Source organism: Rugamonas rivuli, assembly GCF_009380165.1.
GTDB lineage: Bacteria > Pseudomonadota > Gammaproteobacteria > Burkholderiales > Burkholderiaceae_D > Rugamonas > Rugamonas rivuli.
This window is the reverse complement of record NZ_WHUF01000003.1, coordinates 57,672-173,014: the sequence shown is the minus strand read 5'-3', so window position 1 is coordinate 173,014 and position 115,343 is coordinate 57,672. Positions and strand designations below refer to the sequence as shown.

95 protein-coding genes and 1 tRNA gene (2 of these 96 cut by a window edge) are annotated in these 115,343 nt (G+C 64.4%); 84 read left to right on the top strand and 12 right to left on the bottom strand.

From position 1 onward, the window contains the following. The 6 genes from GEV01_RS11110 to GEV01_RS11085 form a co-directional block, all read left to right on the top strand. Positions 1-801, top strand: the 3' portion of a protein-coding gene (locus GEV01_RS11110; protein ID WP_152804294.1) for a sugar kinase. 114 nt of this gene lie to the left of the window's left edge; only the last 801 of its 915 coding nucleotides appear in the window; its start codon lies beyond the left edge, outside the window; the stop codon is at positions 799-801. Positions 802-812: 11 nt separating this feature from the next. Continuing rightward, entirely contained in the window at positions 813-2,000 is a 1,188-nt protein-coding gene (locus GEV01_RS11105; RefSeq protein WP_152804292.1) for a glycoside hydrolase family 88 protein, read from the top strand. Positions 2,001-2,148: 148 nt separating this feature from the next. Continuing rightward, the gene (locus GEV01_RS11100; RefSeq protein ID WP_152804290.1) at positions 2,149-4,992 is read left to right on the top strand and encodes a TonB-dependent receptor; all 2,844 of its coding nucleotides are present in this window, start codon (positions 2,149-2,151) and stop codon (positions 4,990-4,992) included. A gap of 18 nt (positions 4,993-5,010) precedes the next feature. Next, on the top strand, positions 5,011-6,771 hold the full coding sequence (locus GEV01_RS11095) for a glycoside hydrolase family 35 protein (RefSeq protein WP_152804288.1): 1,761 nt from the start codon (positions 5,011-5,013) through the stop codon (positions 6,769-6,771). Positions 6,772-6,786: 15 nt separating this feature from the next. Further along, the gene (locus GEV01_RS11090) at positions 6,787-8,850 is read left to right on the top strand and encodes a phosphocholine-specific phospholipase C (RefSeq protein WP_152804286.1); all 2,064 of its coding nucleotides are present in this window, start codon (positions 6,787-6,789) and stop codon (positions 8,848-8,850) included. A gap of 21 nt (positions 8,851-8,871) precedes the next feature. Continuing rightward, on the top strand, positions 8,872-9,969 hold the full coding sequence (locus GEV01_RS11085) for an ABC transporter ATP-binding protein (RefSeq protein WP_152804284.1): 1,098 nt from the start codon (positions 8,872-8,874) through the stop codon (positions 9,967-9,969). Here GEV01_RS11085 and GEV01_RS11080 read toward each other — a convergent pair. The 3 genes from GEV01_RS11080 to GEV01_RS11070 form a co-directional block, all read right to left on the bottom strand. After that, positions 9,966-12,908, bottom strand: coding sequence for a polysaccharide lyase family 8 super-sandwich domain-containing protein (locus GEV01_RS11080; protein WP_235914332.1), 2,943 nt, complete (start codon positions 12,906-12,908; stop codon positions 9,966-9,968). The genes GEV01_RS11085 and GEV01_RS11080 overlap by 4 nt on opposite strands. 119 nt (positions 12,909-13,027) lie before the next feature. After that, positions 13,028-13,606, bottom strand: coding sequence for a superoxide dismutase [Fe] (sodB, locus tag GEV01_RS11075; RefSeq protein WP_008446326.1), 579 nt, complete (start codon positions 13,604-13,606; stop codon positions 13,028-13,030). 126 nt (positions 13,607-13,732) lie between these two features. Further along, positions 13,733-14,713: a LacI family DNA-binding transcriptional regulator gene (locus GEV01_RS11070; protein WP_152805607.1), complete on the bottom strand. Its 981-nt coding sequence runs from the start codon at positions 14,711-14,713 to the stop codon at positions 13,733-13,735. 238 nt (positions 14,714-14,951) lie between these two features. Here GEV01_RS11070 and GEV01_RS11065 point away from each other — a divergent pair, with 238 nt between their 5' ends. Further along, complete coding sequence (locus tag GEV01_RS11065; RefSeq protein ID WP_235914331.1) at positions 14,952-15,944, top strand: glucokinase; 993 nt, start codon at positions 14,952-14,954, stop codon at positions 15,942-15,944. Here GEV01_RS11065 and GEV01_RS11060 read toward each other — a convergent pair whose 3' ends face one another. Beyond that, positions 15,945-16,811, bottom strand: coding sequence for an AraC family transcriptional regulator (locus tag GEV01_RS11060; RefSeq protein WP_152804278.1), 867 nt, complete (start codon positions 16,809-16,811; stop codon positions 15,945-15,947). Positions 16,812-17,102: 291 nt separating this feature from the next. Between GEV01_RS11060 and GEV01_RS11055 the strand changes: the two genes are divergently transcribed. The 3 genes from GEV01_RS11055 to GEV01_RS11045 all read left to right on the top strand — a co-directional run bounded on the left by GEV01_RS11055 (position 17,103) and on the right by GEV01_RS11045 (position 23,400). Beyond that, positions 17,103-18,329 (top strand): RICIN domain-containing protein, encoded by a 1,227-nt coding sequence (locus GEV01_RS11055; protein WP_152804276.1) that lies wholly within the window; start codon positions 17,103-17,105, stop codon positions 18,327-18,329. Between the two features lie 99 nt (positions 18,330-18,428). Further along, on the top strand, positions 18,429-21,098 hold the full coding sequence (locus GEV01_RS11050) for a TonB-dependent receptor (protein WP_235914330.1): 2,670 nt from the start codon (positions 18,429-18,431) through the stop codon (positions 21,096-21,098). 55 nt (positions 21,099-21,153) lie between these two features. Beyond that, positions 21,154-23,400: a beta-glucosidase family protein gene (locus GEV01_RS11045; RefSeq protein WP_152804272.1), complete on the top strand. Its 2,247-nt coding sequence runs from the start codon at positions 21,154-21,156 to the stop codon at positions 23,398-23,400. Here GEV01_RS11045 and GEV01_RS11040 read toward each other — a convergent pair. The 3 genes from GEV01_RS11040 to xseA form a co-directional block, all read right to left on the bottom strand. Then, positions 23,397-23,963, bottom strand: coding sequence for a CPBP family intramembrane glutamic endopeptidase (locus GEV01_RS11040; protein WP_152804270.1), 567 nt, complete (start codon positions 23,961-23,963; stop codon positions 23,397-23,399). The genes GEV01_RS11045 and GEV01_RS11040 overlap by 4 nt on opposite strands. Further along, complete coding sequence (locus GEV01_RS11035) at positions 23,960-25,597, bottom strand: hypothetical protein (protein ID WP_152804268.1); 1,638 nt, start codon at positions 25,595-25,597, stop codon at positions 23,960-23,962. The genes GEV01_RS11040 and GEV01_RS11035 overlap by 4 nt, the downstream gene beginning before the upstream one ends. Before the next feature lie 67 nt (positions 25,598-25,664). After that, a complete protein-coding gene (gene xseA / locus GEV01_RS11030) occupies positions 25,665-27,026 on the bottom strand; it encodes an exodeoxyribonuclease VII large subunit (RefSeq protein ID WP_152804266.1) in 1,362 nt (453 codons plus the stop codon). Positions 27,027-27,650: 624 nt separating this feature from the next. Between xseA and GEV01_RS11025 the strand changes: the two genes are divergently transcribed. The 26 genes from GEV01_RS11025 (at position 27,651) to GEV01_RS10900 (ending at position 58,567) form a co-directional block, all read left to right on the top strand. Continuing rightward, complete coding sequence (locus GEV01_RS11025; protein WP_152804264.1) at positions 27,651-28,052, top strand: hypothetical protein; 402 nt, start codon at positions 27,651-27,653, stop codon at positions 28,050-28,052. A 334-nt stretch (positions 28,053-28,386) separates the two neighbouring features. After that, complete coding sequence (locus tag GEV01_RS11020; RefSeq protein ID WP_008446341.1) at positions 28,387-28,992, top strand: MotA/TolQ/ExbB proton channel family protein; 606 nt, start codon at positions 28,387-28,389, stop codon at positions 28,990-28,992. A gap of 9 nt (positions 28,993-29,001) precedes the next feature. Then, positions 29,002-29,436, top strand: coding sequence for an ExbD/TolR family protein (locus tag GEV01_RS11015; protein ID WP_152804262.1), 435 nt, complete (start codon positions 29,002-29,004; stop codon positions 29,434-29,436). Positions 29,437-29,523: 87 nt separating this feature from the next. Continuing rightward, positions 29,524-30,606, top strand: a complete 1,083-nt coding sequence (gene lpxK / locus GEV01_RS11010; protein ID WP_152804259.1) for a tetraacyldisaccharide 4'-kinase — start codon at positions 29,524-29,526, stop codon at positions 30,604-30,606. Next, positions 30,587-30,763, top strand: a complete 177-nt coding sequence (locus GEV01_RS11005) for a Trm112 family protein (RefSeq protein WP_008446346.1) — start codon at positions 30,587-30,589, stop codon at positions 30,761-30,763. The genes lpxK and GEV01_RS11005 overlap by 20 nt, the downstream gene beginning before the upstream one ends. A 3-nt stretch (positions 30,764-30,766) precedes the next feature. Continuing rightward, entirely contained in the window at positions 30,767-31,513 is a 747-nt protein-coding gene (kdsB, locus tag GEV01_RS11000; RefSeq protein WP_328595488.1) for a 3-deoxy-manno-octulosonate cytidylyltransferase, read from the top strand. A 216-nt stretch (positions 31,514-31,729) separates the two neighbouring features. Then, positions 31,730-32,386, top strand: a complete 657-nt coding sequence (gene adk / locus GEV01_RS10995; protein WP_008446350.1) for an adenylate kinase — start codon at positions 31,730-31,732, stop codon at positions 32,384-32,386. Between the two features lie 180 nt (positions 32,387-32,566). Next, complete coding sequence (locus GEV01_RS10990) at positions 32,567-34,783, top strand: sodium-translocating pyrophosphatase (protein ID WP_152804255.1); 2,217 nt, start codon at positions 32,567-32,569, stop codon at positions 34,781-34,783. An 80-nt stretch (positions 34,784-34,863) separates the two neighbouring features. Beyond that, the gene (locus GEV01_RS10985) at positions 34,864-36,741 is read left to right on the top strand and encodes a hypothetical protein (RefSeq protein ID WP_152804253.1); all 1,878 of its coding nucleotides are present in this window, start codon (positions 34,864-34,866) and stop codon (positions 36,739-36,741) included. A gap of 81 nt (positions 36,742-36,822) precedes the next feature. Beyond that, on the top strand, positions 36,823-37,206 hold the full coding sequence (locus tag GEV01_RS10980) for a hypothetical protein (protein WP_152804251.1): 384 nt from the start codon (positions 36,823-36,825) through the stop codon (positions 37,204-37,206). Further along, positions 37,167-37,670: a hypothetical protein gene (locus GEV01_RS10975; protein WP_235914329.1), complete on the top strand. Its 504-nt coding sequence runs from the start codon at positions 37,167-37,169 to the stop codon at positions 37,668-37,670. Before GEV01_RS10980 ends, GEV01_RS10975 begins: the two co-directional genes overlap by 40 nt. Before the next feature lie 145 nt (positions 37,671-37,815). After that, positions 37,816-39,291: a UbiA family prenyltransferase gene (locus GEV01_RS10970; RefSeq protein WP_152804249.1), complete on the top strand. Its 1,476-nt coding sequence runs from the start codon at positions 37,816-37,818 to the stop codon at positions 39,289-39,291. Next, positions 39,288-39,653: a DMT family transporter gene (locus tag GEV01_RS10965; protein WP_152804247.1), complete on the top strand. Its 366-nt coding sequence runs from the start codon at positions 39,288-39,290 to the stop codon at positions 39,651-39,653. The genes GEV01_RS10970 and GEV01_RS10965 overlap by 4 nt, the downstream gene beginning before the upstream one ends. 9 nt (positions 39,654-39,662) lie before the next feature. Next, entirely contained in the window at positions 39,663-40,883 is a 1,221-nt protein-coding gene (locus GEV01_RS10960) for a glycosyltransferase family 39 protein (RefSeq protein WP_152804245.1), read from the top strand. A gap of 41 nt (positions 40,884-40,924) precedes the next feature. Continuing rightward, positions 40,925-41,683, top strand: coding sequence for an SDR family NAD(P)-dependent oxidoreductase (locus tag GEV01_RS10955; protein ID WP_070270085.1), 759 nt, complete (start codon positions 40,925-40,927; stop codon positions 41,681-41,683). 91 nt (positions 41,684-41,774) lie between these two features. Further along, complete coding sequence (gene ggt, locus GEV01_RS10950) at positions 41,775-43,565, top strand: gamma-glutamyltransferase (protein WP_152804243.1); 1,791 nt, start codon at positions 41,775-41,777, stop codon at positions 43,563-43,565. Positions 43,566-43,623: 58 nt separating this feature from the next. Continuing rightward, positions 43,624-44,799 carry a patatin-like phospholipase family protein gene (locus GEV01_RS10945; protein WP_070270088.1) on the top strand — a complete coding sequence of 392 codons (1,176 nt, stop codon included), beginning with the start codon at positions 43,624-43,626 and terminating at the stop codon, positions 44,797-44,799. Between the two features lie 74 nt (positions 44,800-44,873). Next, positions 44,874-49,799, top strand: coding sequence for a two-component regulator propeller domain-containing protein (locus GEV01_RS10940; protein WP_235914363.1), 4,926 nt, complete (start codon positions 44,874-44,876; stop codon positions 49,797-49,799). 124 nt (positions 49,800-49,923) lie between these two features. Beyond that, positions 49,924-50,640, top strand: a complete 717-nt coding sequence (locus GEV01_RS10935; RefSeq protein ID WP_152804241.1) for a response regulator — start codon at positions 49,924-49,926, stop codon at positions 50,638-50,640. Between the two features lie 90 nt (positions 50,641-50,730). Next, positions 50,731-52,386, top strand: a complete 1,656-nt coding sequence (locus GEV01_RS10930; protein ID WP_152804239.1) for an AMP-binding protein — start codon at positions 50,731-50,733, stop codon at positions 52,384-52,386. A 10-nt stretch (positions 52,387-52,396) separates the two neighbouring features. After that, the gene (locus GEV01_RS10925) at positions 52,397-54,769 is read left to right on the top strand and encodes a bifunctional salicylyl-CoA 5-hydroxylase/oxidoreductase (RefSeq protein ID WP_152804237.1); all 2,373 of its coding nucleotides are present in this window, start codon (positions 52,397-52,399) and stop codon (positions 54,767-54,769) included. A gap of 4 nt (positions 54,770-54,773) precedes the next feature. After that, positions 54,774-55,577, top strand: coding sequence for an SDR family NAD(P)-dependent oxidoreductase (locus GEV01_RS10920; protein WP_152804235.1), 804 nt, complete (start codon positions 54,774-54,776; stop codon positions 55,575-55,577). Between the two features lie 14 nt (positions 55,578-55,591). Continuing rightward, positions 55,592-56,131 (top strand): MarR family winged helix-turn-helix transcriptional regulator, encoded by a 540-nt coding sequence (locus tag GEV01_RS10915; protein WP_152804233.1) that lies wholly within the window; start codon positions 55,592-55,594, stop codon positions 56,129-56,131. Positions 56,132-56,142: 11 nt separating this feature from the next. Further along, on the top strand, positions 56,143-56,997 hold the full coding sequence (locus GEV01_RS10910) for an enoyl-CoA hydratase family protein (RefSeq protein ID WP_152804231.1): 855 nt from the start codon (positions 56,143-56,145) through the stop codon (positions 56,995-56,997). After that, positions 56,997-58,172, top strand: a complete 1,176-nt coding sequence (locus GEV01_RS10905) for an acyl-CoA dehydrogenase family protein (RefSeq protein WP_152804229.1) — start codon at positions 56,997-56,999, stop codon at positions 58,170-58,172. Before GEV01_RS10910 ends, GEV01_RS10905 begins: the two co-directional genes overlap by 1 nt. Then, entirely contained in the window at positions 58,172-58,567 is a 396-nt protein-coding gene (locus GEV01_RS10900; RefSeq protein WP_152804227.1) for a RidA family protein, read from the top strand. Before GEV01_RS10905 ends, GEV01_RS10900 begins: the two co-directional genes overlap by 1 nt. Before the next feature lie 7 nt (positions 58,568-58,574). Here GEV01_RS10900 and GEV01_RS10895 read toward each other — a convergent pair whose 3' ends face one another. Continuing rightward, complete coding sequence (locus GEV01_RS10895) at positions 58,575-59,651, bottom strand: acyltransferase family protein (RefSeq protein WP_152804225.1); 1,077 nt, start codon at positions 59,649-59,651, stop codon at positions 58,575-58,577. A gap of 225 nt (positions 59,652-59,876) precedes the next feature. Here GEV01_RS10895 and GEV01_RS10890 point away from each other — a divergent pair. The 30 genes from GEV01_RS10890 (at position 59,877) to GEV01_RS10745 (ending at position 95,363) form a co-directional block, all read left to right on the top strand. Next, a tRNA-Arg gene (locus tag GEV01_RS10890) sits at positions 59,877-59,951 on the top strand. Positions 59,952-60,099: 148 nt separating this feature from the next. Next, positions 60,100-60,657, top strand: a complete 558-nt coding sequence (locus GEV01_RS10885) for a PEP-CTERM sorting domain-containing protein (RefSeq protein WP_152804224.1) — start codon at positions 60,100-60,102, stop codon at positions 60,655-60,657. A gap of 183 nt (positions 60,658-60,840) precedes the next feature. Next, the gene (locus GEV01_RS10880) at positions 60,841-62,742 is read left to right on the top strand and encodes an ATP-binding cassette domain-containing protein (RefSeq protein WP_152804222.1); all 1,902 of its coding nucleotides are present in this window, start codon (positions 60,841-60,843) and stop codon (positions 62,740-62,742) included. Between the two features lie 195 nt (positions 62,743-62,937). Then, entirely contained in the window at positions 62,938-63,600 is a 663-nt protein-coding gene (locus GEV01_RS10875; RefSeq protein WP_328595487.1) for a CAAX prenyl protease-related protein, read from the top strand. A gap of 41 nt (positions 63,601-63,641) precedes the next feature. Further along, positions 63,642-64,868 (top strand): XrtB/PEP-CTERM-associated polysaccharide biosynthesis outer membrane protein EpsL, encoded by a 1,227-nt coding sequence (epsL, locus tag GEV01_RS10870; protein WP_152804219.1) that lies wholly within the window; start codon positions 63,642-63,644, stop codon positions 64,866-64,868. A gap of 9 nt (positions 64,869-64,877) precedes the next feature. Continuing rightward, on the top strand, positions 64,878-66,260 hold the full coding sequence (locus GEV01_RS10865) for an undecaprenyl-phosphate glucose phosphotransferase (RefSeq protein WP_008446392.1): 1,383 nt from the start codon (positions 64,878-64,880) through the stop codon (positions 66,258-66,260). A 148-nt stretch (positions 66,261-66,408) separates the two neighbouring features. After that, positions 66,409-67,389, top strand: a complete 981-nt coding sequence (locus GEV01_RS10860; RefSeq protein WP_152804217.1) for an EpsD family peptidyl-prolyl cis-trans isomerase — start codon at positions 66,409-66,411, stop codon at positions 67,387-67,389. 42 nt (positions 67,390-67,431) lie between these two features. After that, complete coding sequence (gene epsE / locus GEV01_RS10855) at positions 67,432-68,220, top strand: polysaccharide export protein EpsE (protein WP_152804216.1); 789 nt, start codon at positions 67,432-67,434, stop codon at positions 68,218-68,220. Between the two features lie 52 nt (positions 68,221-68,272). Then, the gene (gene epsF / locus GEV01_RS10850; RefSeq protein WP_152804214.1) at positions 68,273-69,682 is read left to right on the top strand and encodes a chain length determinant protein EpsF; all 1,410 of its coding nucleotides are present in this window, start codon (positions 68,273-68,275) and stop codon (positions 69,680-69,682) included. A 13-nt stretch (positions 69,683-69,695) separates the two neighbouring features. Continuing rightward, positions 69,696-70,571: a chain length determinant protein tyrosine kinase EpsG gene (gene epsG, locus GEV01_RS10845; RefSeq protein WP_152804212.1), complete on the top strand. Its 876-nt coding sequence runs from the start codon at positions 69,696-69,698 to the stop codon at positions 70,569-70,571. After that, positions 70,571-71,485 carry an exosortase B gene (gene xrtB / locus GEV01_RS10840; protein ID WP_152804211.1) on the top strand — a complete coding sequence of 305 codons (915 nt, stop codon included), beginning with the start codon at positions 70,571-70,573 and terminating at the stop codon, positions 71,483-71,485. Before epsG ends, xrtB begins: the two co-directional genes overlap by 1 nt. Beyond that, positions 71,482-72,165: an exosortase-associated protein EpsI, B-type gene (epsI, locus tag GEV01_RS10835; protein WP_152804209.1), complete on the top strand. Its 684-nt coding sequence runs from the start codon at positions 71,482-71,484 to the stop codon at positions 72,163-72,165. Before xrtB ends, epsI begins: the two co-directional genes overlap by 4 nt. A 27-nt stretch (positions 72,166-72,192) precedes the next feature. Next, positions 72,193-73,809: a hypothetical protein gene (locus tag GEV01_RS10830; RefSeq protein ID WP_152804208.1), complete on the top strand. Its 1,617-nt coding sequence runs from the start codon at positions 72,193-72,195 to the stop codon at positions 73,807-73,809. Next, the gene (locus tag GEV01_RS10825; protein ID WP_152804206.1) at positions 73,802-74,872 is read left to right on the top strand and encodes an acyltransferase family protein; all 1,071 of its coding nucleotides are present in this window, start codon (positions 73,802-73,804) and stop codon (positions 74,870-74,872) included. Before GEV01_RS10830 ends, GEV01_RS10825 begins: the two co-directional genes overlap by 8 nt. Before the next feature lie 25 nt (positions 74,873-74,897). Beyond that, complete coding sequence (locus GEV01_RS10820; protein WP_328595486.1) at positions 74,898-76,160, top strand: lipopolysaccharide biosynthesis protein; 1,263 nt, start codon at positions 74,898-74,900, stop codon at positions 76,158-76,160. After that, a complete protein-coding gene (locus GEV01_RS10815; RefSeq protein WP_152804203.1) occupies positions 76,157-76,855 on the top strand; it encodes a glycosyltransferase family 32 protein in 699 nt (232 codons plus the stop codon). Before GEV01_RS10820 ends, GEV01_RS10815 begins: the two co-directional genes overlap by 4 nt. Further along, positions 76,845-77,951 carry a glycosyltransferase gene (locus GEV01_RS10810; RefSeq protein ID WP_152804201.1) on the top strand — a complete coding sequence of 369 codons (1,107 nt, stop codon included), beginning with the start codon at positions 76,845-76,847 and terminating at the stop codon, positions 77,949-77,951. The genes GEV01_RS10815 and GEV01_RS10810 overlap by 11 nt, the downstream gene beginning before the upstream one ends. A 38-nt stretch (positions 77,952-77,989) precedes the next feature. Further along, positions 77,990-78,913, top strand: a complete 924-nt coding sequence (locus GEV01_RS10805) for a beta-1,6-N-acetylglucosaminyltransferase (RefSeq protein WP_152804200.1) — start codon at positions 77,990-77,992, stop codon at positions 78,911-78,913. 262 nt (positions 78,914-79,175) lie between these two features. Further along, the gene (locus GEV01_RS10800) at positions 79,176-81,464 is read left to right on the top strand and encodes a heparinase II/III domain-containing protein (RefSeq protein ID WP_152804199.1); all 2,289 of its coding nucleotides are present in this window, start codon (positions 79,176-79,178) and stop codon (positions 81,462-81,464) included. Positions 81,465-81,566: 102 nt separating this feature from the next. Next, complete coding sequence (locus GEV01_RS10795) at positions 81,567-82,778, top strand: glycosyltransferase (protein WP_152804198.1); 1,212 nt, start codon at positions 81,567-81,569, stop codon at positions 82,776-82,778. 147 nt (positions 82,779-82,925) lie between these two features. Continuing rightward, positions 82,926-84,209, top strand: coding sequence for a phenylacetate--CoA ligase family protein (locus tag GEV01_RS10790; RefSeq protein ID WP_152804197.1), 1,284 nt, complete (start codon positions 82,926-82,928; stop codon positions 84,207-84,209). 34 nt (positions 84,210-84,243) lie between these two features. Further along, positions 84,244-85,305 carry a glycosyltransferase family 4 protein gene (locus GEV01_RS10785; protein WP_152804196.1) on the top strand — a complete coding sequence of 354 codons (1,062 nt, stop codon included), beginning with the start codon at positions 84,244-84,246 and terminating at the stop codon, positions 85,303-85,305. Beyond that, entirely contained in the window at positions 85,302-87,314 is a 2,013-nt protein-coding gene (locus GEV01_RS10780) for a heparinase II/III family protein (protein ID WP_152804195.1), read from the top strand. The genes GEV01_RS10785 and GEV01_RS10780 overlap by 4 nt, the downstream gene beginning before the upstream one ends. Positions 87,315-87,347: 33 nt before the next feature. Beyond that, positions 87,348-88,658 carry a nucleotide sugar dehydrogenase gene (locus tag GEV01_RS10775; RefSeq protein WP_152804194.1) on the top strand — a complete coding sequence of 437 codons (1,311 nt, stop codon included), beginning with the start codon at positions 87,348-87,350 and terminating at the stop codon, positions 88,656-88,658. Next, positions 88,642-89,889 carry a glycosyltransferase family 4 protein gene (locus GEV01_RS10770; RefSeq protein ID WP_152804193.1) on the top strand — a complete coding sequence of 416 codons (1,248 nt, stop codon included), beginning with the start codon at positions 88,642-88,644 and terminating at the stop codon, positions 89,887-89,889. Before GEV01_RS10775 ends, GEV01_RS10770 begins: the two co-directional genes overlap by 17 nt. Then, a complete protein-coding gene (gene galE / locus GEV01_RS10765; RefSeq protein WP_152804191.1) occupies positions 89,886-90,887 on the top strand; it encodes a UDP-glucose 4-epimerase GalE in 1,002 nt (333 codons plus the stop codon). The genes GEV01_RS10770 and galE overlap by 4 nt, the downstream gene beginning before the upstream one ends. A 9-nt stretch (positions 90,888-90,896) precedes the next feature. After that, positions 90,897-92,057 carry a sugar phosphate nucleotidyltransferase gene (locus GEV01_RS10760; protein ID WP_152804190.1) on the top strand — a complete coding sequence of 387 codons (1,161 nt, stop codon included), beginning with the start codon at positions 90,897-90,899 and terminating at the stop codon, positions 92,055-92,057. Continuing rightward, a complete protein-coding gene (locus GEV01_RS10755) occupies positions 92,054-93,469 on the top strand; it encodes a mannose-1-phosphate guanylyltransferase/mannose-6-phosphate isomerase (RefSeq protein WP_152804188.1) in 1,416 nt (471 codons plus the stop codon). Before GEV01_RS10760 ends, GEV01_RS10755 begins: the two co-directional genes overlap by 4 nt. A gap of 271 nt (positions 93,470-93,740) precedes the next feature. Further along, on the top strand, positions 93,741-94,280 hold the full coding sequence (locus GEV01_RS10750) for an FxDxF family PEP-CTERM protein (RefSeq protein WP_152804186.1): 540 nt from the start codon (positions 93,741-93,743) through the stop codon (positions 94,278-94,280). 66 nt (positions 94,281-94,346) lie between these two features. Continuing rightward, entirely contained in the window at positions 94,347-95,363 is a 1,017-nt protein-coding gene (locus GEV01_RS10745; RefSeq protein WP_235914327.1) for a TIGR03790 family protein, read from the top strand. Here the strand turns inward: GEV01_RS10745 and GEV01_RS10740 are convergent. Further along, positions 95,326-95,940 carry a PEP-CTERM sorting domain-containing protein gene (locus tag GEV01_RS10740; RefSeq protein ID WP_152804184.1) on the bottom strand — a complete coding sequence of 205 codons (615 nt, stop codon included), beginning with the start codon at positions 95,938-95,940 and terminating at the stop codon, positions 95,326-95,328. The genes GEV01_RS10745 and GEV01_RS10740 overlap by 38 nt on opposite strands. Before the next feature lie 313 nt (positions 95,941-96,253). Here GEV01_RS10740 and GEV01_RS10735 point away from each other — a divergent pair, with 313 nt between their 5' ends. The 16 genes from GEV01_RS10735 (at position 96,254) to GEV01_RS10660 (ending at position 111,899) form a co-directional block, all read left to right on the top strand. Beyond that, positions 96,254-99,280, top strand: coding sequence for an ExeM/NucH family extracellular endonuclease (locus GEV01_RS10735; protein WP_152804183.1), 3,027 nt, complete (start codon positions 96,254-96,256; stop codon positions 99,278-99,280). Between the two features lie 10 nt (positions 99,281-99,290). Beyond that, a complete protein-coding gene (locus GEV01_RS10730; protein ID WP_152804181.1) occupies positions 99,291-99,917 on the top strand; it encodes an NF038129 family PEP-CTERM protein in 627 nt (208 codons plus the stop codon). Positions 99,918-100,113: 196 nt separating this feature from the next. Further along, entirely contained in the window at positions 100,114-100,851 is a 738-nt protein-coding gene (locus tag GEV01_RS10725) for a winged helix-turn-helix domain-containing protein (protein WP_152804178.1), read from the top strand. 2 nt (positions 100,852-100,853) lie between these two features. Further along, positions 100,854-101,651, top strand: coding sequence for a LuxR C-terminal-related transcriptional regulator (locus GEV01_RS10720; protein ID WP_152804176.1), 798 nt, complete (start codon positions 100,854-100,856; stop codon positions 101,649-101,651). Between the two features lie 118 nt (positions 101,652-101,769). Next, on the top strand, positions 101,770-102,213 hold the full coding sequence (gene gspG, locus GEV01_RS10715) for a type II secretion system major pseudopilin GspG (protein ID WP_152804174.1): 444 nt from the start codon (positions 101,770-101,772) through the stop codon (positions 102,211-102,213). A 25-nt stretch (positions 102,214-102,238) separates the two neighbouring features. Further along, positions 102,239-103,435 carry a type II secretion system F family protein gene (locus GEV01_RS10710; protein ID WP_070270158.1) on the top strand — a complete coding sequence of 399 codons (1,197 nt, stop codon included), beginning with the start codon at positions 102,239-102,241 and terminating at the stop codon, positions 103,433-103,435. Continuing rightward, positions 103,432-105,153, top strand: a complete 1,722-nt coding sequence (locus GEV01_RS10705) for a GspE/PulE family protein (protein WP_175023032.1) — start codon at positions 103,432-103,434, stop codon at positions 105,151-105,153. Before GEV01_RS10710 ends, GEV01_RS10705 begins: the two co-directional genes overlap by 4 nt. Further along, on the top strand, positions 105,146-106,000 hold the full coding sequence (locus GEV01_RS10700) for a hypothetical protein (protein ID WP_152804172.1): 855 nt from the start codon (positions 105,146-105,148) through the stop codon (positions 105,998-106,000). Before GEV01_RS10705 ends, GEV01_RS10700 begins: the two co-directional genes overlap by 8 nt. Continuing rightward, entirely contained in the window at positions 105,997-106,542 is a 546-nt protein-coding gene (locus GEV01_RS10695) for a PilN domain-containing protein (protein WP_152804170.1), read from the top strand. The genes GEV01_RS10700 and GEV01_RS10695 overlap by 4 nt, the downstream gene beginning before the upstream one ends. After that, positions 106,527-107,102 carry a hypothetical protein gene (locus GEV01_RS10690; RefSeq protein WP_152804168.1) on the top strand — a complete coding sequence of 192 codons (576 nt, stop codon included), beginning with the start codon at positions 106,527-106,529 and terminating at the stop codon, positions 107,100-107,102. The genes GEV01_RS10695 and GEV01_RS10690 overlap by 16 nt, the downstream gene beginning before the upstream one ends. Further along, on the top strand, positions 107,099-107,653 hold the full coding sequence (locus tag GEV01_RS10685; protein ID WP_152804166.1) for a hypothetical protein: 555 nt from the start codon (positions 107,099-107,101) through the stop codon (positions 107,651-107,653). The genes GEV01_RS10690 and GEV01_RS10685 overlap by 4 nt, the downstream gene beginning before the upstream one ends. After that, positions 107,653-109,632: a secretin N-terminal domain-containing protein gene (locus GEV01_RS10680; protein ID WP_152804164.1), complete on the top strand. Its 1,980-nt coding sequence runs from the start codon at positions 107,653-107,655 to the stop codon at positions 109,630-109,632. Before GEV01_RS10685 ends, GEV01_RS10680 begins: the two co-directional genes overlap by 1 nt. A 4-nt stretch (positions 109,633-109,636) precedes the next feature. Next, positions 109,637-110,113: a type II secretion system protein gene (locus tag GEV01_RS10675; RefSeq protein WP_152804162.1), complete on the top strand. Its 477-nt coding sequence runs from the start codon at positions 109,637-109,639 to the stop codon at positions 110,111-110,113. Then, the gene (locus tag GEV01_RS10670) at positions 110,107-110,487 is read left to right on the top strand and encodes a type II secretion system protein (RefSeq protein WP_070270171.1); all 381 of its coding nucleotides are present in this window, start codon (positions 110,107-110,109) and stop codon (positions 110,485-110,487) included. The genes GEV01_RS10675 and GEV01_RS10670 overlap by 7 nt, the downstream gene beginning before the upstream one ends. Further along, positions 110,487-111,161, top strand: a complete 675-nt coding sequence (locus GEV01_RS10665; protein ID WP_152804161.1) for a type II secretion system protein — start codon at positions 110,487-110,489, stop codon at positions 111,159-111,161. The genes GEV01_RS10670 and GEV01_RS10665 overlap by 1 nt, the downstream gene beginning before the upstream one ends. 240 nt (positions 111,162-111,401) lie before the next feature. Then, entirely contained in the window at positions 111,402-111,899 is a 498-nt protein-coding gene (locus GEV01_RS10660; protein ID WP_152804159.1) for an FxDxF family PEP-CTERM protein, read from the top strand. Between the two features lie 47 nt (positions 111,900-111,946). On the opposite strand, the gene murJ is transcribed toward GEV01_RS10660, so the two are convergent. Then, positions 111,947-113,497, bottom strand: coding sequence for a murein biosynthesis integral membrane protein MurJ (gene murJ, locus GEV01_RS10655; RefSeq protein ID WP_152804157.1), 1,551 nt, complete (start codon positions 113,495-113,497; stop codon positions 111,947-111,949). Positions 113,498-113,688: 191 nt separating this feature from the next. On the opposite strand from murJ, the gene rpsT reads away from it, so the two are divergent. Beyond that, a complete protein-coding gene (gene rpsT, locus GEV01_RS10650; RefSeq protein ID WP_008446456.1) occupies positions 113,689-113,955 on the top strand; it encodes a 30S ribosomal protein S20 in 267 nt (88 codons plus the stop codon). Between the two features lie 115 nt (positions 113,956-114,070). On the opposite strand, the gene GEV01_RS30930 is transcribed toward rpsT, so the two are convergent. Both GEV01_RS30930 and GEV01_RS10640 read right to left on the bottom strand, forming a co-directional pair. Then, the gene (locus GEV01_RS30930) at positions 114,071-114,292 is read right to left on the bottom strand and encodes a hypothetical protein (RefSeq protein WP_152804155.1); all 222 of its coding nucleotides are present in this window, start codon (positions 114,290-114,292) and stop codon (positions 114,071-114,073) included. Positions 114,293-114,428: 136 nt separating this feature from the next. Then, complete coding sequence (locus GEV01_RS10640; protein ID WP_152804153.1) at positions 114,429-114,992, bottom strand: pseudouridine synthase; 564 nt, start codon at positions 114,990-114,992, stop codon at positions 114,429-114,431. Between the two features lie 198 nt (positions 114,993-115,190). Here GEV01_RS10640 and icd point away from each other — a divergent pair, with 198 nt between their 5' ends. After that, on the top strand, positions 115,191-115,343 hold the start of the coding sequence (gene icd, locus GEV01_RS10635) for an NADP-dependent isocitrate dehydrogenase (protein ID WP_152804151.1). The gene runs 1,101 nt beyond the window's last position; 153 of the gene's 1,254 nt are visible here — the first part of the coding sequence; it begins with the start codon at positions 115,191-115,193; the stop codon falls past the right edge of the window.

Sequence of the window (115,343 nt, the reverse complement as noted above, 5' to 3'; positions counted from 1 at the left end):
CTGAATGCGCTGACGTCGGCAGCCCGGCAGGGCGGACGTACCGGCTTTATCACCCGCGTCGGCGACGATCCGTTCGGTCCGCCCTTGCTGCGCCAGTGGCGGCAGCTTGGCATCAATACGGAACAGGCGCCGCTGGCTGCCGGCGACAACGGCGTCTACTTCATCTCGCTGCTGGACGGCGGCGAGCGCGAATTCACCTATCGCCGCAAAGACTCAGCTGCATCGCGCATCGCGGCGGCCGATCTGGATGCGGCGTACATCGCATCCGCAAGCTGCATCCTGCTGTCCGGGATCACGCAGGCGATTTCCGAGAGCGCAATGCGGGCCACGCTGGCGGCCGCGCGGATCGCCCGCGCATACGGCGTCAAAGTGGCGTACGACCCTAACTTCCGGCCGCGCCTGTGGGCGGAGCGCGGCGGCCTTGATGCGGCCAAGCTGGCTTTCGACGGCTTGCTGCCGCTGGTCGACATCCTGCTGCCCAGCCACCCAACCGATTTCGAACTATTCGCCGCCGCCTCTGTGCTGGCGGCCCATCCCGGCCTAGAACTGGCGATCAAGTGCGGCGCAGAAGGCAGTCTGCTGATGCTGCCTAGCGGCCCGCTGTGCATCGCCCCTGCGCAAGCCACTGTGGTTGACACCACCGGCGCCGGCGACGCTTGGAACGGCGCCTATCTGCTGCACCGCATGCGCGGCGCCGACGCCGAACGCGCCGCCACGCTGGCCAACCAGGCCGCTGCCGCCAAGCTGGCCCACCGCGGCGCGATTCCACCGTACGTATCGCCATCGGCAACCATCAATTGAACAAGGAAACCATGATCGCAACTTCTCCATCGCCGACCACTATCGACAAGCCGCAGGCCATGGATCTGGAGGCCGCGCTGCAAACCGCGCTAGCGCAGCTGTCGGCCAATCTGCCGCGCTACGCCACGCTGTTCCCGGACGATACCAGTCGCGCCAACCACTACGAGCCGCGACGCTTCGAACACTACGCCGACGGCGCCAACACCGGCTGGACCACCGGCTTCTGGACCGGCATGCTGTGGATGGCCCATGAGCTGAGCGGCAAGGCGGAATTCCGCGACGCCGCGCTGGCGCAGCTGCCCGGCTACGGCGAACGCCTGGCCAAGCGCATCAACATCGATCATCACGATCTGGGCTTCCTCTACATGCCGTCGTGCGTGGCCGCTTACCGCATCACCGGCGACGAGGGCGCGCGCAAGATCGCGCTGGATGCAGCGGACCACCTGATGCAGCGCTACCTGCCCAAGGCCGGGATCATCCAGGCCTGGGGCGACTTGAGCGACCCGCAACAGCGCGGCCGCATCATCATCGACTGCCTGATGAATCTACCGTTGCTGCATTGGGCCGGCGGCAACGAGCGCCGTTCAAGCTACAAGGCGGCCGCGATGACGCACGCGCTGCGTTCGCGCGACTACCTGGTGCGCAGCGACGATTCCAGTTTCCACACCTTTCATTTCGATCCTCAGACCGGCGCGCCGCTGCGCGGCAGCACCGCGCAAGGCTGGTCTGACGATTCGTGCTGGGCGCGTGGCCAGGCCTGGGGCATCTACGGTTTCGCGCTGAATCACCGCTACGCGCCGCATCTGGGACTGCTGCAAGTGGCGATGCGCCAGGCCGACTACTTCCTGCGCCGCCTGCCCGCCGACGGCATCGCCTACTGGGATCTGGCATTCGATGAGCACAGCGGCGAACCATGGGACAGCTCTGCCAGCGCCATCGCCGTCTGCGGCCTGCTGGAGCTGTCGGAGCAACTGGAGGAGGGCGAACAGCGCCGCCGCTACCGCGCCGCCGCGCTGCACATCCTCGATGGCCTGGTGCGGCTGTGCGCAGCGAAGCCCGGCGACAGCAATGCGCTGCTGCTGCACGGCGTGTACAGCAAGCCGCATGGCCACGGCGTCGACGAGGCGAATTTGTGGGGCGATTTCTTTTACCTTGAAGCGCTGAGCCGCGTCGCACGCGGCACGGCCGGCTACTGGTAGATCGACTAATTCGAAGAATAGAAGGGGACAGGATGGACAGAGATTAGGAGACGTCTCGCAAGGGACCGGTGTTGTTTTCACATTCCAGGTCAGGCATGTCTTGACCAATTATAAAAGTATTGATGTACTTAACAAAAGGGAGTCGGAGATGAATGACAGCTACAACAGCAGCAAGGCGCAATTGCGTTTCCATCCGATGGCGCTGGCGGTGGCATTGACCATCGTGGGGACGGCGACATCGCATGCAGCTGAACTGGCAACGACACCGGCGGCCGACGCTCCGGTTCAACAGATCGAAGTGACGGGTATCCGCGCCTCCAAGCAGAAATCGCTGGAGAAGAAGCGCCACGCCGACGGTGTGACCGAAGTAATCAGCGCCGAAGATGTCGGCAAAATGCCGGACAAGAACGTGGCCGACGCGCTGCAAAAGCTGCCCGGCGTGGTCACCACCGCCGGCAGTGGCGGCGGCAACGGCTACGATGAGAACGACCGTGTCAGCATGCGGGGCACCAGCCCCAGCCTGGCGCTGACCACCATCAACGGACACTCGGTGGCGACCGCCGACTGGGATCCTTCCGACATGCTGTCCAACGGCGGCGCTTCGCGTTCCGTCAGTTTCCTGCTGCTGCCGTCGGAAATCGTCTCGCAGGTGATCGTGCACAAGAGCGCGCAGGCCGACCAGCTGGAGGGCGGTGTCTCCGGCGCGATCGACATCCTCACCCGCCGTCCGCTGGAGTTCAAGAAGCCGTTCACCGCCGAAATCGGCCTGCAGGGCGTGTACTCCGATTTGTCCGGCAAGACCAACCCGCAACTGAATGCACTGTTCAACTGGAAGAACGAAACCGGCAACGCCGGCGTGATGCTGCAGGTGTTCGATCAGAAGCGCCAGATCCGCCGCGACAGCCAGCAGATGACCTGGGGCGTCATCAGCCCGACCAGCGCCGCAGGCAAGGCCAATGGCGGCCAGCTGGCCGGCGCCTACTACGCGTCCGGCATCACGCAGCAGCTGTTCCAGCAGGAGCGCCACCGCAGCGGTGCAGTGGTCGACGCGGAGTTCAAGGTCAATAACGATTTGACGCTGAACCTGAACGGCTTCCACTCCAAGCTGAAGGCCGAGTACCTGATGAACAACTTCGTTGTCCGTCCCGGTAACAGCATCGCCGGCGGCGTCGTGCCGACCAACGTTACCCTCGCCAACGGCGTGCTGACCAACGCCCGCTTCGATAACACGGGCAACGCCACCGGCGCCCAGATCGAAACCTATTCGAATCCAAGCGCCGCGTCGCAGACCAACTTCCTCAACGGCGACTTCAAATACCGCGCCTCGGAAAACCTGCGCTTCACCGGCCAGGTCGGCAAGACCAAGGCCGACAGCGACGCCTACCTGTACGCCAATTACGCCTTCCTGCCTAACACCTCGACCGGCTATTCCTACAGCGGCGCAGGATCGCCGTTGCAGCTGTCGTTGCCGAACGGCGTCAACGCCGCCAACCTCACGGCCAGTCCGGGCAACAGCGGTGCAGATGACTCCTATGCGTTGCAGCACAGCGCCGACAAGGAAAGCTACGGCAACGTGGATGGCGAGTACCGCTTCGAAGACAGCTGGCTGTCCGCCATCAAGGCCGGCGTGCGCCACTCGGATCACGAGCGCGCGGGCACCCGTCCGCTCAAGGGCGGCCCTGCGGTCAACGCGGCCAATAACGGCGCCACCGCCATCACCACGCTGCCCGGCTATGGCGGCACCGTCTATCCCGGCGACTTTGGCAATAACCTCGGCGGCGTTGGCACCGGCGGCCTGCCGCTGCTGACTTCCGACCAGGTGGTGTCGTGGTCCAACGCCAACCTGCCGACCAACCCTTCGTACAACCTGCCGGTATCCGGCGTGTTCAAGGTCAAGGAGAAAGTGGATTCCGGCTATCTGATGGCGCGCTTCGAGGGCGAACACTGGCGCGGCGATGTCGGCCTGCGTCTGGTTCGCACCAAGGTCAGCGTCACCACCAACACCGGCGTGCCATGCGGCGTACCGTCGGCCACCAACGGGATCACCTACGGCAGCCCGGCCCAGGCCAGCGCCTGCACTACCTTCGTGCCAGCCGGCGCAACGCTGACCACCGGTTCGCGCTTCGGTAACTTCTACACCATGACCACCGACAGCAGCTACACCAACAAGCTGCCAAGCGCGAACCTGGCGCTGGACGTGCGCGAGGACGTGGTGGTGCGCCTGAGCGCAGCCAAGGTCATGTCCCGTCCCGACTACAGCGCCCTCGGTGCGACGTTCAGCGGCTTCGCCTACAACGTGGCCAATCCGGTGCCGTCCACCGCAACCGGTGGCAATCCGAAACTGGCGCCGGTGGTGGCGAAGAACTACAACGCGGGCGTTGAGTGGTACTTCAAACCGCGCTCGCTGCTGTCGGCGCAGCTGTTCTACATCGACTTCGAATCGCTGATCGGCTCCGGCACCAGCACCCAGGTGCTGCTGAATACCGCCATCCCTGCATCGCTGGGCGGCCCTGCGCTGGTGCCGACGGTGGTGAACTCGCCAGTGTCGACGAAGGGCGTTTCGAAAGGCATCGAGCTCGGTTACGAGCAGCCGGTATGGGGCAGCTTCGGCGTGCAGGCCAACTACAGCTATGTCGACGCCAAGGAAGCGAACGGCCTGCCGATGCTGGGCTCCTCGAAGAACGCCTACACCGCCGGCGCTTACTTCGAGAACGACCAGTTCAGCGCACGCCTGGTGTATTCCTACCGCTCGGCTTCGCGCAACGGCTTGTTCGGACTGTCGCAGAGCTATAGCGCCGCTACCGGAACGCTGGCCGCTTCGGTCAACTACATCGTCAACGACAAGCTGACACTGACCTTCGAAGGACTGAACCTGAACAATCCCAAGCTGCGCGTCTACAACGCCGCCAGTGCCACGATCCCGTTCGAAAACAGCAGCGCGTTCTATAGCTCCGGGCGTCAGTTCTACCTTGGCCTGCGTTATAAATTCTAATTCACTCATTCGCAGAACATGAATCAAACGATAGGCAGTTTCGATATCGTCGGGGACCAGTTCCACCTGAACGGCCAGCCGTTCAGGGTGCTCTCCGGCGCCTTGCATTACTTTCGCGTTCTCCCCGAGTTGTGGGAGGACCGCCTGCTCAAGCTCAAAGCCATGGGCTTGAACACGGTAGAGACCTATGTAGCCTGGAATCTGCACGAGCCCGCCGCAGGGCAGTTCCGCTACGAAGGTGGACTCGATCTGGCGGCCTTCATCCGCCTGGCCGAGTCGTTGGGTTTGTATGTGATCGTCCGGCCCGGCCCATTCATCTGTGCCGAATGGGAGTTCGGCGGCTTGCCCGCCTGGCTGCTGGCCGATCCCTACATGGAAGTGCGCTGCTGCTACCAGCCTTACCTGGAAGCTGTACGCCGTTTTTACGACGACCTTTTACCGCGCCTGCTCCCTCTCCAGATCCAGCGCGGAGGCCCGATATTGGCCATGCAGGTTGAAAATGAATACGGCAGTTACGGCAGCGATCAGCTTTACCTGACGTGGCTACGCCGTCTGATGCTGGACAGCGGGGTGGAAACCCTGCTGTTCACATCGGACGGCGCAACCGATCATATGCTCACGCACGGCACGCTGGCTCAGGTCTGGAAGAGCGCCAACTTCGGCTCACGCGCCAAGGAGGAATTCGCCAAGCTGCGCGAGTACCAGCCGGATGGTCCGCTGATGTGCATGGAGTTCTGGAACGGCTGGTTCGACCACTGGGGCGAGCCGCACCACACCCGCGACGCCGCCGATGCCGCCGATGCGCTGGACCGCATCATGGCTTGCGGCGCACACGTCAACGTCTACATGTTCCACGGCGGGACCAACTTCGGCTTCATGAATGGCGCTAATACAGACCTGCTGACGCGTGACTATCAACCCACCGTCAACAGCTACGACTACGACGCGCCGCTCGACGAAACCGGCCAGCCGACCGCCAAGTTCCACGCCTTCCGCGCCGTGCTGGAGAAGCATGTGGCGCTGCCGCCGATGCAGCTGCCCGCGCCCACGCCGCGCATAGCCGTCGACGCGCTGACGTTCGACGCCAGCGCCGGCCTGTGGGACGCCTTGCCGCTGCTGAGCGAAGCGTATCGCGACATCGTCCCGCGCGCGATGGAGACATTGGGACAAAACTATGGTTTCATCCTGTACCGCACCGAGACCGCTCATCCGCCGGGCAAGGTGGTGCTGTCGCTGGAGCGCCTGCACGACCGTGCGCAAGTCTTCATCAACGGCCGGCCGGTTGGCGTCATCGAACGTAACGGCCCCTTGCAGCTGGAAGTGGATATTCCTGCTGGCGGCTTGACTACGCTGGAGCTGTTGGTCGAGAATCAGGGGCGCGTCAATTACGGTCCCGATCTGCAGGACCGCAAGGGCATACTGGGTTGGGTAAGGCTGGGCATCAACAAGCTGTATCACTGGCAGATGTACCCGCTGCCGCTGGAAGATGTCGGCGGCCTGCCGTTCAGGTCCGGCGTGTTGGCCGATGGCCGTCCCGCTTTCCATCGCACGCGTTTCAACGTGGCTGCACCGGGCGACACCTTCCTCGGCATGGCGGGCTGGCGCAAGGGCGTGGCCTGGCTTAATGGTTTCAATCTGGGCCGCTACTGGGAGTGCGGTCCGCAGACGGCGCTTTATGTGCCGGCGCCTTTGCTGCGTGAAGGCGAGAACGAGTTGATCGTGCTGGAACTGCACGGTACCGATACGCATATCGCCCGTTTGTCGGCGCAGCGTCCGTAACAGGAGAGAGAATAGATGAAGCTGAAAACTGGTCGCCGCGGGTTCCTGCGGTCCGCGATAGCAGGCAGCGTGTATGCCAGCCTGCCGCTGTCGATACGCGAGGCGCTGGCGGTGCCGGCGCACAGCGTCAAGGGCAGCATCGAGGACGTGCAGCACGTGGTGATACTGATGCAGGAGAACCGCTCCTTCGACCACTATTTCGGCACGATGAACGGCGTGCGCGGCTTCGGCGACCGGTTCACAATCCCGGTGCAGGGCAACCGCAACATCTGGCAGCAGTTCAACGGCCGCCGCACGGTGCTGCCGTACCGCCTGGACCAGCAGGCCGGCAACGCCCAGTGCGCGCTGGACCTGCCGCACACCTGGCCGGATGCGCAGGAAGCCTGGGACGGAGGCCGCATGCGCTTCTGGCCGCGCGCCAAGACCGATGCGTCGATGGCTTACTACGGCGAGCAGGAGCTGCCGTTCCAGTTCGCGCTGGCGCAGGCCTTCACGGTATGCGACGCCTATCACTGCTCGCTTCAGGGCGGCACCAATCCGAATCGACTGTTCCTGTTCAGCGGCACCAACGATCCGGCGTCGCTGTGCGGCGGCCCCGCCATCGACAACACCAAGGACGGCCTGGGTCCGGCGGAGGATGGCTTCACCTGGGTCACGTACGCGGAGCGGCTGGAGGAGGCGGGCGTCAGCTGGAAGGTCTATCAGGACATGGCCGACAACTACGACAACAACCCGCTCGTGCTGTTCCGCCAGTATCGCCAGCAGTACACGGATGGCCGTGGCGTGCTGCTGGAGAAGGGCTTGAGCTCCACGCTTAAAGGCGTGTCCGTGCAGGGACTGAAGGACGACGTGCAGGCGGGGCGTCTGCCGCAGGTATCGTGGATCGTCGCACCGCGCATGTACTGCGAACATCCGGGACCATCGACGCCGATCCAGGGCGGCTGGTACACGCAGCAGGTGCTGGAGGCGCTGACGTCGAATCCCGAAGTCTGGAGCAAGACCGTGTTCCTCCATATGTACGACGAAAACGACGCCTTCTTCGACCACGCTCCACCGCCGGCCGCGCCGGCGCTGAACCGCGACGGCACACGTGCCGGCAAATCCACGCTGCCGTTCAACGACGAGTGCCACAGCGACGGCCGCATTTACGGCCTGGGTCCACGCGTGCCGATGCTGGTGATTTCGCCGTGGAGCAAAGGCGGCTGGGTCAACTCGCAGGTGTTCGACCACACCTCCGTGCTGCAGTTCCTGGAGCGCCGCTTCGGTGTACGAGACACCAATATCGCCCCATGGCGCCGCGCCGTTTGCGGCGACTTGACCAGCTGCTTCGATTTCGCCTCGCCCGATGCGCGTCCGCCGGAGCTGGACCCACGCAGCAAGGAGTGGGTCGACGATCTGCGCGCCGAGCAGCGCCGCCAGCGCGGCATCGAAGTGCCGGCGGCCGATGCGCAGTCGCTGCCTGTGCAGGCGGGCGGCACGCGGCCGTCGCGCGCGCTGCCGTACAAGCTGAATGTGCGCGCCGAAGTGCGGCTGGCCGCAGGCGGTGTCGTCGGACGCGATGTGGTGGCGCTGAGCTTCGTCAACAGCGGCAGCGCCGGTGCGGTGTTCCACGTCTACGACCAACTGCATCTGGATCGCCTGCCGCGCCGCTACACCGTCGAAGCGGGCAAGCAGCTGGACGATGTCTGGCAGCCGGATGCCAAGGACCAGGGCCGCTACGACCTGTGGATACTTGGTCCGAACGGTTTCCACCGCCGCCTGGCCGGCAACCTGACCGCTGCCACCACGGGCCTGTCGGCGGAGGCGGATAGCCGCGAAGGCAATCTGTGGCTGGCGTTGCGCAATGACGGTGCTACGCCGTGTAGCGTCACGCTGGAGCTCAATGCTTACCGCATGCTGCCGCCCAAGACCATCATCTTGCAGGCGAACGGCGGTTCCTATCTGTGGCGGCAGGAGATCGCCAACCAGCACTATTGGTACGACTTCAGCGCCACCTGCGGCGATTTTGTACGGCGCTACGCCGGACGGCTGGAAACAGGCGCCCATGGCGTCAGCGATCCCGCCATGGGCGGCGTCTGACCAGCACACAAGGAAAACATCATGGCAGCAATCAGTTTGCAGCATGTACGTAAATTCTATGACAACGGCTTCCATGCCGTGAAGGACTTCAACCTGCACATTGAGGATGGAGAGTTCGTCGTGTTTGTCGGCCCGTCGGGCTGCGGTAAGTCGACCACGCTGCGCATGATCGCGGGCCTGGAGGACATCTCGGACGGCAACCTGCAAATCGGTGGCCGCGTCGTCAACGATTTGCAGCCCAAGGAGCGCGACATCGCGATGGTCTTCCAGAGCTATGCGCTGTACCCGCACATGACGGTGCGGCAGAACATGGGCTTCGCGCTCAAGCTGGATGGCGTACCGAAGGCGCAGATCAACGAGCGCGTCGACGAGGCGGCGAAGATGCTGCACCTGGAGCCGTTGCTGGAGCGCCGGCCGAAGGAGCTGTCTGGAGGCCAGCGGCAGCGCGTGGCGCTGGGCCGCGCCATCGTGCGCAAGCCGCAGGCCTTCCTGATGGACGAGCCGCTGTCCAACCTCGACGCCAAGCTGCGCGTGGAGATGCGGGCGTCGATCGCGCGGCTGCACCGCAAGCTGGGCGTCACCACCGTCTACGTCACGCACGACCAGGTCGAGGCGATGACGATGGGCGACCGTATCGTCGTGATGAAGGGCGGCGAGATCCAGCAGGTCGCCAGTCCGATGGCGTTGTATGAGCGGCCGGCCAATAAATTCGTCGGCAGCTTTATCGGCTCGCCGGCGATGAGCTTCCTGGACGGCCATGTGCTCGGCGGCGTGGTGGGTGGCGAGGGCTATGCCTTGACGCTGCCGACCGACATGGCGCAGCGAGTGTCCGGCCACGAAGGGCAGCCTGTCAGCCTGGGACTGCGGCCGGAGATACTCAGCCTGTTGCAGCCTGGCGCGGTGGCGGACAACGGCGCGGTGTTGCGCGGCGTGGCGGAGGTGGTGGAGCCGCTCGGCGCCGAGACCATCGTCACCGTGCAGGTGGGGGCGCAGAACATCGTTGCGCGCCTGGCCGGCAATGTGGACATTCGTGCCGGCCAGGCGTTGGCGCTGGTGGTGGATTGCTCCCGCATCCATTTGTTCGATGCGGAGAGCGAAGCCAATATCAGTTTGGACTAGTGCGTTGTAATCACCAGCGCGGGCCGGTAAGCCGCGTTGGTGTTTTCACGCGATCCGTAGTTGACCCAACCGTCCGCGCCGTAGTTGGTCGGCGACGACACCAGCAGCGACAACAGCTTGTCCCCGGTCAGCGCGCTGTTGACCTGCGCCGTGATATCCAGCCACACCGGCGTGCCGGCCGCGCCCAGCGTCCAGCTGCCCAGCAGGGTGGCGGCGGCAGGCTGGTTGCTCCAGTTGAGCGTACTCTCACCCCACGTATTGGCCGGCACCAGTTGGACCTGATTCGCCATGCCGGCTACCGCGCCAAGGCTGGTCGGCGTCATCATCACGCGGGCGTTCGACACCGTGCCCGTTATCGACGACAGGTCGAAGCGCAGATACGATTGCCGGAAGTAGCCGACACCGTCGTTCTTCGTCACCAGCACATTGGCGGAACCGTAGTTGTTGGCGGCGGATGCGCCGTTGATCACGTAGGCATCGGCCGCCGCAGTCAGCGTTTGGTTCTGCGCCAACGCTAACCGGGCCACGAAGCTTTTGCCTGCCGCGCCGTTGACGTTGATGGAAAGCTTGATGGTAGGGCTCATTTGCGTCACGGTGACGTTGGCGTCCGCCGAAATCACCTGCCATGCGGCGCGCTGGATCTCCAGGTTGATGGTGCCGGTGTTCTTCTGCGTAGGATCGGAAACGCCGATATGCAGCTCGTTCTGCGCCTCGATCGCCGTGACGGAGGCCTTGCGGTTGCTGGTGATGTAGGCCGCCGCGCCATCGGACACCGTCTTGCTCGTGTCATTCCAGAAGTTGACGCCGACCACGCCGTAAGCGCTGTCCTTGACCGCGTGGGCCTCGGTTGAATTCTCCAGCACCGTCACGGTGGGTGAGGCGGCATAGCTGGCCGTCTCCGCTGCCGTCAGGTTGGGCAGCAGCACGTAGGCATACGACGCATTCGTCGGCCCGGCCCCATGCGACAGCGCGAGGCTGAGGAAGCGGTTGCTGACCTGGGTGTTGGACTGTCCGGTGTTGATCGCCTGCCAGCTGCCGGTGCGGGTCTCGCGCAGGCCGTTGACGCTGGCGGCGGTGGGGAAGTAGTAGCCGATATCGCTGCCGCTGACCGATCCCGCCAGATGCGCCCACTGCACGCCGCTGGTGGTGGCGGACCAGCCCATCGTGGCCGGCATCGCCGAGCCGTTGATGGTCAGCGCATTGCTGCCGGCCGCGTTCAGCTTGCGGTTCTCGACGATGGTCTCGACCGCGCGGCCATCGGTGTTGGAAATGCCCGAACCCAGCGCGACGATCTTATTCCCGAACATGAACCACGATTTTTTTCCCGCCAGCGTGCTGCCGGTGACTTTGGCCAGCGAGAACTGCATGCCGGCCGACGCGTGCAGGTTGTCGATCTCCGAGCCTCCAACCCAGGTCTGCGTGTTCGGGAAGCTGCCGAAGTTGGCCGGCGTGCCGGAGCCTGAGCCGTCCGTGGTGATGCCGGGCAGGCGGCGCATGTTCACCGTGGGCCAGTAGTTGCCGCCGAACTGAGTGAGGTCGTTGTTGTACAACCAGGTGGCGCCGGTGCCGGTGAACCAGCCAGTGAGGTTTTCGCCGTTGCCGTATTCGAAGGACGAGATCCGGTTCGAGAACATGCTCAGGTTGAAGCTGTAGCCCGCGTAGCTGTGCAGCGCGCGGTCCATGCTGGCGAAGATGTGAGTCTGGATTTGTTCCGGCTCCGGCGTCACGCTGCTGTCGGCGGCGATGGCCTTGAGGTTGGCGATGTCGTACAGACCCAGGCCCGCGTAGTAGTTGGCGTAGCTGGTGTCGCGCTGCATCCAGTGCTTGATGGTGCTCTTCAGCGACGCCGATTGCGCCGCCGGCAGGCCTTGCGCCAGTCGCGCCAGCGTGGCCGTCAGTGAGCGGCCGGCATCGTGGTCGCTATTGGGCGAGAGCGCGGTCGGTTCGCGTGAGATGGCGCGGCCGCGCACCGAGTCCATCATCGCGCCCTGGTAGACGAAGGGCTTGTAGGCCTGCGTGGCCCAGGTGTAGACGTTGCCGGCGTTGGCGTCGGTGACGGCCCAGGTGGAGCCGTTGAGCAGGTAGAACAGCCGCGCCATGTCGCCTATCATCACCAGGCCGTAGCTGCCGGTGTAGGCGACGTTGGTGTGCTGGATGAAGGAACCGTCGGCATAGAAGCCGTCGCCGCTGGTCACGTAGGGGAAGGTCTGGCTGATGGCGTCGCGGCCCTGCGCCAGCTTGGTGCTGGACTTGCCGACCGCACCGCGCACGGCAACCACGGAGGCCTTGTCCAAACGGTTGGCGCCCGTTTCGACCAGCGTGCTGCCGGTGCGCTTGGTTGGATCGGGGACGAACTTGTCGATGGCGGCGGTGTAGGTGGAGATCTGCGCGGGGCTGAGCTGGTCGTACATCAGCACCATCAGGTCGTTGAGCGCTTGCGGTGAGCCGATCTCCCAGTCCCACCAGTTGCCTGATGCGGTGTTGGCGGTGCCGTAGCGGTTGGCGGCCATCCAGTCCAGCGCGGCGACGATGTCGGCGGCCAGGCTGGCATTGCCTTGCAGTGTGGAGCCGCTGGTGGCGTAGGCGGTGGCCATGACGCGCAGGCGCCCGTAGCTGGCGGTGATGGTGGAGGAGGCGCTCCAGTCGGCAAGGTCGCTCCATAGTGCGGTGCGACCGGAGGAGGGCGTCATCGAGTTCCAGTTCGATTGCGCGGTGGCGGTCAGCGTGGCGATCTGCGCGGCCATGTCGGCGTCGGCGGTGTTGATGGCGCTGCCGCCGGTGATCTGCGTCAGCCACTTCAGGCGCAGCGTGTCGTATTCATCGGCGGGGGCGTTGGCCCCCATGCGCAGCGCCGCCGTGCGTGGCGCGGATTGCGCCTCCGCGTTGCCGCTACCGCCGCAACCGGCCAGCAACAAGGCCGAACCGCATAGCACTCCCATTCGATAAACCAGGCTTTTTCTCATTCTCCATCTCCACTGTGACGATATAGGTTAACGTTAACATGTGACCGTGAAAAAAAAGCACCCGGGGTCAAATCAGATTCAACCCCGGGTTTACATCATGCGAAGTTCGCGGCAGCGAAGTCCCAGTTTGCCAGCTTGAAGAAGGTCTCTACATACTTAGGACGTACGTTGCGGTAGTCGATGTAGTAGGCGTGCTCCCACAGGTCGCAGGTCAGCAGCGCTTTGGCGTCGGTGGTCAGCGGGGTGGCGGCGTTGGAGGTGTTGACGATGTCCAGGGAGCCGTCGGCTTTTTTCACCAGCCAGGTCCAGCTCGAACCGAAGTTGCCTACGCACGACTTGGTGAACTCTTCCTTGAATTTGTCGAACGAACCCCACTTGGCGTTGATCGCGTCGGCCAGCGCGCCGTCTGGTGCGCCTTTGCCGTTCGGGGTCAGGCCGTTCCAGTAGAAGGTGTGGTTCCATACCTGGGCGGAGTTGTTGAAGATGCCGCCGGACGATTTCTTGACGATCTCTTCCAGGGACAGGTTTTCGAACTCGGTACCCTTGATCAGGTTGTTCAGGTTGGTAACGTAGGTCTGGTGATGCTTACCGTAGTGGTATTCCAGCGTTTCTTGCGAGATGTGCGGCGCCAGGGCGTCGATTGCATATGGCAGTGGTGGCAGAGTATGTTCCATTGTTCTTCCTTTTGTTGGTTTGACGATGTTAAAAGATCGAGGGTGATTTTTGCCGAAACGTCCGCCATTGTAAAGCGGATGAGCCTTCGGTGCAGAAAAGGCAGCTTTTCTGTGTGGCTACTTCGCTCAGCGCACGCGCCGCGTGGTTTCGCGCACGATCAGCTCCAGCGGCGGCACTTCTCCCCGTGCTTCCTCGCCGTTGATGATGCGCAGCAGCGCCTGGGTGGCGATGCGGCCGATGTCATATAAGGGCTGGCGTATGGTGGTCAGAGGCGGCGTGGTATAGGAGGAACCGGGTAAATCGTCGAAGCCGACCAGCGAGATGTCGTCCGGCACGCGGATGCCCTTGCGGTACAGCGCCAGCCGCGCGCCATAGGCGCTCAGGTCGTTGGCCGCGAACACGGCGGTGAATTGCTGGTGCGTATCGAACAGCCGGTTCATCGCCAGCATGCCGCTGGCCTCGTGGTAATTGCCTTCGACGATCAGGTCGTTGTCCAGCTCGATGTGCGCCTCGTTCAGCGCGCGCGTGTAGCCGGCCAGGCGCTCGGCGGCGTCGATGTTGTTGGCCGGGCCGGAGATGAAGGCGATGCGGCGGTGGCCCAGCTCGATCAGGTGGTGCACCGCCATGTAGGCGCCCGATTCGTTGTCCAGCTTGAAGCCCAGGGCGTTGCGGGTCTGCAGCGCGCGGCCGGTGGAGACGATGGGACGCTGGCTGGAAAAGCCCAGCACCGTCTGGTCCGACATGCGGCCCGACAGCAGGATGATGCCGTCGACCTTGCGCGCCAGCAGCAGGCGGATGCGGTCGGCTTCCTCTTCCGCGTTCCAGTGGCCGCTGACGATCACCGAGGCGTAGCCGGTGCCTTTCAAGCCGTCGTCCACGCCGCGCAGCGTTTCGTCGAAGAAGGGGGAGGAGATGTCCTGCACCACGATGCCGATGGTCATCGAACGGCCTTTTTTCAGGCCCTGCGCCATCTGGTTGGGCGCGAACTTCATCTTGTCGATGGCGGCCAGCACGGCCAGGCGCTTGTCTTCCGACACCTTGGCGGTGCCGTTCAGGATGCGCGACACGGTACTGGGCGACACTCCCGCCTGGCGTGCAACATCCATCAGGGTCGATGGGCCGGAGGAGTAGGGGGTGTCTGCCAAGGCGTGTCCTGTTCTAGTTATTTCTGAAAACCTTTTCGCCGGAAGATTACCATAAATTTTGCGGCTTTCCGCCAAATCAGCCCGTGATCCCGCATTGACTTTCATCGGGATACGTTATTTAATGAAAACAGTGCTTGAAAACGTTTTCATAAACGACGTGACATATAATCAAGCCGCCGGTAATAACAAGGAAGAGACCATGAAACGCGAATCTTTTTCGCACCTCACGAACGGCCCGCGCCTGCTGGCCGACATCGGCGGCACCAGCGCCAGCTTCGGCCTGGAAACGGCCCCCAACCAGATCGAGGCGATCTGGGTGACGGAGTGCGCGGCCTATCCGACGCTGGGCGCGGCGCTGGTGACCTACCTGTCGCAGCCGTCCACGGTGGCGGCCGGCGGCTACCAGGCGCGCTTCGCCGGCATCGCCATCGCCAACCCCATCGACGGCGACTGGGTGACGATGACCAACCACCACTGGTCGTTCTCGATCGAGGCGGTGTGTTCGCAATTCAGTTTGAAATCGCTGGTGGTGGTGAACGACTTTACCGCGCTGGCCAGCGCCTTGCCCTACCTGGCGCCGGACCACAAGCGCCAGATCGGCGGCGGCGTGGCGCGCAGCGGCGCCACCATCGGCCTGGTGGGCGCGGACGCGGGGCTGGGCGTGTCCGGCCTGGTGCCGGCCGGCGACCGCTGGATCGCCATCGACAGCGAGGGAGGGCACAGCACCTTCGCGCCGATGAACGAACGCGAGATCGATATCCTGCGCTACGCGCGGCGGCATCACGAGCACGTGTCGAGCGAGCGGCTGGTGTCGGGCATCGGCATCGTGCTGGTGTACCGCGCGCTGGCCGAACGCGCGCGCATCGAGCCGCAGAACCTCACCACTTCGCAGATCATGGAGCGCGGCCTGCATCGCCTGTGCCCCGTGTGCGAGGAGACGCTGGACGCCTTCTGCGACATGCTGGGCACCGTGGCCGGCAATGTCGCGCTGACCTTGGGCGCCAAGGGCGGCATCTACATCGGCGGCCGCATCGTGCCGCAGATGAGCGAGTTCTTCGAACGCTCGGGCTTCCGCGCCCGCTTCGAGCACAAGGGGCGCTTCTCGGACTACCTGTCGCACATCCCCACCTTCGTCATCACCGAACAATATCCCACGCTGATCGGCATGTCGGCCATGCTGTCGGCCGGTTGATTACAGCGCCATCTGCGGCTCCAGCGGTAGGCACAACTCGCAATCCTGGGCCTCGATGCAGGCCAGGCGCTGGTCCGGCGGATAGCGCTCGAAGCAGGGCCGCGCCGCCACCTTGTAGCGTCCATACAGCACGCCGTCGCGCAGCAGCCGGTGCCAGGCATCCTTGCTCAACACGCGCGGGCCGATAAAGCGCAGCACCGCATGCATGCCGCCGGCGATGGTCTTGACCGGCATGCCGGCCGGCGCCACGAAATTCTCCGGCAGTTCCACGCAAACGTCGTAGCGGCACTTCTCCGGCGCCGTGATATCGGGATCGTCCAGGCCCATGCCGAAGCGCGCCGACGGCGGCAGACCATGCTGGCAGCACCAGATATCGAGCTGCCGCCATTGCGCGGCGCTGTCCACATCGTAGGGGCCGAAGTGGCGCGTGTAGGCCACCCGCGCGGTCGGCAGCTGGATCACCCGCACCGGCCCATGCTGGCCCGCCACCGGTCCCGCGCTGCTGGCGGCCGCCATGTCGCGCTGCCGGTCGCGCCAGCGCGACGGCGACAGGCCAAAGTACTGGCGGAAGGCGCGGGCGAAGCCGTCGGCGGTGTCGAAGCCGCAGTTCTGCGCGACGGCGGCGATGGAATCGGACGAGTACAGCAGCTGCGAGGCGCCGGTCTCCAGCCGGCGCCGGCGCACGTAGGCATGCGGCGCCTCGGCGCTCCACTGCTGGAAGCGGCGCAGAAAATGGTAGCGCGACAAATGGGCGAGTGCGGCCAGGCAGTCGAGATTGAGGTTCTGGCCCAGATGCGCATCGATGTAGTCCAGGACGTGATTGAGCCGGTACTCCAGCGGCCGGGACGTGGGGGATGGCATATGCATGACGTGCTCCGTACTACTTGTTGACAAATAATAAAAAATGCTAATATAAAAAGACAAGTGAAACGTTTCCATCATAAAGCATATATTTCATGCAAGACCACTGCCGTTACATCTGCTGTGGCTGAAAAGATACTGACGGGACGTGGATGCTGCGCAATTTTGGCCGGGCCGCTGCGCAAGTTTGAACGGGCGGACGGCTTTCAATCTGACTATGCTTTACCTACGTGCAATGTTGTTGTTTGGCACTGCACGCAGGGAGATCTCTTACAAAACCAATACGGAGACTAAGCAATGACAACAACCACAGCACCCAAACTGGCGCTGGCCGCCGCCATCCTGCTGGCCTACAGCGCACCCAGCCTGGCCGCATCCACCTGCGATCGCTACGCGTCCTACCCGGTGAAGGGCGGGACCTACACCGTCATCACCAACTTCTGGAACGACAAGGCCAGCGGCTCGCAATGCGTCAACGTCAACCAGGACAACGGCGAGTGGAGCGTGAGCAATGCGCCTTCATCGCCGGACAGCACGCCGGCCGCCTATCCGGCCATCTACAAGGGCTGCCACTGGGCCTCGTGCACCAAGGACAGCGGCCTGCCGTTGCAGGCCAAGGCCATCACCTACGCGCCGTCGCGTTGGCGCGTCACGCCAGGCGCCGGCGGCGACTGGGACATCGCCTACGACATCTGGTTCTCGTCCGGCCCGGTGGCGCCGCCCAGCGGCCAGCCCGACGGCGCCGAGATCATGATCTGGATTAACCACAGCGGCTCGGTGCAACCGGCCGGCACCAAGACCGCCAACGTCAACATCAACGGCATGAACTGGGATGTGTGGACCGCGTGGAATAACCCGTCCGGCTGGCCGCGCTGGAACATCGTCTCCTACGTCGCCACCTCGCCGGTCAACGCCGTCAACTTCGACCTGGTGCCGTTCTTCCGCGACTCGGTCGGCCGCAAGGCGGTCGACAACAACTGGTACCTGCTGGACGTGGAAGCGGGCACCGAACTCTGGCGCAACGGCGCCGGCTTCGTCAGCGGCGATTTCGACGTGCAGTTCCACACGGATCCGGTGGTCGGGATCGACCCGAACAAGTGGTACAGCGTCGTCAACAAGAACAGCGGCTCCTGCGTCGACGACGCCGACTTCTCGACCAGTAACGGCGCCGTGGTCCACCAATGGGCGTGCGACAGCCGGGGCGCCGCCAACCAGCAGTGGAAGTTCACGCCTACCGACAGCGGCAACTACCGCGTCAGTACGCAGCAGGCGCCGGGGCTGGCCTGGGATGTCGCGGGCTGGGGCACGGCCAACGGCTCGCTGGTTCAGCTGTGGACCTACGGCGGCGGCAGCAACCAGCAATGGCAGGCGGTGGACCTGGGCGACGGCTACTACAAGTTCGTCGGCCGCGGCAGCGGCAAGTGCCTCGACGTGCCGGCCGCTTCCACCTCCAACGGCGTGCAGCTGCAGATCTACGACTGCAATGGCACGCCGGCCCAATCCTTCAAGCTGATCGCCCAGTAAAAAACAAGTTCATCGCTTCGCCCGCCGCGAAGTTGCCGGCCTCGATGCAGGGGCCGGTTTTTTTACATCCATAAAAACAGGAGACATATTTTGCACGCGATGACCAAGAAAACCATCATGAGCCTGGCCATAGCCAGCGCCTTCAACCTGGCGGCACACCATGCGTATGCAGCGACGGCGGACGGCGCCGAGGCCGCACCTAAAGTGGTCGGCACCGATGTCGACAAGGACGGCATCCCGGAAGTGAAGGTGACGGCCACCCGCTACGCCACCTCGCTGCTGAAAACCCCGCTGGCCGTGACGGCCTTCACCCAGGACAAGCTGACCCGCCAGGGCATCACCACTCTCAAGGGCATCTCCGGCGAACTGCCCAACGTGCAGATGACCGAGGCTAACGACTCGGCGGTGCAGATCACCATACGCGGCATCAGCGCCACCAACTTCACCGAGATCGGCGATCCGTCGGCCGGCCTGCACGTGGCGGGCCTGTACTCGCCGCGTCCGCAGGGCGCGCAGGCGCTGATGTTCGACCTGGAGCAGGTGGAAGTGCTGCGCGGTCCGCAGGGCACGCTGTTCGGCCGTAACTCCACCGCAGGCAGCATCAACATCATTCCCGCCAAGCCGGAATTCGGCAGCACCTACGGCAGCAGCTCGTACGAGATGGGCAGCCTGCACATGAAGCAGCTGAACATGATCCAGAATATCGCCGTCAACGATACGCTGGCCCTGCGCGCCACCTTCATGAAGGTCAAGAAGGACAGCCGCCTGAACCAGCTGCAGGACTTCACCGGCTACAGCGACAAAGGCTTCGGCGCCGTGTTCCCGCCAGGGACGCCGCTGGTCGACCAGCGCTACAACAGCAAGGTCGATGCGGCCCACGCCTACAACAACCAGGACGAATGGGCAGGCCGCCTGGCCGCGCGCATGAAGTTCGGCCGTGACGTGGAATGGCTGCTGACGGCGGAAAAATTCCAGAACAACGGCGCAGGCTACGTCAACGTGCGCGATTGCGACCAGGGCGCCGGCACCCGCTACGCCTGCACGCGCGGCCAGTGGGATGTGCTGATCAACGTGCCGGGGCAGACCGACATGACCATCAACACCGTGCGTTCGCAAGCCACGTGGAACGTCAACGGCAACACCACGCTGGACTACGGCTTCGCCTGGGCCGACCAGCAGCGCAGCCAGGTGCACGACGACGACAACGGCTTCCATCCGCTGCCGTTCCAGACCGAAGTGAGCCTGCCGCTGGGCTCCGGCGGCAACTGGGGCACGTGGCCGGTCAAGGACAGCGCCACCCGCACCCATGATTCGCGCTACAAGTCCACCGTCAACGAGCTGCAATTGAAGCAGAGCTTCGGCGCCTTCAAATACGTGGCCGGCCTGTTCTGGATGCACGAGAAAAACCAGATCAACTTCTCGCAGGAGAACCTGGTCTACGGCCCTTACGGTGCGCCGATCGCGCAGTACTACGCGCAGCCGGATCGCGAGATCGACGCCAAGGCCGCCTTCGCACAAGCCGATTGGACCTTCGCGCCGACGTGGACCGGCACGGTCGGCGGCCGCTTCAGCCGCGACAGCAAGTCCGACCAGGGCGGCTTGAACTACGGCGGCGGCAGCTGGGGCGGCGGCTTCCCCAATGCCTACTATCTGGGGCTGTACAACCCCGGCGTGCCAGGCTCGCCGGGCTGGCGTCCGCACAACGGCAATGACCTGACCACGGCCATGGGCCCGAACAACGGCCCGCAAGCCTTGCTCGGCTTCGGCGATCCAACGCCGAACGACCACGCCGACAGCTGGCGCAAATTCACCTGGCGCCTGGGCTTGAACAAACAGATCAACGCGCAGGAGATGGCCTACGGTTCTGTGTCGACCGGTTATAAATCCGGCGGCTTCGGCGACAAGCACGATCTGTGTGGCGGCATGCAGTGCGTGAACGGACCATCGCCGAATATCTCGTACACGCCGTATGGCCCGGAGACCGTCATCAACTTCGAGCTGGGTTACAAGGCCAAGCTGCTGCAGAACCGTCTGGGCCTGTCGGTGGTGGCCTTCTTCCAGCGCTACAAGGACATGCAGATCACCGGCGATAACTTCTTCGCCCAGGTGATACCGAAGAGCCCATGCACCACCGATCCGGCCTGCGACATCCAGCACGGCTGGCAGACGGTCAACGTGGCCAAGGTGAATATCCCGGGCCTGGAAATCGAGTGGGACTACAAGCCTTGGAGCGGCGCGAAAGTAGGCGGTTTCGCCAGCTACATCAAGCCGACCATCCACGACTACGATTCCTACAACGACAGCTACTTGTGCGCCGAGCGGGTGGAGTTCAACTCGGTGTCGAAATGCCCCGAGGTGTATAGCGGGCCGGAAGCGCGCCTGCGCGGCCGCCGCGCGCGCAACCTCGAAGGCAACACGCTGCCGAACGCGCCGAAGTACACCTTCGGCCTGAACATGTCGCAGGACTTTGTGCTCGACAGCGGCTACAAGCTGGTGGCCTGGGGCGGCATGCGCTACCAGAGCAAGATCTACTTCGACCTGCTGAACTTCGACGATCCGCATATCGGCCTGTCGCAGAAGGGCTATGCCAAGGGCGACGTCTCGCTCAAGCTGACCAGCCCTGAAGACAAGTGGTATGTGGAAGGCTATGTGCGCAACGTGACCGATACCTGGGCCAAAACCTGGGGCGGCGCGGCGACGGGTGGCCAGATGCAGGCCGGTTATATCGAACCGCGTACCGTCGGCGTGCGGGCCGGTATCAACTACTAAAGCGGTGCACGGCGGCGTCTGCGGATGCCGCCGTTCGCATACATAAGGAGACATTTTGAATTCTGCATCGACTCTTCGTCCGTTGGCGATCGCGCTGGCGGTGGCTGCGGCGCTGGCCGCCGCCACCGTACTGATCGCTTCCTCCGCCTTGCCGGCCCATGCGGCGGAAGCGTCCGCGCGTCCGTGGATGGATACTTCGCTGAGCGCGGACCAGCGCGCCCGCCTCGCGTTGCAAGCCATGACGCAGCAGGAAAAACTCGGCTGGGTGATGGGCTGGTTCGGCTCCGACTTCGGCGACAAGAAACGCAACCCGGCCGCGCTGCCTTTATCGGCGGGCTATATCGCCGGCGTGCCGCGACTGGGGCTGCCGGCCCTGTTCGAAACCGACGCCGGTCTCGGTGTCGCCAGCCAGCCAGGCAAGACGCCGCGCGAGCGCACCTCGCTGCCGTCAGGCCTGGCCACCGCCGCCACCTGGGACCGCGAACTGGCTTACAGAGGCGGCGCGATGATAGGCGCCGAGGCGCGAGCTTCCGGCTTCAACGTCATGCTGGCCGGCGGCGTGAACCTGCTGCGCGAGCCGCGCAACGGCCGCAATTTCGAGTACGCCGGCGAGGATCCTTTGCTGGCGGGTGTCATGGTGGCGCAGCAGGTGCGCGGCATCCAGTCCAACCATGTGATTGCGACGATGAAGCACTTCGCCGTCAACAACCAGGAGACCGGCCGCTTTGTGCTCGACAGCCGCATCGACGATGCCGCTAATCGCATGTCCGACTTGCTGGCCTTCCAGTTGGTGCTGGAGCAGGCCGATCCCGGTTCCGTCATGTGCTCCTACAACCGCGTGAACGGCGCCTATGCCTGTGAGAGCGGCTACCTGCTCAACCAGGTGCTGAAGCAGGACTGGGGCTACAAGGGTTACGTGATGTCCGACTGGGGCGCGGTGCACAGTACGGTTGCTGCAGCCAACAACGGGCTGGATCAGGAGTCGGCCTGGGAGTTCGACAAGAGCCAGTACTTCGGCCCCGCGCTGGAAGAGGCGGTAGCCAACGGCCACGTACCGCAGGCGCGCCTGGACGATATGGTGTTCCGCATCCTGTGCACGATGTTTGAAAAAGGCGTGGTCGATCATCCGGTGGCCGAGGGCGGCGCGATCGACTACGCGGCGCATGGCTTGGTCAGCCGCACCGATGCCGAGGAGGGCATGGTGCTGCTGAAGAACGCGGACGGCGTGCTGCCGCTGAAAGCCGGCGTGAAGAAGATCGTCGTCATCGGCGCGCATGCGGATGTGGGTGTGCTGGCCGGCGGCGGTTCGTCCGTGGTGTATCCGGTCGGCGGCAGCGCCGTGACGGGTATCGCGCCGACCACCTGGCCTGGCCCCGTGGTCTATCACGCGTCGTCGCCGCTGAAGGCGATCCAGGCGCGCGCGCCGGGCGCCAGCGTGGTCTATCACGATGGCCGCGATGCCGCCGCTGCGGCCCGCGCGGCGGCCGATGCCGACGTGGTGCTGCTGTTCGCGCAGCAGTGGGTGGGTGAGGCGCTCGATGCGGTCTCGCTGTCGCTGCCGGACAATCAGGATGGATTGATCGCCGCCGTCGCCAAAGCCAATCCACGGACGGTGGTGGTACTGGAGACTTCCGGCCCGGTGCTGATGCCGTGGCTGGGGCAGAGTGCCGCCGTGCTGCAGGCCTGGTATGCGGGCAGCAGCGGCGGCGAGGCCATCGCCCGCGTGCTGTTCGGCGAAGTCAATCCGTCCGGGCGTTTGCCTGCAACCTTCCCGATGTCGGAATCGCAGTTGCCACGGCCGGTGCTGGATGGCGATCCGAAGAACGAGAGCAAGCGCTTCACCGTCGATTATCACGAGGGGGCTGCGGTCGGCTACAAGTGGTTCGACTTGAAGGGGCTGAAGCCCTTGTTCCCATTCGGTCACGGCCTGTCGTACACGCAGTTCGCGTATTCGGGCCTTGCCGCGAGCCAGAAGGACGGCAAGCTGCAACTGCACTTCAAAGTCACCAACACCGGCGCGGTCAAGGGCAAGGACGTGCCGCAGTTGTATGTGGCGCCGCAGGGCGTGAAGTGGGAAGCGCCCAAGCGCCTGGCCGGTTGGGACAAGGTCGAACTGGCGCCAGGCGAAAGCCGTGAAGTCAGCGTGACGGTCGATCCGCGTCTGCTGGCGATGTACGACAGCCGCTCACGCAACTGGCGCGTCGCCAAGGGCCGCTACAAGGTGATGCTGGCGCATAGCGCAGCGGATACCGATGCCACCAGCTTCAGCGTCTCGCTGGAGGCGCAAACGTTGAAGCCTTAGGCGCCGCGCCGGGAGGCCGCTTTGATCGTGTATAGCCCGACCACATCCGTCAATGCGTGGACCAGCATCGCCGCGATCAGTCCGGCGTATTCGGCGACGAAGCCGAATGCGACGCTGACCGTAAAGATGGCCGCAGCCTGAATGGCCACGCGTTTATTCAGCCCATTGAAACGGTAAGCCTTGGTATGGGCGATCACGAAAAGAGCTGAGGTGATCCAGATGCCGATCAGCGGTTGCAGCGCGCCGCGGAACAGCAGCTCTTCGCCGAAGCCGGCCGCCAGCGAGATCCAGAGCGGATTCAAGCCGTCGAGATTCAACCGGCTGTAGCTTTCCATGGTGCTTTTCGCCGACTCTGAATTGGCCGCGAACCGGTAGCCGATCTGCGAAGCGGCCCAATAACAGCAGCCGAATCCCAGCCCTATGCCCACCTGGTAGTGCAGCGGCAGGCCCGCCAGCAGCAAGGCGGCATAGGGCGGCTTATGCAGAAAGAAGATGACGATCAGCGCCAGGCACGACAACGCCGCGCAAACTGCGAGCTGCCTGCCTACGCCGATCTTCTTCATTGCGTGCCTTGTTCGCGCAACAGCAGTGCCAGCGTTTTCTCGATGTCGACTGAGTAGAACGCTTCGCGCATCGCGTACGGTTCCTGGCAGGGCATGACAAGTTTGCCGCCATCCTTCAGGCCAAGCGTCACCTCATGCCGCGCCAGGCAGGCGGCTTTCATCGCCGCCCCGGTGGCGGCGTCGCCGAAGACCGGATGGCCTTCGATGCTGGTCGCGTAGCTGTCCTTGTGGATGGATTTACAGACCTTCATGCCGTCGAGGATGATGCCTTCCGGCGTCTCGGTGGTGCCGCTACGGCCGGCGCAGTCGTCGACCATCAGCTTGACCACGGCCCGCAGCACCATCCGGTCCCGCAAGGACTGGCTGGGTGGACGCAGCGTCGCCAGGCCAGTCTTGCGCAGCACCTCGTTCCATTGCTGTTCCATCGTTGGGCCGGAAGACAGCAGCGCCGGCAGCACCTGCGGCGTGCAGGCCTTTGTGTCGCCGCATTCCAGCGCCTGCGCGAAGTCGGGCACCTGGCCTTGGCGCAGTTGATGGTAGAAGCGGTCGAAGCGGCCCATGGCGGTGCCGCGTCCCTGGCGCGCGGCCAGGCTGTAGACATAGGTCGGCAGGCCGCACAGATATTCGAGCCGTTGGCCACCGATCTCGCGCGGCGTCAGCGCGCGCCAGCTCTTTCCTTCGGTGTAAAGCGTGCACTCGGCCAGCGCCTTGTCCAGCTGCGCCGCCGCCCGCTGGCGGCTAAGCCACCCCTTCTGGATCGACGTCAGCCAGCGCAGAAATTCGGCGCCGCCCTCGTTGATCAGGCGTGAATCGGGATAGACGTCGACCGCGTCGCGCAGCTGGAAGCGGTGGCTGAATTCATGCGAGACGAACGTCGTCAACAGCTCTTGTTCTCCCGGTCCCATCGTCTGCGGCCAGTTGAAAAAGGTCAGGCGCAGGATGTTGCTCGCGTCGCCGCCGACATTCGGGCCGCCTGGTTCGCTGGCGCCGATGGCGGCAATCGCCGGGCGAGTGAAGACCGCCAGCGGCAGCTGCTTGCTCAGCAAGGCGATGGTGCCGTCTGCTACTTCGTTGACCCGCGCGACGGTCGCCGCCGACAGACGCGGATCGAAGTAATCCAGTGTGGCGCTGTTCTGCGGCGTCAGCATCAGCATCGCCGACGTATCGCCGCCTGTGGCTGCGGGCGGCGTGGCCGTGTCGTGGTAGCGCTGGCCGTTCATGACGATATCGGCGGCCTGGAAGCGGTAGCGCACCGGCCCGCAGCTGTCGGCCAGTGCGTAGTTGGAACTGTGGACGTACATGCCGCCGGGGGCGGGGAAGGAGCCGGGATAGCCGCTGATCTTCTGCATCGTCGCCGGCACGCGGAAGCGCGCGGTGCAGGCGCCGGCGCTTTTCAGCAGATCGCCTTCGGCAGTGGCGCAATCGTTTTGCTTCTGCCATGCGGCGCGGATCTCCTGGCCGCCGCGCCCGTCCTTGAGGAAGGCGAGGGCGGTGCAATGCTCTGGCAGCGCGAAGCTGATTTCGAGGTAGTTGGCGTCGGCCAGTTTGATGTCGACATCGACGTTGGCGGCGTGCGCCGCGAATGGAAGCAGCGCGATGCCGAGCAGCTGCAGACAGCGAAGCGAATTTTTCATATCAACAGGGATTGTGGTGGTTGCAAAAAATATCACGAATGCAAACGACGCACAAGCTGTTGTCGTGTCAGTCCAACGCTGGCTGCACCGATTCCACGCCGACGGTTGCGCTGCCTTCGGCCAGTCGCAGGTTCAGGGTGCTGCGCGGCTTCAGCTGCGCCGGCGCGCGCACGATGGCGCCCTGGTCGTCGGTGACGATGGCATAGCCGCGTTCCAGCGTGCGCTGGGGATTCAGCAGCTCCAGCTGCGAGGACAGGGCCGCCAGCGCATCGCGCCGCTGCGCCAGTTGCGTGGACACGCTCATCGTCGCGCGGTGCTGGAAGTCCGACAGCCTGGAACGCGCCGCCGTCACATCCGGCTTGCGCGCGCCGAGGCGGCCGCTCAAGCGGTCCAATTGAAAGCGCGCCTGCGACAGCGGGGCGCGGTTCGCATGCGTCATCGCTGTCGATAGCGCCAGCAGCTTGAGGCGCTGCTGCTTGATCTGCGCGCCGGGGCTGAGCAGGCGGCGCGTGTAGTTGTCCAATGTCTGGGATGCTTCGCCCGCGCTGCGCCGCATCGCGCGCCGCAGGTCGATCACGTCGGCGCGCAGGGAGGCCATCCAGTCCGCTCGTGGCGTGACGGCCAGTTCGGCGGCGGCGGTCGGCGTGGCGGCGCGCAGGTCGGCGGCGAAGTCGCAGATGGTGAAGTCGGTCTCGTGGCCGACGCCGGAGATCACCGGCATGCGGCAGTTGGCCACTGCGTAGGCCACGTCTTCATCATTGAACGACCACAGGTCTTCGATGCTGCCGCCGCCCCGGCAGACGATCAACACGTCGCAGTCGTTGCGCAGCGAGGCGGTGTCGATGGCGGCGGCGATCTTCTCGCCCGCGCCCTGGCCCTGCACCGGCGTCGGGTACAGCACGATGTGCACATGCGGCGCGCGGCGTTTGAGCGCGGTGAGCACGTCGCGCAGCGCCGCCGCCTGCGGGCTGGTGACGATGCCCACGGTGCGCGGGAACAGCGGCAAGGCGCGCTTGCGCTCCGGGTGGAACAGGCCGGCCGCGTCGAGCTTCTCTTTCAGGCGCTGGAAGGCTTCGAACAGCGAGCCGACGCCGGCCCGGCGTATCGCCTCCACATTGATCTGGTAGTCGCCGCGCGCACTGTACAGCGTCACCAGCGCCCGCACTTCGACCCGGTCGCCCTCGCGCGGCACGAAGCCGGCGTATTGGGCGCGGCCGCGGAACATCACCGCGCGCACCTGGGCCGCGTCGTCCTTCAGCGTGAAATACCAGTGGCCGGAGCTGGCCCGCGTGAAGTTGGAGATCTCGCCGGAGATCCACGTGAGCGGGAAGCTGCGCTCCAGCAGCCGCGCCACCGCCTGGTTGAGCGCGCTGACGGTGATGACGGGGGCTGCGGCGGGGGCGGGTTCGTGGTGGTCGTCGAAGTTCATAAATTTCAAAAATGGAAACTATCCACACTCTGTGATTTTGGTAACACAGCGGTCACAGAGCATCTAAAGCGGTAAGTATTATAGGTAGGTATATGATTTTAAAGGGTAAACATTTCTGCCGTATTTGCGTGCAGCGAGGAAAAACCCTTACGGATCAAGTACTTTGCCTTAGCCACCGGCAGTTACGCACAAAGTTATCCACAAAAGATGTGTGAAACTTTTGTGAGCGATAGCTATTTTCTTCTTGTTGATTTTATCATGCTTAAAATTTACGCAGAGAAAGTATATTGTGACAAATCAATGACTTAAGTATTGATCTAGGGTATTACGCACACTTTTATCCACAGAAGATGTGCAAAACTTTGGACTTGCCCCCAGGTGCCGCTTTGCCGTGAATGAGGGTATCGAGGTCGTCCGCACCTTCGGCCGCCGGGGCTGGGGATAAAAAACCGCTTGCTTCATTTTTGCGCAGGGCAATAAAAACGATATAAATCAATGACTTTGATAACGTCGGACAGCCTTGCTAACAATCTTATCCACACAAAATGTGCAGAAGTGCCTGCTTTTCCACGATAGGCGGATCTTATCGGTAGCGAACTCGGCTGTTGCGGTGGAAAACCCGGGTTGCACTGGGAAAAGCGGTCAAAAGAGCTGGTCTGCACGGTTTTTACTCACGGCAAAAATTCCCTTATAAATCAACGATCTTTCACTATGTGGGAGGCGTTGCTAACAATCTTATCCACATTAAGTGTGCAGAAGTCCACACCCATACCAGTGCCGGGCGAGGGCGATTTTGGCGATTTTTCCCTGCGCTTTTTTTACGCATGGAAAAAATACCCTTATAAATCAATGACTTTGTATACAGTGGAGCTCCTTGCTAACAATCTTATCCACATTTTTTGTGCAGAACTCCACATGGCCCGCGACTTAGCCACTTTTGGTGGCCGAAATTATTGGAAAGGCAAGGCTTGTGGCGTGGATCAGGTCATATGCCAGATTTTTACGCACGGAAACAATATCGATTGAAATCAAGGACTTGGATGGTCATCGTATGCCTTGCTCACAATCTTATCAACAGAATATGGGCATAACTGGGCACAACTTTTGCTGGGCAAAAAGCGGGCCCGGCTGTGCAAACTGCGTCATTTTTGAGCTTTGGAATTATCTTCTTTAAAATCAATGGCTTGAATGGGCTAGGTGGGCATTGCGCACACAATTGTCCACAGAAAATGTGCAGAACTCCACATGGTCGTACGATGACTGCTGTGCGGCAGCGCTCCGGCTGCCATCCACCACTTGCCGTGGACGGCCCAACAAGATACATTGCGCCTTCGGGTGTTTATCTAGACAGGAGTTCCTTTTGCTCGCCATATTACAAGCCGCCGGTTGGCCTATCTGGTTGTTGCTGGTTGCATCGATCGTCGCGACCGCGCTGATCATCGAGCGCTTGCTGTATCTGCGCCGCAGCAAGATCCTGCCTAAAAAATTGCTGGACGAAGTGGTGCAGGTCTACCGCAGCGGCAATATCACGCCCGATGTGATCGACAAGCTGGAAAAGAGTTCGCCGCTGGGCGTGGTGCTGTCGGCCGCGCTGCGCAACATCGATTCACCGCGCGAAGTGATGAAGGAATCCATCGAAGAGGCCGGCAGTGGCGTGGCCCACATGCTGGAACGCTTCCTGACCACGCTGGGCACCATCGCCGAGCTGGCTACCTTGATGGGCCTGTTCGGCACCGTGGTCGGCATGATCGAGATTTTCGGTTCGCAGACCGGCACCGGCGCCAATCCTACCCAGCTGGCGCATGGCATTTCGGTGGCGCTGTACAACACCGGCTTCGGTATCGCCATCGCCATGCCGACCATGGTGTTCTACCGCCACTTCCGCGCACTGGTCAACAGCTTCGTCATCGAGATGGAGCAGCAGGCGGTGAAGTTTGTCGACCTGGTCCACTGCAAGCGCAAGTAAGGACGGGCCATGAATTTCCGCAAGGGACAAAGCCGCGAAGATCCGCACATCAACCTGATCCCGTTCATCGACGTGCTGCTGGTGATCCTGATCTTCCTGATGGTGACGACCACTTACAGCAAGTTCACCGAGCTGCAGATCACGCTGCCGACCGCCGACGCGCAGAAGGCGGCCGACAAGCCGTTCGAGCTGAACGTGACGGTCGACGCCAAGGGCAACTACACGGTCAATGGCGAGCCGGTGTCGTTCCATGATGTCGCCGGTTTTGCGCAGGCCATGAAGGCTGCGGCCGACAAGGGCGGCATGGCCGGCAAGTCGCCGGTGGTGATCGTCAACGCCGACCAGTTCGCGATGCACCAGATGGTGATCAACGTGATGGAAGCGGCGCGCATCGCCGGCTACGACAAGCTGACCTTCGCCGCGCAGACCAGTGGCGCAAAATAATATGTGACCGCTCGTCATTCCCGCACACGCGGGAATCCATAGAACGCTGGCTCAGGACGTTCAGCATGGATTCCCGCTTTCGCGGGAATGACGGCGGTTGATCAAGGTTCTGAATTGCCAAATCAATCTCCCTCCAAATCGTCGGCGCTGGAAACCACGCTGACGCGTAACTGGCTGCGGCGCGGGCCGCTTGTCTGCGCCTTGTGGCCGGTATCGCTGCTGTTCCGCGCGCTCAGCGGCCTGCGGGCGGCGCTGTTCCGTGCCGGCGTGCTCAAGTCCTCGCGGCTGCCGGTGCCGGTGGTCGTGGTGGGCAATATCTACATCGGCGGTACCGGCAAGACGCCGCTGACCATCTGGCTGGTGCAGGCACTGCAGGAGGCCGGCATGACGCCGGGCGTGATCTCGCGTGGCCACGGCAGCGACGGCGTGCACGGCCGCGAGGTGGTTGCCGCCTCCACGCCGGAGCAGGTCGGCGACGAACCGCTGTTAATCAAGCAGCGCACCGGCTGTCCGGTGATGGTGGGGCGCGACCGTGCAGTCACCGGCCGCGCGCTGCTGGCCGCCCATCCCGAGGTGGACATCCTGCTCACCGACGACGGCCTTCAGCACTACGCCTTGCAGCGCGACGTGGAAATCATCCTGTTCGACGGCCGTGGCGCCGGCAACGGCTGGCTGCTGCCGGCCGGCCCGTTGCGGGAGCCAGTCTCGCGCCGGCGCGATTTCACCGTCATCAACGCGCCGCTGTTGACCGAGGAACTGGTGCGCAACGTCGGCGGCCGGGCTATCCAGATGACGCTCGAAGGCCAATACGCCGAACAACTGATCGACCGCTCGCAGCGCCGCTCGCTCGCCAGCCTGGCCGGCACCGACCTGCGCCTGGCCGCTGCGGCCGGCATCGGCAACCCGTCGCGCTTTTTCGGCATGCTGAAGGCCGCCGGCCTGGCTATCGCCGAGCTGCCTTTGCCCGACCATCACGACTTCCAGGACCGCCCGTTTGCCGCGCTCGATGCAGACCTGATCTTGATGACCGAGAAGGATGCAGTAAAATGTGCGCAAATTGAAGAACTCAGAGGCGACCCGCGACTATGGGTCGTCCCGGTGACGGCGCGCATCGATGGCGCGCTGGCCGACCAAATTGTGGAGAAATGTCGTGGACGCTCGTTTGCTTGATATCCTGGTATGCCCGGTCTGCAAAGGCCCCCTGGAGTACGATAAGAAAGCCCAGGAAATGATTTGCAAGGGCGATCGCCTGGCCTATCCTATCCGCGACGGCATCCCCATCATGTGGGCCGACGAAGCGCGCACGCTGCAGGACAAGGCGGAATAAGCAGTGTCCTTCATCGCCATCATTCCGGCCCGCCTGGCCTCGACCCGGCTGCCGAACAAGCCCCTGGCCGACCTGGGCGGCAAGCCCATGGTGGTGCGCGTGGCGGAGCGCGCGCAGCTGGCCGGCGCCGCCCGCGTCATCGTCGCCACCGACCATGAAGACATCCGCGCCGCTTGCGAGCAGCACGGCGTGGAAGTGTGCATGACCCGCGCCGACCATCCGTCCGGCACCGACCGCATCGCCGAAGTGGCGCGCGCGCTGAACTTGCCGGCCGACGCCGTCGTCGTCAATCTGCAGGGCGACGAGCCGCTGATCGACCCGGAACTGCTGCAGGCGGCCGCCTCGCGCATCAGCGCCGAAGTGCCGATGTCCACCTGCGCCCACCCGCTGCACGACGCCGCCGACGCCTTCAACCCGAACGTGGTCAAGGTGGTGTTGGACAAGACCGGCCGGGCCCTCTATTTTTCGCGCGCGACCATACCCTGGCATCGCGACGCCTTTGCGCAGTCCAAAGAAGTACTGCCCGCCGCTTACGTGCCGCTCCGTCACATCGGACTGTACGCCTACCGCAACGACTTCCTGCAAGCCTACCCGGCGCTGGAAGTGTCGCCGCTGGAAGCCATCGAAGCACTGGAACAGCTGCGCGTGCTGTGGCACGGCTATCCCATCGCGGTCCATGTGACCGACTCGGCCCCGGCGGCCGGGGTGGATACGCCGGAAGACTTGGCCCGCGTTCGGCAGTTCTATTGATTTGTGTCAAAGGATGCGTCAGCCAGCAGTCAGTTACAACTGATATAACGAAGACAACGGTGCGATATTCATACGGAATATCGGGCCGTACCCCGGTTTCGCCAGCTAAGAACGGTTCAAACCGTCACAAATTGGCGTTGAGACGAAGTTTTGTGGTAAGTTTCGTACGATCCAATACCAACTAACCCACATCCATATCTGTTTTAGGAATTTTTCATGCGTCTTATTCTTTTAGGAGCACCAGGTGCAGGCAAGGGCACCCAGGCTAATTTCATCAAAGAAAAATATAACATCCCGCAAATCTCCACCGGCGACATGCTGCGTGCTGCGATCAAGGCGGGTTCGGAATTAGGCCTGGCCGCCAAGAAGGTGATGGATGAGGGTGGTTTGGTATCGGATGACATCATCATCGGTCTGGTCAAGGACCGTCTGACCCAGCCGGATTGCGCCAACGGCTACCTGTTCGACGGCTTCCCACGCACCGTGGCCCAGGCCGACGCGATGAAGGACAGCGGCGTCAAGGTCGACTACGTGCTGGAAATCGCCGTGCCGGACGAATCGATCATCGAACGCATGGATGGCCGTCGTTGCCACCCGGGTTCGGGCCGCGTGTACCACGTCAAATTCAATCCGCCTAAAGTCGAAGGCAAGGACGATGTCACCGGCGAAGACCTGGTGCAGCGTGACGACGACAAGGCAGCGACCGTCAAGAAGCGCCTGGACGTTTATCACAACCAGACCGAAGTGCTGCTGGGTTACTACAATACCTGGGCACAATCGGGCCAGCCTGGTGCGCCGAAATACCGCCGCATCGAAGGCGTCGGCCCCGTCGAGCAAATTCGCGACAGCGCATTTGCCGCGCTGGCGAAATAAGCGTTAAAGTAGAGCGGACCGAGTGTCCGCTTTTTTTGCGCCTAAAATCGGCTGGATGCCATCCCGTTTTATGAAGTGTTGCAGTTCGCAGGTTTAGTTGGCTGCGCTTGCCTACCCGGCGGGCGTTGGTTTTCTGAAGTGTGGGTTTGTAGGCTCGATCAATAAAAATAAGGGGACACTATGGCAGCTAGTCTTTGGTTTGCAGTTGCGTGCGGCGTTATCGCCGTGATTTACGGTTTATGGTCTCGTAGCTGGATTTTGCGACAGGACGCGGGCAACGCCCGCATGCAGGAAATCGCACTGGCCATCCAGCAGGGCGCCGCCGCTTACCTGGCCCGCCAGTATCGCACCATCGGCATCGTCGGCGTGGTGCTGCTCATCCTCATCGCTGTCTTACTCGATATGCACACCGCGATCGGCTTCCTGATCGGCGCGGTGCTGTCCGGCGCCTGCGGCTTCATCGGCATGAACGTCTCCGTGCGCGCCAATGTGCGCACCGCGCAGGCGGCCACCAAGGGCATGAACGAGGCGCTCGACGTCGCGTTCAAGGGCGGCGCGATCACCGGCATGCTGGTGGTCGGCCTGGGCCTGCTGGGCGTGGTGCTGTTCTATCTGTTCCTGGTCGGCGTGGCGCCGGGTGCGCCGAATCCGCCGCTCAATCCGCACGATGTGATCAAGCCGCTGATCGGCCTGGCCTTCGGCGCGTCGCTGATTTCGATCTTCGCCCGTCTGGGCGGGGGCATCTTCACCAAGGGCGCGGACGTCGGCGCCGACCTGGTGGGCAAGGTGGAGGCGGGCATCCCCGAGGACGACCCGCGCAACCCGGCGGTGATCGCCGATAACGTCGGCGACAACGTCGGCGATTGCGCCGGCATGGCGGCCGACCTGTTCGAAACTTATGTGGTGACGCTGATCGCCACCATGCTGCTGGGCGCCTTGCTGATTACTTCCGCGCCGACGTCGGCCATCATTTATCCGCTGCTGCTGGGCGCGGTGTCCATCATCGCCTCCATCATCGGCTGCTCGATGGTCAAGGCCAAGCCGGGCAAGAAGATCATGTCGGCGCTGTACACCGGCCTGTGGTGGGCGGCCGGCCTGTCGCTGATCGGCTTCGCCGTGGTGACGTGGCAGATCTGGCCCGATGAAGCCATGCGCATGAAGATGATGGGCTGCACCGTGGTCGGCATCGTGCTGACCGGGCTGATGGTCTACATCACCGAGTACTACACCGGCACCGATTTTGCGCCGGTCAAGCATATCGCCGAAGCGTCGACCACCGGCCACGGCACCAACATCATCGCCGGCCTGGGCGTGTCGATGAAGTCCACCGCCTATCCGGTGCTGGCGGTGTGCGCGGCGATCCTGGTGTCGTACCAGCTGGGCCAGTTGTATGGCGTGGCGATCGCGGCCACCGCGATGCTGTCGATGGCCGGCATCGTCGTGGCGCTGGACGCCTACGGTCCGATCACCGACAACGCCGGCGGCATCGCCGAGATGTCGGGCATGCCGGAATCGGTGCGCGCGATTACCGATCCGCTGGACGCGGTGGGCAACACCACCAAGGCCGTCACCAAGGGCTATGCGATCGGTTCGGCCGGCCTGGCTGCGCTGGTGCTGTTCGCCGACTACACGCACGCGCTGGAATCGACCGGCAAGAGCATCACCTTCGACCTGTCGAATCCGATGGTGATCGTCGGCCTGATCATCGGCGGCCTGATACCCTACCTGTTCGGTGCGATGGCGATGGAGGCCGTGGGCCGCGCCGCCGGCGCCGTGGTGGTGGAAGTGCGCCGCCAGTTCCGCGACATCAAGGGCATCATGGATGGCACCGGCAAGCCGGAGTACGACAAGGCGGTGGACATGCTGACCGCGTCGGCGATCAAGGAAATGATCATTCCTTCGCTGCTGCCGGTGGTGGTGCCGATTGTGGTCGGCATGCTGCTGGGGGCGGCCGCGCTGGGCGGCATGCTGATGGGGACCATCGTCACCGGCCTGTTCGTGGCGATCTCGATGACCACCGGCGGCGGCGCCTGGGACAACGCCAAGAAATACATCGAAGACGGCCACTTCGGCGGCAAGGGTTCGGATGCGCACAAGGCGGCCGTCACCGGCGACACCGTGGGCGATCCGTACAAGGATACGGCGGGTCCGGCGGTCAACCCGCTGATCAAGATCATCAACATCGTGGCCTTGCTGCTGGTGCCGCTGCTGCCTGCGTCGGGCTGGCTGGCGGTGAGCGTCGCCGTGCCGGCGCCGCTGGCCGCGCCCGCGACCTCGACGATGGCGCCGCCGGCGATGATGATGGCGCCAGCCGTGGCGCCGCCTCCGCCGGTGGATTCGACCATGGCCCCAGCGCCTGCCTCCGCACCGGATTCCGCTTCCCCTCAAGTTAAATAAAAGATACTATTGCGCCCAAGGCAAGACGATGCGTCGTCTGCCTTGGGCCTTTCTTTTTTTATTTTCCCGAGACCACCCCCATGAAGAAAATGCTGTCTGCGCGTCAGGCTGTCCTGCTGTCGTCCCTGCTGTTGACCGCCGGCGCCGCCAGCGCCGATACGGGACTGTCCATCTCCAATACGAAAACGAGCAATGACGGCACCTATGTGTACTACGAGTTCGACTACACCGGCACGCCCAACTTTGTCCGGGTGTTTATCGACACCGACACGAATGCCGCCAGCGGCTACGCGAAGGGCGACATCGGCGCGGAATTCATGATTGAAAATGGCGTGCTGTTTAAGTATTCAGGCTCAGGCAAGAGCGACTGGAAGTGGCAGGTTGACGATACCAACAACGGCCGCATCGCCGGCTATTGGGTGGGCAACGGCAAGGCCAAGTTAATGGTCAAGCGCAGCAGCATCGGCGCGGACGTGTCAGCCGGCCAGGCGGACAACCTGGTGTTCGACATCCAGGACGCCTCCACGTCCCGAAGCTCCGACAAGCTGCCGTATGTCTATTCCCGCGTGACGGTGCCGACGCTGGAACGATTCGAGCTGGTCACGTCGGATGGCCTGCAGCAAGGTGCGCAAGGCGACCACGCCTGGTCGCCCAACAATGACTGGGGCGGCCATATGTCGCGTGTCGTCACCACCGCGGACGGTACCGTGTACATGCTGAACCTGGTGCTGACAGGTGAGGGCGGCGTGCAGGAAGGCTGGCAGTTGCGGAAACGGACGCAGGCATCCGGCACATGGGAGGCGGTGGCATCGGGCCCGAGCCTGGATGAAGCGCACTTGTTACTGTCGCCGATAACCGGCAAGGTATATGTCATTGCCCATCCTGACGGAAAACCTGCGATCGGGGTGGAGCCGTCTTTCACGATGCAGGCGATCCCCGGCGGCTGGAGCCAGCTGACGCGCAGCCAACGGCACTACGGCAACGCCGGCATAGGGGAAAATGGACAAATATGCTTGAAGGCGTCGTCGGAGGGACGAGACACCGGCGATACCTATACCCAATACAACTGTACGAAGGAGACGCAGGGGGAGCCGACCTTTGCGGAGGGAACGTTTGATTCCCAATACATCCGTGATCGGTCGGTGTATGACTATATTTTCCCTGGCGTGGCGAATTCGCTGTTTTTCACCTCGTCGCAGCTGGACCTGACGAAGGAGATTGCCGGGTACCCCCGTTACACTGGCAATAGCTATGTGTTCAATGGCGTGAAGGGATTTGTCTTCCCCAGCGGGCGCACATGGGAGGTAATGGAGCCGCTCGGCGTAAACGACAAGCCAACGGCGACGGTGGCGCCGGAGTTGCAGCAAATAGACGCCTACGTGGACACCAAGGGACGGGCGTTTTCCATTGCGTTGAAACATACGACGGACGGCAATTCGCCTTGGATAGGGAACAGCTACGATTTGTCGGTTACCGATCCTGTGACGGGACGTGGCATCTACCAAGGAACGCTGAAGGGACTGACTACCGGAAGCGGGCACATCGTGGAAGATGCCCACAAAAATCTCTACCTGATCTGGAGCTGGGTGTTCAATTCAACGGTTCTGAAGGTCTTTCAGCTGAACGAGGGCACCGATGCCGCTGGTGCGCCCGCTTTCTCCCTCACTCTGGCCGCCGATTTGACCAACAGTTTTGCGCCGTTCGACCGGGGCTGGCAGCAGATGGCCTACGCCGCCGCCACTTCGCGGGCGTTGTACCTGGCAAGCCCGCGCGGCGGAACCGCGCGCAGCGGCTCGGTCGATGGCTACCTGAATGCCTGCGCGACCGAATTCGATGCTCCGGTGGTGGTCAATGGACAGATGCAGGCAAGGCCGGGTTACAAAGTGGCCAAGTGCTTTGGAGATGAAAACAAGGGCCAAATGAAACTGATATATTTCCGTATCCGCTTGCCTGACTAAGGTTACGAATTGTTTCATTCGCTTCCCTCCGGTGCTACACCTGCTATTAATGAAAGGTGTAGCACTACGCGAGGTGATGCCATGAATATGTTGAAACCGGCGCTGACGCTGGCCTTCCTGTTGGGAGCACTGGCCAGTCCCGATGCCTGGACGCAAGGGCGCGGCCATGGAGGAGGCGGCCACGGCTACCATCACGGACATGGTCATGGCTATGTCCGTGGCGGCATCATTGTCGGCGCACCGTTGTATTGGCCGCGCTACGGCTACTTCGATCCCTACTACGACCGCTACTACTATCCGCCCGGCTACTATGTCGGCGCTCCGCTGTACCTGCCGCCTGCCGACGAGCCGTCGTTGCCCAGAAGGCTGTACTACTGCGGCAACCCGCGCGGCTACTTCCCGAACGTTGGCGCTTGCCTGGTGCCATGGCGCGTGCTGACGGCGACCGTGGCGCCGTCGCCATGACGCCGCGCACCGCGCTGTTCCTGGCTGCGCTGGTTGCAGCGCAGGCGACTGCCCAGTCGCCCGTGGCCGTTCCGGGCATTAGCCGGGACGTCACCTCCGCCGAGCTGCGGGATTACGCCCGGCTACCGGTCTGCACGCTCAGTGCGGACGGCAAGCGCCTGGCCGTTGAACCCTGCCGCACCGCGCCGGCGCGCGTACCGATGCCGCGTCGACCGGTGCCGTTGACGATACAGCGCATGCCCATCGTCAAGCAGGCGCCGCAAGTGGCGATGCCGTCCGCGCCGCCGACTCCATCGATGCAAACCTTGCTCAACCCGCCCAATGCCCCGCAAATGCTGAGTGGCTGCGGCCCCACCGGCTGCTACGACGCCAACGGCGCCCACATCAACAACGCCGGCCCTGGCACCGTCGTCTCACCGTCGGGCAAGCTCTGCCACCGCAACGGCGCGTTGATGCAATGCTGAGGCGCTGACGGAGCTCCCCGGTGCGTTCGGGCTCCAGGGAAATTGCAGCCTTTGTTTGATCGAATCGATATCCGCCCCCTAGGCGGCGGGCTCCGCCGATGCCATAGTAATCGGGTTGCCCCGTCCTTTTCGATCAAACCATCTGATGAACATCCACTTGAGCGACGTGCAAGATGATCCGGCGGCCGGTTGGCCCGTGGTTGTCGATCTCGATGGGACATTGACGCCAACCGATACGCTGCTTGAGTTGCTCATCCAGCTCGTCAAGCAGTCGCCGTTCAACTTGCTGCGCCTGCCTTTCTGGTTCCTGAAGGGGCGTGCAGCTTTCAAGGAAACGGTCTGCTCCCGTACAACGTTCTCCGCAGCCCGCTTACCATACCACGAGGCGCTGCTGGCCTATCTTCACGATGAAAAAAGCAAGGGACGCCGGATCGTCCTCGCCACGGCAGCGCATCAATCCATCGCCCAACGCGTCTCCGACCATCTCGCCTTGTTCGACGATGTGCTTGCTTCTGACACAGGCCGCAATCTCAAGGGCAGGGCCAAGCTGGAGGCGATACAGGAAAAGGTTGGAACAGAGTTTGTGTACGCCGGTGACAGTCGCGCGGACATCCCCATTTGGAACGCGGCGCAAGCAGCCATTTTGGTGGGAGTCTCTGCCGGCCTGGCGAAATCCGTCCGACAACGCAGCACAATCGAGCAAGAGTTTCCGAAAGAATCGATACGCCTGTCCACGTGGGCGAGGGCATTGCGCGTACACCAGTGGCTGAAAAACCTGCTGTTGTTCGTGCCCCTGCTGACCGCCTTTTCGTTCATGGATCTTGGGAAGCTTGCGACGATAGCGCTGGCCTTCCTGTCCTTCTCGTTTGCCGCGTCGGCAACCTATCTGGTCAACGATCTGTGGGACTTGGAAAGCGACCGCGCTCATCCCCGAAAAAAACACCGCCCCTTCGCTAGCGCCAAGATACCGATTCTTACGGGGCTTGCCGTCGCAGGGGCCTTGCTGGTGCTGGCATTCATGCTGGCGCTGGTCGTGTCCCAGGCGTTCTCTCTCATGCTGCTCTTGTACGTGGTCCTTACCAGCACCTACAGCTGGATGTTCAAGGAATACGTGCTGATAGACGTGATCATGCTGTCGCTCCTCTACACCTTGCGCATCCTTGCCGGCTCTGTGGCCATCGCCGTTGTCACCAGCGCCTGGCTGTTGGCCTTTTCGGTGTTCATGTTCTTGAGCCTGGCATTGGTGAAGCGCTGCTCCGAATTGATCTCACTTGAACAGAACGGCAAGGCCGCCGCACGCGGCCGCGATTACCGGGTGACGGACTTGGCGGTGTTGTGGCCGCTGGGCGTAGCGTCCGCCATGTCCGCAGTCGTGGTCTTCGGGTTGTTCATCAATGCTCCCGACACCCAATCCCGCTACGCGACACCCAACTTGTTGTGGCTCGTGGCCGTCGGGTTGATTTACTGGCTGGCCCGGCTTTGGATCAAGACCTCGCGCGGGGAGATGCACGACGATCCCGTGATCTATGCCATCAAAGACCGTGGCAGCCGGAACACCGTCATCGTCATGGGCATCACGATGATCGTCGCGCACTTTCTCGTGTTGGATGGAGTGTTATGAATACTCTTCTGACTGCCATCGTGAGCATCGCGTTCTCTGTCGCCGCACAGTTTGCCTTGAAGGCGGGCATGTCCAGCGCGGAGGTGAGGGAGGTCATGGCACAGCCACTGGCGCTGCGTACCATCGTCACGGTGTTTTCAAACAGCTTCGTGCTGGGCGGCTTCTTCCTGTATGGGCTTGGCGCCATGGTCTGGCTTGAGGTGTTATCCAAGTGGGATATCAGCAAGGCCTATCCCTTGGTTGGATTGGGCTTCGGACTCACGGTCGTCGTCGGCTTGCTGGCAGGGGAGCAGGTGACGATGCTGCGCACCGCCGGGGTTGCGCTGATTTGTGCCGGGGTTTTTTTAGTCAGCAAGAGCTAGGTGATACCTATGCGAACTCGTATCAGTGAAAAGCAGTGCCTGGCCTTGATCCTGGTTCTTGCGTTCTTCGTACGGGCCGCGACAGCCGTTGCCTTCCAATTCAAGCCTGTCAGCGACTATGCGGGATATGAGCACATGGCCGTGAACCTGCTTGCGGGCAGGGGCTTGCTTGAAGGCGGCAACTCCGCGTTCCTGAGCGCCGGTTATCCGCTGTTTGTTTTAGCGCCAGTCTTTGCAGTCTTTGGCCACCACTTGTTGGCGGCGCTGCTTGCGAACGCATTGCTGTGCACTGTCAGCGCGTGGCTGATTTACCTGATCGCCAGGGAGGCCGGAGCCGGCAGGGCGGGACGGCTGCTCAGCGTCGGCATCTACGCCCTTTACCTGCCGTCATGGATTTACGCGGCATACCTTGCCAAAGAAAATCTCATGACGCCGCTGATGCTTGGTGTTGTCCTGCTGTCCTTGCGCTGCACATACCATCCGTCGGCGCGGATTGCGGCCTCCATCGGGGCTGTGCTTGGTTTGCTTGCAATTGCCGGAAATGCCGGGTTGGCGCTTGCCCCGGTGCTGGTGATTGCGCTGGCGATGTCGCCCTTGTCTTTTTCCCGGAAACTGGCAAGGCTGGGCTTGGCCGGATTGGTCGCCATGCTGGTCGTGGCGCCTTGGCTGATCCGAAACTACCAGGTCGTCGGCGCCCCCGTTTTAAATACGAACGGAGGCTTCAATCTCTACCTGGGAAACAATCCCGCCGCCAACGGCATGTTCATCTCCATTGCCGACACGCCGAGAGGCCCGACCTGGCAGCTGTTGCGCAAGCAAGGGGAGCTGGTGGCAAACAACACATTGAAATCTGAAGCGCTGGCCTGGATAAGGCAGAACCCAGCCCGGTTCCTCAAGCTGTCCTTTAAAAAAGCCGCCCTGTTCTGGATGCCCCCGATACACGAGGGGGAGGGCCCTCAGTCCAAAGGAGAGGCCCTGACGCGCCTGGCCTGGCTCGCCCAGTATGTTTTGATCTGCGGCTTGGCGGTGGCCGGCATGGCCTATCGGCGGCTGCGCACCCCCAATACCGGCCTCATCTGGCTGGCCATCCTGTGCTACACCGCCGTGCACATGATTTTCTATGTGATTTATCGCTACCGGGAGCCGATCATGCCTCTGTTGATCATTCTCGCCGCACTGGTCATCGATTTCCTCATCTCCGATAAAAAATTCGCTACAATTGCGAGGTGACGTTAACGTAAACGTCAAATAAAAACGAGATAGGGACACACATGCAAATTCAGGACAATGTATTCATCGTAACCGGCGGCGCTTCGGGCCTGGGCGCCGCTACCGCCCGCATGATCACCGCGAATGGCGGCAAAGTCGTGCTGGCCGACGTGCAAGTGGAACCGGGCGAGGCGCTGGCCGCTGAGCTCAAGGCAGTATTCGTCAAATGCGACGTCACCTCGGAAGCCGACGGCAAGGCCGTGGTCGACGCCGCCGTCGCCCTCGGCACGCTGCGCGGCCTGATCAACTGCGCCGGTGTGGCGCCAGCCATCAAGACCGTCGGCAAGGACGGCCCGCACCCGCTGGACGTGTTCCAGCGCACCGTCAACATCAACCTGGTTGGCACCTTCAACATGGCCCGCCTGGCGGCTGACGCCATGGGCAAGACCGCCGCCACCGACAGCGGCGAGCGTGGCGTGATCATCAACACCGCCTCGGTCGCAGCCTTCGACGGCCAGATCGGCCAGGCCGCCTACGCCGCCTCCAAGGCCGCCGTCGCCGGCCTGACGCTGCCGATGGCGCGCGACCTGTCGCGCAGCGCCATCCGCGTGATGACCATCGCCCCAGGCATCTTCGAAACGCCTATGCTGATGGGCATGCCGGAAGAAGTCCGCACCGCGCTTGGCAATATGGTGCCGTTCCCGCCGCGCCTCGGTCGCCCGGACGAATACGCCCACCTGGCCAAGGCCATTATCGAAAACACCATGATGAACGGCGAAACCATCCGCCTGGACGGCGCCATCCGCATGCAGCCGAAGTAAGACCGCGAAAACGATTTACTCGATTTCGTGTAGGATGCCAGAGTGATCGGGCGCGCGGCCCTGGCCGCGCGCCTCTTATTTTGGAGAGTCCATGTCCCGTTTGAAGCCCCTGGCGCTCAGCTTCGCGCTGTCCCTTCCCCTGCTGGCCGCACTGCACGCGCCGGCCTACGCACAACGCACCAGCGCCGATGCCGCGCCCGAAATCGCCACCGGCTATGCCGAAAAGGCCGGCAAGTCCGCGCAAAAATTCATGGTGGCGGCAGCCAACCCGCTCGCCACCCAGGCCGGCTACCAGATGCTCAAGCAAGGCGGCAGCGCCATCGACGCCGCCATCGCCACCCAGCTGGTGCTGACGCTGGTGGAGCCGCAATCGTCCGGTATCGGCGGCGGCTCCTTCCTGCTGTACTCCGACGGCAAGCGCGTGCAATCCTACGACGGCCGCGAAACCGCGCCCGCCGCAGCGGACGAACACCTGTTCCAGGACAAGGACGGCAAGGCCGTCTCGCGCGAAGTCGGCGTGATCGGCGGCCGCTCGGTCGGCGCCCCCGGCGTGCTGCGCATGCTGGAGCTGGCCCACAAGGAGCACGGCAAGCTGCCATGGAAAGCGCTGTTCGCGCCGGCCATCAAGCTGGCCGAAGACGGCTTCAATGTCAGCCCGCGCCTGAACGCGCTGCTGTCGTATGACCGCTACCTGTCGCGCGACCCGGTCGCCAAAGCCTACTTCTTCGGCGAAGACGGCAAGCCGCGTCCGGTCGGCTATCTGCTGAAGAACCCTGAACTGGCGCGCACGCTGCGCGAGATCGCCGACGGCGGCGCCGACGCCTTCTACAAAGGCCGCATCGCCCGCGACATCGCCGCCAAGGTGGCCTCGCATCCGACCAATCCCGGCAAGCTGACCGCCGCCGACATCGCCGGCTACCAGGCCAAGGAGCGCACGCCGGTATGCAGCGACTACAAGGCATGGACCGTGTGCGGCGCACCGCCGCCATCCTCCGGCGGCATCGCCATCGCGCAGATGCTGGGCATCCTGGAAGTGAAGGACATCGCTCCCTACAAACCGGTCAACGGCGCGCTGACGGCCGAAGGCATCCACCTGTTCACCGAGGCAGGCCGCCTGGCCTACGCGGACCGCAACCGCTACGCCGCCGACACCGACTTCGTGCCGCTGCCGGGCAAAGGCGTGGAGGCCTTGCTGGACAAGGGCTACCTGAAGCAGCGCGCATCGCTGATCGGCGAGAAGTCCATGGGCCGCGCCAACTACGGCGTACCGGCCACGATGCAGGTGGCGTGGGGCGCCGACACCGCCATCGACAAACCGTCCACCTCCCACTTGGTGGCGGTGGACGCCTTCGGCGGCGGCCTGTCGATGACCACCTCGGTGGAAGACGCCTTCGGCGCGCGCCAGATGGTCGACGGCTTCATGCTGAACAACCAGCTGACCGACTTCTCCTTCGATTCGCAGGACGAGAACGGCCCGATCGCCAACCGCGTGCAGGCCGGCAAACGGCCGCGCAGCGCCATGTCGCCGACGCTGGTGTTCGACAAGGGCACGCACAAGCTGGTGCTGGCCACCGGCTCGCCGGGTGGTTCGACTATCATCAACTACGTGGCCAAGGTGCTGGTCGGCACGCTGGACTGGAAGCTCGATGTGCAGCAGGCCATCAGCCTGCCCAACTTCGGCAGCCGCAACGGCCCGACCGAGCTGGAAGCAGGGCGCGTGACGCCGGCCGTCATCGAGCAGCTGAAGGCGCGCGGCCACCAGGTGCGCGAGTTCGAGCTCAATTCCGGCCTGCAGGGCATCCAGCGCCGCACCGTCAACGGCAAGCCGGAGTGGTTCGGCGGCGCCGATCCCCGTCGCGAAGGTGTCGTATTAGGCGAATAATGGTGTCAAACGGCGTCAAACGCGCCCCAAATCCGGCAGACCCTGCTAATCTTGTCGTATGGGAATTCAAAAGAAAACAGGGTTGATCCTGACGGGCGGCGGCGCCCGCGCCGCTTACCAGGTCGGCGTGCTGCAGGCGATCTCGGAGATACTGTGGGAAGCGGGCTGGCCTCCTGCGCGCAACCCGTTCGACATCATATGCGGCACCTCGGCCGGCGCCATCAACGCCACCGCGCTGGCCTGCCGTGCCGATAACTTCGGCGAGGGCGTGCAAAAGCTGCTCGACGTCTGGCAGCACATCGAGGTCGAACAGGTCTACCGCGCCGATTCGCTGGGAGTGATCCGCTCCGGCGCGCGCTGGCTGTCGCTGCTGTCGTTCGGCTGGCTGCTGCGCAAATGGCGCGCCGCGCCGCCCGCGTCGCTGCTCGACAATACCCCGCTGGTCGGCCTGCTGCACCGCATGCTCGACCTGCCGCGCCTGGACGCGGTGCTGTCCGAAGGCCTGCTGCATGCGCTGGCCGTCACCGCCTCGTCCTACACCGCCGGCAACCACCTGACCTTTTACCAGACCGCCGCCGACATCGCGCCGTGGATACGCATGCAGCGCGTGGCGCTGCAGGACCAGATCGGCGTCGAGCATTTGCTGGCGTCGTCGGCGATCCCCTTCATCTTCCCGGCCACGCCGCTGTACATGGGCGGCCACCGCGAATACTGCGGCGACGGCTCGATGCGCCAGCTGGCGCCGATCTCGCCGGCCATCCACCTCGGCGCCAGCAAGGTGCTGGTAGTCGGCGCCGGCCGTCTGACCGAACCGGCCCGCAGCGCCGCCGAGAAGAGCGCCGCCCGCTATCCGAGCCTGGCGCAGATCGCCGGCCACGCGATGTCCTCGATCTTCCTCGACAGCCTGGCGGTCGACATCGAGCGGCTGGAGCGGGTCAACAAGACCTTGTCCATGCTGCCGCCGGAGCTGCTGGAACAGACGCCGCTCAAGCCGGTCAAGCTGCTGGTGATCGCGCCGTCCGAGCGGTTGGACGATATCGCCAGCCGCCACATCGCCAGTTTGCCTGCGCCGATACGCACCATGCTGTCGGGGATAGGAGCCACCGAAACACGCGGCGCCGCACTCGCGTCGTACCTCTTGTTCGAATCAACGTATACTTGCGAGTTGATCCGCCTCGGACAGCGCGACACGCAAGCGCGCAAGGACGATGTGCTGGCCTTCTTCGAATCCTGAAAACGGGGCTTTCCTTGTTGTTTTTTTTACGCCTTTGTAGCCGTTTGCTGCTGCCCGTCCTGCTGTTGTGGGGCATGGGCACGGCCGCTGCATGGGCGGGGGCGCCGCCGCGCACGCTGCGTTTCGAGCAGCTCAGCGTCGAACACGGGCTGGCGCAGGAGTCGGTGCTGGCCATCGCCCAGGACAAGCAGGGTTTCATCTGGCTGGGCACCCAGGCCGGCCTGACCCGCTTCGACGGCTACCGCACCGTCACTTACAAGAGCGCAGTCTCCGACCCGCGCAGCCTGGCGGACAACTGGGTGCGCGTGCTGCACCTGGACCGCTCCGGCCAGCTGTGGGTGGGCACCGACGGCGGCCTGGATCGCTACGACGCCGCCACCAAGACCTTCACCCACTTCCTGCCGCATGAATCGGCGCAGCGCGGCAACGGCAACCGCCACGTGCGCGCCATCGCCGACGATGGCCTGGGCGGCCTGTGGCTGGCCAGCGCCGACGGCCTGCATCACTTCGACCCGGTCAGCAAGCGCTTCACCAGCTGGCACCACGACCCGGCCGATGCCGGCAGCCTGGCCAACGACCAGGTCAACGCGCTGGCGCGCGACGCCGCCGGCCGCCTGTGGGTGGCCACCGCCACCGGCCTCGATATGCTGGCGCCGGGCGAATCGCGCTTCCAGCACTTCACGATAGACGCCAGCGGCGACAGCAAATACAACGCGGTGCTGGCGCTGCAGGTCGACAGCGCGCAGACGCTGTGGGTCGGCACGCTGGGCGGGCTGGAACAATGGCGCCTGCTGGGCAAGGAGCCGCAGCGCCGCCGCCTCGGTACGCGCGAGGGCATGAAGCCGGGCATGAGCATCACCACGCTGTACGTCGACGCCGAGACCAACGTCTGGGTCGGCACCCAGGCCGACGGCCTGCTGCGCTGGCTGCCGGCCGAGAACCGCCTGGTGCAGTATCTGCATCAATTCAGCGACAGCCACAGCGTCGCGGACAACCAGATCTCGGCGCTGTTCCGCGACCGTGTCGGCACCTTCTGGGTCGGCACCTGGAACGACGGCGCCAGCCGCGTGGACCTGGGCAGCGGCGGCTTCGCCCGCATCGTGCGCCAGGCCGATATTCCGAACACGCTGTCCGACAACAAGGTGCGCGCCATCGTCGCCGAGGCGCGCGGCCAGCTGTGGCTGGGCAGCAGCGGCGGCCTCAATCTGTACGACCCGGTCATCGGCGAGGGCAAGGTGTGGCGCCACGATCCGCTGCGCGCCAACAGCTTGAGCGACGACCAGGTGACGGCGCTGTGGCGCGAGAAGAACGGCAATATGTGGATCGGCGGCCGGGCCGGCGTCAACCACCTGAACGTGGAGAACGGCGCGATCAAGGCGCTGTCCTTCGTGCGCGGCGACCCGGCCAGCGACACCATCCGCAACATCGTCGGCGACCGCAGCGGCATCCTGTGGATCGCCTCGCGCGGCGGCCTGCACCGGCTGGACCCGCAGAGCATGGAGGTGCGCACCTTCCGCCACGATCCGTCCGACATGAGCAGCCTGGCCGACAACGTGGTGCGGCCGATACTGGAGGACCGCAAGGGCCAGCTATGGATAGGCACCTTCAACGGCCTCGATCTGCTGGACCGCAAGACCGGCAAGTTCCGCCACTTCCGGCGCGACGCGGCCGATCCCTTCAGCCTCAGTCACGACGAGGTGCACTACCTGTACGAGGATGGGCGCGGCATCATCTGGGTTGGTACGGCGGCGGGCCTGAACAAGATGGAAGTGGCGGCCGACGGCGGCATCCGCTTCCGCCGCTACCTGCGCAAGGACGGCATCGCCGACGACGCCATCGCATCGATCCTGCCTGACGACGCCGGCAATCTCTGGCTGAGCACCAACAGCGGCCTGTCGCGCCTCAACACCGAGACTGGCCTGGTGCGCAACTACAGCGGCGCCGACGGCACCATCGAAGGCGCCTACTTCGACGGCGCCGCGCTGCGCACGCCGGACGGCACGCTGTACTTCGGCGGCTTCAACGGCATCACCGCCTTCTCGCCGCCGGAAGTGCGCGAGAACAGCGTGGCGCCGACCGTGGCCATCACCGACTTCCAGATCTTTAACAAGTCGCTCAAGCCGGGGCAGGGCGAGCATCCCGACGTGCTGAAGGTGGCGATCGAACACACCAACGCGCTCACGCTGCTGGAAGGCGATTCCGTCTTCTCGCTGGAGTTCGCGGCGCTGCATTACGCGGCGCCGCAGCGCAACCGCTTCGCCTACCAGCTGCAGGGCTTCGACGAGGACTGGGTGGTGACGGATTCCACCAAGCGCTTCGCCACCTACACCAATCTCGATCCCGGCAAGTACACCTTCCGCGTCAAGGCCGCCAACAAGGACGGCATCTGGAACGACAACGCCGCCACGCTGGACATCACCATCCTGCCGCCGTTCTGGAAGGCTTGGTGGTTCCGCGGGCTGTTTGGCGTGGCTCTGGCGGGCGCCGCATACGCCGCCTACCACGCGCGCGTGCGCAGCCTGCACCACCAGCAGCAACGGCTGGAGGAACTGGTCAGCGCGCGCACGGCGGAGGTGGAACACAAGAACCAGCTGCTGCAACAGCAGAAGCAGGAACTGGAGCAGCGCCGCCTGGAAGCGGAAGCGCAGCGCGCCGAGGCCGAGCAGCGCCGCGTCGACACCGAGCGGCAGAAGGAAGAAGTCGAGCGCCAGAAGGAAAACGTCGAACAGGCTCACCGCAACATCTCGGTGCTGAGTGAATTGGGCCGCGAGATGAGCGCCACGCTGGACATGGAAACCACCATGCGCACGCTGTACCGCCATGTGCACCACCTGATGAACGCGCAGATCTTCGGCATCGGTTTCGTGCGCGAGGAGGACGGCGTGATCGACTTCCCGTTCGCCATCGAGGCCGGCGTGCGCACCTTGCCCTATCAACGCCTGCTGGACCAGCCCAACCAGCTGGCCGTATGGTGCCTGACGGAGCGCAAGCCGGTGTTCATTAACGACTTCGAGTCCGAATACCGCGACTACATGGACGAATCGGGCCTGGACACGCTGGTGCCCTGCATACGCGAGGACGGTGTGCCGGCCGCCGTGGCGCGCTCGATGATGTATGCGCCGCTGATCATCAGCGACAAGGTGGTCGGCCTGCTGTGCGTGCAAAGCCTGGAGAAGGACGCCTACCAGCAAGTGCACATGGACATGCTGCAGACGCTGGCCTCGCACGCCGCCGCCGGCCTGGAAAACGCCCGCGCCTACCAGCAGCTGGAAGAGGCGCTGCAAACCCTGCGCCAGACGCAGGAACAGCTGATGCAGCAGGAGCGCCAGGTGCGCCTGCACACCGAGGAACTGGCGCTGGCCAACCGCGCCTTGCAGGAGAACGACGAGCGCCTGCGCCTGGCCAAGCAGAAGGCGGAAGACGCCACCCGCCAGAAATCCGAATTCCTGGCCAATATGAGCCACGAGATGCGTACCCCGCTGGCCGGCGTGATCGGCATGCTGGGCTTCGCACTCCGCGACAGCCGGCTGGCGGTCAGCACCCGCGAGCAGATCCTGCGCGGCCAGGCCAATGCGCAGTCGCTGCTGTCGATCATCAACGACCTGCTGGACTTTTCGAAGATCGAGGCCGGCAAGCTGACCATCGAGAATATCGACTTCTCGTTGTCGTCGGCGGTGGAGAACGTGGTCAGCCTGTTCGAGGAGCAGGCGGCGGCGCACAGCGTGGGCTTCAGCCTGGAGTTCGGCGAGGGGCTGCCGCAGTTCGTCGTCGGCGATCCGACGCGCTTGCGCCAGGTGCTGGTCAACCTGGTCGGCAACGCCTTCAAGTTCACTGAAAAAGGTTCGGTGCGGATGCGCGTCGAACGCGTGCCGCAGGAGGACGACGAGCGCGCCCGCGCCGGCTTCAAGGGCGCCTTGAACCGCATCCGCTTCTGCGTCAGCGACACCGGCATCGGCATCGAGGCCGACGCCATTCCGCGCCTGTTCCAGCAGTTCGAGCAGGCCGACGCCTCCACTACGCGCCGCTACGGCGGCACCGGGCTGGGATTGGCGATCTGCCGCCAACTGGTCGAGCTGATGGGCGGCAGCATCAACGCCGTCAGCACGCCTGGCGACGGCAGCACGTTCTCGTTCGAGCTGCCGCTGGCGAACGGCGTGCCGCCGCCGATGGTGCCGCACGTGCCGCGCGAGCCGCACAGCCATCAGCTGAAGGTGCTGTGCGCGGAAGACTTCCCGACCAACCAGATCATCATCCGCATGATGCTGGAAGACCTGGGCCACAAGGTCGACATCGCCGCCAACGGCGCGCTGGCCGTCAAGGCCTGCTCGCTGACGCGCTATGACCTGATCCTGATGGACGGCCGCATGCCGGAAATGGACGGCGCCAGCGCCACCCGCCTGATACGCTCGGGCGGCACGGAGGCGGCGCCGGTGCGCGACCAGGAGCTGATGATCATCGCGCTGACCGCCAACGCCAGCGAGGAGGACCGCAGCCGCTACCTGGCCTCCGGCATGGACGATTTCCTGACCAAGCCTATCGACGAAGACAAGCTGCACTTCCAACTGAGCCGCGCGATCGAGCGCCAGCTGCAGCGCGGCTTCAAGCTGCCGCTGATGGAGCCGCGCCACAATCCGGCGCTCGGCACGCCGGAACTCGACACGCTGTTCGGCGTGGCGCCGGCGTCCGATGAACCGGCCCGGCTGGCGCAGCACAGCGGCGGCAGCGATCTGAAACTGCGGCTGCGCAGCGCCTTCAACCAGGACGCGCCGCTGCGGCTGGCGGAACTGGAGCGCGCCGTCGAGCAGGCCGACGCCGATACCGCCAGCCGTCTGCTGCACGGCATGAAGGGCAGCGCCGGCTATCTGGAGGAGCAGGAACTGCAGGCGCTGTGCGGGGAACTGGAGCTGGACGCGGACCACGGCAACTGGCCGCGCATCGCCGAGGCCATGCCGCAGCTGCGCGAACTGCTGCTGCGCGCTGGAGCGGCTAGCGCTTTGTAAGCTGCGGCTATTCGTCATCACCTTGGATGTCCAGGACATATAAGGTGAGTTTTTCATGTAATATCGTTGGTAAGTGCCGTACTAAGGTAATGCAAAATTAGTTATTAAGGGCACAGGGAGTCTCATGAAAGTTCTGGTAGTCGACGACGATGTCGTCTCGCGCATGGTGTTGATGCACCTGATCGACAGCTGCGGCAAGTTCGACATCGTTGAAGCGGAAGATGGCGCCGACGCCTGGCAGCAGCTGGAAGATGGTTTGCGTCCGGCGATCTGCTTCTGCGACCTGCGCATGCCGCGCCTGTCCGGCATGGAGCTGCTGCAGCGCGTGAAGGGTCACGCCGAAATTAACACCATGCCCTTCGTGCTGGTGACATCCGCCAACGACAAGGATACGGTGCAGGAGGCGACCCAGTCCGGCGCGGCCGGCTACATCGTCAAACCGTTCCAGGCGGAGCAGGTGCGGGTGCACCTGGTGAACTTCCTCGACCAGGCGGCCAGCGGCTACGACCACCACGCCGAAGAACCCGCCGCCACCTTGCGCCGGCTGGGCATCAACGCCGAGCGCCTGCTGGTCTACCTCAGCGGATTCCAGAACCAGTTGACCGCCGCCAGCGGCGACATCGACGCCTTGCTGGCCAAGGGCCTGCAGCAGGAAGCGCACGCGCGCATCGACCGACTGCATGCCGGCTGCGTCACGCTGGGCCTGGAGGGCGCCGCCGCCGCGCTGAAGAGTCTCGACCCCGGCGCCCTGTCCAGCGACACCGTGCAGTCGGTGCTGGCCGACGTGGTGCGCGCCGTGATCCATCAATCCGGTCTGGTGCGGCAGGGCGGCGCCGCCTGAGCGATAGCACTTGATGTCGCGATAGTTTAGGTTTAAAGTATCTGTTGCGTGAGCAGCGGACTCCGAACGACCTACAACTACAGGGCGACCATGACCAGACCGACAGCCAGTTCTGCCAGCACTTCCGTCACCGGCGACGACAGCGCATACACCGACCATTTCGCGCGCGAGCATCTGCCGCCGCAGGCGCTGTGGCCCGAACTGCGTTTCGACCTGCCCGAGCTTCACTACCCGCCGCGCCTGAACTGCGTGGCGGAGCTGTTCGACGGCGCGCTGGCCGGCGGCGCGGCCGGCCGCGTCGCGGTCCGTGGCGAGCAGCTGAGCTGGACCTACGCACAGCTGCTGGAGCAGATAGACCGCATCGCCCACGTGCTGCGCGGCCCGATGGGACTGGAGGCGGGCAATCGCGTGCTGCTGCGCGGCGCGAACAATCCGATGATGGCCGCTTGCATCCTGGCGGTGCTCAAGGCCGGCTGCATCGCGGTGCCGACCATGCCGCTGCTGCGCGCGCGCGAGCTGGGCGCCATCGCCGGCAAGGCCGAGATCAATGCCGTGCTTTGCGCCGACAGCCTGCGCGCCGAAATGGAGGCGGTGGATCTGCCGGCCGCCGTGCGTGACAGGACGCTGTGCTTCGGCGGCGCCGGCGCCGATGGTTCGCTCGAAGCGCTGATGGCGGTGCAGCCGTCCAGCTACGATGCGGTGGACACGGCGGCCGACGATGTCTGCCTGATCAGCTTCACCTCCGGCACCACCGGCATCCCGAAGGGGACCATGCATTTCCATCGCGACGTGATGGCGATCTGCGACTGCTTCCCGCGCTCGGTGCTGGAATCGCAGCGCAGCGACACTTTCATCGGCACGCCGCCGCTGGCCTTTACCTTCGGCCTTGGCGGCTTGCTGCTGTTCCCGTTGCGGGTGGGCGCGACCGCCGTGCTGCTGGAAAAGCTGACGCCGGAAACCCTGCTCAAGGCGATCGAACAATACCGGGCCACGGTATGCTTCACGGCGCCGACCTTCTACCGGCAGATGGCGCCGCTGGCCGACAAGTACGACATCGGCAGCCTGCAAAAAACCGTCTCCGCCGGCGAAGCGCTGCCGCTGGCGACGCGCGAGAGCTGGCGCCAGGCCACCGGCCTGTCGATGATAGACGGCATAGGCGCGACCGAGCTGCTGCACATCTTCATCTCGGCGGCGGGCGAGCAGATACGGCCGGGCGCCACCGGCAAGCCGGTGCCGGGCTACCAGGCCTGCATCCTCGACCACGACGGCAACCCTGTCGGGCCGGGCGTGATCGGCCGGCTGGCCGTGAAGGGGCCGACCGGTTGCCGCTACCTGGCGGACGAACGCCAGCGCGACTATGTGCTCAACGGCTGGAACTTGACCGGCGACGCCTACGAGATGGACGCCGACGGTTACTTCTACTACCGCTCGCGCACCGACGACATGATCATCTCGGCCGGTTACAACATCGCCGGGCCGGAGGTGGAGGATGCGCTGCTGCGGCATCCGGCGGTGGCCGAATGCGGCGTGATCGGCCGGGCCGACGAGGAGCGCGGGCAGATCGTCGAAGCCCATGTGGTGCTCAAGCCGGGCCACGAGGCCTCGCCGGAACTGACGTCGCAGCTGCAGGAGTTCGTCAAGGGCCAGATCGCGCCGTACAAGTATCCGCGCGCGATCCGCTTCCTGACCGCGCTGCCGCGCACCGAAACGGGAAAACTGCAGCGCTTCAAGCTGCGTACCGAATAAAGAGAGTCACATGAATATTGTTTGCATAGGCGGCGGCCCCGCCGGCCTGTATTTCAGCCTGTTGATGAAGAAGCAGAACCCGGTCCACCAGATCACGGTGGTGGAGCGCAACCGTCCCTACGACACCTTCGGCTGGGGCGTGGTGTTCTCCGACCAGACGCTGGGCAATCTGATGAACGCCGACGAGGCGACCGCGCGCGCCATTCAAGAATCGTTCAACCATTGGGACGATATCGACGTCTACTTCAAGGACGCGAAGGTCACGTCCGGCGGCCACGGTTTCTGCGGCATCGGCCGCAAGCGCGTGCTCAACATCCTGCAGCAGCGTTGCGAGGAGCTGGGCGTGTCGCTGGTGTTCGAGACCGAGGTGCTGGACGACCAGGAAATCGCCGCCCGCTATGGCGCGGATCTGGTGATCGCCTCCGACGGTTTGAACAGCCGCATCCGCACCCGCTACGCCGCCAGCTACCTGCCGCAGATCGAAGCGCGCCAGTGCCGCTTTGTGTGGCTGGGCACGCGCAAGAAGTTCGACGCCTTCACCTTCTCCTTCAAACAGACGGAGCACGGCTGGTTCCAGGCGCACATCTACCAGTACGACGGCGACACCTCGACCTTCATCGTCGAGACGCCGGAATCGGTATGGCGCGCGGCGGGGCTGGAGGAGATGAGCCAGGAGGAGTCGGTCGCATATTGCGAGAAGCTGTTTGCCGACCAGCTGGACGGCCATGGCTTGATGTCCAATTCGGCGCACCTGCGCGGCTCCGCCATGTGGATCAAGTTTCCGCGCATCGTCTGCGACAAGTGGGTGCACTGGAACGGCGAAGTGCCGGTGGTGCTGATGGGCGACGCCGCGCATTCGGCGCATTACTCGATCGGCTCCGGCACCAAGCTGGCGCTGGAGGATGCGATTGAGCTGGCGCGCTGTTTCGGTGAGCATGACGATGCGGCGACGGCGCTGGCGGCCTACCAGTCGGTGCGCGCGGTGGAGGTCATCAAGCTGCAAAGCGCGGCGCGCAATTCGATGGAGTGGTTCGAGAACGTCGAGCGCTACACGGCGATGGAAGCGCCGCAGTTCGCTTACTCGATGCTGACCCGCAGCCAGCGGCTGTCGCACGAGAACCTGCGCCTGCGCGACGCCGGCTACGTGGCGGACTATGAGCGCTGGTTCGCGGCGCGCTCGTTCGCGCAGGCGGGCTTGCAGGCGGCGCCTGCACAGCCTGTGCCGCCGATGTTCACGCCCTTCAAGGTGCGCGATGTCGTGCTGAAAAACCGTATCGTCGTCTCGCCGATGGCGCAGTACAGCGCGGCGGACGGCGTGGTCGGCGATTATCACTTGGCCCACCTGGGCGCGCGGGCCATGGGCGGCGCGGCGATGGTGTTCGCCGAGATGACCTGCGTGTCGGCGGACGCGCGCATCACGCCGGCCTGTCCCGGCATGTACGCGCCGGAGCACACGCAGGCCTGGAAGCGCATCGTCGATTTCGTCCACCAGCACAGCGACGCGAAGATCGCGCTGCAGCTGGGCCATGCCGGGGCCAAGGGTTCGACCCGCGCCATGTGGGACGGCATCGACCAGCCGCTCGACAAAGGCAACTGGCCGCTGGTCTCGGCTTCGCCGCAGCAGTACCTGGCCGGCGTTTCGCAAACCGCGCGCGCGATGACCTTGGCCGATATGGACCGCATCGAAGCCGACTTCGTGCGCGCCACGCAGGCGGCCGATGCTGCGGGCTTCGACTGGGTCGAGCTGCACTGCGCGCATGGCTACCTGCTGTCGTCCTTCATCTCGCCGCTGACCAACGAGCGCGGCGACGAATTTGGCGGCAGCCTGCAAAACCGCTGCCGCTATCCGCTGCGCGTGTTCGCGGCGATGCGCGCCGTCTGGCCGCAGCACAAGCCGATAAGCGTGCGCATCTCGGCGCATGACTGGGTCGAAGGCGGCATCACGCCGGACGATGCGGTGCAGATCGCGCGCCTGTTCAAGGCCGCCGGTGCCGACATGATCGATTGCTCGTCGGGGCAGGTCAGCAAGCTGGAAAAGCCGGTCTATGGACGCATGTTCCAGACGCCGTTCGCTGACCGCATCCGCAACGAGGCGGGCATCGGCGCGATTGCGGTTGGCTCGATCTTCGAGGCCGACCACGCCAACGGCATCATCGCCGCCGGTCGCGCAGACTTGTGCGCGGTCGGCCGTCCGCATCTGGCCAATCCGGCGTGGACGCTGGCGGAAGCTGCTCGGATAGGTTATTCCGCCGTCGCCTGGCCGAAGCAGTACCTGCCGGCCAAGCAGCAGCTGGAACGCAATCTGGAGCGCGAGCGTCAGCTGGCGGCGGCCAACACCGGCCTCACCCCGCAGCAGGTCGCGGCCAAGCTGCTGGAAGGATGAACGCATGAGCGAGACAGTTCAACTGCCGCTGGCTGGCAAGCACGCACTGGTGACGGGCGGCGCGCGCGGCATCGGCGCCGCTTGCGCGCAGGCCTTGCTGCTGCGCGGCGCGCGCGTCACGCTGGCGGGCCGCGACGCGCAGGCGCTGCTGGCCGCCGTCGAGGCGATGAGCGCCATCGCCGTGCCGCCTGGCGGCGCGGTGGCCATGCAGGTGCTGGACGTGACCGATGAAGCCTCGGTACGCAGCGGCTTTGCGGGCGCGGTGGAGCGCTTCGGCCGCATCGACATCCTGGTCAACAACGCCGGCCAGGCCGCGCCTGCGCCGTTCGGCAAGACCGACGCCGCGCTGTGGCAGCGCATGCTGGACGTGAACCTGACCGGCACCTTCCACTGCACCCAGGCCGCGCTGCCCGGCATGCTGGACGCGAAGTGGGGCCGCATCGTCAACGTTGCCTCGACTGCGGGACTGATCGGTTATCGTTACGTGTCGGCCTACGTCGCCGCCAAGCACGGCGTGATCGGCCTGACGCGCGCGCTGGCGCTGGAGGTTGCGGCCAAGGGTGTGACGGTCAACGCCGTCTGCCCCGGCTACACCGAAACCGATATCGTGCGCGAAGCGGTCGCCAATATCGCCGCCAAGACCGGCCGCAGCGAGGACGAGGCGCGCGCCGAACTGGCCGCCGCCAATCCGCAGAAGCGGCTGGTGCAGAGCGAGGAAGTGGCCAGCGCCGTGGCCTGGCTTTGCCTGCCCGAAGCGGGCGCCATGAATGGACAATCCGTCGCCGTCGCCGGCGGCGAAGTAATGTGAAGCACGAGGAAGCTATGCCACCATTTTCAGACAACGAGAATCAACCGAATCCCATCGACGACGAGGACGAGGGAGCGCCGGTGCTCGACCTGGCCAGCCGCCTGACGCAGGATCACCATCAGTCGCTCAAGCTGTGGCTGCGCATGCTGTCCTGCACCGTCAAGATCGAGAACGAAATCCGCAGCCGGCTGCGCGCCAGCTTCGGCATCACGCTGCCGCGCTTCGATTTGATGGCGCAGCTGGAGCGCTATCCGCAAGGCCTGCGCATGGGCGAGCTGTCGAAGCGGATGATGGTCACCGGCGGGAACATCACCGGCATCACCGACCAGCTGGAGCAGGAGAAGCTGGTGGTGCGCGTGCCCGATCCGAAAGACGGCCGCGCCTACAGCGTCAAGCTGACGGCGGCCGGCCGCAAGGCCTTCGCCACCATGGCCGCCGTGCACGAGGGCTGGATCGCCGAACTGCTGCAAGACATGTCCGGCGCCGACAAGAGCCAGCTGATCGACCTGCTATCGCAGATGAAGCAGCACCTGAACGCCTCGGACGAAAAATAAGGAACCACACCATGCGATATCTTCCCGGCGAAGCGCAGCAACTGCCCGGCAACCGCGCCGCGCTGGCCGACTACCAGGCCAGCCACTTTCTGTTTGAAGTCAGCGCCGGCGTCGCCACGCTGACGCTGAACCGCCCCGAGCGCAAGAATCCGCTGACCTTCGATTCCTACGCCGAGCTGCGCGACCTGTTCCGCGCGCTGGCCTATGCGGACGACGTCAAGGCCATCGTCATCACCGGCGCGGGCGAGAACTTCTGCTCCGGCGGCGACGTGCACGACATCATCGGCCCGCTGACCAAGCTGGATATGCCTGGCCTGCTGGCGTTCACGCGCATGACGGGCGATCTGGTGAAGGCTATCCGCGCCTGCCCGCAGCCTGTCGTGGCGGCGGTCGACGGCATCTGCGCCGGCGCCGGCGCAATCCTGGCGCTGGCCTCGGACATCCGCCTCGGCACGGCACGCAGCAAGACCGCCTTCCTGTTCACGCGGGTGGGCCTGGCCGGCTGCGATATGGGCGCCTGCGCCTTGCTGCCGCGCGTGATCGGCCAGGGCCGCGCCGCCGAGCTGCTGTACACCGGCCGTTCGATGTCCGGCGCGGAGGCCGAACGCTGGGGCTTCTTCAACAGCCTGCAGGAACCGGAAGCGCTGCTGGACGCTGCGCTGGCCTTCGCCCGCGGCCTGGCCGACGGTCCGACCTTCGCCCACGGCATGACCAAGAAGATGCTGCAGCAGGAGTGGAACATGGGTGTCGACGAAGCCATCGAGGCGGAAGCGCAGGCGCAGGCGATTTGCATGGCGACCAACGATTTTCATCGCGCTTACCACGCGTTCGTGGCGAAACAAAAACCTGAATTCGAAGGCGACTAATGGCTGACAAGACTTATCTGGAATGGCCGTTCTTCGATGCGCGCCACGCGGTGCTGGAGCGCGAGCTCGATGCCTGGGCCACGCAGCATATCGCGCAGCAGCATGAGGCGGACGTCGATGCGGCCTGCCGCCATCTGGTGCGCCAGTTGGGCGACGGCGGTTGGCTCAAACATGCGATCGCCGGCGCCGCCTACGGCGCGGCGGGCGAGGGCATCGATACCCGCGCCATCTGCCTGATCCGCGAAACGCTGGCGCGGCATAACGGCCTGGCCGATTTCGCCTTCGCCATGCAGGGGCTGGGCTCCGGCGCCATCAGCCTGCACGGCACGGCGGCCCAGCGCGAGGCCTACCTGCCGCGCGTGGTGCGTGGCGACGCCATCGCGGCCTTCGCGTTGTCCGAACCGCAGGCCGGTTCCGATGTCGCCGCCATGCAGTGCGCGGCGGTCCGCGACGGCGATCACTATGTGCTCAACGGCGAGAAGACCTGGATTTCCAACGGCGGCATCGCCGATTTCTACGTGGTGTTCGCACGCACCGGCGAACAGCCCGGCGCGCGCGGCATCAGCGCCTTCATCGTCGATGCCGGCACGCCGGGCTTCGATATCGCGGAACGCATCCAGGTGATCGCGCCGCATCCGCTTGCGCGCCTGACGTTCAACGATTGCCGCATCCCTGCCGCGCAGCGCATCGGCGAGGCGGGGCAGGGCTTCAAGGTGGCGATGTCCACGCTGGACGTGTTCCGCACCTCGGTGGCGGCGGCGGCGCTGGGCTTTGCGCGGCGCGCGCTGGACGAGGCGCTGGCGCACGCCACGCAGCGCAAGATGTTCGGCCAGGCGCTGTCGGATTTCCAGATGACGCAGGCGAAGCTGGCGCAGATGGCGACCGGCATCGACGCCGCCGCGCTGCTGACTTATCGCGCCGCCTGGCAGCGCGACCAGGGCCGCAACGTCACCAAGGAGGCGGCGATGGCCAAGATGACGGCCACCGAGACGGCGCAGCAGGTGATCGACGCCGCGCTGCAGATGTTCGGCGGCCTAGGCGTGGTCAGCGAGCAGCCGGTCGAGCGCTTGTACCGCGAGATCCGCGCGCTGCGCATCTACGAGGGCGCCACCGAAGTACAGCAATTGATCATCGCGCGCGAACTGCTGCGCGCGGCAAACACTAAGGAACAATGATGGAATTTCTTCAACCGCCGGGCTGGGTCCGGCCGCGTGGCTATTCGAACGGCGTGGCCGCCAGCGGGCGCATGGTGTGCGTCAGCGGCATGATAGGGTGGGACGGGCAGGGCGTGTTCCACACCGACGACTTCGCCGGCCAGGTGCGCCAGGCGCTGCAGAACGCGGTCGAGGTGCTGGCCGAGGCGGGCGCGAAGCCCGAGCATATCGTGCGCATGACCTGGTATGTGCTGGACAAGAAGGAGTACGTGGGCGCCTACAAGGAAGTCGGCGCCGCCTACCGCGACATCATCGGCAAGCATTTCCCGGCGATGACGGCGGTGCAGGTGGCCGGCCTGGTCGAGGACCGGGCGCGGGTGGAGATCGAGGTGACGGCCGTGGTGCCGATGGCATAGATCCCGCTCAGGCGCGGGATTTGGCCGTCTGCTGCGGCGGCTTGGACTGGGCCGTGTGCGGCTTCTGCGTCCAACCCTTGAGCACACGTGCAATCGGGTGTTCCACGAATCTGTACATCAGCAGCCCGACCAGATTGGCGAGTATCACGGCGCATGCAAGCAACAGCGCGAACTTGAGCCACTGGCCTTCCTCGGTACGGTAGGACAGGAACTTGATCGCGCCCAGCATGAAACCGTGGAACAGATAGGTGCTGAACGATGCATCGCCCAGGCGCTCCAGGATGGCCACAGTCTTGCCGGTATGGACGGGCTGGTAGCTCGCCGCCGCCCACACGCAGGCCGACACCATCACCAGGTTGTAGGCCAGGTGCGTGCCTTCAGGCAGATACAGATTGACCCATATGCCGCCCGCCATCAACGCCAGGCAGATGACCAGTGGCGACGCCACCGAGGCCGAGCGCCAATGGACATGCTTGCACAGCGTGGCAATCAGCATCCCGCATGCGAAGAACAGCAGGATTTGTTGCATGTAGAACGCCAGGACGACGTTCATCTCCGCAGCGTAGCTGTGTGTGGCGGCAAAGGCCACGAACACGGCGATGCTGAGCGCCATTCCGCCCATGCGGGGCAGGATCAGCGACAAGGCAAACACCAGATAAAAGAACATTTCCAGATTCAGCGTCCAGCCCTGGCCAAGGATGGGCCGGTAAAAGCCTTTGTCGCCGATATAGGGAACGAAGAGCAGCGATTTAAAATAGTTAACGATCGTGTAGTGTTCGCCGGCATTGAACTTGTTTATGAATTGCATGGTTGTCGCAATGGCATAAACGGGCAGGATGCGCAGCATGCGCCGGAAGAAGAAATCGGCGCTTTTGGCGACGCTTCCAAATGCGTCGTATTGGGTGGTCACCATAATGAAGCCGCTGATGCCAAAGAAAACGATGACGCCGATTAATCCCAGCGGCGGCACCTCATAATGTCCGGCATTGGCCCAGTGATTGACGACGTTGCCAATTAGATGCTCAGCAACGACCAGCGAGGCCGCAGCAAACCTGAGTATCTGAATGCCATGGTATTTTTTCATAGGAGTGGGGGTGACGGGGTGAACAGTCCTCCTCTGGCGAGGAGAGGGCGATTTCCAGTCCCTATTATAATTTAACAAACTCGTATTATTCGAAATGAAATGTCAAGCGGGAACAGGCCGATACGCTGCGGCTTGCGGAGCTGTCTTGCAAAAAAATCCAGGACGGGCATGCTTACCTCTGGGCGACACGAAGGTTAGCGGCTACAATGGCGGCTCATTCAGCGTGTCGCCATAGTTCAACGGATAGAACAGGTTCCTCCTAAGAATCAGATACAGGTTCGATTCCTGTTGGCGACACCACTCCCCACCCCGTCCGCTTTCCCTTTTGCAGGATTGTCACAACCCCTGCGCTTTAACACAAATAACATGTAACACAGATTGTTCTTTTACTCATTTGCATTATACTATCCATGCTAATTAGCTAATTTGTTCATCAGGGAGCGGTATCTTGAAAAGTAAAATTCTTGCAATTTTTGCTGCATCATTAATATGCTCTACCGCCGCGCAAGCTGCGGACCAGACGTGGACCTTTAGTTTTACCGGCTTCTACAATGATGCGACGCAATCGTTCGACAACACTTATTCGATCGGCGGCGCGTTCACCGGCAGCGATCGCAATGCCGACGGCACGATCGATGGCGGCGAAATCTCCAGTTTCATCGTCGATGGCGTGGACTACGCCAATTGCTCCAACCCAGGCATTCCTTATTTCCACTGCGGCCTGTCGGCTTTTTCCTATGCCCACGGCGCCCTGAACTTCGGCACGACGATGTCGTCCTCCGACCCTGAGGGGATTGTTTCCCGCGGCCAGGAAATCACCAGCGGCGTCCAGGAATACCGCTATATGAACGCGCCGTCCGGCTGGAGCGACAATACCATGCACTGGACTGCGGACACCCGTTTCGACCTGACTTCGCCGGTCCCCGAGGCGGACACCTATGCGATGCTGCTGGCCGGCTTCGCCACCCTCGGCGTGCTGGCGCGTCGCCGCCGCAACGCCGCCTGAGCAGGGGCCTCTGACCTAGCGGCCGGGCCACGCCCGGCCGTTGCCAGCGTTCGAAGCGACGCGCCCGGCCATCATGGCTGCAATAAATGGCGCGCGTGAGCCGACTATCGGTACAATGCGTGCTTTACTCACCTAATCGGCGGGCTCGCATCACGCAGCGCGTTCCGATCTCCTCATTCTACTATGGCAGTCATCTCTCTTTCCTCAGCGCAACTGGCGTTCGGCCACGTCGCGCTCCTCGATCATGCTGAATTCTCGCTGGAAACCGGCGAACGCGTCGGCCTGATCGGACGCAACGGCACCGGCAAGTCGTCGCTGCTGAAAATCATCTCCGGCCGCTTCAAGCTCGACGACGGCCTGCTGGTCATGCAGCAGAACATCAAGATCGCCTATGTCGAGCAGGAACCGGTGTTCGATCCCGAGATGACGGTGTTCGACGCCGTCGCGTCCGGCATGGGCGAGCTGCCGGCGCTGCTGAAGGAATACGATGCGCTGACCGGCCAGTTCGGCCAGGGCAACGACGACGCCGTCATGGAGCGCATGCACGACGTGCAGGTGCTGCTGGATGCGGCCGACGCCTGGAGCCTGCCGAACAAGGTGGAAACCGTGCTCGACCGTCTGAACCTGACCGGCGACATGCTGATGAAGACGCTGTCGGGCGGTATGCAGAAGCGCGTGGCGCTGGCGCGCGCGCTGGTGTCGGCGCCGGACGTGCTGCTGCTGGACGAACCGACCAACCACCTGGACTTCACGTCCATCATGTGGCTCGAAGGCTTGCTGCGCGATTTCAAGGGCAGCGTGCTGTTCATTACCCACGACCGCTCCTTCCTCGACAACGTCGCCACCCGCATCATCGAGCTCGACCGCGGCCGCCTGCTGTCCTTCCCCGGCAACTTCACCACCTACCAGGCCCGCAAGGCCGAGCTGCTGGAGAACGAGGAAGTGGAAAACGCCAAGTTCGACAAGGTGCTGGCGCAGGAGGAAATCTGGATACGCAAGGGCGTCAAGGCCCGCCGCGTGCGCGACGAAGGCCGCGTGCGCCGCCTGGAAGCGCTGCGCCTGCAGCGCGCCGCGCGCCGCGAACAGCAAGGCCAGGTCAAGCTGGAGGTGGCGTCGGGCGAGCGTTCCGGCAAGATCGTGGCGGAACTGGAAAACATCAGCAAGAGTTTCGGCGACCGCGTCATCGTCAGCAATTTCACCGGCACCATCCTGCGCGGCGACAAGGTCGGCCTGATCGGCGCCAACGGCGCCGGCAAGACCACGCTGCTGAAAATGATCCTGGGCGAGCTGGAACCGGACAGCGGCAGCGCCAAGCTGGGCACCAAGCTGCAGGTGGCGTACTTCGACCAGATGCGCACCCAGCTCAACGAGGAAGCCAACCTGATGGAAACCATCGCCCCGGGCAGCGACTGGGTCGAAGTCAACGGCGCCCGCAAGCACGTGATGAGCTACCTGAACGACTTCCTGTTCGCGCCGGAACGCGCGCGTTCGCCGGTCAAGTCGCTGTCCGGCGGCGAGCGTAACCGCTTGCTGCTGGCACGCCTGTTCGCCAAGCCGGCCAACTGCCTGGTACTGGATGAACCCACCAACGACCTCGACATTGAAACCCTGGAGTTGCTGGAAGAGTTGTTGGAAGATTACCCGGGCACCGTGTTCCTGGTCAGCCACGACCGCACCTTCCTCGACAATGTGGTCACCCAGGTCGTCGTGGCCGAAGGCGGGGGGCAGTGGCGCGAATTCGTCGGCGGCTACAGCGACTGGGAGCGCGTGCGCACGGTGGCCGCCCCGACCACCCCTGCCAAGGCTGCCGCCAAGGTCGAAGCGGCGCCTGCCGCTGCCGCCCCGGCCGCCAAGCAGCGCAAGCTCAGCTTCAAGGAGCAGCGCGAGCTCGACGAGCTGCCGGCACTGATCGCTCGTCTGGAGGACGAGCAGACCGCGCTGGCGCTGCAGCTGTCCGATCCCGATTTCTACAAGAAAAACGCGGCCGAAGCCAAACGCGTCAATGGCCGCATGGAAGAGATCGAGACGGAATTGCTGGCCGCTCTGGAGCGCTGGGAAACAATCGAGTCCAATACCCGCGCATAGCTGCGCACGGTAGCAACAAAGTAGGGCCGTTTTGTTGTAGTATGTGCATGGTTTTGAGCTGACGTTGGACGTCGGCAATTTTCTTTTTATTTCGCACACACGGGACCCGCATGCGCTTCGCCTTGATCACGCCGTTTTCCTCGCCGCCTGCGCTGCCGTCGCAGCCGGGCGCCGCTGCCGGGGAGGGCAGGGCCCGTGTTTGAGCCGGCGGCGCTGCGCCGGGTCCTGCCTTTTTTTGTCTATCTCGCCTTCATCTTCGTTGCCGACATGGCCGAGCGTCTCGGCCTTGGCCCGGCGGAACTGCGCTGGCTGTATCCAGTCAAAATCCTGGCGGTCGTCGCGGTGCTGGCCTGGTGCTGGCACAGCTACGAGGAATTGCGCGACTGGCGCCTGGGCTGGGGCGGCTGCGCCCTGGCGGTGGCGGTCGGCCTGCTGGTGCTGGTGCTGTGGATTAACCTGGACGCCGGCTGGATGCAGGTTGGCACGTCGGCCGGCTACGACCCCCGCACCGATGGACGGATCGACTGGCTGCTGGTGGCGATACGCATCGCCGGCGCGGCCCTGGTGGTGCCGGTGATGGAGGAGCTGTTCTGGCGTTCTTTCCTGATGCGCTGGATCGCCCAGGGCGACTTTCTGCGGCTGGATCCGGCGCGCGCCGGGCTGAAAGCGGTGGTAATTTCGGTGGTACTGTTTGGGATTGAGCACAATCTGTGGTTCGCCGGCATGGTTGCCGGCGCAGCCTACAGCCTGCTGTACATGCGTAGCCGAAATCTATGGGCGCCCATCGTGGCGCACGGGATCACCAATGGAGTACTGGGCGTGTGGGTTGTGATGACCGGCCAGTGGACTTATTGGTAATATTCAAGCAGTGATACATTGATCAGACAAAGAAAACGATAATGCATAGTCCTGTCCAAACTACTTCCCGCGGCCAGAAGCCGCTGCTGCGCCTGCTGCCGCTGGCGATCCTGGGCCTGGCCGCGCTGCCCGCGCACGCCGAGCTGAGCGATACCATTCATCCGTTTGTTGCTGCCACGTACACGCATGACGACAATTTGTTGCGTCTGGATGACAGTATCCCGAACTTTTTCGGGCCGCGTGGCGACAGCATGCGCCAGCTGCAAGTGGGGGCGCTGTTCGAGCGCCCGATCGGCCGCCAGGTGCTGAGCGGCCACGCCAAGGTGTCGAAAGTCGCCTTCGAGCACTACGATTCCTTCAACTACGATGGCCGCGACTATCTGGCCGACTGGCACTGGCGCATCGGCAGCCACCTCGACGGACATGCCGGCCTCAACTACGTGCAGACGCTGACCCCGTTCAACGACTACCATTCGACCGAGCGCAATCTGCGCATCCAGCGCCGTTCTTACGGCGACATCAACTGGCTGTTCCACCCGAGCTGGCGTGTCCATGCGGGTTACGAGCGCAACCGTGCCGAGTACGACCTGTCGGTGCAGCGCTTCAACAACCGCACCGACACCACCACCGACGCCGGCATCGATTTCCTGGCCTCCAGCTCGTCGCGCGTCGGGATCTTGCTGCGCCATGTGCGCGGCGTCTACGAGTTGCCGCGCTTCTCGGGCGGCCAGCTGTTCGACAACGGCTTCGAGCAGGACGAGATCAACGCCAACGTCAACTGGGTGTTCAGCGGAACCACGCAGTTCCAGCTGCTGGGCGGCTATGCCCGCCGCACGCACGCGGCGCTGACCTCGCGCGATTCCAACGGCCCGACCGGCCGCGCCACCTTCATCTGGTCGCCGGCGACGCGCCTGCGCCTGACGTTCTCCGGCTGGCGCGTGTACGAGGCGGTCGAGGGCAACGTCGTCAACAACAGCTTGAACAAGGGCGCCAGCGCCTTGGCGTCGTGGGACTTGACGACCAAGATCATGGCGACGGCGCGCGTGCAGCGCGAGCGGCGCGACTTCAACGCCGCCTCCGGCGCCCAGTTGCCGCCGGGCGCCAGCGACAGCGGCAACTCCCTGCAGGCCGGCCTGACCTATATGCCGACCGAGCACTCGCAGATCAGCCTCAACGCCAATCGCCAGCGCCGCACCGGCAGCCCGCTGGTCGGTTCCGGCAGCTACCTGGCCAACACGATTTCGCTTAATGGCAGCATTCAGTTCTAGAAGAAAAATATGACGGTCAACGATATCCCCTTAATTTCGTTCTTCCAGCGGGTGCTCGACCCGCTGCTCATCATGGGAACGTTATACCTGTTTTCGGTGGGCTTCAACCAGCCTTTCACCGGATACGACCTGATCCTGATGACCTTATCGTATTTCATCACCTCGTCGGTGTACCAGCACGTCGACCCCTACCGCACCTGGCGCAGCGGCCGCATGTGGGCCTACGGCCGCGACGTCATCGTCGGCTGGGTGATCTCGGCGGCCATCCTGATCTTCCTCGGCATGGCCAGCGGCCTGACGCGCCACTACAACGCGCGCCTGGTGCTGGCCTGGTTCGTGGCGACGCCGTTCCTGCTGCTGGCCAGCCACCTGGCGGTGCGCAAGCTGGGCAGCTCGCCCGGCAATGCCAGCGAAGTGCGCTCGGTGATCATCGTTGGCGCCAACGACGTCGGCCTGAAGTTCGCCTCGACCATCGAGAAGAACCCCAACCTGTTCATGGCCGTGCGCGGCTTCTTCGACGACCGTACCGAAGACCGCCGCCCGCCCGGCATGCAGCACCCGATGCTGGGCAAGATGGTCGACATCCCCGGCTTCGTCCGCGAAAACAACATCAAGATGATCTTCATCAGCCAGCCGATTTCGGCCCAGCCGCGCATCCGCACGCTGGTCGACGAGCTGCAGGACACCACCGCCTCCGTGTACTTCTTGCCGGACATCTACATCTTCGACCTGATGCAGGCGCGCTTCGACAACGTCGGCGGCATGCCGGTGATCGCCATCTGCGAAACGCCGTTCACCGGCTTCAACAGCATGATCAAGCGTGTCAGCGACATCGTGCTGGGCACGCTGATCCTGATCGGCCTGCTGCCCATCATGCTGGTCATCGGCCTGAGCGTGAAGCTGTCGTCGCCGGGGCCGGCCATCTTCCGCCAGCGCCGCTACGGCCTGTACGGCGAGGAAATCATCGTCTACAAGTTCCGCTCGATGACGGTCAGCGAGGATGGCGCCAAGGTGGTGCAAGCCACCAAGAACGACCAGCGCGTGACGCGGGTCGGCGCCTTCTTGCGCAAGAGTTCGCTTGACGAACTGCCGCAATTCATTAATGTGTTGCAGGGGCGGATGAGCATCGTCGGGCCGCGCCCGCACGCCGTGGCGCACAACGAGCAATACCGCAAGCTGATCAAGGGATATATGTTGCGCCACAAGGTCAAGCCCGGCATCACCGGCTGGGCCCAGGTCAACGGCCTGCGCGGCGAAACCGCCACGCTGGACAAGATGGAGGCGCGCATCCAGTACGACCTGGACTACCTGCGCCGCTGGTCGCTGCTTCTGGACCTGTGGATCATTGCCCGCACCGTATTGGTTGTTGCCCAGCGGGAAAATGCACATTGAGCACCCGGCGCCGCGTCAGATTGTGGCGCTTTTAAAAATAAACAGGGTTGTCTAACGTAAAATTAAGTGTCATTCTTTATAATAACGCAATACCTCGTTCCGGGCTTCAGGCTGCCCGCTTTTTAGAATGTACTTGGAAGGAATAATTTTGAACGCTACTACCGGTGTTGTTGTACGCAAGGATGTCCCATCGAAACAGCGCGTACTGTGCGCTGCACTGCTGCTGGTCGCTGCGGCAGGCCTGACTGCCTGCGGCGGCAGCAAGGATAAAAAGCCTGGCCAGTCGCTGGCCAGCGTCAATGGCGAGGAAATCACGATCACCCAGCTGAACGAGGAACTGCAGCGCGCGAACGTGCAGGCCGCCCAGCAGGAAGCCGCCAGCAAGCAGTTGCTGGAGTCGCTGATCGACCGCCAGCTGCTGCTCAACGAAGCCGCCAAGGACAAGCTGGACCGCGATCCCAAGGTGGTGCAGGCGATCGAACGCGCCAAGGCGCTGATCATTGCCCAGTCGTATATGCAAAAGCGCGTCGGCACCATCACCAAGCCGACCAAGGAAGAAATCGCCGAGTACTTCAACCAGCACCCGGAATTCTTCTCGCAGCGCAAGCAGTTCGACATGCGCGAACTGATCATCGCCACCAGCGCCATGACGCCTGAGCTGAAAACCGCGATGGACGGCGCCAAGTCGCTGGAAGAAGTGGCGACCTGGCTGGACACCAACAAAGTGGCGTTCACCCGCGCCCAGATCGCCCGCACCACGGCCGACCTGCCGCCTGAGCTGAGCAGCAAGCTGCAGTCGCTGCCCAAGGGCCAGCTGTTCATCATCAAGGAAGGCGAGCGCAGCCTGCTGATCCAGATCACCGATATCAAGGATGCGCCGCAGACCCTGGCCGCAGCGGAAAACCAGATCGGCCAGTTCCTGTTCAACAAGAAGAGCAAGACCGCCGCCGACGCCGAACTGGCCCGCCTGCGCGCCGCCGCCAAGATCGAGTACCTGAACAAGTCGGCCGCCTCGGCCAGCGCTTCGGCCTCGGCCGCGGCATCGGCGCCAGCGTCGGCGCCGGCCGCCGCGGCGCCGGCAGCGAGCGAAGCCGATTCGAACGCGCGCGGCGTGGCCGGTCTCAAATAATAAGTAGCAGTGTTTTTATAACTAGAATGGAATGGGCGAATCATGAAGCGACTTGCAATGTGGATGGTGGCCGGCATGCTGGCCTTGTTGGCGCAGACCGCCGGCGCGGCTGATGTGCTGCTGGGGGCGGGCGATGTGGTCAAGGTGTCGGTGTACGGCAACCAGGACTTGTCGCTGGAGACCCGCGTCAGCGAGGCCGGCACGATCACCTTCCCGCTGATCGGCACGGTCGAGCTGGGCGGACTGACGGCGGCGGCGGCGGAAAAGAAGATTGCCGGCATGCTGGAAAGCGGCGGTTTCATCCGTAAAGCCCAGGTCAACCTGCTGGTGACGTCGCTGCAAAGCGCCCAGGTGTCGGTGCTGGGCGCGGTCAACCGTCCTGGCCGCTATCCGATCGAAGGCAAGCGCACCCTGATGGACATGCTGGCGCTGGCCGGCGGCTTCGGCGGCGACGGCGGCGATGTCGTCAGCCTGATCCGCAAGCGCAACGGTGTCACCACCAAGGATACGATCGACGTCGTCGACATGGTCCGCGGCAACGACTTCAACCGCGATTTCGAAGTCATGGGTGGCGACATCCTGTACGTCGAGCGCGCACCGCGCTTCTACATCTACGGCGAAGTCCAGCGCCCAGGCCCATTCCGCCTGGAACGCCAGATGACGCTGCTGCAGGCGCTGAGCACCGGCGGCGGCCTGACCCCGCGCGGCACCGAGCGCGGCATCCGCATCAAGCGCCGCGACGCCAAGGGCGTGCTGCAGGTGATCGACGCCAAGCAGGATGACCTGGTCCAGGTGGACGATGTGATCTATGTGAAAGAAAGCCTGTTCTAACGCCGGCTCTGCCGTCGTTGTCTAGCCTACGTATTTTGAAAAGAGAGTGGCCATGAATTTTTCCCAGTTTTTCCTGATTTTGCGCGCGCGAAAATGGATATTTCTGATTACCTTGCTGGTGACAGTCACCGTTACCGCCGTGATCAGCCAATTGCTGCCTAAGACGTACAAGGCCACCAATTCGTTGCTGCTCAACTACAAGGGGGTCGATCCCCTGACCGGCATGGCGATGCCCAGCCAGCTGTTGCCCGGCTTTATGGCGACCCAGGTCGACATCATCACCAGCAAGAACGTCGCGCTGCGCGTGGTGGACCAGCTCAAGCTGGCGCAAAGCCCGGCGGTGGTGGCCCAGTTCAATGAAGCCACCGGCGGCCAGGGTTCGGTCGAACACTGGCTGGCCGATCTGCTGCTGACCAAGCTGGAAATCGTGCCGTCGCGCGAGAGCAGCGTGATCGACGTCAGCTTCAAGGGCAGCGATCCGCAGTTCGTCGCGGCCGTGGCCAACGCCTTCGCCGAGCAATACCAGCGCACCAGCATCCAGCTGAAGGTCGACCCGATGAAAAAGGCGTCGGCCTACTTCAACGAGCAGACCAAGCTGTTGCGCGACAATGTCGAACTGGCGCAGAGCCGCCTGTCGAAGTACCAGCAGGAACACGGCATCGTCAGCGTCGACAACCGTCTCGACGTCGAATCGAACCGCCTGAACGACCTGTCGGCGCAGCTGGTTGCCGCCCAGGGCCAGGCCATGGAAGCGGCGTCGCGCCGCAGCATGGCGCAGGGCACGCAGTCGGCCGAGTCGCCGGACGTGGCCACCAATCCGCTGATCCAGAACCTGAAGGTCGGCCTCGGCGCCGCCGAGACCAAGCTGGCTGAACTGGCACAGCGCCTGGGCACCAACCATCCGCAATACCAGAGCGCCAAGACCGAGGTCGAGAAGATGCGCGGCGAACTGGCGGTGCAGATGAAGATCACCTCCAACAGCGTCGGCAACAACGCCGCCATCCTGGCCCAGCGCGAAGGCGCGATCCGCGCCGCGCTGGCCGAGCAGAAGAACAAGGTGCTGGAACTGAACCGCACCCGCGACGAAATGAACGTGCTGGCCAAGGATGTGGAAAGCGCCCAGCGCGCCTTCGACGTCACCTCGCAGCGCTTCTCGCAGACCAAGATCGAGGGCCAGTCGGACCAGTCCGACATCTCGGTGCTGAATCCGGCCATCGTGCCGGTGGCGCCGGCCGGTCCGCGCGTCCTGCTCAACACCATGCTGGCCGCCTTCCTGGGTTCGCTGCTGGGCCTGGGCTTCACGCTGCTGGCTGAAATGATGGACCGCCGCGTGCGTTCCGGCGACGACCTCGGCGACGTGCTGGGCATCCCGGTGCTGGGCACCATCGAATGGAATGCGCCGGCACAGAAACGCTTCCGCGCGATCAACTCCGTTTTGCCGCGCAATATGCGCTTGAATTAATATGGACGACAAGATGAATCAGCAATCGACCCCCATCATTTCCCCGGTGGTGCAGCCGGCCCGCGATTCCAGCATCGGCGGCTTGCTGCTGGAGTCCGGCAAGATTTCGCCGGAGAACGCCGAGCGCGTCTTGCGCATGCAAAAAGAACTGGGCATGCGCTTCGGCGAAGCGGCCATGCGGCTGGGACTGATCACCGAAGAAGACATCCAGCAAGTGCTGGCGCGTCAGTTCGATTATCCCTACCTGCTGCAAGGCGAGAGCAAGTACGCCAACGAACTGGTGGCGGCCTACAAGCCGTTCAGCCAGCAGGTGGAACAGTTGCGCGCCGTGCGCAGCCAGCTGATGCTGCGCTGGTTCGCGCGCGGCCGCAAGGCGCTGGCCGTGGTCGGCATCAACCCGGGCGACGGCGCCAGCCTGTTCGCCGCCAACCTGGCCATCGTGTTCTCGCAGCTGGGCGAAAAAACCCTGCTGGTCGACGCCAACCTGCGCACCCCGAAGCAGCAGCAGATCTTCAACATCCAGTCGCGCCAGGGCCTGTCGGACATGCTGGCCGGCCGCGCCGGTCTCGACAGCATCGCCAAGATCGAATCCTTCGTCGCGCTGTCGGTGCTGGGCGCCGGCACCTTGCCGCCCAACCCGCAGGAACTGCTGAGCCGCGCCTCGTTCGCCGGCCTGGGCAATGAACTGGAGGCGAATTTCGACGTGGTGCTGTACGACACCCCGTCGTTCTCCATGGGCTCGGATGCGCTGGCGGTCGCGTCGCGCATCGGCGGCGTGCTGCTGGTGGCCCGCAAGAACCACACGCAGGTGGCCGACATCCACGCGATGCAAGAGCAGATGGCGCACAGCGGCGCCGAGGTGGTCGGTTCGGTGCTGGTCGACTTCTGATGAAACCCATGACGCAGACCAACAACAAGACGGGTATCGCGATGCCGTCCCGCACCATCGTGCTGGAGTGGGCGCCCATAGTCTTCGGCTTCCTGTTGCTGTTTGTGCCCACCATGGTCACGTTCAGCGACGTCTGGGTGCACGAAGACCAGGCCCACGGCCCCATCATCCTGGCGTTGTCGAGCTGGCTGATCGCGCGGCGCGGCAAGGACATCCTGGCGCTGCCGCCGGTCAGCGGCGTGCCGGTGCTGGGCGGGCTGTGCTTTGTGGCCGGCATGCTGTGCTACATCGTCGGCCGTTCGCAGGAAGTGCTGGCCGGCGAAATGCTGGGCTTCATCTTCACGCTGGCGTCGGTGATCCTCATCAAGTTCGGCGTGCGCGCGCTGCGCATCGTCTGGTTTGCGTTCTTCTTCATGCTGTTCATGGTGCCGCTGCCGGGTACGCTGGTGGCGATGCTGACCATGCCGATGAAGATGGCGGTCTCCTATGTGACCGAACACCTGCTGTTCTGGGTCGGCTATCCGATCGCCCGCAGCGGCGTGATCCTGCAGATCGGCCAGTACCAGCTGCTGGTGGCGGACGCCTGCGCCGGCCTGCAGACCCTGCTGGCGCTGGAGTCGCTGGGCCTGTTCTACCTGAACGTGGTGCAGCACACCTCGGCGTTCCGCAACATCGTGCTGGCGATCCTGATCATTCCGATCTCGTTCACCGCCAATGTGCTGCGCGTGATGACGCTGACGCTGATCACCTACTACTTCGGCGACGCGGCGGGGCAGGGCTTCCTGCACGGCTTTGCCGGCATGGTGCTGTTCGTCAGCGCGCTGGTGCTGATCCTGAGCCTGGACACCTTCCTGCAATGGCTGGTGCGCAGGCATGAATTGAAACGTGGCGCAGGCTTAAAGGCGGTCGTATGAACAAATCTATCGTCACCGGAGTGGTGTTGTGCGGCCTGATGGTGCTCACCTCGTGGACCGCCCAGGCGGTCAAGCCGACCACGCGCCTGTCGGACCTGCACCAGAAAATCGTGCTGGCCGACGTCATCCCGACCAGCTTTGGCGGCTGGACGGAAGACGTCAACCAGGTGTCGGCGGTGATCAATCCGCAGGTCGACGCCGAGATCAAGAAGATCTACGCGCAGACCCTGTCGCGCACCTATGTCAACAAGGAAGGCGAGCGCATCATGCTGTCGATCGCCTACGGCACCGACCAGCGCGACAACCTGGCCGTGCACTATCCGGAAGGCTGCTACGGCGCCCAGGGCTTCAATGTCTCGCCGGTGCATTATGAGAGCATGAGCTCGCGCACCGGCGAGATCCCGGCCACGCGCCTGGTGGCGTCGCTGAACAACCGGGTCGAACCGATCACCTACTGGATCGTGGTCGGCGAAAAGGCCGTGCGCAATTCCTGGGAACTGAAAAAAGCCCGGCTGTCGTACGCGCTCGATGGCCTGATCCCCGACGCGACGCTGATACGGGTGTCGAGCATCAACGCCGACAGCGCCGTGGCTTACCGCCTGCAGCAAGGCTTCGTCGATGAAATGCTGGCTGCGGTGTCGCCGACGATGCGCGCGCATTTCAGCGGCCACGCGCATTGAAACCGGGCCGTTTGAAGCGAAAGCGATATGAATTTCTTTAGAAAACAAGCCACGCCCGCGCTGCCGTCGGGCGGCTACTATGCGCCGCGCCGCAAGCGTATCCTGCCCACCCTGCCTGCCATGCTGGCCGGGCTGGCCCTGCTGTTGGTGGCCGCCTTTGCCGGCCTGATCGCTCCGATGGGCGGCGTCAAGCTGACGCTGGTGTTTGCCGGCATGCTGCTGGTGATCCCGGTGGTGTGGTTCCTCAGCGCCAAAAACCTGCTGCCCATCCTGCTGGTGTTCATTTTCCTGATCCAGGGGCCGTGCGCCAGCATCCTGCACATCCGCGCCATCCTGTGGGTCGGCAGCTGCCTGGCTTTCCTGTTCCTGCTGCGCACCGTGCTGGAAATCCTGCTGACCAAGCTCGGCCGGCGCATGCCGAATGTGCCCTGGGGCGGCGCCGCCGGCATCGTCATCGCCGCCGCGATTTACCTCGGTTTCTTCTTCTTCGGCATGGCCATCGGCAAGGCGACCAAGTTGCAAATGCTGTCGTCGATCCGTTTCGGCGTGCCGATGTTCGGCGTGCTGATGGTGCTGGCGTTTACGCCGTTCACGGAAAAGCGCCTGCTGATCATGTGGCGCCTGATCATCGGCATCATGCTGCTGCAATTGCCGGTGGTGTTTTACCAGCACTTCTGGGGCATGGGCCTGATCGGCTGGGATGCCGTGGTCGGCACCTTCGGGCCCGGCATGAGCGCGGTGATGGTGGTGTTCTCGATCGCCGCGCTGATCTACTCGCTGGCCTGCTGGTCGCGCGGCCTGATGCCGTTCTGGCAGCTGGCCGTCTTGTTCGTGTTCGCCATGGCCAACATGCTGCTGGGCGAGGTCAAGGCGATCGTGTTCTGGATGCCGCTGGCGCTGGTGCTGACGCTGCGCACCCGCCTGCTGCGCAATGTCGGCACGTTCATCGCCTACGGCTGCCTGCTGGTGGTGTTCATGGCGGGAACGTTCGCCGCCTACAAGGCCATGTACTGGGGCGAGCAGGGCTCGTCCGGCAACACGGTCGAGCAAAAGCTGCAGCATACCGGCGGCTATTTCTTCGACCCGTATGAAATCCAATACGGCACCGGCGAAGTGGGGCGCTTCGCCTCGCTGTACATCTGGTACCGCGATCCGACGCCGGACGCCATGGGCCGCCTGATCGGCTTCGGCCCCGGCGCCAGCGCCGACGGCGAATCGACCGGCCGCGGCGTGATCGCCATGCGCTACCGCCCGCTGCACATCGACTCCACCACGCTGACGGCGCTGCTGTGGGACCTGGGCATACTGGGGGCGATCAGCTTCGTGCTGATACCGGTGCTGGCGGTGCTGGCCGCGGTCAGGTATCTGCGGCGCGGCGGCGGCACCCTGCACCAGCAGGCGATGGTCGATGCCAGCGCGGTCACGCTGGTGCTGATGATGACCACCCTGATCTACAACCGCACCTTGCTGGTGGAGACCTCCAGCCAGCTGCTGTTCCTGTTCTGCGCCGGCTGCATCGTGCAGATGTGCCGCTTCAGCGCGGCCAAGGCGCCGGCCCCGGCGCCGGCCGCCGCCAAGCGTCCCTACGGTCCGTCGTCCGCCATGCGGGCGCTGCCCGTGGCCGGAGGCGCGCGTCATGGTTGATGTGCACGCCCGCATGCAATCCCTCGATGGATTGCGTGCGGTATCGATCCTGCTCGTGGTCTGTTCGCACGCCTGGCTCAGCCACATCATCCCCGGCGGCCTGGGGGTGACGATCTTCTTCTTCATTTCCGGCTTCATCATCACCCGCGTGCTGCTGGCCGAATACGCGGCCACCGGCGGCGTGTCGATCCATAAGTTCTATGTGCGCCGCCTGTTCCGCCTGATGCCGGCGCTGACCGTGTACCTGCTGGTGTCGCTGCTGCTGATGGCGGGCACCGGCCAGCCGCTGAAGCTGATGGATTTCGCCGCGGTCCTGCTGTATTTCGCCAACTTCTACCAGGTGTTCGTCGGCTTCGCGCAGGACACCCTGATGTCGCCGCTGCGCATCACCTGGTCGCTGGCGATCGAAGAACACTATTATTTCGTCTATCCGGCGCTGTTCGCCGCGCTGGTGGCGCGGCCGCGCGCCTTCCTGCAGCTGATCGCCGCCTGCGTCGTCGCCGTGCTGTGCTGGCGCCTCTACCTGGTCTGGTCGATGGGGCTGAGCGAATTCACGGTGGTGCGCATCTACATGGGCACCGACACCCGGGTCGACGCCATCTTCTTCGGCGCCGGCTTTGCGCTGCTGTGCGCGAACTTCGCGCGCGTCGACACCGCCTTGCGCGGCAGCGTGGCGTTCTGGTGCGGCGTGCTGCTGCTGCTCAGTACGCTGGCCCTGCGCAGCGACCTGTTCCGCGAAACCATACGCTACACGCTGCAGGGGATTGCGCTGGCGCTGATGTTCAACCGCCTGCTGTTTGTCGACTCCGCGGCCAGCCGCGTCTTGTCGCTGCCGCTGATGTCGTATATCGGGCGCATCAGTTACTCGCTCTACCTTTATCATTGGCTGATGCTGGGGCTGGTGACCATGCTGATGCCCGGCTATAGCGTGCCCGCCAAGTGGGCGGTCTTGATGCCCCTGTCTTTCCTTTCGGCCCATCTGTCGTATCGATATGTGGAACAACCCTTCCTACGCCTCGGCCGGACGCTGCTGGCGAACAAGCAGCCGCTGGGCCTGGCATGAACCCATGTTGCAACAGTGAGGCTGTGTGAGCAGAAAAAGCGGTAGTAATTTACTTAAAAACAGTGTGTTGTCTTTCCTGCTCAATGTATCGAGCACCGCCATCGGATTCTTTGCCATTCCGATTACGCTGAAGATCATGGGCATCGAGCTGTACGGCAGCTTCATCTTCATGCAATCGGTGGCGATGATCGCCTTCACGCTGGTGACGGTGCAGTACTGGCAGGGCTTGCTGGTCGAGCTGCCGGGGAAGATCTCGTCGGTCGCCGTGCTCAAGCAGCAGATCGGCCGCAGCCTGCTGTTCGAGCTGGCCGGCATGGCGACCGCCTTGCTGGCCGTGCTGGCGCTGATGGTGCCGGCCCTGCACATTTCGCAGGTCAGCGGCTTCGGCCCGCTGGATGCGGTGTTCATCGTGCTGTCCATGCTGTTGCCGTCGCTGGGTTCGCTGGTGGCGTTTTATCGCCTGACCAATAAATACCAGGTCTTGCTGATGGCCGGCGTCAGCGCCAACCTGCTGCGCCTGGTGATGCTGTACGGGGCCGCGCACTGGAGCCCGACGCCGTCATCGGTGATCGTCTGTTATGCTTTGCCCGAGCTGTGCCGGCTGACCTATCTGGGATTGCTGATCTACCGTAAGCCGGCGGGGCCGGTGGAGCCGTCCGACGCGCCGCTGGACCAGCGCGCCGTGCTGTCGACCGGGAAGTGGAGCACCTTGCTGGCGGTGGCCGACCTGCCGGTGGCCTATATCGACAAGGTGCTGGTGGGTGTGGCGCTGAGCCCGGAAGCGCTGGGCGTCTACAATATTTTGAAACGGCTGTATGCCATCATTTCGATGGCCACCGCCCCGGTGTACACCAACTCGATCCCCGAGTTTTCGCACAAGCTCAATGTCGGCGACCGCGCCGGCGCCTTTGCGCTGTGGCGGAAAACGATTTTGATCCTGTTGCCGGTGGCGACACTGATCGGCCTGACGGCCTTCCTGTGCCGGCCGATCTGGGTGCCCATCATCTATCGCGGGCTGGCCCAGTACGACCTGGAGCTGTTCATCATGATGCTGACGGCGGTGATAGGCGGTTCCTTCATCACCACCCACGCCTTCTACTGGGCGCTGGGCAAGAAGAAGGCAACCTCGGTGGTGACGGTGTGTTCGAACCTGTTGTACATGGCGGAGTTGCTGGTGCTCAGCCACTATTTCGGCATCACGGGCGCCATCAGCGCCTTCCTGCTGCACGTGAGCCTGGTGGTGGTGATCAAAGTTATCCTGGTATTGAAAGAGAAAGCGGTCAAATGATTCCAAAGAAAATCCATTATTGCTGGTTCGGCGGCAAGCCTTTGCCGGTGATGGCCCAGCGCTGCCTCACCTCGTGGAAAAAATTCGCCCCGGAATACGAGATCATCCTGTGGAACGAATCGAACTCCGATATCGATAACGAGTACTGCCGCCAGGCCGCGCGGCAGCGCAACTGGGCCTTCATTTCCGACTGGGTGCGCTTCGACATCCTGGCCCAGCACGGCGGCGTCTACCTCGACACCGACATCGAGCTGATCAAGCCGCTGTCGACCATCCTGAGCGACGACCGTTTCTGCTCGGCCTGGGAAAGCCCCGGGCTGATGGGCGCCGGCTTCATCGCCGCCGTGCCGCACGACCCCATCATGCAGCGCGCGCGCCAGCTGATCCTGGAAAACCTGATACCGATCAAGAAATTCGCCACCGCGCCGCGCGTGCTGATGCGTGCCGTCGACGACGCCGCCGGCGGCCGGCCGCTCAACATCCTGGCGCCGCCCAGCTTCTACCCCTTCAACCCCTTCGACGACAACAACCCGCTCAACGCCGGCCAGCTGCTGTATTCGGACATCGTCGACGAAACGGTGGGCATCCACCACTATGCGTCGTCGTGGGATTTCAAGGACCGCAACCGCTTCCTGCGGGTGTTGATCGAGAAACTCAGCCCGCGGCCCGACTGGAGACTGACGATTGACTTCTGAAGCCCAGCAAAAGGAATGCCTGGCCCTGGTCTTCCTGCCGGGGCGTGAACTGTCGCGCTTCCCGGACCAGATGGCGCGCTTCGACTTTTTGCGCCGCCACTACCGGGTCTCCACCGTGCTGAGCTCGGCCGGCACCGGCGTGGCCGGCAGCCGCCGCACCGACATCATCGCGCAAAGAAACCCGCTGCTGTTTTCGCTGCAAGCCGCCTGGAAGCTGCTGTGGGCCAGGCGCGACTACGATTTCATCTACGTCATCGGCCTGCCGGCCGTGACCACCTTCGCCTTCTATCGCCCGGCCTGCCCGATCGTGGCCTACGCGCCCACCCATTTCGAGCAGAGCTACGGCCCGGAACGGCGCCGCCCGTTCAAGCTCAGCGCCTGGCTCAAGCTGAGCACCTTCCTGCGCGGCCTGGCGCGGGTGGATTCGGTGATGGCCATTTCGCGCCAGCTGGCCGCGCTGTACACCGGCCGCACGCCGCGCGTGTCGCTGATACCGATGGGGGTCGACCTCGGCCTGTACCGCGCCAGCGCGCCGGCCGTCTCGGCGGACGGCCGCCTGCACATCGTCTATCCGGGCTCCGGCGGCGAGGGCAGGGGACTGGACCTGGTCGTCGCCTGCGCCCGCCGCCTGGTGGCCGAGGGCGTGCCCGCCACCTTCCACCTGGTCGGCTGCGAAGACCCCGTGCTGGAGCGGGCGCTGGCGGCCGAGCCGGCGCTGGCCCAGGCCATCCGCGTCTACGCGCCGATGCCGTATGCCGAGGTGGTGCGCCTGTACGGACAGATGCAGGCCGGCGTGTCGCTGCTGGCGGGCAACCCGTTCTACTCGGCCAGCCCGCCGCAGAAAATCTTCGAATACATGGCGGCCGGCCTGCCGGTGTTGTGCAACGATTTGGTTACCCATACCGACTATGTCGGCGACAATGCGGTGGTGGTCGACTGGAGCGCCGACGCGCTGTTCGACGGCGTGCGCCGTCTGCACGCGCAGTATCCGGCCTATCTCGCCGCCGCGGCCGCCCAGCGCGCCCGCCTCGACGACTATGCGCACACCACGGTCGAGCGCCGTTTTGTTGACGAACTGGAGATCGATCTCCACTAGACATCACTGTTCCCAGCCCCCGAATATGATGACAGACCATGAACAAAATTGCCTATCTAGTCCTAGCCCATGATCAGCCCGCGCTGTTCGGCCGGCTGATCGCCGCGCTGCAGCACGACGGCGCGACGGTCTACGCCCATATCGACGGCAAGCAGGACGCGGGACCGTTCCGCCAGGCTGCCGGCGCGCTGCCGGTGCGCTTTCTCGACGCCCCGGTGGCCGTCAACTGGGGCGGCTACTCGCAGGTGGAAGCCATGCTCAAGCTGCTGGAGGCGGCCGCCGGCGGCGGCCACGAGCATTTCATCTTCCTCAGCGGGCGCGACTACCCCCTGCGCCGCGCCGACGAGCTGCAAGCGCTGCTGGCGCGGGACCCGCAACGCAACTTCATCAATTTCTACGCGCTGCGCAAGGGCACGGACTTTTCCCGCCTGATCGAGGTGTACGCTTTCCGCGACTTTTACGCGCGGCTGCGCACGCCGGCCGTCAAGAGCGTGGTCCTGTGGCTGGTGCGGGCGGCCAACCGCGTGCTGCCGGCCAGGCGCTTCGTGCCCGGCCTGCGCCCCTACCGCGGCTCGACCTCGTGGTGCCTGAGCGCGGCGGCGGTGGCCTATCTGCTGGACTTCGTGCGCCAGGAAAAAAACGCCCCGGTGCTGCGCTTTTTCCGCTCGGTCACGGGCGCCGACGAAATCTTTTTCCAGACCATCCTGCTCAATTCGCCGCTGGCGCCGCGCTGCAGCGGCTACGACGACGCCGTGCAACACCAGAGCGCGATGAACGAAAACAAGGTGTCGCTGCACTATATCGACTGGGATCCGGCGCGCGAAAACCCGGCGGTGTTGGAAGCGCGCGACTTTGCGCCGCTGATGCAATCCGGAAAATTTTTCGCCCGCAAGTTCGACCAGGCCCGTTCGGCCGAGCTGCTGGACAGCATAGATCGTGCGCGCCGGGGTGTGCCGGCGTAATAAACGCTACAACTTGGCTACAATTCTGCCTTCCAATCAAGACTTGATCCGCTACACTAATATTTACAGCACGAAATCCGGCCTGGCCGGCTTAATTTGCACGCAGTTGTTATTGCGTAACCACGAAAAGCCCGGTTTAGTGTATATTTAATTTCTTCGCTGCAATAATGATTGCATTTTGCAACCTTCTCGACAATGTTGCCCCTGCCTTCATGTTGCCAAACAACTATGCTGTTCATGCTTTACCCCTCGGAGGATTCTCATGACTTTCAATAAATCGAGTCTTGTTGGCAGTTTGCTGCTTGGACTGGGCCTCGTCTGGGGGCAGGCAAGCGCAGCGACTGCGCCTGTGGAGTGGGTCACAGCCGCCGCGGCCGACCCTTATACCGTGCAACCGGGCCCCACCAATCTGATGCCGCAGCCGCAGAACCCGCCGGCATTTGCCTGGCCGCGCTATCCGGTCTACCCGAAACCGCCGGGTTACATCCTGGAAGTGTCCAGCGGCGGCGTCGTGATCGGCACCTACACCACCACCCGCAACTTCTACCTGCCCAGCAAGGCCATGACGGCCGCCGCGACCGGCACCACCTATAGCTGGCGCGTGCGCCCGAATATCGCCAAGGTCGACTGGTCGACCCCGCGCACCTTCACGCTCTATCCGTCGGCCAAGGTGTTCGAAGTGCCGGAAAACGATGTCCTGCGCGCCCGCATCATTGCGCACGGCCGCTCGCGCATGCTGAGCAAGAACTTCCTGCCGTTCTCGAAATGGACGTCCGCCATGATGGCCGAGCGCGGCGCCGCGATTTCCGCGCTGATCCGCGAAGTCACCGCCGGCCTGACCAGTCCCCCTGCACCTGCCCCGCAAAACCTGACGGCCGTGCCGGCGGTATCCGATGGCATGCTGTTGAGCAGCGCATCCACCACCCCGCAAGTCGTGGCGCTGTTGCCGGCCAAAGTCAATCCGGTGCTGCGCCAGCTGGAAGCGTCGGCGCTGCTGTACCGCCTGATGGGCGACCCGAAATACCTGGCCGAAGCGATCGCTCGCGGCGACCAGGCGGCCGCGCTCGACCCGAGCGCCATCACCAGCTATACCAGCCAGGACCAGGTCACCCGCAGCATCGACGTTTCGCTGCTGCGCGCCGTGGATATGCTGTGGGATAACCTCGATGCCGCCCGTCGCACCCGCTGGCTTGCCGCCATCACCGCGCGTACCGAGGCGATCTATGCCGACCTGTCCGGCTCGGACGGCCGCATCGACGAGCAGCCGTTCGACTCGCACGGCGCCACCGCTTACGGCTACCTGGCCCTGATCGCCGCGATGACGGTGGGCGACGTGCCGGCCGCCGACAAGTGGTTCGACTTTGCCGTGCGTCCTTACGTCAATTCCATCTTTGTCTGGAGCGGTCCGGAGGGCGGTTACTTCCCAGGCTCGGCCTACGCCATGTACCAGGCGACTTATTCGGTGCAGCTGTGGGGCCCGTTCAAGGAAGCCACCGGCGTCGACCTGTACCAGAAACCATGGTCGATCGGCTTTGGCCGCATGCTGATGCAGTTCATCCCGCCTGGCGCCGCCGGCCTGGTGTTTGGCGACCAGCATGAAGTCGGCTTCGACTACAGCGCGCTGAAATCCTTCGCCGCCCGCACCGCCAACGCGGAAAGCGCCTGGTATGCCCGCACCGTCACCGGCAGCGAAGATCCGATCCAGCTGCTGACCTCCGAGTATCCGTTGCCGGCCTCGGCGATTACCCCGGTGGTGCCGCCGAACGCCGCGCTGTTCCCGACCATCGGCTGGGTATCCATGCACAGCGATATCACCAACACCAAGCGCACCTCGCTGTACTTCAAGTCCAGCCCGTATGGTTCGTACAACCATGCCCACGGCGACCAGAACGCGCTGGTGCTCGACAGCGGCGGCGTGCGCCTGCTGGGCGAAGCCGGCTACGAAGACTATTACTACTCGCCGACCGTGACCGCCTGGTACCGCACCACCCGCGCCCACAACGCCGTCACCTTTGACGGCGGCGTCGGCCAGCTGATCGGCGGCCGCGAGAACCTGACCCGCAACGGCAAGATCACCGGCTTCTCGACCAGCGCGGCGCTGGACTATGCCGAAGGCGATGCCACCGTCTCCTACGGTCCGGCCATCACCTCGGCGGTGCGCAAAGTGTGGTATCTGCGTACCAATAACGTCTACGTCGTCCAGGACAAGATCACCGCGCCGGCTGCGCACAAGTATGAGTGGAATATGCACTCCACCGTGCCTATCGTCGCCGACGGCAGCTCCGGCGCGAAGATCGTCAACGGCACCAGCTCGGTCTGCCTGACCTCGCTGACCCCGGACACGACGCTGACTTCCTGGACCGTGCCGTATCCATCGCGTCCGAAAGTGGTCGAGACGCATTCGGCCTTCATCAAGAACGCCGCGGTGCAAAACACCGAGTTCCTGGTGGTGCTGGACGTCGGCTGCAAACGTCCGGTGGTGACGGTGACGCCGGGCTCGAACGGCCGCACGCTGCTGGTCAACGGCCAGAGCATTACCCTGCCGAACTAAGGGACGCCGTGTTTTAATTGTCTTACTGGCAATGTTCCGAGGGGCGACTGTGATACTATCCAGTCGCCCTTTTTTATTGCCTATAATTCACTGATTCCACCCATGTCCCTCACCATCTTGCAGCTGGTCCCCGAGGCGCTGCCGACCCATCGCGCCGATGTCGCCGTCTTGTTTGGAAAATACCTGCCCCGCGCCGGCGTCGCTTGCGACATGGTCGGCATGCCGTCGGCCGCCGCCGCCGACCAGCAGGGCTACGCCTCGCTGCGGCGCCCGGCCTGGCATGCCAGCCGGCTGCTGCGCGAAGCGCGCTTCTTCTGGCTGTGCCTGCGCGCGCTGCTGGGCGTCAACCGCGGCAACTGCGACCTGGTCCAGGCGCGCGACATGGTCTCGATCGGCCTGCTGGCGATGCTGGTGGCCCGCCTCAAGGGACTGCCGTTCTGCTACTGGGTCTCGTTCCTGATGAGCGAAGGCCGCATCGACCGCGCGCGCGCGAACCTGGCCCGCAAGCGCAGCCTGCGGGCCTACATGGTGCTGTGGAAGGGGCTGGCGGAGCAGGCGGTGCTGTACCGGCTGGTGCTGCCCGGCGCCCGCCACATCTTCGTCCAGAGCGATGCCATGGTGGACTACATGGTGGCGCGGGGCGTGCCGGCCGCCAGGCTGAGCGCCGTGCCGATGGGGGTGGACATGGAATTGTTCGGCGCCGGCATCAGCGCCGGCGCGCGCCCGGCGGGCTGGGAGGGGCGGCCCATGCTGGGCTACCTGGGCAGCATGGACAAGGAGCGCCAGTTGCAGACCGTGGTCGACGCGCTGCAGCTGGCCCGCCGCCAGATCCCCGACGCCTGCCTGCTGCTGGTCGGCGCGGCGGCCAACCCCGCCGATACGGATCAGCTGATGGCCTATGTCCGCCAGCAGGGGCTGGAGGATGCGGTGCGCATCACTGGCTGGCTGCCGTCCAGCCAGGCCTGGCAGCTGCTGCTGAGCGCCGACGCCGCCGTCTCCTATGTGCCGCGCAATATGCTGTACGACGTCAGCTCGCCGACCAAGCTGCTCGAATACCTGGCGCTGGGCCTGCCGGCGGTGGGCAACGACATCCCGGACCAGGCCCACGTGCTGTCGTCCAGCGACGCCGGCTGGCTCACCGCCAGCGACGCCGCCTCGATGGCGCAGGCGCTGGTGGCGATCTTCAAGGACAGCGGCGCGGCCCGCGCCCGCGCCGCGCGCGGCCCGGCCTACCTGCGCGCGGCGCGCAGCTATGCCGTGCTTTCGGAGCAGGTGGCGCAACAATATCGGACGATTGTGGATGCTGGGAAATGAGTGTCGCCGCCCCGCACGGTACGGGGATTGCCGAAAGGATATCGAAACTGCTATATAATGCCCGACGTCAGCCCCTGCTTTGTTGCTAGTCGCTAGCCTTTCCCAACACCGCGCGCTGACTGGCGCGCGCTCCCAGAGCTTTTAAACATGTGGAAATACTCGTTAAAATTTTCGCTGCGCTCCCTGCTGCGTGACGCCGTGCGCGGCGTCGCCGCCCGCACCCTGCTGTACCCTGAGCTGGCGCGCAACGAACGCTCGGCGCCGGCGCTGGCGGCCTACGTGGCGGCCCGCTGCCGCCTGCTGGGCTTGCCCGTGCCGGCGCAGCCCAACGCCGTGCCCATGGTGGCGGACGGCGCGGCGACGATGGCCAAGGCCGACGTGCGCGGCACGCCGCAGCGCTACCTGCGCCCGCGCGGCCTGGGCACGCTGCTGCGCAACAAGATCAAGACCAGCGGCAGCTCCGGCCAGCCGCTGACCGTGGTGCAGGACCTGGCCTGCGTGGTGCGCGAGGAAGCCTTCATCCACCGCCACCTGCGCTGGATGGGTTTCGAGCCGGGCCAGCGGCGTGCCTGGATACGCGGCGACGTGGTGTGCGACGCCCAGCCGGCCGACGGCCGCTACTGGTGCTACGACTGGCCGGGCAAGATGCTGATGATGTCGTCCTACCATCTGGCCGGCGCCACCATCGGCGCCTATTGCGACGAGCTGCGCCGTTATGATCCGGTCATTATCCACGCGTATCCTTCATCCATCGCCGCGATCGCCGCCTGGCTGCATGCGCAGGGCCGGCGTTACGAGGGCGGGGCGCTGCGCGGCATCATGACCTCGTCCGAAACCATGGACGCCGACGTGCGGGCCCAGGTCGAGGCGGTGTTCGGCGTCAAGGTGTTCGACTGGTACGGCCAGGCCGAGCGCGTGGCCGCCATCGCCAACTGCGAGCATGGCAGCTACCACCTGCTGACCGACTACAGCATGGTCGAGCTGCTGGACAACGGCGACGGCACGGCCGAACTGGTGGGCACCAGCCTGAACAACCGGGCCACGGCGCTGGTGCGCTACCGCACCGGCGACCTGGTGCGGATGGGCGAGGGGCCGTGCGCCTGCGGGCGCCAGTTCCCGGTGGTGGAGGCGATCGGCGGCCGCAAGGAACGCGTGATCACCTTGCCCGACGGCCGCCAGATCGGCCGCCTGGACCACGTCTTCAAGGGCGCGGACCAGGTGGTGGAAGGGCAGATCGTGTATCGCGGCCGCGCCCGTTTCGAGCTGAACGTGGTGGTGGCGGCCGGCTTCTCGGCGGCCGACGAGGCCGAGCTGGTCGACAACTTCCTGCTGCGCGTGCCGAACGTGACGGTCAGCGTGAACCGGGTGGCGGCGATCCCGCGCGGCCCCAATGGCAAGTTTGAATTTATCTCGTTGCAGGAAGCCGCATGACGGGCGCCTGCAACCATTACCCTGAACAGGCGCGATGAGCAAAATAATTGTGATGGCCGGCACCGGCTTCGACACCATGGGCGGCATTTCGTCGGTGGTCAAAGTGTACCGCGACGCCGGCCTGTTCCAGCGCTATCCCATCGTCTACCTGGCCACCCATTGCGACGGCAGCGCGGCGACCAAGCTGGGCGCCGCGCTGCGCGCCTACGGCCGCTACCTGTTGATGCTGCTCAGTTTCAAGGTCGGCCTGCTGCACGTGCACGTGGCTTCGCGCGCCAGCTTCTGGCGCAAGATGCCGCTGTTCCTGCTGGCCTTTTTGTTCCGCATTCCGACCATCCTGCACCTGCACGGCGCCGAGTTCGTCATCTTCTACGAGCAGGAATCCGGCCCGGTGCGGCGCCGCCTGATCCGCGCCGTCTTCAACCGCGCGCACCGCGTGGTGGTGCTGTCGGACATGTGGAAGCAATGGGTGGAAAGCATAGGCGTGCGCGCGCCGGTGCAGGCGATCTACAACCCGGTGATGCTGCCGGCGGCCACCGAGTGGTCGGCGCGCGCCAGCGGCCAGTTGCTGTTCCTGGGCCGCCTGGGCAAGCGCAAGGGCACCTACGACCTGGTCGACGCCCTGTCGCGCCTGCCGGCCGCGCCGGAAGCGCTGCTGGGCGGCGACGGCGAGACCGCCCAGACCACCGATTATGCGCGGCAGCGCGGGCTGGGCGACAAGGTCCGCATGCTGGGCTGGGTCGGCCCGGAGCAAAAGGCCGGCCTGCTGGCCTCGGCGACGATCTACGTGCTGCCTTCCTATAACGAAGGCTTGCCGATGAGCTTGCTGGAAGCGATGGCGGCCGGCATGCCGGTGCTCAGCACCACGGTCGGCGGCATCCCGGAAGCGGTCAGCGACGGCGTCGAAGGCTTCCTGGTGCAGGCCGGCGACATCGATGCGCTGACCGCGCGCCTGGACCAGCTGCTGGCCGATCCGGCGCTGGCGCAGCGCATGGGCGCGGCCGCGCGGCGCAAGGTGGAAACCACTTTCGCCAGCGGCGCGGTCTTGCCGCGCATTGAACAACTGTACCAAGAACTGGGATTCGCGCGCGCATGAGCACTTTAGGCTGGAAAATCAATCGTTTGAAACTGATGTCGGTGGGCGAGATCGTCTGGCGCGTCGAACAGATGGCGCGCAAGAAGGCCAGCAAGTTCGGCCTCGGCCTGGCGGCCCGGCCGCCGCTGCCTGCGCTGCCGGGTTCGCTGCCGCGCTTCCTGCCGGCCGGCGCCCAGGGCGGCGACGCCGCCGCGCTGCTGGCCGCGGCCGACGCCATCCTGGCCGGCCGCTGGAATGTGTTCGCCATGCGCGGCGTCGCGCTGGGCTTCCCGCCGCAATGGAACCGCGATCCCAAGACCGGCACCCAGGCGCCGATGGGTCTGGGCAAGGCCATCGACTACCGCAGCGAGCGCGTGGTGGGCGACATCAAATACCTGTGGGAACCGAGCCGCCACCTGGAGCTGGTGACGCTGGCGCAAGCCTGGCGCAGCAGCGGTGAGCAGCGCTACGCCGACGGCGCCCGCGCGCTGCTGCAATCGTGGTTCGACCAGTGCCCGTATCCGCAGGGCGTGCATTGGACCAGTTCGCTTGAACTGGCGGTGCGCCTGCTGAACTGGGCCTTCGCCTGGGAACTGCTGGGCGGCGCGGCCTCGCCGCTGTTTGCCGGCGCCGACGGCCAGCGCTTCCAGCGCCAGTGGCTCGACAGCATTTACCAGCACTGCCATTTCATCCAGGGCTATTTCTCGCGCCACTCGTCGGCCAACAACCATCTGTTCGGCGAGTACATGGGCTTGTTCGTCGCCAGCCTGGTGTGGCCGTGCTGGCCGGACTCGGCGCGCTGGCAGGCCCTGTCCAAGCGCGGCCTGGAAGTGGAGGCGCTCAAGCAGAACACCGCCGACGGCGTCAACAAGGAACAGGCGGTCTACTACCAGCACGAAGTGATGGACATGATGCTGCTGTGCCACCTGGTGGGGCAGGCGCATGGCGTGGCGTTCGCGCCGGCCTATCTGCAGCGGCTGGAAAAGCTGGCCGACTTCCTGGCCGCGCTGCTGGACGCCGGCGGCCACATGCCGATGACCGGCGACGCCGACGACGCCCAGATGGTGAGGCTGGCGCACGAGGCGGGCTGGTCGCCGTACCGTTCGCTGCTGGCCAGCTGCGCGCTGCTGTTCGGCCGCGCCGACTTCAAGCGCAAGGCCGGCGCGCTGGACGACAAGACCCGCTGGCTGTTCGGCGACGCCGGCCAGCAGCGCTGGGACAGCCTGGCGCCGGCCGGCGCCGAGCAGCCGGTGATGGCCTTCCCCGAGGGCGGCTACTACCTGCTGGGCCAGCGCTTCGGCGGCGCCGACGAAGTGCGCCTGGTGGCCGACTGCGCGCCGCTCGGCTATCTGTCGATCGCCGCCCACGGCCACGCCGACGCGCTGGCGTTCACGCTGTCGCTGGGCGGCGAGGAATTCCTGATCGATCCCGGCACCTACGCCTACCATACGCAAAAATCCTGGCGCGATTACTTCCGCAGTACTGCGGCGCACAATACCGTATGCGTCGACCACCGCGACCAGTCTGAAATCGGCGGCAACTTCATGTGGCTGCGCAAGGCCAACGCGCGCCTGCTGGCGCACCAGCCGGACGGCGCGCTGCAGCGCTTCGAAGGCGAGCACGATGGCTATCAATGCCTGGCCGATCCGGTGACGCACCGCCGGGTGGTCGAGTTCGATACGAACAGAAATACCCTCGTTGTCAAAGACATATTACAATGTCGGGGTTCGCATCATGTTGCACTGCACTGGCAACTGGCGGAAGGTTGCCGTACTGAATTAAACGACGGCGTGGTGCGGGTGCTGGGCCGGCGCAGCGAATTGCAGCTGCGCTGCGGCTTCGGCGGCGGCGCCGAAGTGTTGCGGGGCAGCGACACGCCGATCGGCGGCTGGATCTCGCGCCGCTTCGACGAAAAAACCGCTATCGACACGCTGCGATGGCAAGGTACCGTAGACGGTACGACAGAAATAGTGACTGAGCTGCGGCTGCTGGTGAATGCCACGCCGGACGCGGTTCAGGTAGTAAATTAACGGTGGCATCGACAATTCATTGAGGAGTGTATTTTGAAAATCAGTATCTTTGGCCTGGGCTATGTGGGCGCAGTATCCGCCGGTTGTCTCGCCACCGACGGACATGAAGTGGTCGGCGTCGATCCCAACCGCACCAAGGTCGACCTGATCAACCAGGGCACGACTCCGATCATCGAAAAAGACATCGGCGAAATGATCGCCGCCACCGTCAAGTCCGGCCACCTGCGCGCCACCGTCGACGTGCACGACGCCGTGATGAACACCGACATGTCGCTGATCTGCGTCGGCACCCCGTCGCAGCTGAACGGCAACCTGGACCTGAGCCATGTGCGCAAGGTGTGCGAGCAGATCGGCGCCGCGATCAAGGAAAAGACCAGCTTCCACGTCGTCGTCGCGCGCAGCACCATGCTGCCGGGCTCGATGAGCAGCGTGGTCATCCCGACCCTGGAAGCGGCTTCCGGCAAGAAAGCCGGCGTCGATTTCGGCGTCTGCAACAACCCCGAATTCCTGCGCGAAGGCACGGCCGTCTACGATTACTACCATCCGCCGAAGACCGTGATCGGCGAGAGCGACGAGAAGGCCGGCGCCATGCTGGTCCAGCTGTACGAGAAAATGGATGCGCCGCTGGTGCGCACCAACGTCGAGACGGCCGAGATGGTCAAGTACACCGACAACACCTGGCACGCCGTCAAGGTGGCGTTCGCCAATGAGATCGGCAACATCTGCAAGGCGGTCGGCATCGACGGCCACAAGGTGATGGAGATCTTCTGCCAGGACACCAAGCTGAACCTGTCGTCCTACTACATGAAGCCGGGCTTCGCCTTCGGCGGCTCCTGCCTGCCGAAAGACGTGCGCGCGCTGACCTACAAGGCGCGCAGCCTGGACCTGGACTTGCCGCTGCTGAACTCGGTGCTGCCATCGAACCAGAAGCAAGTCGAAAAAGGCTTGAAGATGATCATGGACAAGGGCGCGCGCAAGGTCGGCATCCTCGGCTTCTCGTTCAAGGCCGGCACCGACGACCTGCGCGAATCGCCGCTGGTCGACGTCATCGAGCACCTGCTGGGCAAGGGCTACGAACTGAAGCTGTACGACAAGAACGTCAACCTGGCCGCGCTGACCGGCGCCAACCAGGACTACATCCTCAACCACATTCCGCACATCTCCAAGCTGATGGTCGAGTCGATGGATGAAGTGCTGGCCTTCGCCGACACCATCGTCATCGGCAACGGCGCGGCCGAGTTCAAGACCGTGCCGGGCCAGCTGAAGCCGGGCCAGAACCTGGTCGACCTGGTGCGCATCAGCGCCGAGCAAAGCGGGGGGCAGTACGATGGCATCTGCTGGTAAGCGCCGCGTCCTGATCCTGGTCGAGAACCTGCCGTCGCCGTTCGACCGCCGGGTCTGGCAGGAGGCCACCACGCTGCACGCCAACGGCTACCTGGTGTCCATCATCTGCCCGACCGGCAAGGGCTATGAAAGCCGCTACGAGGAAATCGACGGCATCCACATCCACCGCTACAGCCTGCCGCTGGAAGCGGAGGGTGCCAAGGGCTATCTGGTCGAATACTCGCTGGCGCTGTTCCACACCTTCCGCCTGGCGTGGAAGGTGCATTTCGCGCGCGGCTTCGACGTCATCCACGCCTGCAATCCGCCCGATCTGCTGTTCCTGATCGGCGGCTTCTTCAAGCTGTTGATGGGCAAGAAGTTCCTGTTCGACCACCACGACATCAACCCGGAGCTGTACGAGGCCAAGTTCGGCCGCCGCGACTTCTTCTACAAGCTGATGGTGCTGTTCGAGCGCTGGTCGTTCAAGACCGCCGACGTCTCGATCGCCACCAACGAATCGTATAAAAAAATCGCGATCGAGCGCGGCGGCATGCCGGCCGACAAATGCTACGTGGTGCGCAGCGGACCCAAGCTGGACCGCCTGCGCGTGCTGCCGCCGGTGCCCGAGCTCAAGCGCGGCCGCCAGTTCCTGGTCGGCTACGTCGGCGTGATGGGCGCGCAGGAAGGCATCGACCTGCTGCTGCAGGCCGCGCAATACCTGATCCAGACCATGGGCCGCACCGACGTGCAGTTCGGCCTGGTCGGCGGCGGCACCTCGCTGGAGCAGATGAAGCAGATGGCGGCCGACATGGGCATCGCCGACTACGTCACCTTCACCGGCCGCGTGCCGGACCAGCAGCTGCTGGAAATGTTGAACACCGCCGACGTCTGCGTCAATCCCGACGTGGCCAACGACATGAACGACAAGTCGACCATGAACAAGATCATGGAATACATGGCCTTGGGCAAACCGATCGTGCAGTTCGACCTGGTCGAAGGCAAGGTGTCGGCGCAGGAAGCCTCGCTGTACGCGCTGAAGAACGACCCGGTCGACATGGCGCGCAAGATCGTCGAGCTGCTGGACGATCCGGCGCAGCGCGAACGCATGGGCGCCTACGGCCGCAACCGCGTGGTCAACGAGCTGGAATGGGAATACGAAGCGCCGAAACTGCTGGCCGCCTACGAGCGCCTGTACTCGGCCAACGCGCCGCTGCCTGGCGCGGTCTCGTCGTTACGGAAAGAGGGCAAATGAAGATACTAGTGACTGGCGGTATGGGCTACATCGGCTCGCATACCGTGGTGGAATTGCTGGCGGCCGGCCACGAGGTGGTGGCGCTGGATAACCTGTCCAACGCCAAGGCCTCGGTGCAGCAGCGCGTCGAGCGCATCGCCGGCAAATCGTTCACCTTTGTCGACGCCGACGTGCGCGACCGCGCCGCCGTGGAGGCGGTGTTCGCCGCCCACCGCATCGATTCGGTGATCCACTTCGCCGGCCTGAAGGCGGTCGGCGAATCGGTCGAGCAGCCGCTGCGCTACTACGACAACAACGTCACCGGCAGCCTGGTGCTGTTCGAATGCATGGCCAAGGCCGGCGTCAAGTCGCTGGTGTTCAGTTCCTCGGCCACGGTGTACGGCGATCCGGCCTCGGTGCCCATCCTCGAACACTTCCCGCTGTCGGCCACCAATCCCTACGGCCGCAGCAAGCTGATGATCGAAGAGATGCTGCGCGACCTGTACAAGGCCGACCCGAGCTGGCGCATCGCGCTGCTGCGCTACTTCAACCCGGTGGGCGCGCACGCGAGCGGTCTGATCGGCGAAGAGCCGAACGGCATCCCCAACAACCTGGTGCCCTACATTGCCCAGGTGGCCGACGGCAGCCGCGAGCGCCTGTCGGTGTACGGCAGCGATTATCCGACGCCGGACGGCACCGGCCTGCGCGACTACATCCACGTGGTCGACCTGGCGCTGGGCCATTTGGCCACGCTGTCCAAGCTGGCGACCTCCGCCGGCATTTTTACCTACAATCTGGGAACCGGCCGCGGCAACAGCGTGCTGGAAATGGTGCGCGCCTTCGAAGCCGCCAGCGGACGTCCCGTGCCCTACCAGCTGGTGGCACGCCGTCCCGGCGACATCGCCGCGTGTTATGCGGACGCCAGCCTGGCCGAACGCGAGCTGGGGTGGAAGGCGCAGCGCAATGTCGAGCAAATGTGCGCCGATTCCTGGCGCTGGCAAACCACGCCTACTGAATAGGAACTTCCCATGAAAGCAATGATACTTGCAGCAGGCAAGGGCACGCGCGTGCGCCCCCTGACCTACGATTTGCCCAAGCCCATGATCCCTATCCTGGGCAAGCCGGTGATGGCCTATCTGATCGAGCATCTGCACAAGTATGGCGTGACGGAGATCATGGTCAACGTCAGCTATTTGCATGAGAAGATAGAAGAGTATTTCGGCGAGGGCCACCAGTACGACGTCCAGATCGGCTACTCCTTCGAAGGCTACACCACCGACGACGGCGAAGTCGTGCCGCAGCCGCTGGGCTCGGCCGGCGGCATGAAGAAGATCCAGGAGTTCGGCGGCTTCTTCGACGACACCACCATCGTGCTGTGCGGCGACGCGCTGATCGACCTCGACATCAAGTCGGCGCTGTTCGAGCACCGCCGCAAGGGCGCGCTGGCCTCGGTCATCACCAAGGAAGTGCCGTGGGATAAGGTCTCCAGCTACGGCGTGGTGGTGGCGGACGCCGACGGCCGCATCACCGAGTTCCAGGAAAAGCCCAGCCAGCAGGACGCCAAGTCCAACTTCGTCAGCACCGGCATCTACATCTTCGAACCGGAAGTGATCGACCTGATCCCGTCGGGCCAGACCTTCGACATCGGCTCCCAGCTGTTCCCGCTGCTGGCCGAGAAGGGCATGCCGTTCTACGCCCAGACCCGCAACTACAACTGGATCGACATCGGCAGCGTCACCGATTACTGGGAAACCTGCCAGAGCGTGCTGATGGGCGAAGTGGCCCACCTGCACATGCCCGGCATCCAGATCAACGACGGCCTGTGGGTCGGCCTGAACACCAGCATCGACTGGGAAGGCACGACCATCGAAGGCCCGGTCTACATCGGTTCCGGCACCCGCGTCGAGGCCGGCGTGCACATCGTCGGACCGACCTGGATCGGCCACGGCAGCCACATCTGCGCCGGTTCCAAGGTCGTGCGCAGCGTGCTGTTCGAGTACACTCGCGTGTTACCGAATGTTTCGTTAAATGAAATGATCGTGTTTAAGGACTATAGTGTCGACCGCGCCGGCGAGATGAAGCACGTCTCCGAGACCGATCCCGATTCGTGGGCCAATGCCCGCGACCGCCGCAGCAAGCGCCGCACCGAACAGAGCAATGAACTAACAGATAAGAGAATCAGAGCATGAAAATTTACCCAGTGATCCTGTCCGGCGGTTCCGGCACCCGTTTGTGGCCGCTGTCGCGCGCCGTGCTGCCCAAGCAGCTGCTGCCGCTGGTCTCGGACCGCACCATGTTGCAGGACACCGCGCTGCGCCTGCACGGCCGGCCGCAGATGATGGCGCCGCTGGTAGTGTGCGGCAACGAGCACCGCTTCCTGGTCGCCGAGCAGATGCGCGAGATCGGCATCGCTCCGCTGGGCATTCTGCTGGAACCGGTCGGCCGCAACACCGCGCCGGCCGTGGCCGCCGCCGCCCACTACCTGCGCGCGATCGACGCCGACGCCGTCATGCTGGTGCTGCCGGCCGACCACGTGATTGAAAACGTCGACGCCTTCTACGCCGCCATCGAACACGCCGGCGCCATGGTGGACGGCGGTGCGCTGGCCACCTTCGGCATCGTGCCGACCGCGCCGGAAACCGGCTACGGCTACATCCAGAGCGGCAAGCCGGCCGCCGCCGCGCAGTGCTACAGCGTCGACCGTTTCGTCGAGAAGCCGGATCGCGCCACCGCCGAAGGCTTCGTCGCCGCCGGCAATTACTACTGGAACAGCGGCATGTTCCTGTTCCGCGCCGACAGCTACCTGAAGGAATTGCAGCAATACGCGCCGGCCATCGCCAACGCCACCGAGTCGGCCGTCAACAAGGATTACCGCGACCTCGACTTCTGCCGCCTGGACGAAGCCTCGTTCACCGCCTGCCCGTCGGACTCGATCGACTACGCGGTGATGGAGCACACCCGCCACGCCATCGTGGTGCCGGCCGACATAGGCTGGAACGACGTCGGCTCGTGGTCGGCGCTGTGGGAAGTGCAGCAGCAGGATGCCCAGGGCAACGCCACCCGCGGCGACGTCTACCTGGACGACGTCAGCGGTTCGCTGGTGCGCGCCGAGAGCCGCATCGTGGCCGTGGTCGGTGTCAAGGACGTGGTCGTGGTGGAAACCAACGACGCCGTGCTGGTCTGCCACAAGGACCAGGTGCAGCGCGTCAAGAACATCGTCGAGCACCTGAAGACCAAGCAGCGCACCGAACACCTGCACCACACCAAGGTCTACCGTCCATGGGGCTGCTACGAGGGCATAGACATCGGCGAGCGTTTCCAGGTCAAGCGCATCACGGTCAATCCGGGCGGCAAGCTGTCGCTGCAGATGCACCACCACCGCGCCGAACACTGGATCGTCGTCAGCGGCACCGCCCGCGTGACCTGCGGCGACCAGGTGACGCTGCTGACCGAGAACGAATCGACCTACATCCCGATCGGCACCACGCACCGCCTGGAAAATCCGGGCAAGCTGCCGCTGCACCTGATTGAAGTCCAGTCCGGCAGCTACCTGGGCGAGGATGACATCGTCCGCCTGGAAGACGTCTACCAGCGCGCCTGATGCCTTGTCGCGGCGGCCCCTGCTGAAAAGCGCGGCCGCCGTTTTCCCGTCTTGGCGTAGGCAGCTTCCTACGCCGCCTGCACTACCTTCATCTTTCCCCGCTTCTCCCTCTGGCCGCGGCGCCGGGCCTGCGCGCGCGCCTGGCGGGCACGGCCACGCGCGATTGCCGTCCGCTCAATCCCGGCATGTCAGCCATGCTAGGATCGACCGGCAGTGTGGAGCAACCGGCGGCAGCGCATGCCGCGGCCGCCTTTTTCAAAGGAGGTGATCTATGAAGCGTACACAAACCGTCATGGCGGCGATGGTGCTGGCCGCGGCCGCCGGCCTGCCATGGGCGCAGGCTGCCGACATCAGCCAGGGCGTGCAAACCCTGGACCTGAGCAGCGGCAGCGCCGTGCTCAAGCACGAGTTCAGCGCCGGCAATGCCGGCAACACATTCCACGACCGCTACGATTTCACGGCCGGCGCGGGGCAGTCGCTGGGAGCTTTCGTCGCCAGCCTGAACCAGTCCGACCTGGACCTGGGCGGCGCCGCTTTCGACAGTTTTAAGCTCTATAACTCGTCCGGTTTCTCGTTCGACGGCATGAAGCAGTCGGCGCCGGGCGCGGCGGTCGAAGTGTGGGCGCTGAGCATTCCGCACCTGATCGCCGACAACTACTACCTGCTGGTCAACGGCACCGTGCGCAACAACGCGGCCGGCAACTACGTGGGCTCGGTGGCGGTCAGCCCGGTGCCGGAACCATCCACGGCCGCCATGCTGCTCGGCGGCGTCGGCGTGCTGGGCTGGCTGGCGCGGCGTCGCAAAGCCTGACAATGGCGCTATAATTCAAACGGAAGCTGCCGCTTCCGTTTTTTTTAATCATTGCGATCGAACCACTTGCGACACTTCTTCCTTTTCCTGGCCGCCGTGCTGGCGTTTTCCGGCGCGGCCCGCGCGCAACATGTGCCTGCCGCCGGCCTCGGCCCCGCCCAATTGGCGGTGGTCATCAACGATGACGAACCCAACAGTGTCGAAATCGGCGAGTACTACCGCAAGGCGCGCGGCATCCCGGCCGCCAACATGGTGCACGTGCGCATCCCGCACCGGCCGCGCAGGCTCGACGCCGAGCAGTTCGACGCGCTGAAGGCGCAGATCGACGCCAAGCTGGGCCCGGACATCCAGGCCGTGCTGATGGTCTGGACCGCGCCGTACGCGGTCGAGTGCAATTCGCTGACCTCGGCCTATACGCTGGGCCTGGACAGCAGCCTGTGCGCCAAGAGCTGCGCCCCGAGCAAGCCCAGCAGCTATTACAACTCGCCGTCGGCCAAGCCTTACACCGACTACCGGATGCGCTTGTCCATGCTGCTGCCGATCGAGTCGGTGGAGGCGTCCAAGGCGCTGATCGACCGCGGCGTGCTGGCCGGCTTCGCCATGCCGACCGGCACCGCCTATTTCCTCACCACCAGCGACGCCGCGCGCAGCAGCCGGGCGCGCTTCTTCCCGCGCTCGATGAGCGTGCCGTCCAAGAAGCTGACCATCAAGAACCTGCAGGCCGACAGCATCGAGCAGGTCAGCGACATCATGGTCTACCAGACCGGCTTGACCCACGTGCCCAAGCTGGACACGCTGAAGTTCCTGCCGGGCGCGCTGGCCGACCACTTGACGTCGCAGGGCGGGGAGTTGCTGGCTGATGCGCAGATGAGCAGCCTGCGCTGGCTGGATGCGGGCGCGACGGCCAGCTACGGCACGGTCAGCGAACCGTGCAATCATTGGCAGAAGTTTCCCAATTCGACGGTGCTGCTGGGCCAGTACCTGCGCGGCAGCAGCGCGATCGAAGCCTACTGGAAGAGCGTGGCCTGGCCGGCCCAGGGCGTGTTTATCGGCGAGCCGCTGGCCGCGCCTTACCGCCGCTAAGCCGGCGGCGCCGGGCCGCCAGCGCCACGCATCCCAGGCCGGCCAGCCATAGCGCATAGGCTTGCGGCTCCGGCACGGCGGGCAGGGTTTCGACCTGCTCCAGCCACGGCTGGCCGCCCTGGCGCGTCACCATGGACAGCACCACCGGCTGGCCTGACATCCAATCGAGCGCTTGCATCGTTCCCGTCGCCGCGTAGGCGTGCGGCGCCTGCACGGTGCTGAACCACCACATCCCGTCCGGCGTACCACCCGGCTGGCGGCGATTCCATTCCATCCAATTCTCGTATTCCTGCAGCAGCTGGTCGCGCGACAGCATCGGCTTCTCGGCCTGCTCGTTGTCGCGCTCGGCGTCGGTCATGCTGCAAGGGTCGTAGAGAAAATCGATATTGATCTTTTTGCGCTGCTTCGCTGCGGGCGGCTTGACGGCTTCGGCGGCCGGGGCGGCGTGGCCGGCAGGGTGGACGGCAGGCTGCGCCTTCAGCGCCAGCATGCAGGCGCCGTGCTGCGGCGCGGCGGCGCGCGCCATCCAGGGACTGAGCAGGGCGCAAACGATTAAGACGGTGCGTAAGGTATTCATGATGCTCGCTCCATGGCGGCAGTCGGGCGATGCGGGGCCCGGATACTCAAGCTGGCCGGGCGCGGGGGAGGGGCGCGGGCCAGAAGAATGATGCGTCAAAAAATTACCATAAGGTAATTTGAATTGCGTTTAAGTAATGGTAGCACGCAGTGGGCGGATAGGCCAGAAAAAGCCGGGAACCATGCTTTAGTCCGAACGGACTAACGCTGTGTCATCAAGGCGTCAATCCCGCGCCTTAATATGCAAAAGGCAATGTTTGCAACCATTTTGTTAAGACTGCCGCGCCGACCTTTCTCCATCCCAGGACCCATACATGAAAAAAACTACCCACTCGCCTCAAGCCCAGGCTGCCGCTACGCCGGGCCGGCGCACCATCATCGCTGCCGCCCTGATGGCGGGCCTGTCGGCGCCGGCCTTCGGCGCATCGCCGGTTGTGATCAGCCAGGTGTACGGCGGCGGCGGCAACTCCGGCGCCACCATCAAGAATGACTTCATCGAACTGTTCAACCGCAGCGACGCGCCGGTCAGCCTGAGCGGCTGGAGCGTGCAGTACGCCAGCGCCGCCGGCTCCTCGTGGCAAGTGACCAAGATCAGCGGCAACCCGGTGCTGCAGCCCGGCCAGTACTACCTGGTCCAGGAGGCGGCCGGCACCGGCCCCGGCAGCGCGCTGGTCCCGGACACCACCGGCACCATCCCGATGAGCGGCACGGCCGGCAAGGTCGCGCTGGTCAACGACGGCAATGCCCTGGCGGGCGCCGCGCCGAGCGGCGCCACGCTGGTCGACCTGCTGGGTTTTAACGCCGGCTACTTCGAAGGCACGAACGGCCCTGGCCTGACCAACACCACCGCCGCGCTGCGCGCCAACGGCGGCTGCACCGACACCGACAACAACGGCAGCGACTTCGCCACCGGTGCGCCCAACCCGCGCAACACCTCCACGCCGGTGCACCTGTGCAGCGTGCCGGCCGCGCCGCCTATCGTCGCCAGCTGCCCGGCCAGCCTGGCTATGGCGTCCGGCTTCACCGGCAGCGCCGACCTGAGCGCGACCGACGCCGACGGCACCGTCAACAACGCCGTGATCACCTCGACCCCGGTGCCGGGCATCAGTCTGGTCAACTTCCAGGCCGCTAGCGCCGCCGGCGGCACCGCCACCGCCAGCCTGAACGTGGCCGCCAGCGTGCCGCAGGGCAGCTACCCGGTCGCCGTGCGCTTCGATAACGACCAGTCGCAGCAAGCCAGCTGCAGCATCAGCGTCACCGTTGCCGCGCCGGCCGGCGTCACCCACACCATTCCGCAAATCCAGGGCCCGGGCGAGACCAGCCCTTACGCCGGCACCGTGCAGACCACCGAAGGCGTGGTGACGGCCAAGGTCGGCTCCGGCTTCTTCATCCAGGACGCGGTCGGCGACGGCAATCCGCAAACCTCGGACGGCATCTTCGTCTACACCACCGCCGCCAACACCGGCACCGTCAAGGTGGGCGACCAGGTGCGCATCACCGGCACCGTGACCGACTACGCGCCGGTCGCCGGCGGCCACGCCTACACCGAGCTGCAGAACATCACCGCCATCGTCAAGACCGGCAGCGGCATCGCCATCACGCCGACCAATATCCAGCTGCCATACGCCAACCTGGGCCAGGTCGAAGGCATGCTGGTGCGCTTCACCAATGCGCTGACCGTGTCGCAGCTGGAATTCCTGGGCGACCGCGGCGAAGTGACGCTGTCCGCCGGCCGCCTGGAAGCGCCGACCAACCACTACGCCGCCGGCTCGAACGAAGCCAAGGCGTTGGCCGCCGCCAACGCGCAAAGCCAGATCGTGCTGGACGACGGTATCTTCGTCACCCCGGCCACGATTCCTTACCTGGGCGCCGACGGTTCGCTGCGCGCCGGCGATACCGTGTCCGACCTGACCGGCGTGGTCGACTTCGGCGCCAAGGGCGGCGGCGGTGCGGGCTTCAAGCTGCAGCCGACCGTGGCGCCGGTGTTCTCGCAAGACAATCCGCGTACCGCGCCGCCAGCCCTGGCTGCCGGCAACATCAAGGTCGCCAGCGCCAACGTGCTGAACTACTTCACCACCTTCACCAACGGCGAAGATGTCGAAGGCCATACCGGCCAGGGCTGCTCGCTGGGCGCGAGCATCAGCAAGTCCAACTGCCGCGGCGCCGACAACCTGAACGAGTTCAAGCGCCAGAACGCCAAGATCGTCGGCGAACTGAAAGCCATCGACGCCGACGTCTTCGGCCTGATGGAAATCCAGAACAGCGGCGAGTACACGGTGGGCTACCTGGTCAAGGCGCTGAATGAAGCGATCTCGCCGGGCACCGGCTTCCAGACCTACGCGGTCGTGCCGAAGCCTGCCGCCACCGGCACCGACGCCATCCGCGTGGCGATGATCTACAAGCCGGCCACGCTGACCATGGTGGGCAGCGCCATATCCGACGCCGACGCCGTCAACAACCGTCCGCCGATGGCGCAGACCTTCGTCGCCGCCAACGGCGCCAAGTTCTCGCTGATCGTCAACCACCTGAAATCGAAGGGCAGCTGCCCTGGCGGTTCCGGCGCCGACGCCGACAAGGGCGACGGCCAGAGCTGCTGGAACGCTACCCGCGTGCTGCAGGCCAATCGCCTGGTCAACACCTTCGCGCCGCAAGTGGCCGCCGCCGCCGGCGACGCCCGCGTGCTGATGATCGGCGACTTCAACTCCTACGGCATGGAAGACCCGATCAAGGTCATCACCGACAAGGGTTATGTCAACCAGCTGGAGCGTTTCGTGCGCGGCAGCGGCGCCATGCCTTACTCCTTCGTCTTCAACGGCGAAGCGGGTTATCTGGACCACGCGCTGGCCAGCCCGGCACTGACCGCCTCGGTGGCCGACGCCGCCGAATGGCATAACAACGCCGACGAGCCGACCGTGATCGACTACAACACCGACGGCAAGCCGGAAGACAAGTACACCGCCGCACCGTACCGCGCTTCCGACCACGATCCGGTGGTCATCAGCCTGAACCTGGCCGCGCCTTACAGCGACGTCAGCGCCAGCGTCAAGTCGGCCGCCACCGGCCTGGTGCTGAACCGCGCCACCGGCAAGTACACGTCGACGTTCTCGATCACCAACACCGGCGCCGCCGCGCTGACCGGTCCGTTCCAGGTCGAGTTCGACGGCCTGCCGGCCGGCGTTACGTTGAGCAACGCCAGCGGCAGCCACGCCGGTGCGCCTTACATCACGGTCAACGCCGCCACGCTGGCGCCGGGCGCCACGGTCTCCTTCGCGCTGAGCTTCAGCAAGACGGGCACGGCCAACATCAGCTACACCACCAAAGTCTTCAGCGGCAATTTCTAAGGATATGAACATGTTCAAACCAAACTTCTCCCTGACCCTGCGCAACGCGGCCCTGGCGCTGGCGCTGAGCGCCTGCGGCCTGGCGTCGGCACAGACGCTGCACGTGGAACTCAACACCGCGTCGCTGGTCAACACCGGCTTCCTGGACCTGCAGTTCAACCCGGCCAACACGCCGGCCATCTTCGCCAGCGCCACCATCAGCCATCTGAGCGGCTTCGGCGACCTGAGCGGCGTGAGCCTGATCGGCGACGTGCAGAAGCAGGGCGCTGGCTTTGTATTCGGTAACACCACCGACTACAACGACCTGTTCCAGGCGATCTCGTTCGGCGGCAAGGTCAGCTTCGATGTCACCTTCGGCGGCCTGTCCGACCCGTCGGCGGCGGCGATCCAGAGCAAGTTCGCCGTGTCGCTGTACGGCGCCGACGGCACCACCGCGCTGGGCAACTACAACCCGCAGGACAGCACCCTGATGTCCTTCACCTGGCAGCCGACCGCCGGCGCCGGCGCCGTGACGTCGGACATCAGCGACCGCACGATCGCCAGCATCAGCGCGGTGCCGGAACCGTCGAGCTGGGCCATGCTGGGCGCCGGCGTGGTGCTGGTCGGCGTTGCCCGCCGCCGCAAGCTCGCCGCCTGAATTTGATGGCTGCAAAAAAACGACACCTGCGGGTGTCGTTTTTTGCGTTTAGACCGCGCCTTCTAAATGGCAAGTAACACAGGCGGACGCTGGACAGGTGGGGGATATATATCGCGAAACTCTAAATCCGCGATGGAAATCATATTAGTAATGCCAGATTGCTTGTTGCATAGTGCTTCCTTTACACGGATTTGCCATGCGACCCGCCCATATCCTTGTCATTGAAAACGAGCCTGCGATCCAGGAACTCATCGCCCTGAACCTGAGCATGGCGGGGCACACCGTCAGCCGCGCGCGCGACGCCGAAAGCGCGCTGCTGATGCTGGACGACAGCCTGCCGACCATGCTGATGACGGACTGGAACCTGCCCGGCCAGTCCGGCCTGTCGCTGATCCGCCGCCTGCGCGGACACGCCCACACGCGCGACCTGCCCATCATCATGGTGACGGCCCGCTGCGGCGAGCCGGACAAGATCATGGCGCTGGAAAGCGGCGCCGACGACTACATGACCAAGCCCTTCAGCCCGCGCGAGATGGTGGCCCGCGTGCACGCGCTGCTGCGCCGCCTGCAGGCGCCGGCCGTGCCGCAAGCGGCCGACGCGGTGCAGATGGCCGGCCTGCGGCTCGATCCGCAGACGCTGCGCGTGACGGCCGGCGCCCGCGAGCTGGCCATGGGGCGGGTCGAATTCAAGCTGCTCAACTTCCTGATGAACCACCCGGAGCGCGTCCACAGCCGCGCCCATCTGCTCGACCAGGTGTGGGGCAACGCCGTCTACCTCGACGAACGCACCGTGGACGCCCACGTCGGCCGCCTGCGCACGGCGCTGCAGCCCAGCGGCCACCAGGAGCACATCGAAACCGTGCGCGGCAGCGGCTACCGCTTCGTCGCCTGGGAGCAGGGCGGCCGGGCGATCCGCGAGGCGGCCCGGGCCTGACGATGGAGCCATTGATCATCCTCAGCAAGATGGAGCAGGAATACCTGCTGCACGCCATCGAAGCGGTGCTGCCGCTGCGCCAGCCCCGCCAGTTCTGCCTGTGGACCCTGGGCCAGTTCCAGGCGCTGCTGCCGCACCGCATCATGGTGTGCCTGCAGTTCGGCCCGCAGGACGAGGTGCAGCACGTCGAATGCATGCACAGCACGGTGCTCGACGCCGGCCTGCTGGCGCGGCTGGGCGGCAAGACCGACGGCCTGGCGCTGCGCCTGGCCCGCCACTGCCGCGACGGCCAGCGGCTGCCGGCCATGCTGGACGCCACCGCCGGCCAGGACGGCGCCGCGCGCCAGCCGCTGGCGCCCTTCATCGACGAGCTGCGCGAGCTGGGCCTGGATAATCTGCTGGTCCACGGCACCGAGCGCCTGCCGGGCGGATCCACCTTCTTCGTGCTGTTCGGCCTGCCGCATCGTCCGCGCCCGCGCCACGCCTACTTCCTCGAACTGCTGCTGCCCTATCTGCACCTGACGCTGCAGCGCGTTGGCCAGCAGCAGCGCCAGGCCCGCGCCGGCGCGCTGGCGCGGCCGGCCAGCGCGCGCGAGCTGGAAATCCTGCACTGGGTGCGCGAGGGCAAGAGCAACGAGGAAATCGGCCTGATCCTCGGCATCAGCGGCCTGACGGTGAAGAACCATCTGCAGCGGCTGTACCGCCTGCTGGGCGTGTCCAACCGCGCCCACGCCATCGCGCGCGGCATGGCGCTGCACCTGTTCGACCAGCCGTGGACGCCGCTGGCCAGGGCCGCCTGATCTGAAACCGTCGCACTCTCCCTGCACGCTTGCAAGAAAAGGTTGTCTGCTATGCAAACCGCATGGTAGCCTCTGACTTCTTGCCGGTAGGCGTGTGGTGCATTAAGGAGTCGTTCGGATGGAAGTTGCAAAGAATTACCGTCAGACCGCAGCTCACAAGGCTGGCGGCTTTACCCTGCTGGAATTGCTGGTCGTTATCGTGATCATCGGTTTGCTGGCGGCGTATGTCGGTCCCAAGTATTTCGCCCAGCTGGGCAAGTCGGAAGTGACCATCGCCAAGGCGCAGATCGAGGCGTTTGAAAAATCGCTGGACACCTACCGCCTGGACGTGGGCCGCTACCCGACCACCGAGGAAGGCCTGGCCGCATTGCTGGTGGCGCCGCCCACGGCGGGCGCCAAGTGGAACGGCCCCTACCTGAAGAAGGGCGTGCCGCGCGACCCATGGGGCCATGACTACGTCTACAAGGCGCCGGGCGCCAAGGCTGAGTTCGACATCACTTCGCTCGGCCGCGACGGCAAGGCCGGCGGCACCGGCGAAGACGCCGACATCACTTCACAATAAGCCTCGCCGTCCAGGAAAGCAGTCCATGCAGTTCGATGTCCGCACCTTGTCGGCCGATATGGCCATCTCGCATCTGGTGATCGACGGCCGGGACGAGGCCGATGCGCGCCGCCAGGTGGAGGCGCGCGGCCTGTACGTCAGCGCCATCGCCCCCGTACGCGGCAGCCTCGGCCTGCGCGGCGGCAAGGCGCGCGGCAAGGGCCTCTCGCTGGTGCTGTTCAGCCAGGAGCTGCTGGCGCTGCTCACCGCCGGCCTCGGCATCGTCGAAGGCCTGGAGGCGCTGCTGGAAAAGGAAACCAGCCCCGTCACGCGCAGCGTGCTGGAGCGCCTGCTGGCCGGCCTGCGCGAAGGCCAGCGCTTCTCCGCCGTGCTGGCCGAGCAGCCCGAGCTGTTCCCGCCGCTGTACATCGGCATCGTCAAGGCGGCCGAGGGCACGTCGGACCTGCCGCGTTCGCTGTCCCGCTTCATCGACTACCAGCAGCGCATCGACCTGGTGCGCGGCAAGCTGGTGTCGGCCGCGATCTATCCCTGTATTTTGCTGCTGGTCGGCGGCGGCGTCAGCCTGTTTTTAATCGGCTACGTGGTGCCGCGCTTTGCCGAGGTCTACCAGGGCGCCGGCCGCAACCTGCCGTGGCTGTCGCAGCAGATGCTGAACTGGGGCCAGTTCGCCGGCGCCCACACCACGCTGCTGCTGGGCGGCATCGCCGCCGTGCTGGCCGCGCTGGCGCTGGGCGTGCGCCAGCTGATGGGCAGCGGCGGCATGCTGCGCCTGCTGGGGCGCCTGCCCGGCATCGGCGAGCGGGTGCGCATCTACGAACTGTCGCGGCTGTACCTGACGCTGGGCATGCTCAGCGAAGGCGGCATCACCATCGTGCACGCGATCGAAACCGTGCAGGGCATGGTGTCGGCCGGCATCCGCCAGAACCTGCAGGCGGCGCGCGCCGCCATCGAATCGGGCCTGCCGCTGTCGACCGCCTTCGAGGCCAACCAGCTGACCACGCCGATCTCGCTGCGCATGCTGCGCGTGGGCGAGCGCACCGGCGACATGGGACCGATGCTGACCCAATCCGCAGCCTTCTACGACGGCGAAATCAGCCGCTGGATAGAACGCTTCACACGAACCTTTGAACCGCTGCTGATGGCCGCGATCGGCCTGGTGGTCGGCGCCATCGTGGTGCTGCTGTATATGCCGATTTTCGATCTGGCCGGAGACATGTCATGACGGCCCACGCCACCCCCATCATCGCCGGCGCGGCGCCTGTTCCTGCGCTCGATACCGCACTGGTCGCGCGTGCGCGCCACCTGCGCCAGCAATCCAAGCGCACGCTGGTCGAAGAACTGGTCGCGCTGAGCGGCATGGAAGCGCGCCTGGTGGTGCAGGCGCTGGCGCAGCCGTTCGGCATGGCGGTGCTGGAGACCATCGACATGCTGGCCTACACGCCGGCCTTCGATTTGCTGCCGCTGTCGCAGGCCTTGGCGCGTCACTGCGTGCTGCTGCGCGCGCACGACGGCACGGTAGTCGGCGTGATCGCAGATCCCTTCGACCTCGATCTGCAAACCTGGCTGGGCACGCAGGCGCGCGCCACGCCGCACGCGCCGCTGCACACCCGTCTTGCGCTGCAGGCCGACATCCAGGCCTATCTGTCGAAGCAGGAAGAATCGGCGCGCGCCACCGACACGCTGCTGCCCGGCGCCAGCGAAGGCCGGCGCGACGGCAAGACCGCCGCCGTGCTGTCGTTCGCCTCGGTGTCGGAAGCGGCCAGTCCCGCCGTCCGCCTGGTCAACTCGACGCTGTACGACGCGCTGAAAGCCGGCGCCTCCGACATCCACCTGGAAAGCACGGCCGGCGGCCTGGCGGTCAAGTACCGCGTCGACGGCGTGCTCGATCACGCCACCTCCGTCAACGGCATCGACGTCGCCGAGCAGATCATCTCGCGCCTGAAGGTGCTGGCGGAGCTGGACATCGCCGAACGCCGCGTGCCGCAGGACGGCAGCTTCCGCGTCGAAGCCAACTCGCGCGAGATCGACCTGCGCGTCTCCATCATGCCGAGCATCCACGGCGAGGACGCGGTGATCCGTATTCTCGACAAGCGCGCCATGATCGAGGCCTACGGCTCGCTGACCTTGGAAGCGCTGGGCTTCGACGCGCCGTCGCTGGCCACGCTGCGCGTGCTGGCGCAGGAAGCCTACGGCATGCTGCTGGTGACGGGGCCCACCGGCTCCGGCAAGACCACCACGCTGTACGCGGCGCTGACCGAGATCCACAACGGCCGCGAGAAAATCATCACCATCGAAGACCCGGTCGAGTACCAACTGCCGGGCATTCTGCAAATTCCGGTCAACGAGAAGAAGGGCCTGACCTTCGCCAAGGGCCTGCGCTCCATCCTGCGCCACGACCCGGACAAGATCATGGTCGGCGAGATCCGCGACCGCGAGACGGCGGAAATCGCCGTGCAGTCCGCGCTGACGGGCCACCTGGTGCTGACCACCGTCCACGCCAACAACGTGTTCGACGTGTTCGGCCGCTTCACGCACATGGGCATCGACCCGTATGCGTTTGTGTCGGCGCTGAACGGCATCTGGGCGCAGCGACTGGTGCGCATCAACTGCCCGCACTGCGCGGCGCAGTACACGCCGGACGACCACGAGCTGGCCAGCGTCGGCCTGGCGCGCGCCGATGTCTACGACTACCGCTTCATGCAGGGCAAGGGCTGCGGCGATTGCCGCGGCACCGGCTACAAGGGCCGCCGCTCGATCGCCGAGATCCTGACGCTGAACGACGAGATCCGCGAGCTGATCGTCGACAAGCGGCCGATCCGCCAGATCAAGCAGGCGGCTTACGAGAACGGCACGCGCAGCCTGCGGCAGGCCGCGCTGGAGCTGGTCAAACGGGGCGGCACCACGCTGTCCGAAATCAAACGAGTTACCTTGCATGCGTAGAGCTATTGGACAATCCTTGCGCATCGGCGTCTCCGCCCATGCGGTCAGCCTGCTGCGCATCAGCCGCTGGCGCGGCGAGCCGGTCACGGTGCTGGCCGAGCATGCGTTCGCGTCGTCGAGTGAGCATCCGTTCGACGCCATCGCCAACGCGCTGCGCGCGCTGCTGGGCGAACAGCTCGGCGACAAAAGCGTGGCCGGCTGGCCGGTCAGCATCGTGCTGGCCGACGACCTGACGCGGATGTGGCGCGTCGTGCCGCCGCCTGGCGCGGCGCGGTTGGCCGACATCGAAGCGGCGGCCGGTTTCCGCTTCCAGGCGCTGTACGGCGAAGCGCCTGCGGCCTGGCAGATCGCCGGCGACTGGGATGCCGCGCAGCCGTTCTTTGCCGCCGCCGTGCCGCGTGCCTTGCTGGCCGTGCTGCAGCTGGTGGCGCAGGAGTTCAAGCTGCACGTCGTCGGCATCGAGCCGCATTTCATCACGGCGTACAACCGCTGGCGGCGCGGCTTCAAGCCGGGCGCGTGGTTCGGCCTGGTGCATGACAATCTGCTGACGCTGGCCGCCATCGAAGCGGACGGCAAAGGCATACGCGCGATCCGCGTGGTGCCGATGCCGGCCGGGCAGGGCGCCGACCAGTACTGGCTGGGCCAGACGCTGAAGCGCGAAGCGCTGCTGCTCGACATGGAGGCGCCGGAGCTGCTGCAGGTGTGCGGCGCGGCGCCGGCCGCATGGAGCAAGGCGGGCGACCAGCCCGCGCACATCCCGTGCGTGGTGCTGGACCAGGCGCAGCAGGCCTCCGGCGGCAAGCTGTCTTCGATGGCGCTGCTGGCGCGCGGCGGGAGCAGGGCATGAGACAGATGAATATCGATTTCGCACCGCGCAGCCTGCGCCGCAGCTTGTTCCACACGCATCCCGCAGTGCTGGCGCTGGGCGGCGCGGGATTGCTGCTGTGCGCGGCCGCCGGTTTCGGCGGCTGGAAGCTGGTCGAGCAGCAGCGCTTGCGCGAGCATCAGCTGCGCCACATCCAGGAGCGCGCGGCGGCCATCTCGGCGCGGCCGGTGGAGGTGGCGCGGGTGGCGATACCGGAAGGGCAGGCAGCCTTCGTCAACGGCGCCATCCTGCAACTGAACCTGCCGTGGCGCGACCTACAGGATGCGGTGGCCGCAGCCACGCCGCGCAGCGTGGCGCTGGTGGCGATGGAGCCGGACCCGCGCAAGCAGGTGCTGAAGATCACCGCCGAAACCAAGACCAGCGACGAGATGGTGGCCTACGTGGCGGAGCTGAAGCAGCAGGAGCTGTTCAGCGGCGTGACGCTGACGCGCCATGAAATCAACGAGCAGGATCCCAACCGGCCCTTGCGCTTCCAGCTGGAGGCCGCATGGGTAAGCCGATGAGCACTACGGACATCAAGGTGGACGTGGCCACGTTCGTGCTGCGCGCGCGGCTGCTGCTGGTGCGGCTCGGCGCTCCGGCCTGCATCGCGCTGGCGCTGTGCCTGGCCGGCGCGGCCGCGTGGGGCTGGCTGCTGCCGCAACGCGCGGCGCAGGCGCGGTTGATGGCGCAGCCTTTGCCGACGCCCACGTCGCTGGTGACGGCGCCACCGCCGCCGTCGGCCAACCAGAACCTGGCCGGCTTCTACGAGGTGCTGGGCGAGAAGCGCTACGCCGAGCAGCAGGTCAAGGTGCTGTTCGACCTGGCGGCCAAGAACAATCTGACGCTCAGCCTTGGCGAGTACAAGGCCGGCTACGACAAGGCCAGCCGCGTCAGCACCTACCAGATCATCCTGCCGGTGAAGGGGCCATACCAGTCCATCTGGCAGTTCGCCATGCAGGGCTTGCGCGAGATGCCGTTTGCCTCGCTGGACGACATCGGCTTCCGCCGCGAGTCCATCGCCGAATCGACGGTGGAAGCGCGCCTGCGCTTTACCCTGTACCTGAAGGACGGCGAGCCATGAAGCCTTATCAAATCGTGATGGGTGTGGCGTTGGCCGCGGCGGCCGGGCTGGCGCTGTTCGGCGATAACACGCCGTCGGGCGACATCGCCGAGCCGGTGGCGCGCAGCGCTGCCGCATCGGCCGCGCCGGCGGCAGCCGCGCCCGCGCCGCGCGCCGGCAGGGACAACAAGCCGCAGGCCGACGTGGCGATCCTGCGCCTGACGCCGCGCGCCATGCTGGTGGGCGAATCCGGCGAGGCTACCTTCGCATCGGGCGAGGGCGTGTTCCTGGGACAGAGCTGGAACCCGCCGCCGCCACCGCCGCCACCACCGTCGAAGGAACCGCCGCCCGCACCAGTGGCGCCGCCGATGCCGTTCACGGTGCTCGGCAAGGGCGTCGCCGACGGCGCCTGGGAAGTCTATCTTGCGCATGGCGACAAGACTTATGTGGTGCGCAATCACACCGTCATTGACGGCACCTACCGCGTCGAGAAGATCGCGCCGCCGCTGATGTCCGTGACCTATCTGCCTTTGAATCAGGTACAACAGATCAATATTGGAGTCCTCGACTGATGGCTAGTCATCTGAAGAATTTGGGCCGCCGCGCCGCGCTGCCTGCCTTGTTGGCCGTCGCCCTGGGCGGCTGCGCCGGACAAATGGCCTATCGCGATGGCCGCGACCTGATCGCCCATGACCAGATCGAAGCCGGCCTGCTCAAGTACCAGGAGGCCGTGAAGGCGGAACCGGGCAACGCCCAGTACCGCCAGGCCTTCCTGATGGAGCGCGACCGCGCAGCGCAGCGCTTCCTCGACCAGGCCGAACGCCTGCAGGACGAGGGCAAGCTCGATCAGGCGGCGCAGCTGTTCCGCCGCGTGCAGGCGCTGGACCCGCTCAACGAGCGCGCCCGTGCCGGCATGCGCGCGCTGGAGCGCGACGACCGCCAGGCCAAACTGCTGGCGGCCGCCGGCGCGCACGCCAACAAGGGCGAGTACGAGCTGGCCAAGCAGAAGCTGAACGCGATGCTGACCGAGAACCCGGCCAACGACAAGGCCCGCCAGATGCTGCGCGAAGTGACGGAGAAGCTGGCGCCTGCGGCGGCGGAGCCGGGCCTGGCGAAAACCTACAAGCAGCCGATCTCGATCGAGTTCCGCGATGCGCCGCTGAAGCAGGTGTTCGAAGTGATCTCGCGCCGCTCCGGCCTGAACTTCGTGTTCGACAAGGACGTCAAGACCGACCAGCGCACCACCGTGCTGCTGAAGAACAGCACCGTCGAATCGGCGATCTACTATCTGCTGCTGACCAACCAGCTGGAGCAGCAGGTGATGGATGCGAACACCATCCTGATCTACCCGAACGTGGCGGCCAAGCTGAAGGAATACCAGGAGATGACGGTCAAGACCTTCTTCCTGGCGAACGCCGAGGCCAAGCTGGTGGCCAACACGCTCAAGACCATCCTGAAGTCGCGCGACGTGGTGGTCGATGAAAAGCTCAATCTGCTGATCGTGCGCGACAGCCCGGAGGCGATCCGCCTGGCCGAGAAGCTGGTGGCGCTGCAGGACACGCCGGAAGCGGAAGTGATGCTGGAAGTCGAGATCCTGGAGGTCAAGAAGGGCAGCGTGATGGACCTGGGCGTGGTGTGGCCGACCGGCGTCGGTCTGACGCCGCTGTCGACGTCGGGCGGCACCGGCATCACCATCCGCGACCTGAACAACCTGAACCAGCGCACCATCGGCGTGACCGGCATCGCGCTCGGCGTCAACGCCAACAAGAACGATACGGATTCCAACCTGCTGGCCAACCCGCGCATCCGCGTGCGCAACAAGGAAAAGGCCAAGATCGTCATCGGCGACAAGCTGCCGGTGATTACCACCACCGTGTCCTCGGGCATAGGCGGCTTCGCCAGCGACAACGTCACCTATGTCGATGTCGGCCTGACGCTGAACGTCGAGCCCACCATCTACCTGAACGACGAGGTGGCGATCCGCGTGCAGCTGGAAGTCAGCAACCTGACCGGCACGCTCACCACCAAGACCGGCGGCACCGCCTACCAGATCGGCACGCGCCAGGCCACCACCATGCTGCAGCTGAAGGATGGCGAAAACCAGGTGCTCGCCGGCCTGATCAACAGCGAGGAGCGCGGTACCGCCAACCACGTGCCGGGCGCGGGCGACCTGCCCATCGTCGGCCGCCTGTTCGGCAGCAAGCGCGACGACAACCAGAAGACCGAGATCGTGCTGTCGATCACGCCGCACCTGATCCGCAATGTGCAGCGTCCGGAGGCGTCGGCGTCGGAGTTCTCGGCCGGCACCGAGGCCAGCTTCCGCCGCCGTCCCGACATGAGCGCGCGTCCGTCCGTGGCCATGCCGCCGCCGCCGGGCGCCTTGCCGCCGCCAGCGGGCGTGCAGACGGCGCCGTTGCGCCCGCCGGTGCAGGCGATGCCCTTGTCGCAGGGGCAGCCGGCGCCGTTGCCGCCGTCGCAGGGACAACAGCCGCAGCCGGTGCTGCCGCCGCCGGAACCGGAACCCGCACCGACCCAGCCGGTGCAGCAGTAAGCACATGATGAAGCGCGTCCGCGGGTTCACGCTGATCGAGCTGTTGGTGACGCTGGCCATCCTCGGCCTGCTCAGCGCGCTGGTGGTGCCTACCGCGCACGTGGTGGTGCAGCGCCGCCAGGAGCAGGAGTTGCGCGAGGGACTGCACCAGATCCGCCACGCGCTGGACGCCTACAAGCTGGCCTACGACCAGGGCCGGATCGCCAAGACGCTGGCGTCCACCGGCTACCCGAAGACGCTGGAGCTGCTGGTGGAGGGCGTGCCGGATTTGCAGAATCCCAAGCACACCAAGATGTATTTTTTACGCCGGGTGCCGCGCGATCCCTTCAACCCGGATGCGTCGCTGGGCGAATCGCAAACCTGGGGCAAGCGCAGCTACGCCAGCGACGCCGACCAGCCCCGGGAGGGCGAGGATGTCTACGATGTCTACAGCCTGAGCGACAAGACCGGCCTGAACGGTGTGCCGTATAGAAAATGGTGACGATGAAAACCAAAGGATTCACGCTGATCGAGCTGCTGGTGGTGCTGGGCATCATCGCCTTGCTGTTGACCCTGGCCGTGCCGCGCTATTTCCCCAGCGTCGACAAGTCCAAGGAGATCGTGCTGGCCGATAACCTGCGCAATGTGCGGCAGGTGCTGGACCAGTACTATGGCGACACCGGCCGCTATCCGGACACGCTGGAGCAGCTGGTGGAGAAGAAGTATCTGCGGGCGATGCCGGTCGATCCGATCACCGACAGCGATAGCACGTGGATCATCGTGCCGCCGGAGGATGTCGCCAAGGGCGGGATCTACAACATCAAGAGCGGCGCCCCCGGCACCGACCGCAGCGGCAAACCGTATTCCGACTGGTGATGCGTGCTCCGCGCCCCGGCCGCAGCGGCGGCTTTACCTATCTGAGCCTGATCATCCTGCTGGCGATCATCGGGCTGGTGACGGCGTCGGCGCTGAAGCTGGGTTCGGTGATACAGCGCAGCAGGGCGGAGAACGAATTGCTCGATATCGGCGCTGCCTTCAGCGATGCCTTGAAGAGTTATGCCGATGCCACGCCGTCCGGCCAGCCGCCGCAGCCGCCTTCGCTCAAGGAGTTGCTCAAAGACCCGCGTTTCCCCGGCACCCGCCGCCATCTGCGCAAGTTGTTTGTCGATCCGATCACCGGCAAGGCGGAGTGGGGCATCCAATATCTGGGCGACAAGGTCGGCGTGCTGGCGGTCTACAGCCTGTCCGACGCCAAGCCGGTGAAAGTAGGGAATTTCCCCTCCCGGTTTATCGGGTTTGACGGCAAGAGTCATATTTCCGACTGGAAGTTTTCGATGTCGCTGGCGGGGGCGGCGCCGTCCGAAATGACCGGGCCGGCTCCGCGCGTCACCGCGCCTGTACCTGGACTACAGCCAGTCGCTCCACCACCATCTCCCGCCGCGCCACCGCCGCCGGTGGAGGCTCCGGTGACGCCGCCGCAGGAACCGGAGGCACCCCCGACTCCGGAAGAGCCCGCCACCCCCGAACCGCCCCCAATCCCGCAAGAATAGCGGCTTGGAAGCCACACTTCGGAAAATTTTTCTCTCGAATTGTCACTTTTTTCTCTTAATAAGGCGACATTTTCCCTGTTATTTTCATAAGGTGGAAAAAGTTGTTTTATAGAAATGAAAAGTGGAAAAATTACAATGCGGATTGATATTCTTATGTTATGATTCTTTCCGAAGTACTCCTATTAACTATACGGTGGTTGGCGAAAGCGCAGCCACAATTCGTTTGATTAAGGAAATCACATGAAATTGAAATCTTTCGTTGCTGGCGCTCTGCTGGCCGCTGCTTCGGTTAGTGCTTTTGCAGGCGACCAAAACATCAACGTTATCGCCGACGGCGATTCGCACAACTGGAACCAAGTTGTTGGCGACGGCGTTCTGTCCGGCAACCTGGACCTGATCACCTTCACCGCAGCTGCTCCTGGCGTGTATGACATCGCCATCAGCGTTACCGGTCAAAAACTGGCTTTCTGGAATCTGTCGAACCTGTCGAGCTCGAGCGGTTTCGTCGTTGCCGACCTGTCGCAATCGAGCTCCGGCAAGCTGAAGTTCCTGGGCGTTGAAATGACCGGCAATTCGCCATGGACCCTGAGCCTGTTCGGCGCTCCAGACGCTGGCGCCAGCTACACCGGCACCTACTCGGTAACGGCCGTACCAGAACCAGAAACCTACGGCATGCTGCTGGGTGGCCTGGCACTGGTTGGTGTTGTTGCCCGTCGCAAAGCAAAACAAGCAGCTTAAGTTTTAGCTGTGACGTAAAAAAACCCGCCTCGGCGGGTTTTTTTATGTCAGCGCGCAGTTCGCTTGATATCGCGGAGCCGGAACCCCATCGCAAACAGCGCGCCGAAGTACACCGCGCCGCACAGGCCGATCAACAGCATCAGCGCGCCCACGCGCAGCAGCGTCTGGTGTTGCATGCCCAGCCAATCCACCTGCTGGCCGCCAAACCAGGCGGCACCGCCCATCAGCACGCAGGCCACGGCCAATTTGGCGCAGAACAGCGGCCAGCCCGCCTTGGGCGTGTAGATGCCGCGCTTGCGCAGGCCGGCGTACAGGAAGCTGGCGTTGATGCACGCGCCCAGGCCGATCGACAGCGCCAGGCCCGACACTTTCAGGTAGGGCACGAAAATCCAGTTCATCAGCTGCGTCGCCACCAGCACGCCGGTCGCGATCTTGACCGGGGTGCGGATATCCTGGCGCGCGTAGAACGCCGGCGCCAGCGTCTTGACCAGGATGATGCCCAGCAGGCCGGCGCTGTAGGCGATCAGCGGATAGGACGACTGCGTGGCCGCTTCGTCGGTGAATTTACCGTAGTGGAAGAGGGTGGCGATCAGCGGCTTGGCCAGCGCGGCCATGCCCACCGCCGCCGGCAGCGCCAGCAGGAAAGTCAGGCGCAGGCCCCAGTCCAGCAGATCGGAATATTCCTGCGGATCGCCGTCGGACTGCGCTTTCGACAGGCTGGGGAGCAGGATCGTGCCCAGCGCCACGCCCAGCAGCGCGGTCGGGAATTCCATCAGGCGGTCGGCATAGGACAGCCAGGAAATGCTGCCCTCGGCCAGGCGCGAGGCGATGCTGGTGTTGATCATCAGGCTGATCTGGGCTGCCGACACGGCAAACACGGCCGGCCCCATCTTCTTCAGCACGCGGCGCACGCCCGGATCGCCGAGGCCGGCCGCCGGGTTCCACGACAGCGTCGGCAGCATGCCGATCTTGATCAGCGCCGGGATCTGGATCGCCACCTGCAGGATGCCGCCGACGAACACGGCGATCGCCATGGCGTAGATCGGCTGTTCCATGTGCGATTGCAGGAACAGCGAGGCGGAGATGAAGGACAGGTTCAGCAGCACCGGCGTGAAGGCCGGGATCTTGAACTGGCGCCAGGTGTTGAGCACGCCGCCGGCCAGCGCGACGAAAGCCATGAAGCTAATATAAGGGAACATCAGCCGCGTCATCCAGACGGCGGCGTCGAAGGCGCCGGGCTGCTTGTCCAGGCCGGTGGCGATGAGGTAAACAAACAACGGTGCGCCGATGATGCCGAGCGCGCTGACGAACAGGGTGGACCACACCAGCGTGTTGGCCACATGGTCGGCCAGCGTCTTGCTGGCCTCCTGGCCGTGCTGGTTTTTGTATTCCGACAATATCGGCACAAAGGCCTGGGAGAATGCGCCCTCGGCGAACAGGCGGCGCAGCAGGTTGGGGATGCGGAACGCGACGATGAAAGCGTCCGTGTAGGCGCCGGCGCCGAAGGCCCGGGCAAACAAGGTTTCACGCAATAATCCGGTAACGCGGGACAGCATGGTCATGCTGGAGATGGCGGCTAGAGTTTTAAGCAAGTTCATGGGGGATGATTATAGTTGCTCCTGACAGAAAACATCGCTATAATCGCAGGCTGTACAGAATTCTGTTACGCAGACACTAATGTTTGGCAGGCAGTAGTTTGACTCACATGGTTCGGCAGACGCACTGAACGCACCTGTTTGGCAAACAATAATGTTTGCAAACGCACCTTTACCCTGTTTTAGGAAATTCCATGGCAAATACCGCACAAGCGCGTAAGCGCGCTCGTCAAGCAGTTAAGCAAAACGCTCACAACTCGTCCCAGCGTTCGACCCTGCGCACCGCTATCAAAGCAGTTCGCAAAGCGATCCAGGGCGGCGACAAAGCTGCTGCGACCGCAATCTTCCAATCGTCCGTGTCGACCATCGACAGCATCGCCGACAAGAAGATCATTCACAAAAACAAGGCAGCTCGCCATAAGAGCCGTCTGGCAGCTGCTCTGAAAGCACTGTCCGCTTAATTCCCTTCCGGGATTTAAAGCAAGAACCCGCCTGGCCTCTGGCCAGCGCGGGTTTTTTCGCATGCGTAGGCGTAAAAAAAGCCGGCGCATGGCCGGCTTGCCTGGAGTGCGGCGATTACTTGGCTGGCATCGAAGCCGAGGCCGAAGCTTCAGCCGAGGCGGCTTTCTTGGCTTTTTTGGCTTTCTTGGCTTTAGGAGCGGAAGCGTCAGCCGAAGCGGAGGCCGATGCCATCGGGGCCGAAGCCATGGCCGAAGCGGAGGCCGAGGCCGATGGTGCTGCGGCGAAAGCGGAGGCGGCAAACAGGGAGGCAACCAGGGCAGCGATGATCTTGGACATGATGATTTCCTTTGGCAGAGATTTAACCAGCTAAAAAAAACGAAGATTCATATGAATCTAGCTCATTAACGCCGCCCGAAAATTTCCAGTTGACACAAAACGCGCAAATTTCCGGAATTTTATTTGCTGCGACGCATCATTTGCCGGCCACATCCTTGGCCGACACTTCCATCCATTCCCCCGGCATCAGCGGATGCGTGGCCAGCGAGATGGCGCCGATGGCGCTGCGCACCAGCCGCAGCGTCGGCAGGCCGACGGCCGCCGTCATGCGCCGCACCTGGCGGTTCTTGCCTTCCTGCAGAGTGATCGCCAGCCAGCTGGTCGGCTGGTCGGCGCGGCTGCGGATGGGCGGATTGCGCGGCCACAGCCACTCCGGTTCGGCGATCCGCACCGCCTTGCACGGCTTGGTGACGAAGTCGCCCAGGTCCAGCGGCGCCTGCAGCCGGGCCAGGCTGTCGGCGTCCGGCACGCCGTCCACCTGCACCAGGTAGACCTTGGGTTCCTTGTGGTCGGGGTGGGCGATGGCGTGCTGCAGCTTGCCGTCGTCGGTGAGCAGCATCAAGCCTTCGCTGTCGGCGTCGAGACGGCCTGCAGGGTAGATGTTCGGGATCTTCAGATGGTCGGCCAGCGTGGCGCGGCCGTCCTGCGGGGAGAACTGGCACAGCACCTGGAAAGGTTTATTAAATAGAATGAGGGACATACTTCACTTAAGTTGATTTTGGTGTAGGCTTGTCGGCCTGCCATGGAAAACCGTGGCGCCTACTAAAATACTGGTGCATAATGGGTAACGCCTGTCTTATGTCTTATAGAAGACCTAAGATTCATGTGTTAAACTGGCAACAAATTCATGCTCCGTGAGCAGCCAGCTGCTTGCCGAGCGCCCACTTCGGAGAACACGATGTATCAGCATATCAAAGTACCTGCCGACGGCCAAAAAATCACCGTCAACGCCGATTTTTCCCTGAATGTACCAGATAACCCTATCGTTCCCTACATCGAGGGCGATGGCACCGGTGTCGACATCAGCCCGGTCATGATCAAGGTGATCGAC

Excerpts from the sequence above, each read along its gene's own strand:
- GEV01_RS11095 (WP_152804288.1), top strand. The coding sequence starts at position 5,011 with ATGAATCAAACGATAGGCAGTTTCGATATCGTCGGGGACCAGTTCCAC.
- GEV01_RS11055 (WP_152804276.1), top strand. The coding sequence starts at position 17,103 with ATGACAACAACCACAGCACCCAAACTGGCGCTGGCCGCCGCCATCCTG.
- GEV01_RS30930 (WP_152804155.1), bottom strand. The coding sequence starts at position 114,292 with ATGTCCAAGATCATCGCTGCCCTGGTTGCCTCCCTGTTTGCCGCCTCC.
- GEV01_RS10800 (WP_152804199.1), top strand. The coding sequence starts at position 79,176 with ATGACTTTCAATAAATCGAGTCTTGTTGGCAGTTTGCTGCTTGGACTG.
- GEV01_RS10760 (WP_152804190.1), top strand. The coding sequence starts at position 90,897 with ATGAAAGCAATGATACTTGCAGCAGGCAAGGGCACGCGCGTGCGCCCC.
- GEV01_RS10675 (WP_152804162.1), top strand. The coding sequence starts at position 109,637 with ATGATGAAGCGCGTCCGCGGGTTCACGCTGATCGAGCTGTTGGTGACG.
- GEV01_RS10805 (WP_152804200.1), top strand. The coding sequence starts at position 77,990 with ATGAACAAAATTGCCTATCTAGTCCTAGCCCATGATCAGCCCGCGCTG.
- GEV01_RS10780 (WP_152804195.1), top strand. The coding sequence starts at position 85,302 with ATGAGCACTTTAGGCTGGAAAATCAATCGTTTGAAACTGATGTCGGTG.
- epsI (WP_152804209.1), top strand. The coding sequence starts at position 71,482 with ATGAACAAATCTATCGTCACCGGAGTGGTGTTGTGCGGCCTGATGGTG.
- GEV01_RS10685 (WP_152804166.1), top strand. The coding sequence starts at position 107,099 with ATGAAGCCTTATCAAATCGTGATGGGTGTGGCGTTGGCCGCGGCGGCC.
- GEV01_RS10965 (WP_152804247.1), top strand. The coding sequence starts at position 39,288 with ATGAATACTCTTCTGACTGCCATCGTGAGCATCGCGTTCTCTGTCGCC.
- GEV01_RS10955 (WP_070270085.1), top strand. The coding sequence starts at position 40,925 with ATGCAAATTCAGGACAATGTATTCATCGTAACCGGCGGCGCTTCGGGC.
- GEV01_RS10735 (WP_152804183.1), top strand. The coding sequence starts at position 96,254 with ATGAAAAAAACTACCCACTCGCCTCAAGCCCAGGCTGCCGCTACGCCG.
- GEV01_RS10830 (WP_152804208.1), top strand. The coding sequence starts at position 72,193 with ATGAATTTCTTTAGAAAACAAGCCACGCCCGCGCTGCCGTCGGGCGGC.
- GEV01_RS10690 (WP_152804168.1), top strand. The coding sequence starts at position 106,527 with ATGGGTAAGCCGATGAGCACTACGGACATCAAGGTGGACGTGGCCACG.
- GEV01_RS10725 (WP_152804178.1), top strand. The coding sequence starts at position 100,114 with ATGCGACCCGCCCATATCCTTGTCATTGAAAACGAGCCTGCGATCCAG.
- GEV01_RS11100 (WP_152804290.1), top strand. The coding sequence starts at position 2,149 with ATGAATGACAGCTACAACAGCAGCAAGGCGCAATTGCGTTTCCATCCG.
- GEV01_RS10640 (WP_152804153.1), bottom strand. The coding sequence starts at position 114,992 with ATGTCCCTCATTCTATTTAATAAACCTTTCCAGGTGCTGTGCCAGTTC.
- GEV01_RS11040 (WP_152804270.1), bottom strand. The coding sequence starts at position 23,963 with ATGAAGAAGATCGGCGTAGGCAGGCAGCTCGCAGTTTGCGCGGCGTTG.
- GEV01_RS11080 (WP_235914332.1), bottom strand. The coding sequence starts at position 12,908 with ATGGGAGTGCTATGCGGTTCGGCCTTGTTGCTGGCCGGTTGCGGCGGT.
- sodB (WP_008446326.1), bottom strand. The coding sequence starts at position 13,606 with ATGGAACATACTCTGCCACCACTGCCATATGCAATCGACGCCCTGGCG.
- GEV01_RS11090 (WP_152804286.1), top strand. The coding sequence starts at position 6,787 with ATGAAGCTGAAAACTGGTCGCCGCGGGTTCCTGCGGTCCGCGATAGCA.
- epsF (WP_152804214.1), top strand. The coding sequence starts at position 68,273 with ATGAATTTTTCCCAGTTTTTCCTGATTTTGCGCGCGCGAAAATGGATA.
- xrtB (WP_152804211.1), top strand. The coding sequence starts at position 70,571 with ATGAAACCCATGACGCAGACCAACAACAAGACGGGTATCGCGATGCCG.
- GEV01_RS10815 (WP_152804203.1), top strand. The coding sequence starts at position 76,157 with ATGATTCCAAAGAAAATCCATTATTGCTGGTTCGGCGGCAAGCCTTTG.
- GEV01_RS11050 (WP_235914330.1), top strand. The coding sequence starts at position 18,429 with ATGACCAAGAAAACCATCATGAGCCTGGCCATAGCCAGCGCCTTCAAC.
- GEV01_RS10740 (WP_152804184.1), bottom strand. The coding sequence starts at position 95,940 with ATGAATACCTTACGCACCGTCTTAATCGTTTGCGCCCTGCTCAGTCCC.
- GEV01_RS10980 (WP_152804251.1), top strand. The coding sequence starts at position 36,823 with ATGAATATGTTGAAACCGGCGCTGACGCTGGCCTTCCTGTTGGGAGCA.
- ggt (WP_152804243.1), top strand. The coding sequence starts at position 41,775 with ATGTCCCGTTTGAAGCCCCTGGCGCTCAGCTTCGCGCTGTCCCTTCCC.
- GEV01_RS10705 (WP_175023032.1), top strand. The coding sequence starts at position 103,432 with ATGACGGCCCACGCCACCCCCATCATCGCCGGCGCGGCGCCTGTTCCT.
- GEV01_RS10665 (WP_152804161.1), top strand. The coding sequence starts at position 110,487 with ATGCGTGCTCCGCGCCCCGGCCGCAGCGGCGGCTTTACCTATCTGAGC.
- GEV01_RS10990 (WP_152804255.1), top strand. The coding sequence starts at position 32,567 with ATGGCAGCTAGTCTTTGGTTTGCAGTTGCGTGCGGCGTTATCGCCGTG.
- GEV01_RS10755 (WP_152804188.1), top strand. The coding sequence starts at position 92,054 with ATGAAAATTTACCCAGTGATCCTGTCCGGCGGTTCCGGCACCCGTTTG.
- epsE (WP_152804216.1), top strand. The coding sequence starts at position 67,432 with ATGAAGCGACTTGCAATGTGGATGGTGGCCGGCATGCTGGCCTTGTTG.
- GEV01_RS10720 (WP_152804176.1), top strand. The coding sequence starts at position 100,854 with ATGGAGCCATTGATCATCCTCAGCAAGATGGAGCAGGAATACCTGCTG.
- GEV01_RS11015 (WP_152804262.1), top strand. The coding sequence starts at position 29,002 with ATGAATTTCCGCAAGGGACAAAGCCGCGAAGATCCGCACATCAACCTG.
- GEV01_RS10750 (WP_152804186.1), top strand. The coding sequence starts at position 93,741 with ATGAAGCGTACACAAACCGTCATGGCGGCGATGGTGCTGGCCGCGGCC.
- GEV01_RS10940 (WP_235914363.1), top strand. The coding sequence starts at position 44,874 with ATGGGCACGGCCGCTGCATGGGCGGGGGCGCCGCCGCGCACGCTGCGT.
- GEV01_RS11070 (WP_152805607.1), bottom strand. The coding sequence starts at position 14,713 with ATGGATGTTGCACGCCAGGCGGGAGTGTCGCCCAGTACCGTGTCGCGC.
- adk (WP_008446350.1), top strand. The coding sequence starts at position 31,730 with ATGCGTCTTATTCTTTTAGGAGCACCAGGTGCAGGCAAGGGCACCCAG.
- GEV01_RS10935 (WP_152804241.1), top strand. The coding sequence starts at position 49,924 with ATGAAAGTTCTGGTAGTCGACGACGATGTCGTCTCGCGCATGGTGTTG.
- epsL (WP_152804219.1), top strand. The coding sequence starts at position 63,642 with ATGCATAGTCCTGTCCAAACTACTTCCCGCGGCCAGAAGCCGCTGCTG.
- GEV01_RS10905 (WP_152804229.1), top strand. The coding sequence starts at position 56,997 with ATGGCTGACAAGACTTATCTGGAATGGCCGTTCTTCGATGCGCGCCAC.
- GEV01_RS11085 (WP_152804284.1), top strand. The coding sequence starts at position 8,872 with ATGGCAGCAATCAGTTTGCAGCATGTACGTAAATTCTATGACAACGGC.
- GEV01_RS10700 (WP_152804172.1), top strand. The coding sequence starts at position 105,146 with ATGCGTAGAGCTATTGGACAATCCTTGCGCATCGGCGTCTCCGCCCAT.
- GEV01_RS10915 (WP_152804233.1), top strand. The coding sequence starts at position 55,592 with ATGCCACCATTTTCAGACAACGAGAATCAACCGAATCCCATCGACGAC.
- GEV01_RS10730 (WP_152804181.1), top strand. The coding sequence starts at position 99,291 with ATGTTCAAACCAAACTTCTCCCTGACCCTGCGCAACGCGGCCCTGGCG.
- GEV01_RS10895 (WP_152804225.1), bottom strand. The coding sequence starts at position 59,651 with ATGAAAAAATACCATGGCATTCAGATACTCAGGTTTGCTGCGGCCTCG.
- GEV01_RS10970 (WP_152804249.1), top strand. The coding sequence starts at position 37,816 with ATGAACATCCACTTGAGCGACGTGCAAGATGATCCGGCGGCCGGTTGG.
- GEV01_RS11105 (WP_152804292.1), top strand. The coding sequence starts at position 813 with ATGATCGCAACTTCTCCATCGCCGACCACTATCGACAAGCCGCAGGCC.
- lpxK (WP_152804259.1), top strand. The coding sequence starts at position 29,524 with ATGACGGCGGTTGATCAAGGTTCTGAATTGCCAAATCAATCTCCCTCC.
- GEV01_RS10825 (WP_152804206.1), top strand. The coding sequence starts at position 73,802 with ATGGTTGATGTGCACGCCCGCATGCAATCCCTCGATGGATTGCGTGCG.
- GEV01_RS10880 (WP_152804222.1), top strand. The coding sequence starts at position 60,841 with ATGGCAGTCATCTCTCTTTCCTCAGCGCAACTGGCGTTCGGCCACGTC.
- gspG (WP_152804174.1), top strand. The coding sequence starts at position 101,770 with ATGGAAGTTGCAAAGAATTACCGTCAGACCGCAGCTCACAAGGCTGGC.
- GEV01_RS10710 (WP_070270158.1), top strand. The coding sequence starts at position 102,239 with ATGCAGTTCGATGTCCGCACCTTGTCGGCCGATATGGCCATCTCGCAT.
- GEV01_RS10910 (WP_152804231.1), top strand. The coding sequence starts at position 56,143 with ATGCGATATCTTCCCGGCGAAGCGCAGCAACTGCCCGGCAACCGCGCC.
- GEV01_RS10930 (WP_152804239.1), top strand. The coding sequence starts at position 50,731 with ATGACCAGACCGACAGCCAGTTCTGCCAGCACTTCCGTCACCGGCGAC.
- xseA (WP_152804266.1), bottom strand. The coding sequence starts at position 27,026 with ATGAACTTCGACGACCACCACGAACCCGCCCCCGCCGCAGCCCCCGTC.
- GEV01_RS10865 (WP_008446392.1), top strand. The coding sequence starts at position 64,878 with ATGACGGTCAACGATATCCCCTTAATTTCGTTCTTCCAGCGGGTGCTC.
- GEV01_RS11060 (WP_152804278.1), bottom strand. The coding sequence starts at position 16,811 with ATGCATATGCCATCCCCCACGTCCCGGCCGCTGGAGTACCGGCTCAAT.
- GEV01_RS10975 (WP_235914329.1), top strand. The coding sequence starts at position 37,167 with ATGGCGCGTGCTGACGGCGACCGTGGCGCCGTCGCCATGACGCCGCGC.
- GEV01_RS10695 (WP_152804170.1), top strand. The coding sequence starts at position 105,997 with ATGAGACAGATGAATATCGATTTCGCACCGCGCAGCCTGCGCCGCAGC.
- GEV01_RS10785 (WP_152804196.1), top strand. The coding sequence starts at position 84,244 with ATGAGCAAAATAATTGTGATGGCCGGCACCGGCTTCGACACCATGGGC.
- GEV01_RS10680 (WP_152804164.1), top strand. The coding sequence starts at position 107,653 with ATGGCTAGTCATCTGAAGAATTTGGGCCGCCGCGCCGCGCTGCCTGCC.
- GEV01_RS10900 (WP_152804227.1), top strand. The coding sequence starts at position 58,172 with ATGGAATTTCTTCAACCGCCGGGCTGGGTCCGGCCGCGTGGCTATTCG.
- GEV01_RS10660 (WP_152804159.1), top strand. The coding sequence starts at position 111,402 with ATGAAATTGAAATCTTTCGTTGCTGGCGCTCTGCTGGCCGCTGCTTCG.
- GEV01_RS10770 (WP_152804193.1), top strand. The coding sequence starts at position 88,642 with ATGGCATCTGCTGGTAAGCGCCGCGTCCTGATCCTGGTCGAGAACCTG.
- GEV01_RS10670 (WP_070270171.1), top strand. The coding sequence starts at position 110,107 with ATGGTGACGATGAAAACCAAAGGATTCACGCTGATCGAGCTGCTGGTG.
- GEV01_RS10960 (WP_152804245.1), top strand. The coding sequence starts at position 39,663 with ATGCGAACTCGTATCAGTGAAAAGCAGTGCCTGGCCTTGATCCTGGTT.
- murJ (WP_152804157.1), bottom strand. The coding sequence starts at position 113,497 with ATGAACTTGCTTAAAACTCTAGCCGCCATCTCCAGCATGACCATGCTG.
- GEV01_RS11035 (WP_152804268.1), bottom strand. The coding sequence starts at position 25,597 with ATGAAAAATTCGCTTCGCTGTCTGCAGCTGCTCGGCATCGCGCTGCTT.
- GEV01_RS10985 (WP_152804253.1), top strand. The coding sequence starts at position 34,864 with ATGAAGAAAATGCTGTCTGCGCGTCAGGCTGTCCTGCTGTCGTCCCTG.
- galE (WP_152804191.1), top strand. The coding sequence starts at position 89,886 with ATGAAGATACTAGTGACTGGCGGTATGGGCTACATCGGCTCGCATACC.
- GEV01_RS11065 (WP_235914331.1), top strand. The coding sequence starts at position 14,952 with ATGAAACGCGAATCTTTTTCGCACCTCACGAACGGCCCGCGCCTGCTG.
- GEV01_RS10795 (WP_152804198.1), top strand. The coding sequence starts at position 81,567 with ATGTCCCTCACCATCTTGCAGCTGGTCCCCGAGGCGCTGCCGACCCAT.
- GEV01_RS10790 (WP_152804197.1), top strand. The coding sequence starts at position 82,926 with ATGTGGAAATACTCGTTAAAATTTTCGCTGCGCTCCCTGCTGCGTGAC.
- GEV01_RS10945 (WP_070270088.1), top strand. The coding sequence starts at position 43,624 with ATGGGAATTCAAAAGAAAACAGGGTTGATCCTGACGGGCGGCGGCGCC.
- epsG (WP_152804212.1), top strand. The coding sequence starts at position 69,696 with ATGAATCAGCAATCGACCCCCATCATTTCCCCGGTGGTGCAGCCGGCC.
- GEV01_RS10925 (WP_152804237.1), top strand. The coding sequence starts at position 52,397 with ATGAATATTGTTTGCATAGGCGGCGGCCCCGCCGGCCTGTATTTCAGC.
- GEV01_RS10920 (WP_152804235.1), top strand. The coding sequence starts at position 54,774 with ATGAGCGAGACAGTTCAACTGCCGCTGGCTGGCAAGCACGCACTGGTG.
- rpsT (WP_008446456.1), top strand. The coding sequence starts at position 113,689 with ATGGCAAATACCGCACAAGCGCGTAAGCGCGCTCGTCAAGCAGTTAAG.